Source organism: Pseudomonas sp. rhizo66 (assembly GCF_031931925.1).
Taxonomy (GTDB): domain Bacteria; phylum Pseudomonadota; class Gammaproteobacteria; order Pseudomonadales; family Pseudomonadaceae; genus Aquipseudomonas.
In genome coordinates, this window is sequence record NZ_JAUJWZ010000008.1 from 115,344 (window position 1) to 230,686 (window position 115,343).

104 protein-coding genes, 5 tRNA genes and 2 pseudogenes (2 of these 111 cut by a window edge) are annotated in these 115,343 nt (G+C 59.8%); 80 read left to right on the forward strand and 31 right to left on the reverse strand.

All coding sequences use genetic code 11. The annotated features are described in order from the left end of the window. The 10 genes from purF to QZR14_RS11865 all read left to right on the forward strand — a co-directional run. Positions 1-384: the final stretch of an amidophosphoribosyltransferase gene (gene purF / locus QZR14_RS11820; RefSeq protein WP_003226416.1), read on the forward strand. It extends 1,122 nt beyond the left edge of the window; only the last 384 of its 1,506 coding nucleotides appear in the window; its start codon lies beyond the left edge, outside the window; it ends in the stop codon at positions 382-384. 73 nt (positions 385-457) lie between these two features. After that, the gene (locus QZR14_RS11825) at positions 458-1,669 is read left to right on the forward strand and encodes an O-succinylhomoserine sulfhydrylase (RefSeq protein ID WP_093432099.1); all 1,212 of its coding nucleotides are present in this window, start codon (positions 458-460) and stop codon (positions 1,667-1,669) included. Then, the gene (locus QZR14_RS11830) at positions 1,666-2,442 is read left to right on the forward strand and encodes an SDR family oxidoreductase (protein ID WP_250607269.1); all 777 of its coding nucleotides are present in this window, start codon (positions 1,666-1,668) and stop codon (positions 2,440-2,442) included. The genes QZR14_RS11825 and QZR14_RS11830 overlap by 4 nt, the downstream gene beginning before the upstream one ends. Before the next feature lie 183 nt (positions 2,443-2,625). After that, a tRNA-Val gene (locus QZR14_RS11835) sits at positions 2,626-2,701 on the forward strand. Positions 2,702-2,757: 56 nt separating this feature from the next. After that, positions 2,758-2,834 (forward strand) — tRNA-Asp (locus QZR14_RS11840). 94 nt (positions 2,835-2,928) lie between these two features. Further along, a tRNA-Asp gene (locus tag QZR14_RS11845) sits at positions 2,929-3,005 on the forward strand. 496 nt (positions 3,006-3,501) lie between these two features. Continuing rightward, positions 3,502-6,333, forward strand: coding sequence for a xanthine dehydrogenase family protein molybdopterin-binding subunit (locus QZR14_RS11850; protein ID WP_311996641.1), 2,832 nt, complete (start codon positions 3,502-3,504; stop codon positions 6,331-6,333). Further along, on the forward strand, positions 6,326-6,865 hold the full coding sequence (locus tag QZR14_RS11855; protein ID WP_038369461.1) for a (2Fe-2S)-binding protein: 540 nt from the start codon (positions 6,326-6,328) through the stop codon (positions 6,863-6,865). Before QZR14_RS11850 ends, QZR14_RS11855 begins: the two co-directional genes overlap by 8 nt. A 2-nt stretch (positions 6,866-6,867) precedes the next feature. After that, a complete protein-coding gene (locus QZR14_RS11860; protein ID WP_311996642.1) occupies positions 6,868-8,103 on the forward strand; it encodes a c-type cytochrome in 1,236 nt (411 codons plus the stop codon). A gap of 1 nt (position 8,104) precedes the next feature. Then, a complete protein-coding gene (locus QZR14_RS11865) occupies positions 8,105-9,076 on the forward strand; it encodes an XdhC family protein (protein WP_311996643.1) in 972 nt (323 codons plus the stop codon). A gap of 47 nt (positions 9,077-9,123) precedes the next feature. Here QZR14_RS11865 and QZR14_RS11870 read toward each other — a convergent pair whose 3' ends face one another. Next, on the reverse strand, positions 9,124-10,407 hold the full coding sequence (locus QZR14_RS11870; RefSeq protein WP_311996644.1) for an NAD(P)/FAD-dependent oxidoreductase: 1,284 nt from the start codon (positions 10,405-10,407) through the stop codon (positions 9,124-9,126). Between the two features lie 183 nt (positions 10,408-10,590). On the opposite strand from QZR14_RS11870, the gene QZR14_RS11875 reads away from it, so the two are divergent. Both QZR14_RS11875 and QZR14_RS11880 read left to right on the forward strand, forming a co-directional pair. Beyond that, a tRNA-Val gene (locus tag QZR14_RS11875) sits at positions 10,591-10,667 on the forward strand. A gap of 639 nt (positions 10,668-11,306) precedes the next feature. Further along, positions 11,307-11,762: a DUF2214 family protein gene (locus tag QZR14_RS11880; RefSeq protein WP_311996645.1), complete on the forward strand. Its 456-nt coding sequence runs from the start codon at positions 11,307-11,309 to the stop codon at positions 11,760-11,762. A 214-nt stretch (positions 11,763-11,976) separates the two neighbouring features. Here QZR14_RS11880 and csrA read toward each other — a convergent pair whose 3' ends face one another. Beyond that, the gene (gene csrA, locus QZR14_RS11885; protein WP_003179932.1) at positions 11,977-12,171 is read right to left on the reverse strand and encodes a carbon storage regulator CsrA; all 195 of its coding nucleotides are present in this window, start codon (positions 12,169-12,171) and stop codon (positions 11,977-11,979) included. A 250-nt stretch (positions 12,172-12,421) separates the two neighbouring features. Here csrA and QZR14_RS11890 point away from each other — a divergent pair, with 250 nt between their 5' ends. Then, on the forward strand, positions 12,422-12,787 hold the full coding sequence (locus QZR14_RS11890; protein WP_311996646.1) for an SPOR domain-containing protein: 366 nt from the start codon (positions 12,422-12,424) through the stop codon (positions 12,785-12,787). Positions 12,788-13,095: 308 nt separating this feature from the next. Here QZR14_RS11890 and QZR14_RS11895 read toward each other — a convergent pair whose 3' ends face one another. From QZR14_RS11895 to QZR14_RS11905, 3 genes are all read right to left on the reverse strand, one after another. Further along, entirely contained in the window at positions 13,096-13,785 is a 690-nt protein-coding gene (locus QZR14_RS11895; RefSeq protein ID WP_250607259.1) for an endonuclease, read from the reverse strand. A 4-nt stretch (positions 13,786-13,789) separates the two neighbouring features. Next, complete coding sequence (locus QZR14_RS11900) at positions 13,790-13,990, reverse strand: DUF1654 domain-containing protein (RefSeq protein WP_250607330.1); 201 nt, start codon at positions 13,988-13,990, stop codon at positions 13,790-13,792. Positions 13,991-14,257: 267 nt separating this feature from the next. Next, on the reverse strand, positions 14,258-15,346 hold the full coding sequence (locus QZR14_RS11905) for an asparaginase (protein WP_250607258.1): 1,089 nt from the start codon (positions 15,344-15,346) through the stop codon (positions 14,258-14,260). Between the two features lie 348 nt (positions 15,347-15,694). On the opposite strand from QZR14_RS11905, the gene QZR14_RS11910 reads away from it, so the two are divergent. The 8 genes from QZR14_RS11910 (at position 15,695) to QZR14_RS11945 (ending at position 23,318) form a co-directional block, all read left to right on the forward strand. Continuing rightward, positions 15,695-16,150: a hypothetical protein gene (locus tag QZR14_RS11910; RefSeq protein ID WP_250607257.1), complete on the forward strand. Its 456-nt coding sequence runs from the start codon at positions 15,695-15,697 to the stop codon at positions 16,148-16,150. A gap of 200 nt (positions 16,151-16,350) precedes the next feature. After that, positions 16,351-17,307: a sugar ABC transporter substrate-binding protein gene (locus QZR14_RS11915; RefSeq protein WP_016984936.1), complete on the forward strand. Its 957-nt coding sequence runs from the start codon at positions 16,351-16,353 to the stop codon at positions 17,305-17,307. 56 nt (positions 17,308-17,363) lie between these two features. Further along, positions 17,364-18,917, forward strand: coding sequence for a sugar ABC transporter ATP-binding protein (locus QZR14_RS11920; RefSeq protein ID WP_311996647.1), 1,554 nt, complete (start codon positions 17,364-17,366; stop codon positions 18,915-18,917). Continuing rightward, positions 18,914-19,891: an ABC transporter permease gene (locus tag QZR14_RS11925; protein WP_123448673.1), complete on the forward strand. Its 978-nt coding sequence runs from the start codon at positions 18,914-18,916 to the stop codon at positions 19,889-19,891. The genes QZR14_RS11920 and QZR14_RS11925 overlap by 4 nt, the downstream gene beginning before the upstream one ends. 3 nt (positions 19,892-19,894) lie before the next feature. Next, on the forward strand, positions 19,895-20,914 hold the full coding sequence (locus QZR14_RS11930) for a LacI family DNA-binding transcriptional regulator (protein WP_250607255.1): 1,020 nt from the start codon (positions 19,895-19,897) through the stop codon (positions 20,912-20,914). 24 nt (positions 20,915-20,938) lie between these two features. Beyond that, positions 20,939-21,856, forward strand: a complete 918-nt coding sequence (rbsK, locus tag QZR14_RS11935; protein WP_311996648.1) for a ribokinase — start codon at positions 20,939-20,941, stop codon at positions 21,854-21,856. Further along, a complete protein-coding gene (gene rbsD / locus QZR14_RS11940; protein WP_250607253.1) occupies positions 21,853-22,257 on the forward strand; it encodes a D-ribose pyranase in 405 nt (134 codons plus the stop codon). The genes rbsK and rbsD overlap by 4 nt, the downstream gene beginning before the upstream one ends. A 32-nt stretch (positions 22,258-22,289) precedes the next feature. Then, a complete protein-coding gene (locus tag QZR14_RS11945; protein WP_250607252.1) occupies positions 22,290-23,318 on the forward strand; it encodes a nucleoside hydrolase in 1,029 nt (342 codons plus the stop codon). Positions 23,319-23,351: 33 nt separating this feature from the next. On the opposite strand, the gene QZR14_RS11950 is transcribed toward QZR14_RS11945, so the two are convergent. Next, on the reverse strand, positions 23,352-23,564 hold the full coding sequence (locus QZR14_RS11950; protein ID WP_250607251.1) for a hypothetical protein: 213 nt from the start codon (positions 23,562-23,564) through the stop codon (positions 23,352-23,354). Positions 23,565-23,695: 131 nt separating this feature from the next. On the opposite strand from QZR14_RS11950, the gene QZR14_RS11955 reads away from it, so the two are divergent. Next, on the forward strand, positions 23,696-24,001 hold the full coding sequence (locus QZR14_RS11955) for a hypothetical protein (protein WP_123448678.1): 306 nt from the start codon (positions 23,696-23,698) through the stop codon (positions 23,999-24,001). 168 nt (positions 24,002-24,169) lie between these two features. Beyond that, positions 24,170-24,487 (forward strand): I78 family peptidase inhibitor, encoded by a 318-nt coding sequence (locus QZR14_RS11960; protein WP_123448679.1) that lies wholly within the window; start codon positions 24,170-24,172, stop codon positions 24,485-24,487. A 72-nt stretch (positions 24,488-24,559) separates the two neighbouring features. On the opposite strand, the gene QZR14_RS11965 is transcribed toward QZR14_RS11960, so the two are convergent. After that, positions 24,560-24,772, reverse strand: coding sequence for a cold-shock protein (locus tag QZR14_RS11965; protein WP_003179963.1), 213 nt, complete (start codon positions 24,770-24,772; stop codon positions 24,560-24,562). Between the two features lie 288 nt (positions 24,773-25,060). Continuing rightward, positions 25,061-25,363: a hypothetical protein gene (locus QZR14_RS11970; RefSeq protein ID WP_122843586.1), complete on the reverse strand. Its 303-nt coding sequence runs from the start codon at positions 25,361-25,363 to the stop codon at positions 25,061-25,063. A 371-nt stretch (positions 25,364-25,734) separates the two neighbouring features. Here QZR14_RS11970 and thrS point away from each other — a divergent pair, with 371 nt between their 5' ends. From thrS to QZR14_RS12015, 9 genes are all read left to right on the forward strand, one after another. Further along, entirely contained in the window at positions 25,735-27,657 is a 1,923-nt protein-coding gene (gene thrS / locus QZR14_RS11975) for a threonine--tRNA ligase (RefSeq protein WP_007913488.1), read from the forward strand. Continuing rightward, positions 27,657-28,208: a translation initiation factor IF-3 gene (infC, locus tag QZR14_RS11980; protein ID WP_170929410.1), complete on the forward strand. Its 552-nt coding sequence runs from the start codon at positions 27,657-27,659 to the stop codon at positions 28,206-28,208. Before thrS ends, infC begins: the two co-directional genes overlap by 1 nt. 60 nt (positions 28,209-28,268) lie before the next feature. Continuing rightward, a complete protein-coding gene (gene rpmI / locus QZR14_RS11985) occupies positions 28,269-28,463 on the forward strand; it encodes a 50S ribosomal protein L35 (protein WP_002553160.1) in 195 nt (64 codons plus the stop codon). 28 nt (positions 28,464-28,491) lie between these two features. Next, entirely contained in the window at positions 28,492-28,848 is a 357-nt protein-coding gene (gene rplT / locus QZR14_RS11990; RefSeq protein WP_002553161.1) for a 50S ribosomal protein L20, read from the forward strand. 109 nt (positions 28,849-28,957) lie between these two features. Beyond that, complete coding sequence (gene pheS, locus QZR14_RS11995) at positions 28,958-29,974, forward strand: phenylalanine--tRNA ligase subunit alpha (RefSeq protein WP_311996649.1); 1,017 nt, start codon at positions 28,958-28,960, stop codon at positions 29,972-29,974. Positions 29,975-30,000: 26 nt separating this feature from the next. Continuing rightward, the gene (gene pheT, locus QZR14_RS12000) at positions 30,001-32,379 is read left to right on the forward strand and encodes a phenylalanine--tRNA ligase subunit beta (protein ID WP_311996650.1); all 2,379 of its coding nucleotides are present in this window, start codon (positions 30,001-30,003) and stop codon (positions 32,377-32,379) included. A 3-nt stretch (positions 32,380-32,382) separates the two neighbouring features. Next, positions 32,383-32,685, forward strand: a complete 303-nt coding sequence (gene ihfA, locus QZR14_RS12005; RefSeq protein WP_002553164.1) for an integration host factor subunit alpha — start codon at positions 32,383-32,385, stop codon at positions 32,683-32,685. Then, positions 32,666-33,022 carry a MerR family transcriptional regulator gene (locus QZR14_RS12010; protein WP_003179985.1) on the forward strand — a complete coding sequence of 119 codons (357 nt, stop codon included), beginning with the start codon at positions 32,666-32,668 and terminating at the stop codon, positions 33,020-33,022. Before ihfA ends, QZR14_RS12010 begins: the two co-directional genes overlap by 20 nt. An 88-nt stretch (positions 33,023-33,110) precedes the next feature. Further along, positions 33,111-33,187: transfer RNA gene (locus QZR14_RS12015), tRNA-Pro, on the forward strand. A 184-nt stretch (positions 33,188-33,371) separates the two neighbouring features. Here the strand turns inward: QZR14_RS12015 and QZR14_RS12020 are convergent. The 3 genes from QZR14_RS12020 to rtcR all read right to left on the reverse strand — a co-directional run bounded on the left by QZR14_RS12020 (position 33,372) and on the right by rtcR (position 35,793). Then, the gene (locus QZR14_RS12020; RefSeq protein ID WP_311996651.1) at positions 33,372-33,770 is read right to left on the reverse strand and encodes a hypothetical protein; all 399 of its coding nucleotides are present in this window, start codon (positions 33,768-33,770) and stop codon (positions 33,372-33,374) included. A 44-nt stretch (positions 33,771-33,814) separates the two neighbouring features. Next, positions 33,815-34,084 carry a hypothetical protein gene (locus tag QZR14_RS12025; RefSeq protein WP_250607246.1) on the reverse strand — a complete coding sequence of 90 codons (270 nt, stop codon included), beginning with the start codon at positions 34,082-34,084 and terminating at the stop codon, positions 33,815-33,817. A gap of 110 nt (positions 34,085-34,194) precedes the next feature. Then, positions 34,195-35,793 (reverse strand): RNA repair transcriptional activator RtcR, encoded by a 1,599-nt coding sequence (gene rtcR / locus QZR14_RS12030; protein ID WP_311996652.1) that lies wholly within the window; start codon positions 35,791-35,793, stop codon positions 34,195-34,197. A gap of 247 nt (positions 35,794-36,040) precedes the next feature. Here rtcR and QZR14_RS12035 point away from each other — a divergent pair, with 247 nt between their 5' ends. The 4 genes from QZR14_RS12035 to QZR14_RS12050 all read left to right on the forward strand — a co-directional run bounded on the left by QZR14_RS12035 (position 36,041) and on the right by QZR14_RS12050 (position 39,586). Further along, entirely contained in the window at positions 36,041-37,267 is a 1,227-nt protein-coding gene (locus QZR14_RS12035; protein ID WP_250607244.1) for an RtcB family protein, read from the forward strand. A 14-nt stretch (positions 37,268-37,281) separates the two neighbouring features. Next, positions 37,282-38,070 (forward strand): nucleotidyltransferase domain-containing protein, encoded by a 789-nt coding sequence (locus QZR14_RS12040; protein WP_311996653.1) that lies wholly within the window; start codon positions 37,282-37,284, stop codon positions 38,068-38,070. A gap of 8 nt (positions 38,071-38,078) precedes the next feature. Next, positions 38,079-39,104: an RNA 3'-terminal phosphate cyclase gene (gene rtcA, locus QZR14_RS12045; RefSeq protein ID WP_311996654.1), complete on the forward strand. Its 1,026-nt coding sequence runs from the start codon at positions 38,079-38,081 to the stop codon at positions 39,102-39,104. A 152-nt stretch (positions 39,105-39,256) separates the two neighbouring features. Continuing rightward, entirely contained in the window at positions 39,257-39,586 is a 330-nt protein-coding gene (locus QZR14_RS12050; protein ID WP_250607241.1) for a hypothetical protein, read from the forward strand. 58 nt (positions 39,587-39,644) lie between these two features. Here QZR14_RS12050 and QZR14_RS12055 read toward each other — a convergent pair whose 3' ends face one another. After that, positions 39,645-40,058 (reverse strand): VOC family protein, encoded by a 414-nt coding sequence (locus QZR14_RS12055; protein ID WP_311996656.1) that lies wholly within the window; start codon positions 40,056-40,058, stop codon positions 39,645-39,647. A 222-nt stretch (positions 40,059-40,280) separates the two neighbouring features. On the opposite strand from QZR14_RS12055, the gene QZR14_RS12060 reads away from it, so the two are divergent. Next, the gene (locus QZR14_RS12060; RefSeq protein WP_311996657.1) at positions 40,281-42,092 is read left to right on the forward strand and encodes an ABC transporter ATP-binding protein; all 1,812 of its coding nucleotides are present in this window, start codon (positions 40,281-40,283) and stop codon (positions 42,090-42,092) included. On the opposite strand, the gene QZR14_RS12065 is transcribed toward QZR14_RS12060, so the two are convergent. The 3 genes from QZR14_RS12065 to QZR14_RS12075 all read right to left on the reverse strand — a co-directional run bounded on the left by QZR14_RS12065 (position 42,089) and on the right by QZR14_RS12075 (position 45,405). Continuing rightward, the gene (locus QZR14_RS12065) at positions 42,089-43,033 is read right to left on the reverse strand and encodes an alpha/beta hydrolase (protein ID WP_311996658.1); all 945 of its coding nucleotides are present in this window, start codon (positions 43,031-43,033) and stop codon (positions 42,089-42,091) included. The genes QZR14_RS12060 and QZR14_RS12065 overlap by 4 nt on opposite strands. Positions 43,034-43,145: 112 nt before the next feature. Further along, positions 43,146-44,144, reverse strand: coding sequence for an NAD(P)H-quinone oxidoreductase (locus QZR14_RS12070; RefSeq protein ID WP_311996659.1), 999 nt, complete (start codon positions 44,142-44,144; stop codon positions 43,146-43,148). Positions 44,145-44,205: 61 nt separating this feature from the next. After that, on the reverse strand, positions 44,206-45,405 hold the full coding sequence (locus QZR14_RS12075; RefSeq protein WP_311996660.1) for a YbfB/YjiJ family MFS transporter: 1,200 nt from the start codon (positions 45,403-45,405) through the stop codon (positions 44,206-44,208). Positions 45,406-45,516: 111 nt separating this feature from the next. Between QZR14_RS12075 and QZR14_RS12080 the strand changes: the two genes are divergently transcribed. Both QZR14_RS12080 and QZR14_RS12085 read left to right on the forward strand, forming a co-directional pair. Then, positions 45,517-46,392, forward strand: a complete 876-nt coding sequence (locus tag QZR14_RS12080; protein WP_311996661.1) for a LysR family transcriptional regulator — start codon at positions 45,517-45,519, stop codon at positions 46,390-46,392. Positions 46,393-46,573: 181 nt separating this feature from the next. After that, entirely contained in the window at positions 46,574-47,059 is a 486-nt protein-coding gene (locus tag QZR14_RS12085) for a hypothetical protein (RefSeq protein WP_311996662.1), read from the forward strand. Between the two features lie 49 nt (positions 47,060-47,108). On the opposite strand, the gene QZR14_RS12090 is transcribed toward QZR14_RS12085, so the two are convergent. After that, a complete protein-coding gene (locus tag QZR14_RS12090) occupies positions 47,109-47,831 on the reverse strand; it encodes a pirin family protein (RefSeq protein WP_311996663.1) in 723 nt (240 codons plus the stop codon). 215 nt (positions 47,832-48,046) lie between these two features. Here QZR14_RS12090 and QZR14_RS12095 point away from each other — a divergent pair, with 215 nt between their 5' ends. Both QZR14_RS12095 and QZR14_RS12100 read left to right on the forward strand, forming a co-directional pair. Continuing rightward, positions 48,047-48,997: a GlxA family transcriptional regulator gene (locus tag QZR14_RS12095; RefSeq protein ID WP_311996664.1), complete on the forward strand. Its 951-nt coding sequence runs from the start codon at positions 48,047-48,049 to the stop codon at positions 48,995-48,997. A gap of 90 nt (positions 48,998-49,087) precedes the next feature. Next, positions 49,088-50,545: an ATP-binding protein gene (locus QZR14_RS12100; RefSeq protein ID WP_311996665.1), complete on the forward strand. Its 1,458-nt coding sequence runs from the start codon at positions 49,088-49,090 to the stop codon at positions 50,543-50,545. Here the strand turns inward: QZR14_RS12100 and QZR14_RS12105 are convergent. Together QZR14_RS12105 and QZR14_RS12110 are read right to left on the reverse strand one after the other, a co-directional pair. Beyond that, complete coding sequence (locus tag QZR14_RS12105; protein ID WP_311996666.1) at positions 50,522-53,410, reverse strand: ATP-binding protein; 2,889 nt, start codon at positions 53,408-53,410, stop codon at positions 50,522-50,524. The two genes, QZR14_RS12100 and QZR14_RS12105, sit on opposite strands and share 24 nt — an antisense overlap. Before the next feature lie 124 nt (positions 53,411-53,534). Beyond that, complete coding sequence (locus tag QZR14_RS12110; protein WP_250607228.1) at positions 53,535-53,966, reverse strand: helix-turn-helix domain-containing protein; 432 nt, start codon at positions 53,964-53,966, stop codon at positions 53,535-53,537. A 248-nt stretch (positions 53,967-54,214) separates the two neighbouring features. On the opposite strand from QZR14_RS12110, the gene QZR14_RS12115 reads away from it, so the two are divergent. The 10 genes from QZR14_RS12115 to ycaC all read left to right on the forward strand — a co-directional run bounded on the left by QZR14_RS12115 (position 54,215) and on the right by ycaC (position 67,744). Then, entirely contained in the window at positions 54,215-55,198 is a 984-nt protein-coding gene (locus tag QZR14_RS12115) for an MBL fold metallo-hydrolase (protein WP_311996667.1), read from the forward strand. Between the two features lie 54 nt (positions 55,199-55,252). Continuing rightward, positions 55,253-56,197 (forward strand): LysR family transcriptional regulator, encoded by a 945-nt coding sequence (locus QZR14_RS12120; RefSeq protein ID WP_311996668.1) that lies wholly within the window; start codon positions 55,253-55,255, stop codon positions 56,195-56,197. A gap of 159 nt (positions 56,198-56,356) precedes the next feature. After that, the gene (locus QZR14_RS12125) at positions 56,357-60,403 is read left to right on the forward strand and encodes an RCC1 domain-containing protein (RefSeq protein ID WP_311996669.1); all 4,047 of its coding nucleotides are present in this window, start codon (positions 56,357-56,359) and stop codon (positions 60,401-60,403) included. Between the two features lie 68 nt (positions 60,404-60,471). Beyond that, entirely contained in the window at positions 60,472-61,407 is a 936-nt protein-coding gene (locus QZR14_RS12130; RefSeq protein WP_311996670.1) for an Ig-like domain-containing protein, read from the forward strand. A gap of 5 nt (positions 61,408-61,412) precedes the next feature. Beyond that, a complete protein-coding gene (locus QZR14_RS12135) occupies positions 61,413-63,029 on the forward strand; it encodes a hypothetical protein (RefSeq protein ID WP_311996671.1) in 1,617 nt (538 codons plus the stop codon). Between the two features lie 491 nt (positions 63,030-63,520). Further along, positions 63,521-63,880, forward strand: coding sequence for a DUF6124 family protein (locus QZR14_RS12140; protein ID WP_250607225.1), 360 nt, complete (start codon positions 63,521-63,523; stop codon positions 63,878-63,880). A gap of 255 nt (positions 63,881-64,135) precedes the next feature. Beyond that, positions 64,136-64,549 carry a DoxX family protein gene (locus QZR14_RS12145; RefSeq protein WP_232391774.1) on the forward strand — a complete coding sequence of 138 codons (414 nt, stop codon included), beginning with the start codon at positions 64,136-64,138 and terminating at the stop codon, positions 64,547-64,549. Next, positions 64,542-65,168 carry an antibiotic biosynthesis monooxygenase gene (locus tag QZR14_RS12150; protein WP_250607224.1) on the forward strand — a complete coding sequence of 209 codons (627 nt, stop codon included), beginning with the start codon at positions 64,542-64,544 and terminating at the stop codon, positions 65,166-65,168. The genes QZR14_RS12145 and QZR14_RS12150 overlap by 8 nt, the downstream gene beginning before the upstream one ends. A 43-nt stretch (positions 65,169-65,211) precedes the next feature. After that, complete coding sequence (locus QZR14_RS12155) at positions 65,212-67,050, forward strand: amidohydrolase (RefSeq protein WP_099758574.1); 1,839 nt, start codon at positions 65,212-65,214, stop codon at positions 67,048-67,050. Positions 67,051-67,120: 70 nt separating this feature from the next. After that, a complete protein-coding gene (gene ycaC / locus QZR14_RS12160) occupies positions 67,121-67,744 on the forward strand; it encodes an isochorismate family cysteine hydrolase YcaC (RefSeq protein WP_250607223.1) in 624 nt (207 codons plus the stop codon). A 317-nt stretch (positions 67,745-68,061) separates the two neighbouring features. Here ycaC and QZR14_RS12165 read toward each other — a convergent pair whose 3' ends face one another. Both QZR14_RS12165 and QZR14_RS12170 read right to left on the reverse strand, forming a co-directional pair. After that, positions 68,062-69,489: a mechanosensitive ion channel family protein gene (locus QZR14_RS12165; protein WP_250607222.1), complete on the reverse strand. Its 1,428-nt coding sequence runs from the start codon at positions 69,487-69,489 to the stop codon at positions 68,062-68,064. A gap of 108 nt (positions 69,490-69,597) precedes the next feature. After that, positions 69,598-70,617: an alpha/beta hydrolase gene (locus tag QZR14_RS12170; protein ID WP_311996672.1), complete on the reverse strand. Its 1,020-nt coding sequence runs from the start codon at positions 70,615-70,617 to the stop codon at positions 69,598-69,600. Positions 70,618-70,815: 198 nt separating this feature from the next. On the opposite strand from QZR14_RS12170, the gene QZR14_RS12175 reads away from it, so the two are divergent. Beyond that, positions 70,816-71,715 carry a LysR family transcriptional regulator gene (locus QZR14_RS12175; protein WP_093439300.1) on the forward strand — a complete coding sequence of 300 codons (900 nt, stop codon included), beginning with the start codon at positions 70,816-70,818 and terminating at the stop codon, positions 71,713-71,715. A 172-nt stretch (positions 71,716-71,887) separates the two neighbouring features. Here the strand turns inward: QZR14_RS12175 and QZR14_RS12180 are convergent, their stop codons facing one another. The 3 genes from QZR14_RS12180 to gspG all read right to left on the reverse strand — a co-directional run bounded on the left by QZR14_RS12180 (position 71,888) and on the right by gspG (position 74,141). After that, a complete protein-coding gene (locus QZR14_RS12180; protein ID WP_311996673.1) occupies positions 71,888-72,436 on the reverse strand; it encodes a hypothetical protein in 549 nt (182 codons plus the stop codon). Between the two features lie 74 nt (positions 72,437-72,510). Further along, positions 72,511-73,698, reverse strand: a complete 1,188-nt coding sequence (locus tag QZR14_RS12185; RefSeq protein ID WP_311996674.1) for a type II secretion system F family protein — start codon at positions 73,696-73,698, stop codon at positions 72,511-72,513. 14 nt (positions 73,699-73,712) lie between these two features. Continuing rightward, complete coding sequence (gene gspG, locus QZR14_RS12190; protein WP_311996675.1) at positions 73,713-74,141, reverse strand: type II secretion system major pseudopilin GspG; 429 nt, start codon at positions 74,139-74,141, stop codon at positions 73,713-73,715. 206 nt (positions 74,142-74,347) lie between these two features. Here gspG and QZR14_RS12195 point away from each other — a divergent pair, with 206 nt between their 5' ends. The 22 genes and pseudogenes from QZR14_RS12195 to QZR14_RS12300 form a co-directional block, all read left to right on the forward strand. Further along, positions 74,348-74,956 carry a lytic transglycosylase domain-containing protein gene (locus tag QZR14_RS12195; protein WP_311996676.1) on the forward strand — a complete coding sequence of 203 codons (609 nt, stop codon included), beginning with the start codon at positions 74,348-74,350 and terminating at the stop codon, positions 74,954-74,956. A 200-nt stretch (positions 74,957-75,156) separates the two neighbouring features. Continuing rightward, positions 75,157-80,988: a manganese-oxidizing multicopper oxidase MnxG gene (mnxG, locus tag QZR14_RS12200; RefSeq protein WP_311996677.1), complete on the forward strand. Its 5,832-nt coding sequence runs from the start codon at positions 75,157-75,159 to the stop codon at positions 80,986-80,988. 294 nt (positions 80,989-81,282) lie between these two features. After that, complete coding sequence (locus QZR14_RS12205) at positions 81,283-83,205, forward strand: YncE family protein (protein ID WP_311996678.1); 1,923 nt, start codon at positions 81,283-81,285, stop codon at positions 83,203-83,205. A gap of 14 nt (positions 83,206-83,219) precedes the next feature. Continuing rightward, a complete protein-coding gene (locus tag QZR14_RS12210; protein ID WP_250607215.1) occupies positions 83,220-83,870 on the forward strand; it encodes an SCO family protein in 651 nt (216 codons plus the stop codon). Beyond that, a complete protein-coding gene (locus QZR14_RS12215) occupies positions 83,867-84,487 on the forward strand; it encodes an SCO family protein (protein ID WP_311996679.1) in 621 nt (206 codons plus the stop codon). Before QZR14_RS12210 ends, QZR14_RS12215 begins: the two co-directional genes overlap by 4 nt. A gap of 9 nt (positions 84,488-84,496) precedes the next feature. Continuing rightward, positions 84,497-86,047 (forward strand): ABC transporter substrate-binding protein, encoded by a 1,551-nt coding sequence (locus QZR14_RS12220; RefSeq protein ID WP_311996680.1) that lies wholly within the window; start codon positions 84,497-84,499, stop codon positions 86,045-86,047. Between the two features lie 14 nt (positions 86,048-86,061). Next, positions 86,062-86,823, forward strand: a complete 762-nt coding sequence (locus tag QZR14_RS12225) for a peptidylprolyl isomerase (RefSeq protein WP_311996681.1) — start codon at positions 86,062-86,064, stop codon at positions 86,821-86,823. 219 nt (positions 86,824-87,042) lie between these two features. Next, positions 87,043-87,573 (forward strand): response regulator, encoded by a 531-nt coding sequence (locus tag QZR14_RS12230; RefSeq protein WP_311996682.1) that lies wholly within the window; start codon positions 87,043-87,045, stop codon positions 87,571-87,573. Positions 87,574-87,654: 81 nt separating this feature from the next. Beyond that, on the forward strand, positions 87,655-89,361 hold the full coding sequence (locus QZR14_RS12235; protein WP_311996683.1) for a GspE/PulE family protein: 1,707 nt from the start codon (positions 87,655-87,657) through the stop codon (positions 89,359-89,361). Further along, the gene (locus tag QZR14_RS12240) at positions 89,342-90,145 is read left to right on the forward strand and encodes a hypothetical protein (RefSeq protein WP_311996684.1); all 804 of its coding nucleotides are present in this window, start codon (positions 89,342-89,344) and stop codon (positions 90,143-90,145) included. Before QZR14_RS12235 ends, QZR14_RS12240 begins: the two co-directional genes overlap by 20 nt. 1 nt (position 90,146) lies before the next feature. Next, the gene (locus QZR14_RS12245) at positions 90,147-90,692 is read left to right on the forward strand and encodes a PilN domain-containing protein (RefSeq protein WP_311996685.1); all 546 of its coding nucleotides are present in this window, start codon (positions 90,147-90,149) and stop codon (positions 90,690-90,692) included. Next, entirely contained in the window at positions 90,679-91,227 is a 549-nt protein-coding gene (locus QZR14_RS12250) for a GspMb/PilO family protein (protein ID WP_250607208.1), read from the forward strand. Before QZR14_RS12245 ends, QZR14_RS12250 begins: the two co-directional genes overlap by 14 nt. Next, on the forward strand, positions 91,227-91,739 hold the full coding sequence (locus QZR14_RS12255; RefSeq protein ID WP_311996686.1) for a hypothetical protein: 513 nt from the start codon (positions 91,227-91,229) through the stop codon (positions 91,737-91,739). Before QZR14_RS12250 ends, QZR14_RS12255 begins: the two co-directional genes overlap by 1 nt. Continuing rightward, a complete protein-coding gene (locus QZR14_RS12260; RefSeq protein WP_311996687.1) occupies positions 91,736-93,583 on the forward strand; it encodes a secretin N-terminal domain-containing protein in 1,848 nt (615 codons plus the stop codon). The genes QZR14_RS12255 and QZR14_RS12260 overlap by 4 nt, the downstream gene beginning before the upstream one ends. Before the next feature lie 2 nt (positions 93,584-93,585). Then, positions 93,586-94,059, forward strand: coding sequence for a type II secretion system protein (locus tag QZR14_RS12265; RefSeq protein ID WP_311996688.1), 474 nt, complete (start codon positions 93,586-93,588; stop codon positions 94,057-94,059). 5 nt (positions 94,060-94,064) lie between these two features. Beyond that, positions 94,065-94,439, forward strand: coding sequence for a type II secretion system protein (locus QZR14_RS12270; protein ID WP_064588154.1), 375 nt, complete (start codon positions 94,065-94,067; stop codon positions 94,437-94,439). Beyond that, the gene (locus QZR14_RS12275; RefSeq protein ID WP_311996689.1) at positions 94,414-94,953 is read left to right on the forward strand and encodes a type II secretion system protein; all 540 of its coding nucleotides are present in this window, start codon (positions 94,414-94,416) and stop codon (positions 94,951-94,953) included. Before QZR14_RS12270 ends, QZR14_RS12275 begins: the two co-directional genes overlap by 26 nt. Then, positions 94,950-95,342, forward strand: coding sequence for a curli production assembly/transport protein CsgE (gene csgE / locus QZR14_RS12280; RefSeq protein ID WP_123448755.1), 393 nt, complete (start codon positions 94,950-94,952; stop codon positions 95,340-95,342). Before QZR14_RS12275 ends, csgE begins: the two co-directional genes overlap by 4 nt. Next, a complete protein-coding gene (locus QZR14_RS12285; RefSeq protein WP_311996690.1) occupies positions 95,339-95,770 on the forward strand; it encodes a curli assembly protein CsgF in 432 nt (143 codons plus the stop codon). Before csgE ends, QZR14_RS12285 begins: the two co-directional genes overlap by 4 nt. Positions 95,771-95,799: 29 nt before the next feature. Continuing rightward, entirely contained in the window at positions 95,800-96,660 is an 861-nt protein-coding gene (locus tag QZR14_RS12290; protein WP_311996691.1) for a CsgG/HfaB family protein, read from the forward strand. 948 nt (positions 96,661-97,608) lie between these two features. Continuing rightward, positions 97,609-97,986, forward strand: coding sequence for a DUF6124 family protein (locus tag QZR14_RS12295; RefSeq protein WP_305442488.1), 378 nt, complete (start codon positions 97,609-97,611; stop codon positions 97,984-97,986). Between the two features lie 25 nt (positions 97,987-98,011). Beyond that, positions 98,012-98,146 (forward strand): annotated as a pseudogene (locus QZR14_RS12300) (CopG family transcriptional regulator); the annotation flags it as partial. A 98-nt stretch (positions 98,147-98,244) separates the two neighbouring features. Here the strand turns inward: QZR14_RS12300 and QZR14_RS12305 are convergent. The 6 genes from QZR14_RS12305 to QZR14_RS12330 all read right to left on the reverse strand — a co-directional run bounded on the left by QZR14_RS12305 (position 98,245) and on the right by QZR14_RS12330 (position 104,611). Continuing rightward, positions 98,245-98,514 (reverse strand): type II toxin-antitoxin system RelE/ParE family toxin, encoded by a 270-nt coding sequence (locus QZR14_RS12305; RefSeq protein WP_305442492.1) that lies wholly within the window; start codon positions 98,512-98,514, stop codon positions 98,245-98,247. After that, positions 98,504-98,695 (reverse strand): type II toxin-antitoxin system RelB family antitoxin, encoded by a 192-nt coding sequence (relB, locus tag QZR14_RS12310; protein ID WP_305443914.1) that lies wholly within the window; start codon positions 98,693-98,695, stop codon positions 98,504-98,506. The genes QZR14_RS12305 and relB overlap by 11 nt, the downstream gene beginning before the upstream one ends. A 289-nt stretch (positions 98,696-98,984) precedes the next feature. Then, positions 98,985-100,436: a curlin gene (locus tag QZR14_RS12315; protein WP_311996692.1), complete on the reverse strand. Its 1,452-nt coding sequence runs from the start codon at positions 100,434-100,436 to the stop codon at positions 98,985-98,987. Positions 100,437-100,463: 27 nt separating this feature from the next. Next, positions 100,464-100,928 (reverse strand): curlin, encoded by a 465-nt coding sequence (locus tag QZR14_RS12320; RefSeq protein WP_128616044.1) that lies wholly within the window; start codon positions 100,926-100,928, stop codon positions 100,464-100,466. 72 nt (positions 100,929-101,000) lie between these two features. Then, entirely contained in the window at positions 101,001-103,229 is a 2,229-nt protein-coding gene (locus QZR14_RS12325) for an Ig-like domain-containing protein (RefSeq protein ID WP_311996693.1), read from the reverse strand. A gap of 35 nt (positions 103,230-103,264) precedes the next feature. Next, complete coding sequence (locus QZR14_RS12330; RefSeq protein WP_250606866.1) at positions 103,265-104,611, reverse strand: hypothetical protein; 1,347 nt, start codon at positions 104,609-104,611, stop codon at positions 103,265-103,267. Positions 104,612-105,033: 422 nt separating this feature from the next. On the opposite strand from QZR14_RS12330, the gene QZR14_RS12335 reads away from it, so the two are divergent. The 5 genes from QZR14_RS12335 to QZR14_RS12355 all read left to right on the forward strand — a co-directional run bounded on the left by QZR14_RS12335 (position 105,034) and on the right by QZR14_RS12355 (position 113,654). Then, a complete protein-coding gene (locus QZR14_RS12335) occupies positions 105,034-106,482 on the forward strand; it encodes an ATP-binding protein (RefSeq protein ID WP_250606865.1) in 1,449 nt (482 codons plus the stop codon). Between the two features lie 277 nt (positions 106,483-106,759). Then, positions 106,760-109,567: a multicopper oxidase domain-containing protein gene (locus tag QZR14_RS12340; protein WP_250606864.1), complete on the forward strand. Its 2,808-nt coding sequence runs from the start codon at positions 106,760-106,762 to the stop codon at positions 109,565-109,567. Next, positions 109,564-110,667: an SCO family protein gene (locus QZR14_RS12345; RefSeq protein ID WP_311996694.1), complete on the forward strand. Its 1,104-nt coding sequence runs from the start codon at positions 109,564-109,566 to the stop codon at positions 110,665-110,667. The genes QZR14_RS12340 and QZR14_RS12345 overlap by 4 nt, the downstream gene beginning before the upstream one ends. A 94-nt stretch (positions 110,668-110,761) precedes the next feature. Beyond that, on the forward strand, positions 110,762-112,255 hold the full coding sequence (locus QZR14_RS12350) for a sensor histidine kinase (RefSeq protein ID WP_311996695.1): 1,494 nt from the start codon (positions 110,762-110,764) through the stop codon (positions 112,253-112,255). Beyond that, entirely contained in the window at positions 112,224-113,654 is a 1,431-nt protein-coding gene (locus QZR14_RS12355; protein WP_311996696.1) for a sigma-54-dependent transcriptional regulator, read from the forward strand. Before QZR14_RS12350 ends, QZR14_RS12355 begins: the two co-directional genes overlap by 32 nt. A gap of 115 nt (positions 113,655-113,769) precedes the next feature. On the opposite strand, the gene QZR14_RS12360 is transcribed toward QZR14_RS12355, so the two are convergent. Next, entirely contained in the window at positions 113,770-114,117 is a 348-nt protein-coding gene (locus QZR14_RS12360; RefSeq protein WP_311996697.1) for a hypothetical protein, read from the reverse strand. Positions 114,118-114,219: 102 nt separating this feature from the next. Beyond that, positions 114,220-114,357: pseudogene (locus QZR14_RS12365) on the reverse strand (addiction module antidote protein); the annotation flags it as partial. Between the two features lie 319 nt (positions 114,358-114,676). Here QZR14_RS12365 and QZR14_RS12370 point away from each other — a divergent pair. Continuing rightward, positions 114,677-115,343, forward strand: partial view of a class I SAM-dependent methyltransferase gene (locus QZR14_RS12370; RefSeq protein ID WP_311996698.1) — the 5' portion only. Its footprint extends 131 nt past the window's final position; 667 of the gene's 798 nt are visible here — the first part of the coding sequence; its start codon is at positions 114,677-114,679; the stop codon falls past the right edge of the window.

Here is a 115,343-nt window from a genome sequence, read left to right on the forward strand (position 1 = left end):
AAGCAGATCATCCAGATGGCCCGCGAAGCCGGCGCGAAAAACGTCTACTTCTGCTCGGCGGCGCCAGCAGTACGCTTCCCGAACGTCTACGGCATCGACATGCCGAGCGCGCACGAACTGATCGCACACAACCGTTCGACTCAGGACGTGGCGGATCTGATCGGCGCTGACTGGCTGATCTATCAGGACTTGCCTGACTTGATCGAAGCGGTTGGCGGCGGCAAGATCAAGATCGAGAATTTCGATTGCGCGGTGTTCGACGGCAAGTATGTTACCGGTGACGTCGACGAGGCTTACCTGGACAAGATCGAGCAGGCACGCAACGATGCCTCGAAGGTCAAGACCCAGGCGGTCAGTGCGATCATCGATCTGTACAACAACTGAGTTATCACCGGCCCTGAGGGGCCGGTTTTGTATCTGACTTTCAATTTTCGAGAACAGGGCAAGGAGTGACAGCATGAGTCAGGAATGGGATGCCGGTCGGCTGGACAGCGACCTCGAAGGCGTAGCGTTCGATACCCTGGCCGTACGTGCCGGTCAGCACCGGACGCCGGAAGGCGAGCACGGTGATCCAATGTTCTTCACCTCCAGCTACGTGTTCCGCACCGCTGCCGACGCAGCCGCGCGTTTTGCCGGGGAAGTGCCGGGCAACGTTTACTCGCGTTACACCAACCCGACCGTGCGCGCGTTTGAAGAGCGCATCGCTGCGCTGGAGGGCGCCGAGCAAGCCGTTGCGACCGCAACCGGCATGGCCGCCATCATGGCGGTGGTGATGAGCTTGTGCAGCGCTGGCGATCATGTGCTGGTTTCGCGCAGTGTCTTCGGGTCGACCATCAGTCTGTTCGAGAAGTACTTCAAGCGTTTCGGTGTGGAAGTCGATTACGTGCCTTTGGCTGACCTGTCGGGTTGGGATGCGGCAATCAAATCCAACACCAAACTGCTCTTTGTCGAGTCGCCGTCCAACCCGTTGGCCGAGCTGGTCGACATCACCGCACTGGCTGAAATCGCACACGCCAAAGGCGCGATGCTGGTGGTCGACAACTGCTTCTGCACCCCGGCATTGCAGCAGCCACTGAAAATGGGCGCGGACATCGTCGTGCACTCGGCGACCAAGTTCATCGATGGCCAGGGCCGATGCATGGGCGGCGTGGTGGCTGGCCGCAGCGAGCAGATGAAAGAAGTCGTCGGCTTCCTGCGCACCGCCGGGCCGACCCTGAGCCCGTTCAACGCTTGGATCTTCCTCAAAGGTCTGGAAACCCTGAACCTGCGCATGAAAGCGCACTGCGCGAATGCTCAGGCGCTGGCCGAGTGGCTGGAGCAGCAGGACGGTATCGAAAAAGTCCATTACGCCGGTTTGAAGAGCCATCCGCAGCACGAGTTGGCCCAGCGTCAGCAGAAGGGCTTCGGTGCGGTGGTGAGTTTTGAGGTCAAAGGTGGCAAAGAGGGCGCGTGGCGCTTCATCGATGCGACCCGACTGATTTCGATTACCGCCAACCTCGGCGACAGCAAGACCACGATTACACACCCAAGCACCACCTCTCACGGCCGTCTGGCGCCGCAAGAGCGTGAAGCGGCGGGCATTCGTGACAGCCTGATCCGCATTGCGGTGGGTCTGGAAGACGTCGCTGACCTGCAAGCCGACCTGGCGCGCGGTCTGGCTGCGTTGTGATCGAGTTGTCTACGCCGACAGGAGGTACCCATGGCCGCGTTGCGTTGGTCACGGGTGCCGCGCGCGGTATCGGTCTGGGCATTGCTGCCTGGCTGATCAGCGAGGGCTGGCAAGTCGTGCTGACCGATCTGGATCGGGCGCGCGGTTCGAAAGTGGCGAAGGTGCTGGGTGAAAACGCCTGGTTCATTGCCATGGACGTTGCCGAGGAAAGCCAGGTGGCGCTCGGCGTGGCTGAAGTGCTGGGTCAGTTTGGGCGTCTTGATGCGCTGGTGTGCAACGCGGCGGTCGCGGATCCGCACAACATCACCCTGGAAAGCCTCGACCTGGCTTACTGGAATCGTGTGTTGGCGGTGAACCTCAGTGGTCCAATGCTGCTGGCCAAGCATTGTGCGCCGTATCTGCGTGCGCACAACGGTTCGATCGTCAATCTGGCGTCGACCCGTGCCGGACAATCAGAACCTGATACCGAGGCTTATGCGGCGAGCAAGGGCGGCTTGCTGGCGCTTACGCATGCATTGGCGATCAGTCTGGGGCCGGAGATTCGCGTCAACGCGGTCAGCCCGGGCTGGATCGATGCCCGCGATCCTTCTGCACGTCGCGCCGAGCCATTGGCCGAAGCCGATCATGCTCAGCATCCAGCAGGCAGGGTAGGGACGGTCGAGGACGTCGCGGCGATGGTTGCCTGGCTGCTGTCGAGGAATGCCGGGTTTGTTACCGGGCAGGAATTTGTCGTCGACGGTGGCATGACGAAAAAGATGATTTACGAGCAGTGAGAGGCAGCTGCAAGCGTCGAGCTGCAAGTTGAGGCGAGATCACGGTGTATCTGCTTTAGATGTTTATGCTTTTGCTTGCAGCTTGAGACTTGCCGCTAAAAACTGTTTTTGAAAAAAACTTCAATCCTGCTATTGACTTAGGTTCGCTACCTGCGTAAATTTCGCGGCCTCGGAGATGCAAACGGGTGATTAGCTCAGCTGGGAGAGCGTCTGCCTTACAAGCAGAATGTCGGCGGTTCGATCCCGTCATCACCCACCACTCCCCGAGAGACTTGCGTAAGCAAGAGCGTAGGCTGAAAGTGCCTGCACCGACGCGCAGCGGTAGTTCAGTCGGTTAGAATACCGGCCTGTCACGCCGGGGGTCGCGGGTTCGAGTCCCGTCCGCTGCGCCATATTTTACGAGTCAGGCAGTGTCTGGTTCGCGATTGCAAGGCACCGAAGCCAGCAGTCAAAACGAGTTACTAGAGCGCAAGCTCAAAGCGATACGCAGCGGTAGTTCAGTCGGTTAGAATACCGGCCTGTCACGCCGGGGGTCGCGGGTTCGAGTCCCGTCCGCTGCGCCATATCTGCTTCAAGGACCACTGAACGCCTTGAAGCACCGAAAACAGCCATTGGCTGATTCGGAGTCGATAGCAAAGACCCTGGTCGAAAGACCGGGGTTTTTTGTGTCTCAAATTTGGCTACTTTTCTTTTTCCTCCCTATCCCCGAATCCAAAGCAAATCCCATGTGGGAGCGAGCCTGCTCGCGAAAGCGGTGTGTCAGCTAATAATGTGCTGGCTGACAGTACGCCTTCGCGAGCAGGCTCGCTCCCACAGGGGGGGATATCTATTGGTTCGGTAATCTGCTGCGGTCTCACGTCGCATTGATTTTTTGATTCTTTAGTCAAATTTTCGTAACTGGTTGTTTGCTGGGAGCTCAGAAACCTTTAAAGTTAACCTTTCGGTCAGCTTTGCACTGTCAACACGCCCTTTGTTTAGCCAAAAAGGGCTTCTGCAAGACTCGAGATTCCCCAGTAGATAACCAGAAGGGCGGACACATAACCGCCCAGAGGATGATCCATGTCCAACCGTGATATATCCCGGCGCTCGTTCCTTCAGGGCGGGCTGGTGGCGGGTGTGAGCGTCACGCTCACGCCGCTCAGCAGTCAGGCGCTGGCTGCCTTGATGGAAACCAGCGTCACCGTGCCGTCCGAGAAATGGCTCGGCAACAACGGCAAGGCGCGTCAGCGCAACGATGCACTGTCCAAGGTCTGCGGCAGCAAAGTCTTTGCCCGCGACATCCGTTCCAAGGACATGCCGGGCTGGCCTGAACAACAGGGCCATGCCATGTTGCTCAAAACCATCAAGGCTGACCGTATCTACGACGGCTACGACCTGTCGTGGCTCGGCGCTGACTTGCAGCCTGACCGCATCGTCACCGCCGCCGATCTGGACAAGGATGGCATCGTCTTCCCCGAAGAGCATGCCCCAGACCCATTGCTGCCGGAAGGCAAAGTGCCGATGTTCATCGGTCACCCGGTAGCGATCCTGATCTGGAACGACTTCGAGCGTTTCCGCCAGGCCAAGAACAAACTCAAATTCAATGACAAAGCGATTCGTTACGGTGCCAAAGTGCCGTTCTACGAAGGCGATCCGTATGGCAGCTTCCGCTACGTACGTGTGGGCGGCGCGACATCGGCCGACGAAGACGAGTTCGCCAGCCTCAAAGACTCGATCCTGTTCCCGATGTTGAAGAACCGTCGTCCAGTGTGGAATTCCCAGCCGAACCTGCACGGCAACCTGACCGAGCGCGGCCTGTTCTACGCCGACCGCATGAAGCAAGAGATCGATACGCCGCCGGACAACTGGCTGGTCTTCGACGAGCGCTACAAGACCCCGTCGATCGAGCCGGCCGCTATGGAACCGGACAACGGCAATGGCTGGTACGACCCGAAAACCAAGACCCTGCATTTTGTCGTGGCGACCCAGTGCCCGCTGGAAGCCGCAACCGAGACCGCGAAAATGATCGCGCCGTCGCGTTTCGGCCTCGACAACCTGAACATGCACCCGGGTTACACCGTTGGTTACGGTTCCAAAGATCACAACATCTTCGTCTACTACGCAGCCCTCGCGGCGCTGTATGGCGCGGGTGTGCCGGTGCGTCTGGCGAATGACCGCTACGAGCAGTTCCAGAGCGGCATCAAGCGCCACCCGTTCGACATCCGCTACCAGTTGGCCGTGGACAAGAACGACTACACCTTCAAGATTTTCCGCGCCGAAATGAGCGTCGACGGTGGCGGCCGAATCAACTACAGCCCATCCGTCGCTGCGGTGGGTGCCACGGCGGCGCAATCGATCTACTACATGCCGCAGAACGATCTGCAGGTCACCGCTTACCACTCGCGTGGTGTGGAGGCGGGTTCCATGCGTGGCTACGGCACCCTGCAAAGCATGGCGGCGACCGAAATGATGGTCGACGAAATCGCCAATCGCCTCGGTGTCGATGCGATCGACCTGCGTCGCAAGAACGCGCTGCGTTCCGGCATGAAAAACACTCAGGGCGCGATCCCGGCCGGTGCTTTGCGCCTGCACGAAATCCTCGACAAGGCTTCGGTGCACGAAGTCTGGAAAAACCGCGATGCGATCAAGAAGCAGCGCGAAGCGGCCGACCCGGACAACTGGTACGGCGTTGGTTTTGCCATTTGCCAGAAAGACTTCGGCACCGGTTCCGAAGCGCCGATGGCCAGCATCGAATTCACTGCTGACGGTCGCATTACCCTGCGCCATATCGGCATCGAGATCGGCACCGGCATGTCCACCTCGCAAGCCCTGGTGGTGGCCGATTTCCTCGGCAGTCCGGCACACGAAGTGAAGACTGGCGAAACCGAATGGAAGGAAATGCAGCTGATCACCAGCGGCAACCCTTACATCATGAGCCAGGCCGAGCAGGACAATCTGCTGCGCAACCCGCGTTGGGTCGGCAAACTGGCTTCAGCCTCGTCGGCGACCAACTCCGCTTACTACTTCAGCCACGCTACCCGTGAAGCGGCGCGCGTGCTGTTCAACAACGGTTTGTGGCCAGCCGCCATGGAGATCTGGCGTCAGGGCCCTTATGGCGGTCAAGCCAACCCTTACGTCGTACGTCGCGAAGATGCGCATTGGGTCGACGGCAAGCTCACGGCCAACGGCATGCAGCCGTTGAGTTTCGAAGAGCTGGCCAAGCACGCTCACGAGCGTGGTCTGGTGACTGGCGCTACCGTTCACGCGTTTAACCGCTGGAGCTGGGCCGAAGCCGAATACAGCATCGACGGCGTGCGCGAGCGTCTGCCGCTCGACGGTCTGGCGGTGAAATATGGCGATGGCGCGCCGAAGGCGAAGAAAGCGCTGATGACCACGGCGGGTTTTCACCTGCTCGATCGCCAGAACATCAATTACCCGGTGGTTCAACTGAACAACGCCGCCGTGACCTACTACAGCCCGGTCGCCACGCTGGTCGAACTGAAGGTCAACAAAGGCTCGGCGGAAGTCGAAGTGCTCAACCACCATTCGTGGGTCGAGTGCGGTCGGGTGTTGGTCGAAGAACTGGTCAAGGGCCAGCTCGAAGGCGGTATCGCCATGGGCATCGGCCACGCCTTGATGGAAGAAATGCCGCTGTATGAAGGTGGACCGGGGGAGGGCGACTGGAACTTCAACCGTTACCGTCTGCCGATGGCCCGTCACGTTGCCGTGTGGAAACAGACTGCGGAGATCCTGCCGCCGCTGTCGCCAAGCGATCCGTCCAAAGGTATCGCCGAAGTGGTGATGATCCCGATCGTCGGTGCCATCGGAAACGCCGTGGCGCACGCCATCGGTAAACGTGTTCGCGACCTGCCAATCACTGCTGCGCGCATCAAGGAGGCCCTCAATGGCTAACCGTCCGCTTCAACTGACCCTCAACGGTCAATCCGTCGGCCCGGTGGACATCCCTGATGACCTGCCAATGATCGACTACCTGCACGAATACAAGAACCTCACCGGTTCGCGTCTGGGCTGCGGCCAGGGCATCTGCCACGCTTGCGTGGTGATCGTCGATAACCCGGACGGCACCAGCGAAGAAGTGCGCACCTGCATCACCGGCGCGCACTACTTCGAAGGCAAGAAAGTCCGCACCATCGAATCGCACGCCAAGCGCGACGAATCGGGTCAGGTCACCGAGCTGAACCCGATCCAGCAGCGTTTCGTCGACGAGTTCGCCTTCCAGTGCAGCTACTGCGCGCCGGGCTTCGTCAACGCCGCGACGGTGTTGGTCGAGAAGCTGCAGCGCCAGCCGACCGTGCAAAGCAAGCTTGAACAAGTCATCGAGGACAGCCTCGGCCATCACGTCTGCCGTTGCACCGGGTACGTGCGTTACTACAACGCCACCCGCAACGTGCTGACCGATCTCGGCCTGGTCAAGGAGGGTTAAGCATGAAGCTTTTTCTGACCCGCCTCACCCTGGCGGTTGGCCTCGCTGCGCCGGTGCTGTTTGCTCACGCTGATGATCAGGTCAAGCGTGGCGAGTATCTCGCTCGTGCCGCCGATTGCATGGCCTGCCACACCGCACCAGGTGGCGCGCCATTTGCCGGCGGTTTGCCAATCGTGTCGCCGTTCGGCACGATCTACGGCACCAATATCACTCCGAGCAAAGAGCACGGCATCGGTTTGTACAACGATGACGAGTTCTTCGCTGCGCTGACTGAAGGCAAGCGTCGTGACGGCGCGAACCTGTATCCGGCGATGCCGTACACCTCGTATCACCTGATGCCGCGTGAAGATTCGGATGCGATCCATGCGTACCTGAAAACCATCGAGCCGATTGAGCGCGCAGCACCGGTCACCAGCCTGAGCTTCCCGTTCAATGTGCGTCTGGGCCTGATCGGCTGGAACATGATGTACGGCAAAGCACTGAAGCTGGATCCGGCCGAAGGCAAAAGCGAAGCCTGGAAGCGCGGCCAGTACATGGTTGAGGTGCTCGGTCACTGCGGCGAATGCCACACACCGCGTGGCCTTCCGGGCGCGATGCAGCTGGATAAACGCCTCACCGGTGGCATCCTCAATGGGTACTTGGCACCGAGTCTGCTGGCCACTGATCTGGCCGCGCGCGGCTGGAACGAGCAGGATCTGGGTACGTTCCTCAAACATGGCATGAGCGCGCAGGGGACGATGTTCAACGAGATGTTCCCGGTGTTCCACAACAGCACTCAAGGTCTGAGCGATACCGATCTGGCGGCGATGGCGACGTTCCTGCTCGGCGACAAGCCGCCGGCAGCCAAAGCGCTGGTTGAAGTACCGTTAGAGCAGCTCAGCGCCAGTGCCCAGCGCGGTCGTCAGGAGTACCTGAATGTCTGCGCCGGTTGCCATGCTGCGGGTGGCGAAGGCAAACCGCACATCGCCGTGGCCATGCGCGGCAACACCACGTTGCGTCTGGAAGACCCACGCAACCTGTTGCGCGTGATCGAGGATGGTATCGGCGAGCAGAAGTTCTCCGGTTTCGAGCACATGCAGCCGATGCCGGGCTTCGCTGGCAAGCTCAGTCCTGAGCAACTGACCGATCTGCTTAACTACCTGCGTCAAGGCTGGGGCGGTCAGTCCGCCGAGCTGGCGGTGAGCGAAGTGCAAAAGCTGCAAGCCGACGCACCGTCCATCGAACACAAGGCGCACTGACATGCAGCATCTCGATCTGCAAGTGGTGCGCCGGGCGCTGGAGTGGTCGGTGGCAGGGCAGCGCATCTGGCTCTGCACTGTGCTGACCACTTACGGCTCGGCACCGCGTGCGCCGGGTTCGCTGCTGGTGGTGAACGAGGGCGGACAGTGGATCGGCTCGCTGTCCGGCGGTTGCGTCGAGGAAGATTTCCTTGAGCGCGTCGCCGAAGGGGCGTTTCTTGATGCGGTCAACGTCGTGCGATATGGGGAGGGTGATGATCCGCGCTCGCGGGTCAGCCTGCCTTGTGGCGGCATTCTCGATGTGCTGGTAGAGAAATTTGACGCCGACTGCGAGGTACAGGCGCATCTGCGTGAACTGGAGTCGGCGCTGCTCGGTCAGCGCCGCTTGATTCGCGAGGTCGATCTGGCCAGCGGTGCGCGCAGTCTGTTCGCTGATCGCGAGCAGGGTGCGCGGATCGAACGCGAGATCGATCGGGTGCGCATTCGTGTCGGCGCGGCGCAGCGTTTGTTGCTCGCCGGGTATTCCAGCGTGGCGCAGGCGTGTGCCGAATTTGCAGTCGGTCTTGGCTTTGAAGTGATTCTCTGTGATCCACGCGATGAAGTGCTGGAAGGTGTAGTGCTTGATAGCGTGGAGATTCGCCGGCAATTGCCGTCGGTGTTTATTGCTGACGGTGGCTGCCATCGCGATACGGCGGTGGTGGCGCTGACCCATGATCCGCGCATCGATGACCTGGCGATGATGGAAGCGGTGCGCACCGAAGCGTTCTACATTGGCGTGATGGGTTCGTTGCAGACGTCACGGAAGCGCTTCGAGCGTTTGCAGCGCATTGGTGGCTTGGGCGCGGCGGAGTTGGCGCGGATTCATGCGCCGATCGGTCTCAATCTCGGCAGCAAGACGCCAGCGGAAATCGCGCTGGCGGTGCTGGCGGATATCTTGCGCATCCGTAGCGGGATTGCTCGGGATCAGCTCTGAAGCCGTTCAGTGTTGAATAAGAGGGCCGCTGTTCAGCGGCCCTTTTTTTACATCCCGAATTTGTCGCGTAACCCGTAATACCACGCGCCCAACGCGGCAAATGGCGTGCGCAGCAACTGCCCGCCGGGGAACGGATAGTGCGGCAGGTCGGCAAACGCATCGAAACGCTCGGCCTGGCCGCGCAACGCTTCAGCGAGGACCTTGCCTGCCAAATGCGTGTAGGTCACGCCATGGCCGCTGCAGCCTTGCGAGTAATAGATGTTGTCGCCCAGGCGCCCGACCTGTGGCAAGCGCGACAGGGTCAGCAGGAAGTTTCCGGTCCAGGCGTAGTCAATCTTCACATCCTTGAGCTGTGGGAAGGCCTTGAGCATTTTCGGGCGGATGATTGCTTCGATGTTCGCCGGATCGCGCGCGCCATACACCACACCGCCGCCGAAGATCAGGCGCTTGTCGCCCGTGAGGCGGTAGTAGTCGAGCAGGTAATTGCAGTCTTCAACGCAGTAGTCCTGCGGCAGCAGCGCATTCGCCAGTTCGTCACCCAGCGGCTCGGTGGTGATGACTTGCGTGCCGCACGGCATCGATTTGGCCGCAAGCTCCGGCACCAGATTACCGAGGTAGGCATTGCCCGCGACGATGATGAATTTGGCCCTGACCTTGCCCTGCGGCGTGTGCACAACCGGGTTGGCGCCGCGCTCGATGCGTACTGCAGGCGACTGTTCATAAATGGTGCCGCCGAGTGACTCGACCGCTGCCGCTTCGCCCAACGCAAGGTTCAGCGGATGAATGTGCCCGCCGCTCATGTCGAGCATGCCGCCGACGTACTGATCGCACGCCACCACTTCGCGAATACGGCGCTGATCCAACAATTCGAGTTGCGTATGGCCGAAGCGCTCCCAGAGACGCTTCTGCGATTCCAGGTGGCCCATCTGCTTGGTCGTCAGCGCGGCGAACACGCCACCGTCCTTCAGGTCGCACTGGATGTTGTATTTGGCTATGCGCTCACGAATGATCCGGCCGCCTTCGAACGCCATCTGCCCAAGCAGTTGCGCCTGCTTGGGGCCGACGCTGCGCTCGATCACATCAATGTCACGGCTATAACTGTTAACGATCTGCCCGCCATTGCGCCCCGACGCGCCGAACCCGACCTTGGCAGCCTCCAGTACGGTGACGCGAAAACCGTTCTCCAACAGAAACAGCGCTGAGGACAATCCGGTATACCCGGCGCCGATCACACAGACGTCCGTCTCCACATCATCCTGCAAGGCAGGGCGGGGCGGTACGGCATTGGCCGACGCAGCGTAATAAGACTCTGGGTAAAGGGTGTTCGCCATCCTGCAGCCTCTGTTTAATATATTTTACGAGTGCGTCGATCCTACCCGAGTTGAAAAACCTCCGCCAGCCACCGGAAAATCTCCGTTGCCGACCCGAAATTAAATATTTTGCATATTCATAGGGTTAGGTGAAAAAAAGGTGTTGACACCCCTCGGGAATTCCGTAGAATGCCGCCTCACAGCAGGCACGTAGCTCAGTTGGTTAGAGCACCACCTTGACATGGTGGGGGTCGTTGGTTCGAGTCCAATCGCGCCTACCAAACAAAATCCGCTCTGCTGGGCGGTCTAGAAGGGCTCACCGAAAGGTGGGCCCTTTTTTGTTGTCTGCAATTTGCAAAGCTTTCGCAAAACCTCCGCCTCAGAGCGCCACATCCTGAGTCCACTTCATCGGGCGTCGGGTATGTTCGCTACGGGGTTATCGTTGTCGGCGTTGTAGTGAGTAATGTTGATCCGCTGCGAGTCGTGCTTCATCGTTATTCGGTTCTAGTTGATTTGCACGCACATGCCTTCGTGTTTGGTAATGATGGTCGACTGTTTCACCTTCGTCAGAACAGGCGACGGACTGGAGATTCGCCGTTCGTCGCCAGCGCCCTTTGAAAAAGTGTGGATATTGAACAGCTTACGAGTGTTACTAACCAACCGGTTATCAAAAAATCGTTGTTACTGGTCGTGGAATTAAGTAACATTCGTCCCGCGTTCACCACCACGGTTTATGCATTTTTAAATCCCAAGCTTCCATCAGCTGCTTGGGATTTTTTTTGTCTGCGATTTGGCTTTTGCCGCTTCGAGTCCTCCTCACGATCTCTCGTGAATACCAGCGATTTTCTCGCAGGCGCATCCCGATTTTTTCGACTACTACTGACTGGCCGATTTTCAACTCTTTCTGATGGGGTGTGTCGATGCTGGTTCACTGGTTTCTTGCTGCTATTCACTTACTCGCTTTCGCCATGGGCTTCTGGGCGGTGCTGACGCGTGGAGCGGCGTTCAATCGTCTGGCAGCCGGGGCGGGAGAGCAGGGCCGAGTTTTACTGGCTGACAATATATGGGGGATTTCCGCACTGATCCTGCTGGTCACCGGGGCAATGCGTGCCTTTGGCGGCTATGAAAAGGGCACTGACTATTATCTTCATCAGCCGCTGTTCCATCTGAAGATGACGCTGTTCGTGCTGATTCTGCTGATTGAGCTCGCGCCGATGATTACCTTGGTGAAGTGGCGTATTGCAAAAGCGCGGGGTACGCCGCTCGATGTCAGGCGAGCAAGGCTGTACGCAAGAATCAGTCATGTCGAGGCGTTGTTATTGGTGCTGATGGTGCTTGCAGCCACAGGCATGGCGCGTGGTGTGACATTCAGTTAGAGGGCGAATTCTCCGCGCTCTATCGGAAACGTCCGACAGCCAGTCTGGGGGATGGCAGGTAGTATCGGCCGGCAAGGGAATAAGGGGGGGAAATCGGATTTAGCGTGTCAGGCGCCGTGCCCAGCAGAGTGGGGAGCGGATGGCAATACGGCGCGTGAATCTCTAGCCAGTCATTCCACAAGGTAAACGGACTGGCTACTGACTGCGATCTGGCTCAGGGAGTTTGTGGCTTGTCCGGGGCGGTCAGGCCAGCCTGAATGCGCTGGTAAATCTCTTCACGGTGCACTGCAACGTTTTTCGGAGCGTTGATACCAATGCGGACCTGTTGGCCGCTTACGCCCAGAATGGTGATAGTGATGTCATCACCGATGTTTATGCTTTCACCGACTTTGCGGGTGAGTATCAGCATGGTCTTCTCCTTGATTGCTTTGTAGGGCACCTGATTCAGACAGTGCAGAGGTCGGTGGTACGTATAGATTAGTGCGAAGTCTCACGGTTTGGGTGCCTCTTTCTGACGCGCAGAAGCGGCATTAATTCCCAGGGCGTAACTATACAGAGGCTGCAAGCATCAATCTCGTTGTTTTGTGCCCATTTTGCGGGGCTCGCGAAGTATTTATGAATGATAAGATCGCCGCTTTGAGAATTTCGAGGAAAGCGTTGTGCGCAAATTGGTTTGGGTAGTCGTGGCACTGGTATTGGCAGGGTGTGGTGAAGGCAAGAATGCAGATGCACCAAAACCACAATCGGCTGCAGTAACCGCGCCGGCGTCTGTAGCGCCGCAATGGGATCTCGAAGTGCGCGGCGAAACTCCACAGGCTGTCAGCGACCTGAGTGGCTGGCTGATCGAGCACGCCTTCGTGCCCACGGTGATCAAGGACAGCAGCGGCAAAACGCGAATTCTGATTGGTCCGTTCAACTCTCAGGCCGAAGCTGAAGCGCGCAAGGTACAAGTGGATGCGGCGTTGGTGAAGGCCAAGAAACAGAATATTGAGTCCGTATTGGTCGAGCATCCGCTCACGCCGTGAATGAGCGGGCGGCGACTCTGCCAGTTGATAGGACTGCTGCGGGACAAGCGATTGAATTGGCTGACGTCGACATGGCAAAGGACATTCTCCGGGAAATCGCCGACGCCTCCCATGAGGGGTTTACGGCTGGATTGCCGGAGAGTCGACAGCCGTCATGAAACTTGCGCAGATACTCGATCAAAGAGCGCGGCATACCCCGTGAATCACTTGGTTTGATCGACAACTGGCGGCACAACAAGTCGGCCATCCAGACACAAACAAAAAGGCCTCGAACATCACGTTCGAGGCCTTTTTTGTCTGCGCTGAAATCAGCCGCAGGCTTTCATGTTCACCGGGCCGACAAATTCATTACCGCGCCCCATCACGCATGCCACACTCTGATTGCGCTGACGTTCCCAATCCTGCACCGGGTAAGTCTTGTCCCATGCCTCATACAATTGTCGATCCTGTTTCGACAGCCGCAAGCCGTACTGCTTGCTCATGTAGAAGTACGTGCGGGCGATCATGCCGCGAATCGAAGGGCGAGGCATGACTTTCTTCGCCTTGAAGTCGACCTGGGTCAGGCATGAACCGTACTGCCCGGACTGCACGGGCAACCAGCCGTAGCTGAAGTTGCTGCGATCGCCATTGACCTCGCCAATGCTCGGCACCAGGTTATGCAGATCGGCTTCAGCTTTCTGGTAGCTTGGGTCGTAACGCGTACAGTTCTTGCGCCCACCTTCCTGCCAGCATTGGCGCTGATGACCGAACTGCCAGGCAGGCACGATGTGTTCCCATTCGATGCGTGACGCGCGCTTGGCATTTTTGCGCGGTACGTAACCGCAGGCTTTCAGGTCAACCTTGTTGCCGGTGTACTTGCACCCGCAATAAAACTCTGTGGACTGCGGTGCATACAGTTTCCAGGCGACCTTCTTGGCTTCGGTGAATGTGCGGGGGGCGCCAGCCTGGGCACCCAGGGTGACGAACAGCAGTAGCAAAGCAAAACAGCGGACACTCATTGAATCAATCTTCCTTCGGTACAACCCAAAAAATCTGCACGCCACCGTCGTCGCGATAGGCGAGGGTGACGTTGTCGTTCTCGTCGATTTCCTCGAGCAGGCGCTCCCACTCGTCCATCGGCTCGTCCGGCAAACGGAAGATCAGTGCGGCTTTGGCTTTCTGTGCGGTGGGGGAATTGATGATTTTTTGAACGCGCATGCCCATGCGTTCGTAAGCGTCAGGAGCATCAGGGGAGGTGGCCACGAGGTTATCCTTATTAAGCTGTACGTGCGTACAGTATTTAACTGTAAGCTTTTTCGCAACTGCTTAAAATTCAAGAAAATCCTCTGACAGCGGTTTTCGGATTTTGGTGTAGGTCGTGTCGACTTTTTTGTGGGAAAAGTGCGGGAGCGCTGTAGGCGATTCACTACCCGCCTATTGGGCGAGTAGTGTTCAGGTTGCCCGATCTGGAATTGATCGGGCGAAGGCGAATCAGTATTCCCAGAACATCCGCTGCAACTCTTTGCTGTCGTTGGTCTTGGTCAGGGCGACCATTGCCAGGATGCGGGCTTTCTGCGGGTTCAGGTCGTGAGCGACAACCCAGTCGTATTTGTCGTCTGGCTGTTCGGCGTTACGCAGAACGAAGCCGCCAGCGTTGACGTGGGACGAACGAATGATTTGCACGCCATCCTTGCGCAGCGCTTGCAGGGTTGGAACCACGCGGGAGGATACCGAGCCGTTACCGGTGCCGGCATGGATGATCGCCTTGGCACCCGACTGCGCGAGAGCCTTGTAGGCGGTATCGCTCACATTGCCGTAGGAATAGGCGATTTCCACATCAGGAAGGCTCTTGATGTTTTTGATGTCGAATTCCGAATCCATGGTGTGACGCTTGGCTGGCAAGCGGAACCAGTAGGACTTGCCTTCAACCACCATGCCTAGTGGGCCCCAGGCACTTTTGAAGGCCTCGGTCTTGATGTTGATCATTTTGCTGACGTCGCGACCGGACTGGATTTCATCATTCATGGTCACCAGTACGCCTTTGCCGTGCGCTTCTTTGCTGCTGGCCACGGCCACGGCGTTATACAGGTTGAGCATGCCATCAGCGGACATCGCAGTGCCCGGACGCATCGAACCGACGACGATGATCGGCTTATCGGTTTTTTCTACCAGGTTGAGGAAGTAAGCGGTTTCTTCCAGGGTGTCGGTGCCGTGGGTGATGACGATGCCATCGACGTCTTTGCTGTCAGCCAGTTCGGCTACGCGACGACCCAGTTGCAGCAGGTTTTCGTTGGTAATGCTTTCTGAAGCAATCTGCATGACTTGTTCGCCACGCACATTCGCCAGTTTGCTCAGCTCGGGAATGCCGGCGATCAATTGTTCGACGCCAACCTTCGCTGCCTGATAGGTGGCGCTGTTGGCGGCGCTCGCGCCGGCGCCGGCAATGGTGCCGCCGGTGGCAAGTACCACAACGTTGGCGAGCTTGGCCTGGGTTTCGACTTCTTTCGCCTGGAGGGCGGTGGGCAGGAGCAGGAGAAGGGCCAAAGCGCCCGGAACCAAAGTGTTGAAAGCAGATTTCATTATTTTTCTCTCTAGTAGTGAGACGGTGCTGATGCAGGTTCATCTAGATCACCCCAAGCCGATCTGGATGCCCGGGGTGCGGTGAAGGGAGCAGGATCTGTACCAGCCGAACTTTGCGTTAGAGAAATGTTTAACCTGATGATTTAAATCAAGTTTTTATTGGTTTGCGAGTGGCTTGTTGAAACGTTTATCCGGGTTTCCGAACATTGGAAGCTTTCGCGTTCGGTTCACCGAAAGGGACTACCGCTTTTGTCGAATGAAACCGGTTGCCGGCTCGGGATTCTCTGCTAAAGAAACCGGCCTTCAGGCCGATGGGTGTTCTGGGAAACGCTTTTTTAGGGAGTTCACATGTCACTGACGATCGGTTTTTCAAACCCGGGTACAGTCACCATCGGCGGTAAAACCGCAGCGACGATCAATGCAATGAACAAGGCAGAAGCGGACGCTGCCGACGAGGCGCTGGGTGTTGAAAAAGAGCCGAGCAAACAGGTCAGGACCGGTGGCCCTGCGCAAGAAGCCAGCCAGGCCGATAGCGCGGACAGCGGCGACAGTCTGAATGTCACCGTGAAAATGCTGCTCAAGCGGATGAAGGAATTACAGAAGCAACTGCAGGAGCAGCAACAGCAACTGGCGGCGGCCCAGGCTGCGAGCTATCCGACGCCGGAGGCCAAGTCGCAGGCGGTGATGTCCATTCAGGGGCAGATCGCGCAGACCAGCGGCGCACTCATGGAAGTCGCGGCTGCGTTGCTCAAGGAAATGTCCAAGGGCTCCACCAGCGGCAACATGGTCAATACCACGGCGTGATCATCGGAGGGCGAAGCAGCGGATTCGCCCTTTAAGCAATACCGATTTCTGATTGTTGACAAATGCCGGCGGGATTCGCATAGTTCGGTCTACGCAAACGTTTGCGCGGCGCTCTCGGCGCACTATGGCCCTGCAGATAGCCAGGTAGCTTACGCCAGCGCAAGCGTTGCTCACAATAATCATAAGATCGGAGTGAACCCATGAAGCTGCCATTCGCTGGACGTCTTCTTGCTGTCGCTATGCTGGCTGCCACAGCCGCTGCACTACCTGTCTCCTCGGCATTCGCCGAATCCGCCGAAAAACCCAAAGTCGCGCTGGTCATGAAGTCTCTGGCCAACGAATTCTTCCTGACCATGGAAGATGGCGCCAAGGCCTACCAGAAAGAACACTCCGCTGATTTCGATCTGATCTCCAACGGCATCAAGGACGAAACCGATACTGCCGGCCAGACCCGCATCGTCGAGCAGATGATTCTGGCCAAGGTCAATGCGCTGGTGATCGCGCCTTCCGACTCCAAGGCCATGGTGCCGGTGATCAAGAAAGCCGTCGATGCTGGCATTACCGTGATCAACATCGACAACCAGCTCGATCCGGCCATCGTCAAAAGCAAAAACATCAGTGTGCCATTCGTAGGCCCGGACAACCGTAAAGGTGCGCGTCTGGTCGGCGAATACCTGGCCAAGCAGCTCAAGGCCGGTGACGAAGTCGGCATCATTGAAGGCGTGTCCACGACCACCAATGCCCAGCAACGTACCGCTGGATTCAAGGATGCAATGGACGCTGCACAGATCAAGATCGTTTCCCTGCAATCCGGTGACTGGGAAATCGACAAGGGCAACAAGGTTGCCGCTTCGATCCTCAGCGAATACCCGGACGTCAAAGCACTGCTGGCCGGTAACGACAGCATGGCCGTTGGTGCCGTTTCCGCAGTACGTGCCGCTGGCAAGGCAGGTCAGGTTCAGGTGGTCGGTTACGACAACATCAATGCCATCAAGCCAATGTTGAAGGACGGTCGTGTCTTGGCCACCGCTGACCAGTTCGCTGCCAAACAAGCTGTGTTCGGCATCGAAACTGCGCTGAAAATCATCAAGGGCGAAAAAGTCGACAGCGGCGCCAATGGCGTGATCGAAACCCCGGTCGAGCTGGTCACCAAGTAAGTCTTCTGGCGACACAACGGCGCTCGTCCGTCCGGGCGAGCGCATGGAGAGTTTTTATGTCAGTTTCCGCCCCGAACGCTGTCCTCTCGGTCAGCGGTATCGGTAAGACCTATGCGCAACCGGTGCTCACCGGCATCGATTTGACGCTGATGCGCGGTGAAGTGCTGGCGCTGACCGGCGAGAATGGTGCCGGCAAAAGTACCCTGTCGAAGATCATTGGCGGACTGGTCACGCCGACCACCGGCCAGATGCAATTCCACGGCAAGGACTACCGTCCGGGCAGTCGTACCCAGGCTGAAGAACTTGGCGTGCGCATGGTCATGCAAGAACTCAATCTGTTGCCGACATTGTCGGTCGCGGAAAACCTGTTTCTCGACAACCTGCCAAGCAACGGCGGCTGGATCAGTCGCAAGCAATTGCGCAAGGCTGCAGTCGAAGCGATGGCACAAGTCGGCCTCGACGCGATTGATCCGGATACGCTGGTCGGCGAGCTGGGGATCGGGCATCAGCAGATGGTCGAAATCGCCCGCAACCTGATTGGCGATTGCCATGTGCTGATCCTCGATGAGCCGACCGCGATGCTGACCGCACGGGAAGTCGAAATGCTCTTTGAGCAGATCACTCGTCTGCAGGCACGCGGCGTCTCGATCATCTACATTTCCCACCGCCTCGAAGAGCTTGCCCGAGTCGCACAGCGCATTGCCGTGCTGCGTGACGGCAATCTGGTCTGCGTCGAGCCGATGGCCAATTACAACAGTGAGCAACTGGTCACACTGATGGTCGGTCGTGAGCTGGGCGAACATATCGATATGGGGCCGCGCAAGGTTGGTGCGCCGGCGCTGACGGTCAAGGGCCTGACTCGTTCCGATAAAGTGCGCGATGTTTCGTTTGAAGTGCGCGCCGGCGAGATCTTCGGAATTTCCGGATTGATCGGGGCAGGGCGCACAGAACTGCTGCGACTGATTTTTGGTGCGGACGTTGCCGACAGCGGCACCATTGCGCTGGGCTCGCCGGCCAAAGTGGTCAGCGTGCGCTCGCCCGTCGACGCCGTGCGCAACGGCATTGCGTTGATTACCGAAGACCGCAAGGGTGAAGGCCTGCTCCTGAGTCAGTCGATCAGCGCCAACATTGCACTGGGTAACATGCCGGAAATTTCCAGTGGCGGAGTCGTCAAAAACGGCGACGAGATCGCTCTGGCGCAGCGTCAGATCGACGCCATGCGCATCCGCAGCTCGAGCCCGACACAGCTGGTTTCAGAACTGTCCGGTGGCAATCAGCAGAAGGTCGTGATTGGCCGCTGGCTGGAGCGCGATTGTTCGGTGCTGCTGTTCGACGAGCCGACCCGTGGCATCGACGTCGGCGCCAAGTTTGACATTTACGCCTTGCTCGGCGAACTGACGCGGCAGGGTAAAGCGCTGGTGGTGGTGTCCAGTGACCTGCGTGAGCTGATGTTGATCTGCGACCGGATCGGCGTGTTGTCGGCGGGGCGCTTGATCGACACCTTCGAGCGTGACAGCTGGACCCAGGATGACTTGCTTGCTGCCGCGTTCGCCGGCTACCAAAAACGTGATGCGTTGCTCAATGAAGCGGCGCCTAGGGATCTCCCATGAAAACTGCATCTCCTGCCGGCAAACGTAGTGGCAACTTCTACGGTCTGGGCACTTATCTGGGTCTGGCCGGCGCCTTGCTGGCGATGATTGCGCTGTTCTCGGTCTTGAGCAGCCACTTTCTGTCGTATAACACCTTCAGCACCCTGGCCAACCAGATTCCTGATCTGATGGTACTGGCGGTCGGCATGACCTTCGTGTTGATCATTGGCGGCATCGACCTGTCGGTGGGTTCGGTACTCGCATTGGCCGCTTCGACGGTCAGCGTTGCGATTCTCGGCTGGGGCTGGGGCGTGTTGCCGTCGGCATTGCTCGGCATGGCAGTGGCGGCGCTGGCCGGTACTGTCACCGGTTCGATTACGGTGGCGTGGCGGATTCCATCGTTCATCGTCTCTTTGGGTGTGCTGGAAATGGCTCGGGGTCTGGCGTATCAGATGACCGGATCGCGCACCGCATACATCGGTGACTCGTTTGCCTGGCTGTCGAACCCGATCGCGTTCGGTATCTCGCCATCGTTCATCATTGCCTTGCTGGTGATTTTCATTGCTCAGGCCGTGTTGACCCGGACGGTGTTCGGTCGCTACCTGATCGGCATCGGCACCAACGAAGAGGCAGTGCGCCTTGCGGGGATCAATCCGAAACCCTACAAGATTCTGGTATTCAGCCTGATGGGTTTGCTGGCCGGTATCGCCGCGCTGTTTCAGATTTCCCGTCTGGAAGCTGCTGATCCGAATGCCGGTTCCGGCCTGGAGCTGCAAGTGATCGCTGCTGTGGTCATCGGCGGTACCAGCCTGATGGGCGGGCGTGGTTCGGTGATCAGCACGTTCTTTGGCGTGTTGATCATCTCGGTCCTGGCGGCCGGTCTGGCGCAGATCGGGGCGACTGAACCGACCAAGCGAATCATCACCGGCGCCGTCATCGTGATCGCGGTGGTGCTCGACACTTATCGCAGTCAGCGCGCCAGTCGCCGGGGCTAACACATGGCAACGATCAAGGACGTGGCAGCCCTCGCGGGGATTTCCTATACGACGGTTTCGCATGTGGTGAACAACACCCGGCCGGTCAGTCAGGAAGTGCGGCTGAAAGTCGAGGCGGCGATCAAGAGCCTTGACTATGTACCGAGTGCGGTGGCGCGCTCGCTGAAAGCCAAGACGACTGCGACCATCGGCCTGCTGGTGCCCAACAGTCTCAACCCGTACTTCGCCGAGTTGGCGCGGGGTATCGAGGATTATTGCGAGCGTAACGGCTACTGCGTGATCCTCTGCAACTCCGACGACAACCCCGACAAGCAGCGCAGCTATTTGCGCGTCTTGCTGGAGAAGCGCATCGACGGTTTGATCGTAGCTTCCGCGGGCGGTGACAGCGGTCTGGCGCAGGGGCTGGCCGGGGTGAAAACGCCAATGGTCATCGTCGACCGTGGTCTGGAGGGTGTCGACGCCGATCTGGTGCGCATCGACCACGAATACGGCGCTTACCTCGCTACGCGGCACTTGCTGGAGTTGGGGCACCGCGACATCGCCACCATCGGCGGCCCGGCCACTACCAGTGTTGCGCAAATGCGTCAGGCCGGCTATTGCCGGGCGCTGAAAGAGGCGGGCGTTGAGGTCCGACAGGAGCGAATGCTGGAAAGTGATTTCACCAGTACTGGCGGGTACAACGCAGCGGCGATTCTTCTCGAGCGCAATCCGCCGAGTGCGATTTTCGCAGGTAACGACATGATCGGCATCGGTGTACTGCGCGCGGCAGCGGAGCGAAATGTGCGCGTGCCGAGTGAGCTGTCGGTGATCGGTTTCGACGATATCCAGATGAGTCGTTACGTCTACCCGGCACTCACCACGGTGGGGCAATCGATCCTGCAACTGGGCGAGATGGCGGCCGAAGTGCTGCTGCGAAGGATTGCTACGCCGAACCTGGGCACTGATCAAAGGATCGTGACCCCTAGTATTGTCTTGCGCGAATCGACCGCCCCGTTGTCCGGCGTGTTCACCGAATACCGCTGAAACCGAATTGACGAGTAATGATGTATGCCAGCAAATGTAGTGGTAATAGGCAGCCTGAACATGGATCTGGTGACCCGGGCGCCGCGGCTGCCCGTAGGCGGTGAAACGCTGATCGGACATTCATTTGCCACGGTTTCCGGCGGCAAGGGTGCCAATCAGGCAGTGGCCGCAGCGCGATTGGGCGCACAGGTGGCGATGGTCGGTTGCGTTGGCAACGACGACTATGGCGTGCAATTGCGCGAGGCCCTGCTGGCCGAGCAGATCGATTGCCTGGCTGTGAGCGCGGTCGATGATTCCAGTGGTGTGGCGTTGATCGTGGTCGATGACAACAGTCAGAACGCCATCGTCATCGTCGCCGGTGCCAACGGTGCAATGACGCCCGCAGTGATCGACCGGTTTGATGCAGTGCTGCAAGCCGCCGACGTGATCATTTGCCAGCTCGAAATTCCGGATGCCACGGTGGGGCATGCGCTTAAACGTGCACGTGCGCTGGGTAAAGTCGTCATCCTTAATCCGGCACCGGCCAGTCGTCCCCTTCCGGCGGACTGGTTTGCCGCGATCGACTACCTGATCCCCAACGAAAGCGAAGCGGCGGTGTTGAGCGGGTTGCCGGTGGACTCGCAGGAGACGGCAGAAAGCGCAGCCAGCCAGCTGATCGCCATGGGCGCGGGCAAAGTCATCATTACCCTCGGTGCTCAAGGCTCGCTGTTCGCCAATGGCCAACGCTTCGAGCATTTCCCGGCGCCGAAAGTGAAGGCTGTCGACACCACAGCGGCAGGCGACACCTTCGTCGGTGGTTTCGCCGCTGCGCTGGCCAATGGCAAGTCCGAGGCCGAGGCAATTCGTTTCGGGCAGATCGCCGCCGCCTTGTCGGTAACCCGTGCCGGCGCGCAACCCTCCATTCCAACCCTATCCGACGTACAGGCTTTTAAACCCGCATGAAAAAGACTCCTCTGCTCAACGTCGCATTGTCGCGGCTGATTGCTTCTTTGGGCCACGGCGATATGGTGGTCATTGGTGATGCCGGACTGCCGGTGCCGCCGGGTGTCGAGCTGATTGATCTGGCGCTGACCCACGGTGTGCCGGACTTCATCAGCACCCTGAAAGTCGTCCTCAGCGAGATGCAGGTGGAAAGCCATGCACTGGCCAAAGAAATCTTCGACAAGCAACCGACCGCGCTGAACACGCTGGAGCAGTTGAATGAAGAGGGCGCTCTGGGCCGGCGCGATCTGCTCAGTCATGAGCAATTCAAGGTTCTCAGCCGACAGGCTCGGGCGATTGTTCGTACAGGTGAATGCCAGCCTTACTGCAATATCGTCCTGGTCGCCGGGGTTACGTTCTGATTTTTTGATTCCACATGCACAAGGAATGCGCCATGCAACGCTATGCTCAGAAACTGCATCAACTCATCCGGAGCTTTTTGCTTTTGTCCGTCATCACTGCCACCGGCGCCCAGGCGGCGGAGAAAATCGACCTGATCATCGACACCGACCCGGGGGCTGACGATGTCGTCGCCTTGCTGTTCGCCCTGGCCTCGCCGGACGAGCTGAACATCCGTGCGCTGACCACCGTGGCCGGCAACGTGCGCCTCGACAAGACTTCGCGCAATGCACGACTGGCGCGCGAGTGGGCAGGGCGCGAAGATGTACCGGTTTACGCTGGTGCGCCGAAGCCGCTGATGCGCACGCCGATCTACGCCGAGAACATCCATGGCAAGGAAGGTCTGTCGGGTGTCACCGTGCACGAACCGAAAAAGGGTCTGGCTGAAGGCAATGCGGTCAACTACCTGATCGATACCCTGAAAAAAGCCAAGCCGCACAGCATCACGATCGCCATGCTCGGTCCGCAGACCAACCTGGCGCTGGCGCTGATCCAAGAGCCTGAAATCGTTCAGGGCATCAAGGAAGTGGTGATCATGGGCGGTGCGCACTTCAACGGTGGCAACATCACCCCGGTGGCTGAATTCAACCTGTTCGCCGATCCGCAAGCGGCTGAAGTGGTTCTGAAGAGCGGCGTGAAGCTGACGTACCTGCCGCTGGACGTCACCCACAAGATCCTCACCAGTGATGCACGCCTGAAACAGATCGCTGCGCTGAACAACAACGCGAGCAAGATTGTCGGCGACATTCTCAACGAGTACATCAAAGGCGATATGGAGCACTACGGTATTCCGGGTGGCCCGGTGCATGACGCTACCGTTGTGGCCTATCTGCTCAAGCCGGAACTGTTCACCGGTCGTTCGGTGAATGTCGTGGTGGATAGCCGTGAAGGACCGACTTTCGGTCAGACCATCGTCGACTGGTACGACGGCCTGAAGGCGCCGAAAAACGCCTTCTGGGTGGAAAACGGCGACGCGCAAGGCTTCTTTGATCTGTTGACCGAGCGTCTGAAGCGTTTGAAGTAAGGCCAAAGCCCGCAGATGCCAGTCTGCGGGTTTTTATTCCCTCTCGGTATCCAGCGTGGCCTTGTGGTCGTGCTGATACCGCTCGAACACCTGTGCGATAAACGTTTGTGCGCCTTGTGTTCCCATCGTTTTGACCAGCAAATCGATGCTGATCAATGCCAGCTCCTCCGAACTGCCCGGGCTATACGAACTGTGCCCCTTCGGCCACAGGACCTTGATGTCGGCGGTGATGCTTACGGTGCTCATGAGTGCGCTCGAAAAGTCAGGAATGTCTGAGAGCGAGTTAACCATTTTGCCGGGCGTTTGGCACTGCGACTTAGGCATGAGCGCTGCGCTATGCGACACTTGGTCTTTCAAGGTTTTCCAAGGATTGTGCTGTGCAGATCGATTTGAACACCCCTGACGGCCTCACGCTCGACGCAGTGCGCCAAATGCTCGCTTCTGCCAGTGATGACGAACACACGCAGTTGCGCGTGACCAAGGGCGGTATTGCTTACATTTCTTCAGGCGTAACCGGCGGGCAGGATATTGATGGTTTGCTGTTTCGCCTGGAAACCTGGGCCAAGGGTTCGGGCTACGTGGGCAATGTCGCAGCCAGCGATGAAGTGTGGGTGATGCAGATTTTCAACGCACTGAAGGACAACTGGCCGAATCCGCCGTATGACTACATCGACGTCTACTGAGCGCCGTTCATATTCAGTCACGATTGATCGATGAAGTGCTGCGTGCGACTGAGGCACACTCGGCTTTTTTCCTATCGTGGGGCAGGGGGATGGCCCTGGCCGTGAAACCAAACAGCGGAATGACGGTCGCACGATCTCAGCTTAACCATTTGAAAACAAGGAGGCTTCATGCCTTTGAAGTTCGCGACACTGGGTGCACTTATGGCCGCTGCCATGTTGGCCGGTTGCAGCACGACCTCCAGCGAGTCGGCAAAGGAATCTGCGGCAACCGAAGCCGGTCACAGCCGCTGTGAAGCATCGGCGGCGGCGTTCGCCATCGGCAAAAAAGCGTCGCCAGAGCTACTTGAGCAGGCGCGCGCCAAAGCCGGGGCGCAAAATGCCCGTTTCCTCAAGCCGAACGACATGATCACGCTCGAGTACCGTTCCGATCGCTTGAACCTGAACACTGACAACAACCTGGTAATCACTCGCGTCAACTGCGGCTGATTACGCACCACGTTTGTTGCAGGCATAAAAAACCCCGTCACATGGACGGGGTTTTTTTAGTGCGCCGGGAAATTACTCTGGGCGAACCTGTGCAGCTTGCATACCCTTTTGGCCTTTCTCAGCCACGAAGGAAACGGTCTGGCCTTCTTTCAGGCTTTTGAAACCGTCGCTTTCGATAGCTTTGAAGTGTACGAACAGGTCGTCACCGCCACCTTGAGGAGTGATGAAGCCGAAGCCTTTTTCATCGTTGAACCACTTAACGGTGCCGGTTTGGCGATTAGACATGGTGTATCTCCAAGAAACATATATTTTTCAGTACTGTGCTGCTCAGGCCAACTGGGCACACCCGGGTATCATAGTCGAAATGTTCGCTTTGGGAGCCCCCCGGACGTGCTGTTTGCCAATCAGTCGTGTTTTCTTTGCTGTCTGTTTTCGCTGAAAGCCCCGGTTTAAAAGGCTTTGAGCAGAAAGTAAAGACAATAAAAAAACCTGTAAAACCTGCATAAATCGTCTGAAAAGACGCAAATTCAGCCTGTTTCAGGGGCGCTGAGCCGAATCAGAAGGCTTTTCCAATCACTTTTTCGCCGGTGTATTCGCCTTGCATTTGGCGATCTGTCCGAGCGCTTTCTGCTGCAGTTCAGGGGTGGCTTTGTTGTCCATCAGGGACTGAATGTCGGCTGCAGGATAGGACTTGATGGCATCAGCACCGCAAGCGCAGTGCGATTTGGCCGCAGCAGCACCAATTTGCGGAGTCGCCGCCTGGGTGCACTGTGCCATGTACTTCTCGCGCTCGCCCTTCGGCCAGTCGGCGTGGGCGCTCAGTGGCAGCAGCATGACGATAGGGGCGACTACGGCGAACAGGGTATTCAGACGCATGCGAGGATGCTCCTTGTGGGTCAATGTCTTGTTATCTGAGGGCTGAAAGGCCAATCAAGTTCAGCACTCTGGCATAAAAACAGACGATTTGCCTTCTGATCAAACAGAGGCATAAGTGACCGCTCATCTGTGCTAGCATGCCGGGCTCAAGCGTTCTCAGGCTTCGGATGACCTTCAGTCCCGGCAGCGGTCAACGTGCGAATATTTCGATTTGAATCCCAGTCACTCTGGTTCGGTTTTCCGGTTGGCCGCAAGGCTCCTGCCGCTGTAAGGCAGGCGTTCGTCATTGAATGGCCTGGATCGGATCTTGTACTGGCTCATCCCAACCCACGTGACCTTTGGTAGGGGTCACCACTAGGAGAGGAGGCGCCATGCCAACTATTACTCTTCCCGACGGCAGTCAACGTTCATTCGATCACCCGGTTTCCGTAGCCGAGGTCGCAGCATCCATTGGTGCTGGTCTGGCCAAAGCCACACTGGCCGGCAAGGTCAATGGCCAACTGGTCGACGCCAGCGACATCATCAGCAGCGACGCGACCCTGCAAATCATCACGCCTAAGGATGAAGAGGGGCTGGAGATCATTCGCCACTCTTGCGCTCACCTGGTTGGCCATGCGGTCAAGCAGCTGTACCCGACTGCGAAGATGGTCATCGGTCCGGTCATCGACGAAGGCTTCTATTACGACATCGCCTTCGAACGTCCTTTCACTCCGGACGACATGGCTGCGATCGAGCAGCGCATGCAGCAGTTGATCGAGAAAGATTACGACGTCATCAAGAAAGTCACTCCGCGCGCCGAAGTGATCGAAGTGTTCAAGGCCCGTGGCGAAGACTACAAGTTGCGCCTGGTCGAGGACATGCCGAACGAACAGGCCATGGGTCTGTACTATCACGAAGAATACGTCGACATGTGCCGCGGCCCGCACGTGCCGAACACACGTTTCCTGAAATCCTTCAAGCTGACCAAGCTGTCCGGTGCCTACTGGCGCGGCGACGCCAAGAACGAGCAATTGCAGCGCGTTTACGGCACCGCTTGGGCAGACAAGAAGCAGCTGGCGGCTTACATCCAGCGCATCGAAGAAGCTGAAAAACGCGATCACCGCAAGATCGGCAAGCGTCTGGGCCTGTTCCACACTCAGGAAGAATCCCCGGGCATGGTGTTCTGGCACCCGAACGGCTGGACTCTGTACCAGGTGCTCGAGCAGTACATGCGCAAGATTCAGCGCGACAACGGCTACCTCGAAATCAAGACGCCGCAAGTCGTTGACCGCAGCCTCTGGGAGAAATCCGGGCACTGGGCCAACTACGCCGACAACATGTTCACCACTCAGTCGGAAAACCGCGACTACGCCATCAAGCCGATGAACTGCCCGTGCCACGTGCAGGTGTTCAACCAGGGCCTGAAGAGCTACCGCGAGCTGCCGATGCGTCTGGCCGAGTTCGGTGCCTGCCACCGCAACGAGCCGTCGGGTGCGCTGCACGGCATCATGCGTGTACGTGCGTTCACTCAGGACGATGCCCACATCTTCTGCACCGAAGAGCAGATGCAGGCCGAGTCCGCCGCGTTCATCAAGCTGACCATGGACGTTTATCGTGACTTCGGCTTTACCGATGTCGAGATGAAGCTGTCCACTCGTCCGGAAAAACGCGTCGGTTCCGACGAGCTGTGGGATCGCGCTGAAGCCGCATTGGCTGCAGCCCTTGATTCTGCGGGCCTGCCGTACGATCTGCAGCCGGGCGAGGGTGCTTTCTACGGTCCGAAAATCGAATTCTCGCTGAAAGATTGCCTCGGTCGCGTCTGGCAATGTGGTACCTTGCAGCTCGATTTTAACCTGCCTGTCCGTTTGGGCGCTGAATACGTCTCCGAAGACAACAGCCGCAAACACCCAGTGATGTTGCACCGTGCGATCCTCGGTTCCTTCGAGCGTTTCGTCGGGATTCTGATCGAGCACTACGAAGGTGCGTTCCCTGCGTGGCTCGCGCCAACCCAGGCGGTGATCATGAATATCACTGATAAACAGGCAGATTTTGTTGCAGAAGTAGAAAAAACTCTCAACGAAAGCGGATTTCGTGCCAAGTCCGACTTGAGAAATGAAAAGATCGGCTTTAAAATCCGCGAGCATACTTTGCTCAAGGTTCCCTATCTTTTGGTTATCGGAGATAAGGAAGTCGAGATGCAGACTGTCGCTGTGCGTACTCGTGAAGGTGCTGACCTGGGCTCGATGCCCGTCGCCCAGTTCGCTGAGTTTCTCGCGCAAGCGGTTTCCCGGCGTGGTCGCCCAGATTCGGAGTAATTATTATTAAGCGTGAAATGAGACAAGATAAACGAGCTGCACCGAAAGCCCCGATCAACGAGAATATCTCGGCACGCGAGGTTCGGTTAATTGGCGCTGATGGCGAGCAGATTGGCATCGTCTCGATTGATGAAGCGCTTCGTATTGCTGAAGAAGCAAAGCTTGATCTGGTAGAAATCTCCGCAGACGCAGTCCCACCGGTTTGCCGTGTGATGGACTACGGCAAATCGATCTTCGAAAAGAAGAAGCAGATTGCCGCGGCGAAGAAAAACCAGAAGCAGATTCAGGTAAAAGAAATCAAGTTTCGTCCAGGGACGGAGGAAGGGGATTACCAGGTAAAACTGCGCAACCTGGTACGTTTCCTGAGTGATGGGGACAGGGCCAAGGTATCCTTGCGATTCCGCGGCCGTGAGATGGCCCACCAGGAGCTGGGGATGGAACTCCTCAAGCGGGTTGAAGCTGACCTGCTCGAGTACGGTTCGGTCGAACAGCATCCTAAGATGGAAGGACGCCAACTGATCATGGTCATCGCCCCGAAAAAGAAGAAGTAATCAACAGGGCACGGCAGGCCTTCTGATTATGTTTATCAACTGAATGCGGAGTATCCGAACATGCCAAAAATGAAAACCAAAAGTGGTGCTGCTAAGCGGTTTCTGAAAACTGCTAACGGTATCAAGCACAAGCACGCTTTCAAGAGCCACATCCTGACTAAAATGTCGACCAAGCGTAAGCGTCAACTGCGCGGTAGCAGCTTGCTGCATCCGTCTGACGTGGCAAAAGTCGAGCGCATGCTGCGCCTTCGTTAATTTTAGTCAAGAATAGAGGAAGTAACTCATGGCTCGTGTAAAGCGTGGCGTCATTGCCCGTAAACGTCACAAAAAAATTCTGAAACTTGCTAAAGGCTACTATGGCGCACGCTCCCGCGTATTCCGTGTTGCCAAGCAAGCGGTAATCAAGGCAGGCCAATACGCCTACCGTGACCGTCGTCAGAAAAAACGTCAGTTCCGCGCTCTGTGGATCGCTCGTATCAACGCTGGTGCTCGTGTTAACGGTCTGTCCTACAGCCGTTTCATCGCTGGTCTGAAAAAAGCGTCCATCGAGATCGACCGTAAGGTTCTGGCTGATCTGGCAGTGAACGAAAAAGCGGCGTTTGCTGCGATTGTCGAGAAAGCTAAAGCCACCTTGGCTTAAGTACCCCCGACAGTCACCCGGCCTCACCTCTGTGGGGCCAGGTGTTAAACGTCATAAATAGGGGAAGAGCCTTCAAGCTCTTCCCCTATTTTGTATCTGGAGTCTGTACATGGAAAACCTGGATGCGCTGGTCTCTCAAGCACTAGAGGCTGTGCAAAGCGCTGAAGATATCAATGCCCTGGAGCAAATCCGGGTTCAATACCTTGGCAAAAAGGGTGAATTGACTCAGGTGATGAAGACCCTGGGGAATTTGCCGGCAGAAGAGCGCCCGCAAGTCGGTGCGCTGATCAACGTTGCCAAGGAACGTGTTACAGGCGTTCTCAATGCGCGCATGGCTCTGTTTGAAGAAGCCGAACTGGCTGCCAAACTGTCCGCCGAATCCATTGACGTGACATTGCCGGGCCGTGGCCAGACCTCTGGTGGTCTGCATCCGGTGACCCGGACTCTGGAGCGTGTTGAACAGTTCTTCACCCGCATCGGCTACGGCATTGCCGAAGGCCCTGAGGTCGAAGACGATTATCACAACTTTGAAGCGCTCAACATCCCAGGCCATCACCCGGCCCGGTCGATGCATGACACCTTCTACTTCAATGCCAACATGTTGCTGCGCACCCATACCTCGCCGGTACAGGTCCGCACCATGGAATCGAAACAGCCGCCGATCCGCATCGTCTGCCCAGGCCGCGTGTATCGCAGCGACTCCGATATCACCCACTCGCCGATGTTCCACCAGGTCGAAGGCCTGCAGGTGGATCGCGACATCAATTTTGCCGATCTCAAAGGCACCATCGAAGAGTTCCTGCGGGTGTTCTTCGAGAAAGAGCTGGCCGTACGTTTCCGTCCTTCGTACTTCCCGTTCACCGAGCCATCCGCCGAAGTCGACATGGAATGTGTGATGTGCAGCGGTAAAGGCTGCCGCGTCTGCAAGCAGACCGGCTGGCTGGAAGTGATGGGTTGCGGCATGGTTCACCCGAACGTGCTGCGCATGTCAGGCATTGATCCGGAAGAATTCTCCGGTTTTGCTTTCGGCATGGGTGTCGAGCGTCTGGCCATGCTCCGTTACGGCGTGAACGACTTGCGTCTGTTCTTCGACAACGACTTGCGGTTCCTCGCGCAATTTCGCTAGTCGTAACGAATTCTTAGGAGAGCAGGATGAAATTCAGTGAACAATGGCTGCGTGGCTGGGTTAGCCCGCAGGTAAATCGCGACGAGCTGGTTGCTCGTCTGTCGATGGCGGGCCTTGAGGTCGATAGCGTGACCCCGGCCGCCGGTGTATTCAGCGGCGTGGTGGTGGGCGAGGTGCTGAGCACCGAGCAACACCCGGACGCCGACAAGCTGCGTGTGTGCCAGGTCAGCAATGGCGCGGAAACTTTCCAGGTCGTGTGCGGTGCGCCGAATGTGCGTCCGGGCCTGAAGATTCCGTTCGCCATGATCGGCGCTGAGCTGCCGGGCGACTTCAAGATCAAGAATGCCAAGCTGCGTGGCGTTGAGTCCAACGGCATGCTCTGCTCGCAAGCTGAGCTGCAGGTCGGTGAAGGCAACGACGGTCTGATGGAGCTGCCGGCCGATGCGCCGGTGGGCGAAAATTTGCGCGTGTATCTGGATCTGGAAGACGCCAGCATCGAGGTCGATCTGACTCCGAACCGTGGCGACTGCCTGTCCCTGGCCGGTCTGGCCCGCGAAGTCGGCGCGCTGTACGCCGCTCCTGTGACTCGCCCGGTGGTGCCAGCCGTTCCTGCCGTGCACGACGAAGTGCGTTCGGTAGAAGTACTGGCCCCAGCGGCATGCCCGCGCTACCTGGGCCGCGTTATCCGTAACGTTGACCTGTCCAAGCCGACGCCGCTGTGGATGGTGGAGCGTCTGCGTCGCGCCGACGTGCGCAGCATCGACGCTGCTGTAGACATCACCAACTACGTGATGCTCGAATTGGGTCAGCCGCTACACGCCTTCGATCTCGCCGAAATCAATGGCGGCATTCGTGTGCGCATGGCGGAAGAGGGCGAGAAGCTCGTACTGCTCGACGGTCAGGAAGTCAGCCTGCGTAGCGATACGCTGGTGATCGCTGACCATACCCGCGCGCTGGCGATTGCCGGTGTCATGGGTGGCGAGCACAGCGGTGTGTCCGCAACCACTCGCGACGTATTTCTGGAAAGCGCTTTCTTTGACCAGATTGCTGTTGCTGGCAAGGCGCGTTCTTACGGCCTGCACACTGACGCTTCGCACCGCTACGAGCGTGGCGTTGACTGGCAACTGGCCCGTGAAGCCATGGAGCGCGCCACTGGCCTGCTGCTGGACATCACTGGCGGCGAAGCCGGTCCGATCATCGAGACCGTCAGCGAACAGCACTTGCCGTCGATCGCACCGATTACTCTTCGTTCCCAGCGCATCACCCAGATGCTCGGTATGGAAATGGATTCGGTCCAGGTTGAGCGTTTGCTCGGTGGCCTGGGTCTGGGCATTACTTCCGACGGCGAAGGCCAGTGGCGCGTAGAAGTGCCAAGCCATCGCTTCGACATCAGCCTGGAAGTTGACCTGATCGAAGAGCTGGCACGTCTGTACGGCTACAACCGTCTGCCGGTTCGTTACCCGCAAGCGCGTCTGGCGCCGCAAGCCAAGGCTGAAGCGCGTAGCGATCTGCCGGAACTGCGCCGTCTGCTGGTAGCCCGTGGTTATCAGGAAGCGATTACTTACAGCTTCATCGATCCGCGTCAGTTCGAACTGTTCAACCCGGGCGTCGAGCCGCTGTTGCTGGCTAACCCGATTTCCAATGACATGGCTGCCATGCGTTCGTCGCTGTGGCCAGGTCTGGTGAAGGCGTTGCAGCACAACCTCAACCGTCAGCAGGATCGCGTGCGTCTGTTCGAAAGCGGTCTGCGCTTCGTCGGTCAGCTCGAAGGCCTGAAGCAAGAGCCGATGCTGTCCGGTGTGGTTTGCGGTAGCCGCCTGCCGGAAGGCTGGGCGCAAGGCCGCGACACGGTTGATTTCTTCGACGTCAAAGCCGACGTGGAAGCGGTGCTGGGCTTCGCCGGTGCGCTGGACTCGTTCACCTTTGCTCCGGGCAAACACCCGGCGTTGCACCCGGGTCAAACCGCGCGCATCGAGCGCGAAGGTCGCGAAGTCGGCTTCATCGGCGCCATTCACCCTGAATTGTCGAAAGCCTTGGGTCTGGATCGTCCGGTCTTCGTTTTCGAGCTGGTTCTGGCTGAAGTGGCACTCGGTAAAATGCCGAAATTCCACGAGTTGTCGCGCTTTCCTGAAGTGCGTCGTGACCTTGCACTGATTGCGCACAAAGACGTCGCCGCCGCGGCTGTACTGGACGTAATCCGTGAAAATGCAGGTGAATGGCTCACAGATCTCAGGCTGTTTGACGTGTATCAGGGTAAAGGCATTGATCCTGATAGAAAAAGCCTTGCAGTTGGCTTGACCTGGCAGCATCCATCGCGCACTCTTAATGACGATGAGGTGAATTCGACGACGCAAAATATCCTCACCTCGCTCGAACAAAGGTTGAACGCCACGTTAAGGAAGTGACGTATGGGGGCTTTGACGAAAGCTGAGATGGCGGAACGTCTGTATGAAGAGCTGGGCCTGAACAAGCGGGAAGCCAAGGAATTGGTAGAACTGTTTTTCGAGGAAATCAGGCACGCTCTTGAAGACAACGAGCAGGTGAAATTGTCCGGTTTCGGCAATTTCGACCTTCGGGACAAACGCCAGCGGCCTGGCCGCAACCCTAAAACGGGGGAAGAAATCCCGATCACGGCTCGCCGTGTGGTCACCTTTCGTCCAGGGCAGAAGTTGAAGGCCCGAGTTGAGGCTTATGCTGGAACCAAGTCATAACGACGAACTACCCGTCATCCCGGGCAAACGCTACTTCACCATTGGTGAAGTCAGCGAGCTGTGTGCCGTAAAGCCACACGTGCTGCGTTACTGGGAGCAGGAGTTTCCTCAACTCAACCCCGTCAAACGCCGCGGAAACCGCCGGTATTATCAGCGCCAGGACGTGCTGATGATCCGGCAGATCCGCGCGCTCCTTTATGATCAGGGTTTCACCATCGGCGGCGCGCGCTTGCGTCTGTCCGGCGATGAAGCCAAAGACGACACGACTCAGTACAAGCAAATGATTCGGCAGATGATCGCCGAGTTGGAAGACGTACTGGTGGTTCTCAAGAAATAAAAAGCAGCGTTTGAATACTTCCAGTTTTCAAACGCTTGCGCTATATTCTTGAGCGTTCTTCGAGGTGAAGAACGGTTGCAACACCAGTCGGGGCGTAGCGCAGTCCGGTAGCGCACTAGCATGGGGTGCTAGGGGTCGAGTGTTCGAATCACTCCGTCCCGACCATATAATTCAATGACTTAGCCCAATCTGAAAAGATTGGGCTTTTTCATGCGCAGTGATTTTTTCAGACATTTTTTTGCTCGGCGGGAGTGGATGCCTTGTTAAATCAGTTCGGCCCTGTTTAATCGCTGGATCTTCAAAAACCCGCTTCGGCGGGTTTTTGCTGTCTATAGAAAGGCATTCCCCGTCAGCTTCTTCCACTCGCCGTTTTCTGCGCAGAATCGATGCAAAGCGAATAAAAGGTTTTCTGAAAGTCAGCCACCACCTTTTCTTGCTTCTTCGTGTCCGACTCTCGTGGCATGTCGTAGGCCTGCCCGATCAGCGCTTTATATAAACTGCCCACATATTCGCTTTCCTTGCCTGCGTTATCGGCCAATTCCAGAACGGAGGAGAGGGGCACGCCTCCTTGTCTGGCTTTCATGATGGCTTTGGCCGAATTTTCGACTCGTTGGCACTCTTCCAGATATTCGCTGGGCAAGGTGGCGCTGTGTGCTGCAAAGCTGAAAGTGAGCAGTATTGCCGTTGTCGCCAGAAACCGATTGAGCATGGCATGCCATCCCTGAATGTTGGCCGGGAACGTTAGCATTCATGGCTCGGCGCTACCATCTGTTCATTGGCCAAAACGGCGGTTCACTGGCTGGGTTTTTTGACATCTGCAGAATCGCTTGAGCTGGCTGCATCCTTCTGTGTTTCGTGTGCCTCGGCTCCGGAATTCGATCCTGATGCCTCTTCACCTTTCTTGTCAGCTTTGTCTTCTTTTGACTCGGATCCGCCCTGATTTACACCGGGCATCACAGTCGGAGGCGCTGAGGAACCACCTGTTTTTTCAGCTGCGAGGGAAAACAGTGGGCAAAGCGAAACCAGGCTGGCCAATCCGATTGCAATCATTCGCTTGTTCATGACGTTGTCTTCCGAGTCGGTGGATGTACTGCATTGGAAGAACTCACCGGGCGAAGGTGCGGCGCATCAGACCAGCGGCATCCCTGGCCCATTTGGGGCAAGAACGGTGGCTACGGCGCCAACTGGCTCCATTCAATCCCGAACCGGCCCAGATACTTGCGCAAACGGTCCGCATCATTCGGTTGCGCCTTGGCCTGGCGCGAGATGCCGAACAAGCGGCGACCGGCATCCGACAGGCTGTCTGCTTGCCGGCAGACCTCAAGTACTGCGCGCAACTGCAAGCGGTCAAACAGATCCATGCTTTGTGCATCTCCTGGCAAATCTTCCGGGCTGTTACCCGTTTGGGTCAGGCCCCAGGCATAACGCAATCGCTCAATCTCTTCCTGCACCTGCGCCTCATCAATCCTCCCGCTGTCCGCCAATGTCGCCATGCGCGTGATCGACGCAGACAATTCGCGGAAATTACCCAGCCACGCTGCTTCGCGAGAACTGGCGAAGGCCAGATAGAGCCGGCGGGCTTCAAGGTTGAAGCGTACCAATTGCCCATGCTCGCGGGCATGGCGCTGCAACTCGAAATCGATATTCGGCTCGATATCCTCGCGGCGGCCGGCGAGTCCGGGAAGGTCGAACGTCCAGAGGTTGATGCGTGCGTACAAGTCTTCGCGAAACAAGCCGTCAGCGACACGGCTGCGCAGGTCGCGATGGGTGCCGGCGATGATCAGGAAGTCGCTTTCCACCTCCTTGTCCGAACCCAGTGGAAAGAAGCGTTTCTCTTCAATCGCTTTGAGTAGCATCGCCTGCTCGTCGGCGCCCAGTTCGCCGATTTCATCGAGAAACAGCATGCCGCCATCCGCCGCGCGCAGCAGGCCGTCGCGGGCATTCTGTGCACCGGTGAAGGCACCTTTGCTGTGGCCGAACAAGGTCGACATCGCACCGTCGCCACGCAGGGTGGCGCAGTTGACTTCGACAAAGCGTCCCTGCATCTGATGGCGGTTGCGTTTGAGTTCGTAGATGCGTCGGGCCAGAAAGGATTTGCCGGCGCCGGTCGGGCCGATCAGCAGCATGGGGGCTTTTGAACGCACCGCAACGCGTTCGATCTGCTCGATGGAGCGGTTGAATGCGGCGTTGCGTGTGGCGATCCCGGACTTCAGAAATGCCAGGCCTTCGAGGCGTTTGTTGGCAAAGCGTGAGGCGATGCGATCATATCGCGACAGGTCGAGGTCGATCAGGGCGTGGGTGCCACAGGCGTGCTCGTCTTCGCTCTTGCGCCTGGCGGGGGAGGTCTGGATCAGGCGAGCGGGCAAGTAGCGCGCCTCGGTCAACAGGAACCAGCAGATCTGCGCGACGTGGGTGCCGGTGGTGATGTGGACGAGGTAGTCCTCGTGTTCGGTGTCGAACGCGTAGGCAGTGGTGAAATCGTGCAGTGCGCCGTAGACCTCTTCAAAATCCCATGGGTTGCGCAACGCCATCGAGTGCAGGCGCACTTCGGTTTCCGGTGAAACCTGCTGGATGTCGGCGCGCACCCGCTCGGCGAGACTGACGTCGCGGGCGTCGATGCCGTGAATCAGCTCAAGCCGATTGATCAGCACATCCGGCTGCTGGCAGAGGCCCACGCTCGGGCGCCAATGGCTCCAGCGATTGGCGCCTTTACCGACGCGATCAAGAGTGGCGCCGATAAACCCGATGGCGACGGTACGTTTATTTTGCATGCTTATCTCAAAAGATAAAAAACGATAACCAATGATAATTTTTCTACACAGGGTTTGTCGCCCAATCAAATGATTAAAAAGCCTTTTAAAAAATAAAAGCCATTTAAAACAAAGAGATATGAAATTTTTTTCGGGAAAATAAAAAACCTGGCACAGCCGCTGCAATGTCTATCGCAACGAACAGGTCAAACCAGCGAGAAGCCAGGATGGCCAAGTCAAATCTCTCAATATGCAGTCGAATAAAGACATGAAAGAACACACTTACCAACTGCTTGAAGTCGCCAACGGCAAACCGATCAAACTGTGGACCGAAGGTGTGCCCGTGGAAAACGAGGCCCGCGAGCAGTTGATGAACACCGCAAAAATGCCGTTCATTTTCAAACATCTGGCGGTCATGCCGGACGTGCACTTGGGCAAAGGTTCGACCATCGGCAGCGTCATTCCCACGGTCGGTGCGATCATTCCGGCGGCGGTCGGCGTCGACATCGGTTGCGGCATGATCGCCGCGCGCACGTCACTGACGGCTGCCGATCTGCCGGACAACCTGCACGGGCTGCGCAGCGCTATCGAGCAAGCGGTGCCGCATGGCCGCAGTTCGAACCGTTCGCGGCGCGACAAGGGCGCCTGGGATGAAATCCCGCAGCAAGCCGATCAGGCCTGGGCGGGGCTGCAGCCACGGTTCAAATTGATCACCGACAAGTACCCGAAACTGGCCAACACCAACAACCGCGGGCACCTCGGTACGCTCGGCAGCGGCAACCACTTCATCGAAGTGTGCCTGGATGAAGCCAACCGGGTCTGGTTCATGTTGCACAGTGGTTCGCGTGGCGTCGGCAATGCCATCGGCAACCTGTTCATCCAGATGGCTCAGGCGGATATGCGTCAGCACATCGCCAACCTGCCGGATCGTGACCTGGCCTACTTCGAAGAGGGCAGTCAGCACTTTGATGACTATGTGGAAGCGGTGGGTTGGGCGCAGGACTTCGCCAAACAGAACCGCGAGCTGATGATGCGCGCAGTGATTCAGGCGACACGGCAGATTATCCGCAAGCCGTTTGAAGTGGCGCTGGAAGCGGTCAACTGCCACCACAACTACGTGCAGAAAGAGCGGCATTTCGGTGAAGAGGTACTGGTCACGCGCAAAGGTGCGGTGTCGGCGAAGAAGGGCGAGCTGGGGATTATTCCAGGCTCGATGGGCGCCAAGAGTTTCATTGTCCGCGGCCTGGGTAACGAAGAATCCTTCAGTTCCTGCAGCCACGGCGCCGGCCGCACCATGAGCCGCACCAAGGCCAAGAATATGTTCACTGTCGAGGATCAGATTCGCGCCACGGCCCATGTGGAGTGCCGCAAAGACGAGGCGGTGATCGACGAGATTCCGATGGCCTACAAGGACATCGACAAAGTCATGCACGCCCAGCGTGAGCTGGTGGAAGTGCTGCACACCTTGCGTCAGGTGGTGTGCGTCAAAGGATAAAAGGAAAGCAGGTCATGGAATTGCAAGAGCGTCATCCGCTGTGCGCCACGATGCGTGCGCGGGTACTGGAAGAGCTGGCACGCATAGAGCGTGAACGCAATGTCACGGTGTTGTATGCCTGTGAGTCCGGCAGTCGGGCCTGGGGTTTTGCCTCGACCGACAGCGATTACGACGTACGGTTTGTGTATGTGGAAAAGCCCGATTGGTTCGTTCAGGTCGATGCGCCGCGTGATGTGATCGAACGTCCGCTGGACGATGAACTTGATGTCAGTGGTTGGGAGCTGCGCAAGACCCTCGGATTGTTGCGCAAATCCAATCCGACCTTGCTGGAGTGGCTCGACTCGCCGCTGGTTTATCGCAGTGAAACCGCGCAGGTGGCACAACTGCGCGAACTCGCCGAAGCGTTCTACAGCCCGCCAGCGGCGCGCAATCACTATCTGTCGATGGCAAAGAAGAACTTTCGCGGTTACCTGCAAGGGGAAACTGTGCGTTTGAAGAAGTACTTCTACGTGCTGCGACCATTGTTAGCCGTGCGCTGGATCGATCAGGGACGAGGCCGGCCACCGATGACGTTCGCCGACCTCCTGACCACGGTCGATGATCGCGCGTTGCTCGATGAAGTCGACGAGCTGCTCGCCCTTAGACGCAATGCCGATGAGAGCGCCTACGGGCCGCGTCGACCGGCGTTGCACGGGTTCATCGCGGCCGAACTCGAGCGCGAAGTGCCCACATTACCCAGAACTCAGGAAGACTCGCGACGGCTGGATCAGTACCTCAGGGATACCGTCGGGCTATACGCGTAAGGAATGCAATGAAACAGGAAGTGATAGAACTGGACGGTGCCATTGGTGGCGGCCAGGTGTTGCGCAGCGCCTTGAGCTTGTCGATGGTGACGGGCCGGGCGTTTCGCATTAAACAGATTCGTGCCAGGCGCAGCCGTCCGGGACTGCTGCGCCAACACTTGACCGCGGTGATGGCGGCGGCCGAAGTGTGTGGTGCAACGGTCTGCGGCGCTCATTTGGGTTCGCAAGCCTTGAGCTTCGAACCCGGCGCGATTCGCGCCGGCGACTTTCAATTCGCCATCGGCACGGCCGGCAGCTGCACGCTGGTGTTACAGACATTGTTGCCGGCACTGTTGCGGGCACCGCAGGCGAGTCGAGTGCGGATTTCCGGTGGCACGCATAACCCGCTGGCGCCGCCGGCCGATTTTCTATCGCGCAGTTGGCTGCCGCTGTTGCGACGCATGGGGGCTAACGTTGAGCTGGACTTGGTGCGCCATGGTTTTGTCCCGGCCGGCGGTGGCGAGATTGCGGTGAATGTGCACCCGGCGAACCTGACGCGACTCGACCTGTGTGACCGTGGCGAAGCGATTTCACAGAGCGCGTCGGCACTGACCGCCGGGCTTGGACCTACGGTCGCCCAGCGTGAGCTGAACCAGGTGGCCAAGCGATTGAGTCTGCCGGCTGCGGCGCTGCACCCTGTGATGCTCGATCCAGCCCGCGGGCCAGGCAATGTGTTGCTGCTGGAGTACGTCTTCGAACACGTCACCGAGGTGTTCAGCGCATTTGGTCAAGTGTCATTGCGCGCAGAGAAGGTTGCCGATGCAGCGATTAATCAAGCCGCCGACTGGTTACGCAGTGGTGCTGCGGTAGCCGAGCACCTTGCCGATCAGTTGCTGTTGCCAATGGCGCTGGCTGGTGGTGGCTCGTTTACCACGCCGCGCATGACCGAGCATCTGCACAGCAATATTGCGGTGATCGAGCTGTTTTTGCCGGTTCGTATTGATTGCCGCGAGGAGGGTGCCGATCGACTGCGCGTTGAGGTCATTGTCAGTTGATCGGTCATGAACGGGGCGACGGGATTTCATTATGAAATCCCGTCGCCCTTTTTTTGGCTCGCAAAAAACTCCGAAAAGACGGCAAACTGCTGGCCCCCGGTCGTTCGCTTCCCCGGCAAAATCGCCTTTTTTCAAAAGGTTAGGTGGGCTCTATGCGGACGATTGTCATCACCGTTGCAACGCTTTCCCTGGCTGTTTTTGCCACAGGCGTGCAGGCAAAAGAATTAAGCAAAAGCCATCGCTTTGCCTGTATCTGGGGCTCGGATATCGCTGCCGGTGCTCAGCAATCGAAGCTGTCAGGCGTCTCGCTGTATGGCGCGCGCAAACAATTGCAGGTGCGACGATTCCAGCAACCGTGGATGCGCATGACTGCGATGGGAATCACCGAGCAAACCTACAACAGCACGTCGAAGCTCAAGCCGGCAGCGGTCAAACAGACCTATTACGAACAATGTGTACGCCACGAATTGGCCCAACGCTGAAGCAAAAAAGCCCGACCTGAACCGGTCGGGCTTTTTCATGGATGATGAAATCTCGGCGTCACTTTTCGCTTTCGCAATTGACCATCCACGACACGCCAAAATGATCGACCAGCATGCCGAAACGCGCCGCCCAGAACGTCGCTTCCAGCGGCATATCGATGCGGCCGTCCTTGGCCAGCGCGTTGAACACGCGTTCGGCTTCGGCAATGCTGTCGACGTTCAGCGAAATCGAGCAGCCACTCATGCCCTGAGTCGGGCGATCGGGTGTGGTGTCTGACGCCATGATCATCTGATCACCCACTTTCAGGCAGGTGTGGATGATCAGGTTGTGGTGTTCTTTCGGCACGTGTTCGGCGGCGGGTGTTTCGCCGAATGTCATCATCGCTTCGAGCTTTCCTTGCAAGGCTTGCTCGTAAAAGGTGAAGGTCTCGCGGCAATCTCCGTTGAAGATCAGGTAGGGATTGATTCTCATGTCTCTGCTCCCGGCAGTCAGGCGCGGAGCGTGGCGGGTGTCGCCGGGTTCCGCGTAGGGCGGTTAAACCATAGCAGAGCGTTGGACGTCGGAAAGGCCTGAGTCTCCCAGATGTTTTTGTTCTGAAAAGCGCGTCGACGATAACGCGCTCGTCGTGTGAAATTCGGTCGTGGCGCTGGAGTACCATGACGCACCGTCATCACCTGCAGAGTGCAATGCCCCATGCCTGATCTATCGCGTTTCACGTCCTTGTTCGATCAGGCGCAGCGAGCCTTGCGCTTGGTCTGGGGGACATCGCGTGGCTTGTTTCTGGGGTTGGTGCTGGCAACGTTGGTGGCCGGGTTACTGCCGGCGCTGGCGGCGTGGTTGGGGCAGCGGATTGTCGATGCCGTGGTGGCAGCGATGCAGTTGCACGCGCAACACGGCAGTGCGCCGCTGTGGCCGGTGTTGCGTTATGTGTTGTTGGAGGCCGGGGTGTTGGCGCTGTTGTCCGGCACGCAACGGGCACTGTCGGTGCAGCAGTCTCTATTGCGGGTGCAGCTAGGGCAGAAGGTCAATACGCTTATCTTGGAGAAAGCACAGACCCTGTCACTGGTGCAGTTCGAAAACTCCGAGTTCTACGACAAGCTGGTGCGGGTTCGTCGCGAGGCTTCGACCCGGCCGCTGGCGCTGGTCATGAAATCGTTGGGCTTGATTCAAAACCTGATCATGTTGATCAGCTTTGGTGTGCTGCTGGTGCATTTTTCACCTTGGGCGCTGGTGCTGCTGGTGGTCGGTGCGTTGCCGGTGTTCTTTGCCGAGGCGCATTTTTCCGGTGATGCTTTTCGTCTGTTCACTCGCCGCGCGCCGGAGAGTCGGCAGCAGAATTACATCGAAACCTTGCTGTCCCACGAAACCTACATCAAAGAGGTCAAGCTGTTCGGTTTTGCACCGCTGTTGCTGCAACGCTACCGCGACACGTTCGCCAGGCTGTATGCCGAAGACCGCCGCCTGACGTTGCGGCGCGACGGCTGGGGTTTCGGCCTCGGCCTGCTCGGTACCGCGGCTTTTTACGCGGCCTATGCCTGGGTGGTGATCGATGCCGTGCATGGCCAGATCAGTCTCGGCCAGATGACCATGTATCTGGTGCTGTTCAAGCAAGGCCAAAGCGCGGTGAGCAGCAGTTTGAGTGCGATCAGCGGCCTGTACGAAGACGGCCTCTACCTGACCAGTCTGTATGAATACCTGGCCGAACCGGTCCAGCTGGATACCGGCCACCTGACTGCCGGCGTCTGTCCGGGCGATGGTTTGCGTTTCGAAAGCGTCGGTTTCCGCTATCCGGGTGCCAGTCGGCCAGCGCTGGAAAACATTGACCTGCAACTGGTGCCAGGCCAGAGCATGGCGTTGGTCGGCGAGAACGGTTCAGGCAAGACCACATTGATCAAGCTACTGACCCGGCTCTATCGCCCGGATCAAGGGCGCATCCTGCTTGACGGCAGTGACTTGCAGGATTGGCAGGAGACCGCGTTACGTCGGCGTATTGGCGTGATTTTTCAGGACTACATCCGCTACCAGTTCAGCGTCGGAGAAAACATCGGCGTCGGCGATACCCTGGCGTTCAACGACGCGCAACGCTGGAAGGAGGCCGCCGACCAAGGCATGGCGGCGCCCTTTATCGAGGGGCTCGACAAGGGTTATGCCACACAGTTGGGACGCTGGTTTGCCGGTGGCCAGGAGTTGTCTGGCGGGCAGTGGCAGAAGATTGCCTTGTCCCGCGCGTACATGCGCCGTGATGCCGACATTCTGATTCTTGATGAGCCGACGTCCGCCCTTGACCCGGCGGCCGAAGCGGCAGTGTTCGAGCACTTCAGCCAACACAGCGAAGGTCGCATGACGTTGCTGATTTCCCATCGTTTTTCCAGCGTGCGCAATGCCGACCACATCGTCGTGCTGCAACAAGGCCGGATTCTGGAGCAGGGCGGCCACGATCAATTGATCGCCGCCGCCGGGCATTACGCGCAATTGTTTGATTTGCAGGCTCGCGGCTACCGTTAAGTGTCGCGGCCGCTGCGCACGATTGCAGGCCCGGCCACCCGAGGGGCCGGTTTGCTCTGCATCAGGCTGTCGAGCGCCTTGCGGTAATTCTGTCCACCCAACGCCATGCTGTTGTTATGCGTCGCGCCCGGCACCAACAACAGGCGCTTGGGTTGTTGCGCGGCGTTGAACAGTTGCTCACTGAAGCGCGGCGGCACGAACGCATCGGCCAAACCGTGGACCACCAGCAGCGGCATGTGGATATCGGCAATCTTGTCGATCGAATCGAATTTCTGCGACAGCAGCCAGCGCACCGGCAGCGAAGTGTTGGCTACAGACGCGGTAACATCCGCCAGCGTGGTGAATGTGGACTCGATCACCAGTCCGCGCACCGGCAATGCAGAGTGATCGCGAGCGGCGGTCTGGCCGAGTTCTGCTGCCAGATCGATGGCCACGGCGCCACCGAGGGAGTGCCCGTAGATCAGGCGTTTGGCCGGATCCGGTTGCAGCAGTTTGAAGCGCTCCCACGCCACCCGTGCATCTTCGTAAACGCTGCTTTCCGATGGCAGATCACCATGACTCTTGCCGAAACCTCGGTAGTCGATGGCCAGCACTGAATAACCCGCTGCGCGCAGTTGTTCAATGCGGAACAACTGCCCGGTGAGGTTCCAGCGCACGCCATGCAGATAGAGAATGGCCGGCGCATTGGCTTTTTCTGCCGGCCACCACCAGGCGTGAATGTTTTCCCCGGCCTTGAAACTCTTTGGTTGCAGATCGAGTTCCTGCACGCTGCCGGGCAAGCCGTGATACCAGCCGGCGGTGCCCGGTTCGATGCGAAACAACAGTTTACGTTCGGTGTGTTCGAGCACGGCACAACTGGTCGGCACGCCGATAATCAGCGCGGCCATGCAGGCAAACGCCAAACGGCGGCGGCGCAGACGCGTCATGAAGGACAGGAACATTAAACGTTTCACCCAGGCGCAGACAAAGAACGCTTTTTACCAGATGCCTGGGCCTGCGCGTGAGTTTTTCGACCACCGCCCCGGCGCAACGATTACCAAATGCTGCAAGGATTCACGCTACCTGCAGCACGATCTTGCCGATATGGTCGCCGGCCTCCATGTGCGCGTGAGCCTGAGCGGCCTCGGTGAGTGGGTAGACCTTGTCGATCATCGGCAGGCAGCGCCCGGCAGCCAGCGCCGGCCATACATGCTCACGCAGTTGATCGGCAATCGCGGCTTTTTCGGCAGCGGTGCGGGCGCGCAACAGGGAACCAGTGATCACCGCGCGTTTGGCCATCATTGCCAGCAGGTCAAAGTCATTGGCCCTCGCGCCGCCGAGGAAACCGAGCATGACCAGTCGGCCATCCATCGCCAGGGCGCTGACGTTACCGTTGAGGTACGAGCCGCCCATGATGTCGAGGATGACATTGACGCCCTGGCCTGCAGTTTTCTCGGCGATGACTGCCGCGAAATCCTCATCGCGATAATTGATCGCTTCGCCACCGAGGTCGCGAATCGCTGCGCATTTGTCCGGGCTGCCGGCGGTGGCAAACGCTTCTATACCGAATTCTCGGCACAGCATCAGTGCGGTCGTGCCGATGCCGCTGGTGCCACCATGAATCAGCGCGCGCTGGCCACGGCTGGCGCCACCGAGGCCGAACAGGTTGGCCCACACGGTAAAGAACGTTTCCGGGATCGCGGCGGCGTGTACCCAATCCACACCTTGTGGTATCGGCAGGGTCTGGCCAGCCGGGACTGCGCAGTATTCGGCATAACCGCCGCCGTTGGTCAGCGCGCAGACTTTGTCGCCCACGGCGAACTGACTGACACCGCCCCCTAGGGCCACGACTTCGCCGGCGACCTCCAGCCCGGGAATCGGGTTCATGCCGGGTTTCATCGGGTATTTGCCGGCACGCTGCAAAGCGTCCGGCCGGTTGATTCCAGCGGCGTGAACGCGGATCAACACTTCGCCTTCCGCGACGATTGGAAGCGGCACGCGTTTGGGTTGCAAAACCTCGGGGCCGCCGGGTTCGCTGATTTCGATTCGGGTCATTTCTTTGGGCAGGGACATATCGATTCCTGTTGGTATAGGTTCTGTAGATGGGAGCGTGCTGTGCAAACAATGATTCCCTTCAATTTGCGCAGCAGCGCGTTTCGACAGGGGCGGGCAGCCATTTCATGGCTTGCTCCAGCAACAGCGCCACGGCGATCGCGCCAGCGGCGATGACGAACAACAACGCATGGTGACCGCCACTGGCATTGAACAAGGCTGAATAGGCAAACCCGGCCAGCGCTTGAAACGTGGCGAACGACACTGTGGCGCGGCTCCAGGCAATTTGCTGGCGATGATGCTGCGGCACCAGCTCATGCACGCGGGCCAGGGCCAGCGGAACAATGCCGGGCGGAAATGAACCGAGAATCACCGCCAGCAGCGCCAGTGCCACAAACGAGTGAGACATCGCCAGCAAGCCAAGGGCAATCGCTTGCACCACCAGCACCAGGCGAATGCCGGAACGTGCGCCAAGCTGATCGGCAAGAAAGCCATAACTCACCGGGCCGACAATCGCGCCCAAACCGTACATCACCCAGATCAGCGCGCCGACATGCGCCCCGTCGCCGAGTCCACGAGCCACGTAATCCACCAGAAACACCATGGCCGGCACCAGGCCAGCGGCCATGAAGGCGTATTGGGCGAACAGCAAATACACACCGCGCGGTGTCGGTTCAACGGGCGCCTTTTCCTGCGCGGCCTGTGGGTGCGGGAAGTCAGACGGCCAGCCGAACCAGCTCAGTGCTGTCAGCACCAAAGCCAAAGCCCCCAGGCCCAGCCATGTCGCTTGCAAACCCAGGCTCAACAGCGGCGGCACCAGCGTCCCGGAACCGGCAATGCCAAGACCGATGCCGAGAAAGATCGCACCGCTGGCCAACCCTTTTCGCGCCGCCGGCACATGCGGCAGAACTGTCGCGGCCACCAGCACCATGATCGCGCCACCGGCAATCCCCGACAGCAGCCGCCAGCCGAAGAACCAGCTCACCGACAACGGAAACGCACAGGCAAAAAATGCCGTCGTGACCACCAGCATCATCAGTCGCAAGGCATTTTTATTGCCGAGCTGGCGCGCTGTCGGCCGGCCGAGCAGGGCCCCAATCAGATAACCGACCAGATTGGCCGCACCGAGGTAGACCACATCATTGGCGCTGAACCACCGCGCCTCAATCAGCGAAGGGATCAATGGGGTGTAAGCGAAACGCGCCAGCCCGATGCTGACCAGGCTGGCGCAGAGGCCGGCGAAGATCGGCAGCCAGATGCCGGTGGAGGTTGATGTACGCATGATAGCGATCTCGCGGAAGGTTTATGGCGTCCAGCATATCGGCTATCGTTGCTGCGTTAATGCAGCGATTAAGCGGCGCTACGATGCGAATCTGCATCACTGGGAGGCAGCATGAATTGGGATGATGCACGGGTATTTCTGGCCGTTTGCCGCGAGTCGACGCTACGTGGTGCAGCGCGTGTGCTGGGGGTGGATCAGGCCACGGTCGGGCGGCGAATCACAGCGCTGGAAAAGTCCCTGAGTGCGACGCTGTTCCTGCGTACTTCCGACGGCTACGCGTTGACCGCAGTCGGTGAGGCGGCGCTCAAGAGTGTGGAGAAAATGGAGCATTCGGCACTGGAGCTGGAGCGGCAGATTCAAGGCCTGGACGATCGCCTGACCGGCACCGTGCGCGTCAGTACCACGGATTCGCTGGCCATCGACTTTCTGATCCCGGCCATTGCCTGTTTGCACAAGCAGCACCCGGACGTGCGAGTGCAACTGGATGCGTCCACGCAGATCCTCAGCCTGGCCAAGCGCGAGGCGGATATCGCGGTGCGCAACACCCGCCCGGACAACCCTGACCTGATCGCCCGGCGAATCGCCCGATGGCCGGTGGGGCTATTCGCTTCCCAGGCCTATATCGATGCCAATGGCGTGCCGCAGCCGGACACAGCATTTGAAGGGCATGATCTGGTGGTCTATCAACCGTATCTGCAAAGCAAAAAGGACCTGACCCTGGTGTCGGAGCCGCTCAGTCGCGGCCGGATCGTCGCCAGCCTCAGTTCCAGCCTGCTCGTGCGCCGTTCGATTGCAGCAGGGCTGGGTGTAGGAGAAATCCCGGTGTACATGGGCGAGCGCGATGGTCTGGTCAGGCTCTGGCCGGAGCGCACTCGACCATTGCCGTATGAAGTGTGGCTGGTGACCCACGCGGATCTGCGGCATACCGCGCGGATGAGGGCGGTGATTGAGCAGATTGTCGACGTGTTCGCGTCGGAGAATGACTAGGCAGACGTTCTTTTGGCAGGGCTACAACCTCTGACGAAACAGCCTACATCAGAGGCAGAATCTCCCGGCTTGTCAGCGTTCTCGATGGGTCCTATTGTTTTCGTCAGCTCGGTGAGGGGCGTCGTGCTTTCACTGATGTTAATGCCAGGGACGGTAGCGTAAGAGCCAGGAAGGTGTCGCGTTGAAAACCACGGAATTCAGTCAAAATCCAGTCAGTGATCTATCGAGTAAAAGTCGGAATGCTCAAGCCATGAACGCTATAAGTCGTGAAGAATTCAATGCCAGGATCGAAACCATCGAGACCAGGATGGACGCTCGGGTCGAGGGTGTGTCGGCGAAAATCGATGCTTATCTTTTGACTCAGTCTGAGCGAGACAAGGCTCAAATGGAGAGGGACAAACGATACGATCTGATGTGGGACGGTGTACAACGAATCGCCGAAGAATCAAAAGAAGCCATCAAACACGCCTCGACAGTGAAGGCGCATTACTGGGCGACCACGGCCGTCCATTTTCTCGGAATGATCACCGTCGTCGTGGGGGCGCACTTCGCCAATCAAGCAGCGGTGTTAACCACCTTGCAGACGACACTCGCTGCGATCCAGATCGGCAAGGATATAAGCGCGCCAAGACCGGCGCCGCCACAAGCGCCCGAATCTCCACAATAGAAAACGGCCTTCCAGGAAGGCCGTTTTTGGTGGGCATTGAAACACCGCGTCATGGCATCTCTGGCAACTCCTGTGGCCGCAAGTCGAATACCAGCACCTCGGCATCGACACCGTTGCTCAAGCTCAGCAACTGTTCCTCGCGAACCCGCACGCCGTCACCCTCGTGCAATGGCTGGCCATTGAGTTCAACGCTGCCGCGTGCAACATGCACATAGGCGTAGCGGTTGGCTGGCAGTTGCAGTGTGGCGCTTTCCTTGCCGTCGAACAGGCCGGCGAAGACACGTGCATCCTGGCGCACTTTCAGCGAACCGTCGTTGCCGTCCGGCGAGATGATCAATTGCAGGCGACCGCGTTTTTTCTGTGCGCTGAAATGTTCCTGTTGATAGCGCGGTTTGGCGCCGCTGACATCCGGCACGATCCAGATCTGCAGGAAGTGCACCGGTTTGGTCGCCGAGTGGTTGAACTCGCTGTGCGCCACGCCGCTGCCGGCGCTCATCAACTGCACGTCGCCCGGGCGAATGACCGAACCGGTGCCGAGCGTGTCCTTGTGTTCCAGCGCGCCTTCCAGCACGTAGGAAAATATCTCCATGTCGCGATGCGGGTGCTGGCCGAAGCCTTTGCCGGCGGCAACGCGGTCATCATTAATCACCAGCAGGTCGGAGAAACCCTGCTCACGAGGGTTGCGATAGCTGGCGAAGGAAAAGGTGTGAAAGGACTTCAACCAGCCATGATTGGCGAGGCCACGATCGGAGGCTTTGCGAAGGGTCAGCATGATGAAATCTCCTTGCGGGACGTGAATTCGTCCGAGTGAGGAGAAGGTTACTGTTTACTGGATTGCGCAATAAGTAGGTGAAAATTGAAAGACTGTCCCTTCAAGGTTGACAGTTTTGCGATAGCCGTCACACAAAACTTTTGCGCTCAAACGGCTACAGTTGGCCATAATGTCTGGTCTGTATCATGTCTTTCTGATTTAAGTGATGTCTTCCCATGAAAACCGTGGCAATGGTGCTGTTTCCCGACTTTCTTCTGCTCGACATGGCCGGGCCATTGGAGGTTTTTTCGGTTGCCAATCGCTATCTGAAGCCCGATGCGCATTATCAATTGATCACCCTTGGCACCGAAGCCGGCCCGCTGCGGGCCTCCAATGGTGTGATGGTGCAGGCCGACCGGACCATTGGCGATGACACCGAACGTTTTGACTTGCTGCTGGTGCCGGGTGGCCCCGGTGCCTACAACCAACAATTTCCGTCGTTGTTTGCCTGGCTCAAAGACGCAGTCCGGCGCGTCGAGTACTACGGATCCATCTGCACTGGCGCCTTTGTTCTGGGGCACGCCGGTTTGCTTGACGGTTACCGTGTCACCACGCACTGGAATTACACCGAACGTCTGATCAAGGGATTCCCGAAAGCCCATGTCACGACCGATCAGATCTATGTCGAGGATCGCAATCTGATCACCTCGGGAGGCGTTACGGCGGGGATCGATATGGCGCTTGCCGTGGTCGCTCGCGATCATGGCAAGAAACTCGCGCAGGATGTGGCCAAAGTTCTGCTGGTGGTGATGAAGCGGCAGGGCGGGCAGGCGCAGTTCAGCCCGCTGATGGCTGCCGTGGCACCGCAGGAAACGCCGATCACCCGCGCGCAGAGTTACGTGCTGGAACACCTCGACGAAGCCTTCACGGTCGAGCGCATGGCGGCGATTGCCAACATGAGTGCGCGGCACTTCGCGCGAATGTTCACCCGCGACATCAACATGACGCCCATGGAGTTTCTGCAAAGTGCGCGCATCGATTGCGCGCGAAACCTGCTGGAAACCAGCGATCTGCCCCTTAAAACCGTAGCTTACAAAAGTGGTTTCGGCAGTGTGCGGCACATGCGTTCGCTGTTCGCTGAAAAGCTCGGCCTGACGCCCGCGCAATACCGCGAACAGTTCAGCTAGAGCGCTGCTGTCCGTCTGGCGCACCCGTATGTCCGTGCTGCGTCCCGTGTAGCACTTGTCGCGTCATCTGAGGCTGCCAAGATAGCTGGCATGGATAGCCTCATCGATTTGAACGCGGCGTCGGTGCTGCATTTCGGCCCTTACGCCTTCCATCTGCGCCAACGGCTGATACTCCACGGAGATCGGCCACTGCGCATGGGCGGTCGCGCGCTGGACATTCTGCAGGTGCTGGTCGAGCGTGCCGGGCGAGTGGTCACGAAGGAGCAATTGATTGCCCTGGTGTGGCCGACGTCGGTGGTCGAGGAGATCAACCTGCGCGTGCACATCGCCGCGCTCCGGCGCGCCTTGGGTGACGGTGAAAACGGGCAGCGCTACATCGTTAACGTGCCGCAATGCGGTTACAGCTTTATCGCCCCGGTGCGCTGCGACCGCGTCGCGCAAGTGGCGTTCGAGGCCCTGCAAACGCCCCAGCATAATCTGCCGGCACGACTGACTCCGGTCGCCGGGCGCGATTCGCTGGTCGGCGGGCTGGTGCGGCAAATGCCGCTGTGTCGGCTGATGACCCTCACAGGCGCGGCCGGGGTGGGTAAATCCACTGTCGTGTTGCGGGTCGCGGAACTGCTGTTGCAGTACTACCGAGATGGCGTGTGGCAGATCGATCTGAGTTCGATCGACGACGACACAGCGCTGCTCGATCATGTGCTGCGCATCTTCGCAAGCGATTTGCCCGGACTGTCGACTCGCCATGCATTGCTGTTGCTCGATAACTGTGATCACCGTCGCGATGCCTGCCGAGCAGCGGTTGAAACGTTGCTTGAGGCCGCTCCCCGACTGTCGATCCTCGCCAGCAGCCGCGAGGCCTTGCAGGTAAGTCTGGAAACCCTTCAGTGCGTGCCACCGCTGACCCTGCCGAAACGCTCGGCAGGCGATTGCATCGCTGAAGCCATGGGCCATTCTGCGGTGCAGTTGTTTGTCAGCCGCGCACGGGCGCGACAGCACGATTTCCGCCTGCGTGAGCAGGATGTCAAAGCCGTCCTGGAGATCTGTCGCCAACTCGACGGGTTACCGCTGGCGATCGAACTGGCGGCGGCGCAGATCGATGCCTTGGCGTTGGTCGGCTTGCAGACGCAAATCAGCAATGGTCTGCACGTGCTCAGCCATGGCCGGCGCACCGCTGTACCCCGCCACCAATCCATGCAGGCGGCACTCGACTGGAGCTATCAACGCTTGAGCGCGCAAGAGCAACGCGCACTGCAGCGTTTATCGGTGTTCAAAATGGCGTTTACCCTGGAGGCGGCACTGGCGGTGATCAGTTGCCCGCAATTGGCGCCGTCGCGGCTTGCCGCGCTCATTGAAGGCCTGGCACGCCAGTCATTGCTGGTGGTGGAGCGGGGTGGCAGTGCTGGCCGATACCGAATGCTCCACACCACTCGCTGCTATGCCCGCGAGCAACTGGAGCGTAGCGGTGAAGGGATTGATCTTGAACGTCGTCATTCGCGTTATATCAGCCGGATTCGCCAAACCTCAGGCGTGCAGGTGCACGCGTAGTTCGTCGATGAGCAAGCGTACCTTGCGCAAGTCCGGGGTCGCATAGCCCTCGGTGAAGCGCTGGTAGATCGGCGTGAGCAAATCCAGCGCCTCCTGGCAGCGCGATTGGCGCTGCCAGAGTTGCGCCAGTGAGGTGGCACTGCGCAGTTCCCAGGCGAGCGCGCCTTGGCTGCGGGCGACGGTCAGGGATTGGTGCAGGAGTGCTTCGGCTTCCTGAAGAACCTCTTCGCGAGCAGGCTCGCTCCCACATGGGGTCTGAGTACACCCAGGATCCCTGTGAGAGCGAGCCTGCTCGCGAAGGGTCCCGTCCAGACAACCCGGATCGTCCTTCAATAGCGCATCCGCCCGAGCCCGCAAAATCTCCGCCGAGCTCCACCCCGCATCACCACTCAACGCTCGCTCAAACAGTGCGTCATCCACAAATCGGCCATCCAGCGTCACCATGATTTCCCGAATCAGCCCACTGCTGTCCTTCGGCACGGGCAGGCTGGTTTGCGTGTCGATCACCTGCGCGTAGTGCCGCGCCCACGTGTTGAACAGCAGCACCGAATGCTTCTGCGATTGCTCCAGCAGCAATTGCAACAGCGCCCGGGCGTTCTGCTGATCGCCGTTGTAATGAGCGATCAGGCAACTGGCCAATGCCAGGGTGTAACAAATCGAGGTGCCATGGTCGATCTGCACGGCAATATCCAGAGCCAGTCGCGCCGTATGCCACGCTTGCTCCGGCAATCCCTGCATCCATAGCACTCGCGCCAGCACCGTCAGCGACGCGACGCTCTGATCGTACTGCACGCCAAAACCGTGAGTGAAGCGGTTGACGTGGCCGCTCTGTGCCATGCGCTGCAGCACCTGTTCGGCATGAATGCGCGCTTGTGGCTGGTCGCCGGCATAGTGCAGGGCCAGCACGCGCAAACGGTGGGTACTCAGTGACAACAACGGGTCGCCGTGTACGCCGAGGCGATCGAAGTGCTCACTCTGCGTCAGCGCCATGCGGTAGTGCCCGCAACTGAGGTTGACCGCCATGTGCCCGGACACCGCGCGCAATTGCCCGGCGACGTCGCCGTGTTCGAGGGCCAACTGGCGAGCTTCGACGAACGCCTGGATGGTCTCCGGGGTGCCCCCCCACGTGTGATAGCAGGCGCTGCCAAGGGCGAGTTTCAGGGAAGTTTTCAGACGCGGGCAGGGTTCGCCGAGTTCATCAAGCAGGCTCAGTGCCCGGCGCACATAGCCGCCATACTCCTTGAGCAGCGACAATTCTTGCCACAGGGGCGCCGACGCTGCTGTCAGGCGAATTCCCAGGCCGCCCGGGCCGACACCGTTCAGGCTCCAGTCCAGCGCCGCGCGCAGATCTTCCAGTCCGCGGGCATAGCGCTCGATCCACAACGCCGTCGGTATCATTTCCCAATCGCTTTGCGCCTGCTGCATCAATGCCAGGCAGCGTTCGGCATGGCGTTCGCGGGTTTCCTCGCATTCGGCGGCGTGCTCGAGTTTTTCCTGTGCATAACGACGGGTCGTGTCGAGCAAGCGATAGAACACCTCTTCGTCTCCGACCTCGACGCTGAGCAGGGATTTGGCCACCAGTTGAGTGATCGACACAAACACCACACCGGGGTCGATCTGTTGGCCGACGATCACTGCCGCCGCTGACTCCAAGGTAAAACCACCGCAAAACACGCCCAGACGACGCAGGCAGGTTTGCTCGCAAGCGTCGAGCAGGTTGAAACTCCAGTCCAGCGTGGCGCGCAGGGTGAGATGGCGCTCGAGACTGCTCTGATTACCCGCAGCCAGCGGTGGCAAACGGCCCTGCAATTGGCTCAGCAAACCTTCCAGGCCCAATTCGGCGACCTGCGCGGCCGCCAGCTCCAGCGCCAGTGGAATACCGTCGAGTCGGTGGCAGATCTCGATCACTTGCGGCAACTGTGCGTCGCTCAGTTCGAAGCTTTCCTGCGCGGCCGTGGCCCGTTCGATGAACAGTTGCAGCGCCGAATAATCCAGCGCCTGCTGACGGTTCAATGTCGCGCTCATCGACGGGTATTCAAGGGAATCGAGACGCTGCACAAATTCGCCTTCAGCGCGCAGGCTCTCGCGGCTGGTGGCGAGGATATGCACCTTCGGCGCCCCGCGCAGAATGCTTTCGCTGAGCATCGCGACGGCATCGATCAGGTGTTCGCAGTTGTCGAGCAGCAAAAGCATTTGCCGCTGCTGCAGGCCATTGACCAGCGCCGCCAGCGGATCGCCTTCGGGGAGTGGCAGATCGAGCAGGGTGGCCAAGTGTGAGCAAATCAGCCTGGGATCGCTGAGCGGTGCCAGGTCCACCAGCCGAATACCGTCGCGGTATTGACCGATCAATTGCTCGGCCACGCGCAAGGCCACCGTGGTCTTGCCGATCCCGCCGGGACCGACCAAGGTGATGCAGCGTTGGCGCGGCAACTGCGTCATCAAGCTGTCGACGAGCGCCTGGCGACCGAGCATCCGCGTGCGCCGCAAGGGCAAATTGTGCCGACCGCCAGCATCGCCCACAGGACGCTCCTCCATGGATTGCGGTAGAACCGGGGCGACGAAACTGTAACCGCGTTGCGCCACGGTGATGATGTAACGCTGGCCGGCCTGACCGTCACCGAGGGCTTTGCGCAGTGCCGCCATGTGCACGCGCAGGTTGATGTCCTCGACCACGCTGTCCGGCCAGACCCCGGCCATCAGTTGCTGCTTGCTCACCACGTCGCCGGCATTGGCCAGGAGAATCAGGAGGATGTCCATCGCCCGTCGGCCCAGGCGCAGCGGCTGCTCGCCTTCGAGCACCAGGCGTTGGCCGGGATGAATCCGATAGGGGCCAAAACCGAGGGCCTGATTCGGGGAAAGACTCAACAGCTCACTCCTGCGGTGCAGCGGCGGACAAAGCGGAGTAGGGCCGGGTGCGTGCGCAGGCCTCTAATCCGGGGTGTCCCGGCATAATCCTCAGGTTTGAGCGTCAGTGCAACGGGAGCCGCGATCAAAACACGGCGGGTTGTGAACGTTGAGCTGTGGGTTCACGCATGATCTGGCAGCGCCAGGCAAACGGATTGATGCCCTCGCTGCGGGTAAACATATGGCAGAAATGCGCCTGATCGCAGAACCCGCATTCCAGGCTGATTTGCGTCAGGCTCAGGTCGGTGTGCTGGATCAGCAGCTTGGCCCGCGCGAGGCGCTGGGTGCGAATCCAGTCCTGCGGCGACACCCCGGTGCTGCATTTGAAGGCGCGGGAAAAATGGCTGCGCGACAACGAACAGGCGCGGGCCAGTTCGGTGACCTCGAGGCTTTCGCCGAGGCGTTCGAGGATCAGTTGTTTGACCTGTCTTTCACGTTGCGGACTGAGTCCGCCGACCCCGGTCTTGCGTGGTTCGTTGGCAGGGGCGAGGGCGACGCTGTGCTGTAAATGAGCCATGGCCAAAGTCCGTGTCGATGGGGAATGCACGATCGGTGCATCCCCTCAGGTCAAAAAAACAACGCTGCGCAGTGGGTTTCATTGTTGGCCGAGGGCGGCAGGCTGACGAGTTAATCGTTGTTAATTCCAGCGCATTGGCCTGAACTCAGCACATCCCTGCAAGTCTGCGCCCCACGGTTTGCGGCACGATGACTGCAAGCGTGGCGAACCGATGGGGCGCCGCAATCGGCAGATTCAAGGGGAATCAAATGAAAGGCATCCTTAAAGCAGCGACGGCGCTGACGTGCGCGCTGGTGATTTCCGGTGCCATGGCGCAGGCACCACAGCAGGGCACTCAGGCGCCGGGCTATTTCCGCCTGGCCGTGGGGGATTACGAGGTCACCGCGTTGTTCGATGGCTACAACGACCTGTCGCCGAAGCTGTTGCAGGGCATGAGTCAGGCCCGGATCCGCGCACTGCTGGCGCGCCGTTCGATTGAAACCCCGGGTGTCCAGACGGCGTTCAATGCTTTTCTGGTCAATACCGGCAAGCAACTGATTCTGGTCGACAGCGGCGCCGGGCAATGCATTGGCGCCACCGCCGGGCAACTCGTGGCGAATATGCAGGCGGCCGGCTACCAGCCAGAGCAGGTCGATACGATCTTGCTGACGCACCTGCACCTTGATCATGTCTGTGGTCTGGTCGATGCACAGAAACAAGCGTTGTTCACCCATGCCACGGTGTACGCCGCCAAGGCTGAAGCGGATTACTGGCTCGACCCGTCCGCGCTGGCGAAAGCGCCCGCCGGCGCCAGAGCGTTTTTCAAGATCGCCCAGGACTCCACTGCGTCCTACGTCGCCGCCGGACGTTTCAAGACCTTCGCCGCTGGCCAGTCGCCGTTGCCGGGAATAGTCGAAGCGACACTCGAAGCCGGCCATACGCCAGGCAGCACCACCTACCGTTTCACCTCGCAGAATCAGAGCATCGTCTTCATGGGGGATCTGGTGCATAACCTCGCTGTGCAGTTTGAGCATCCGGAAGTGTCGATCGGCTTTGACGTCAACAGTGCGCAAGCGATCAACGCGCGTCAGGCGGTCTTCAGCGCGGCGGTCGCCAGTAAGACGTGGGTGACGGCGGCGCACCTGCCGTTCCCGGGGATCGGTCACATCACCGCGCAAGGCAAACACTTTCAGTGGGTGCCCGTGGAATACGGTCCATACAAGCGCGCGGCCAAGGTACCGTTAATCGAGTAAAGTGCTCAGCGCCTACTCGCAAAAGCAGCTGACACCGAAAAGGAAAACATGCCCATGAACCGTAACGATCTGCGTCGCGTCGACATGAACCTGCTGGTGATTTTCGAAGCGCTGATGTTCGAAAAGAACCTGACCCGCGTCGCCGAAAAACTGTTCATGGGGCAACCGGCTGTCAGCGCTGCGTTGGGCCGTTTGCGCGATCTGTTCGACGATCCGTTACTGCTGCGCAACGGTCGCGGCATGGAGCCGACCGCGCGGGCGCTGGCGATTCTCAAAGAGCTGCAACCGGCGATGGACGTTATTTCCGGCGCGGTCAGCCGGGCCAAGGAGTTCGAACCGGCGAGCAGTTGCGACGTGTTTCGCATCGGCCTGTCGGACGACGCTGAGTTCGGGCTGTTTCCACCGTTGTTGCGCCAGCTTCAGCAAGAGGCGCCGGGGATTGTCGTGGTGGTGCGCCGCGCCAACTACCTGCTGATGCCGACGCTGTTGGCCTCTGGGGAGATTTCCGTAGGCGTCAGCTACACCACTGAGTTGCCGGCCAACGCCAAGCGCAAAAAACTACGCGACATTCCCTGCAAAGTCCTGCGCGGTGACGACCGCCCGGGGCCGTTGACGCTCGACGAATACTGCGAGCGCCCGCATGCGATGGTGTCGTTCTCCGGCGACTTGAGCGGAAACATCGACATGGACCTGGCCAAGGTCGGTCGTACCCGCCGTGTGGTGCTGGGCGTGCCACAGTTCAGCGGTTTGCGCGCCTTGCTCGCCGGCACCGAGATGATCGCCACCGTGCCGGATTACGCGGCCTGCGCGCTGGTTGAAGGGTGTGCGTTGCGCGCCGAAGATCCACCGTTCCCGATCGATGCGGCGCAATTGTCGATGGCGTGGAGCGGGGTGCATGACAACGATCCGGCGGAGAAATGGTTACGCTCGCGGATCAGTCAGTTCATGGCGGCGCCGCTGAATATTCCAGCGGCCGAGCGCTTCGAAAGCAAGACTTGAGTTCGCCGGGCGGGGCTGCGAACGTTCACGGATTTCCACTATTCTCACCTCGCCGCTCGTCGGAAACTGCTCTGCACCTGTCAGATCTGACAGGTGACGATTGCCGATTTCCCAGCCTTTAATCACTCCGTCGCCGATCCTCTGGCAGGAGTGTTTGTCATGCTTTTACGACTTAAAAAACAGATCGCAACGCTGGCACTTGCCGAGCCGGATATTACCGGTCGTACGCTTCCCATTCTTCCCTCGGGGGAGTGGGGGATCAATCGCGCTGCGGCGCAAGGGATCTATCCGGACGATGGATTGCAGGTCTACCTCAGCCCATGGACGATCAAGAATAAAGGCGACCTGGTGGTGCTCAGGAAAGGCTCTGTCGAGGTGGATCGGTACATCATCCGTGATCAAGCAGAATCTGATCAGCGTGCGACCCTGTTCGTTGCTCCCCGTCATCTTGCTTCGGGCTCCCATGAAATCGACTATTGGGTAAAGCGACTAGGCCTGGATCCCGCCGAGACGTACACGCCGCCATTGAAAATTTTTGTCAAGCTCGAAATTCCCGGCGGACAGGATACGGAAGAGGGGCCGGGGCATTCCAATCTGTACATGTTCATCCCGCCAGAATTTGTCTCTGGCGGAGTGGACAGCGACAACATTCCGGTGGACCCGGATGATGAGGGTAATCCGGATGCGCCGAAAGCGGGTGTGCCTATCGTCATTCGAAACGCATCCGGTAGCGGCGAACCCTATCCTGAGATTGCCGTGGGCGACCAGCCTCAGATCAGTTGGGGTGGCATTTTTATCTGGGGCGACCCGGTGACGGCGGAGCAAATCAGTGATCCGGTGAAGAATCCCATCACGATTTACGTCAAGCGGGCGATTATAGAAAAAGCGGGTGATACCGATGCGGTGGGCCTGGCCGTGAGCTTTCGCGTGCGCGATATCGTCCACAACTATTCGGAGGACTGGTGTAAAGAAACCCGGATCAGGGTTTCGCTCAACACCAATAGGCTGGTTGCCCCTATTGCCAAGGATGCGCTCAACAATGTTCTCGACCTTGACCGGTTGGGTGATAAAAACGTCGTTGTTCAGGTCTGGGCAACCTCGAGCGAATTCAAACATCAGGACTGGATTGAAGTAAAAGTCAGCGGTACCACCGCCGACGGTGAAGCCGTCACGTTCACTGCGCCGAGGCAGGAGGTCGACAATCTTCCCCACACCTATGAGTTCGAGTTCGAGAATGCGGATCTGCGCAGGCTTGTCACAACCCAGGTGATTTTTTCTTATGAGGTCGAGCGCGAGGGGATTGCTGATCCGCTGCAATCCAAAGGCCAGTTCGTACAAGTCAACGGTGAGGCCACGCGCCTGGACGCCCCTGTTGCAGAAGATGAAAACCAAGGCGCTATTGATCCTGACCTGGCACGTACCCGGATTCTGATTCGCTTTAATCCGCTGTTCAACTATGGCGATGCGTTTGAACTGGTATGGTTCGGTAAACGACCGGATGGCAGTGTCTATATCCCGGAATTCGAAAGATATATACCAAGCCGGGAGGAAATCGCCGACCTGATCGGTTTTTTCCTCGCTGTCGAAGGCTTGCACTTGAAGACCATTGAGGGCGGAACACTGGTGCTGTCGTACGTCCATCTGAGTGTGGATGGGAACGACGAAATTGTCAGGCGCGTGTCGCGTCCTGCGGCACCGCTGAACGTAGGCGAGCCAGAATTCGAGTTGGTCAAGCCGATCGTGCTGGGGGAAAATAATGGCTCTCTGGAGCCTGATGATTTACCCAATGGCGTTGGTCGGCTGACCGTTCCCAAACCCATCGTCACGCCGACGAAACGCGGCGATAAGGTGACTTTCGAATGGAATGGGGAACAATCAGGCAAGACCGGCGACTCCATCGACATTACTGCGCTCAACGAGAACAGCGACGTGTCATTCCGACTCAGCGAGACGTTTGTGAACGAGCATATCGAGCCAAATCGCGGTGCCAGGATCACGGCCAAGTACAACATTTGGCGCAAGGAAACAGACACATTCAGTTATTCCAACCCCCTCGTGTTCTTCGTCGGCGAGTCCACGCAATTGCTGGATCCGGCCCGCGTAGTGCAGGCGCTCGATGATATTCTCGACCCGGCCAATGCTCCAGACGGAGCGACCGTCGAAATACCGGCCAATGACCCCAACAATGCCGGCGATCACTTCTATATGACCTGGGCTTCGTCAGATGGAGTGGTCAAGCACACCGATGACAAAGCGGTCAGTAGCAATAACAGGGGCAAGCCGATCGAGTTCACTGTGGATCTGCCAATTGTGCAGGCCAGCTTGAACAAAAAAGTGACTGTCGATTATCGGGTCGAGTTGTTTGACGGCGGCGAGGCAGACGGCAAACCTTATGACTTTGACGTGCAAGCGCAAGAGTTCCGGCTACCGGTAGCCACCTTCAGGGAGGCCACGGGTTCGCAGAAAGATCAGTTGAACCCGGACGACGTCTACCCCAACGGCGCAACGGTGGTGATCCCGGCGACGGCTCAACTGAAGACCGACGATGAAATCACCGTGACCGTGGTCGGCAAAACCACCACCCCTTACAACCACACGGTTCTGGCAGCAGAGACCGACAAAGAACTCAGCGTGATCAAGGCGGCCCACGCGGTGATCAGCGCTAACCTCGATGACAGCATCGCGTTGAGTTATGAGGTCAAGCGCAAGGCGGGAGGGACCGATGGCCCCTCTGTGCCGACGGTTTACGATGTTCGCCGGGTCATTGGCAGCGGTACCCTGAAGATTATGGGCGCCCGTTATAACCGCAGTACTTATCGCGCATCCAGTGCCACTCGTGTACTGAGCGCATTCAACGCCACCACGGGGCAGCCGCTGCAAGCGCAGTGGAAGTACGCTTCGGACACAGAGTGGATGACCGCTGCCACCTGGCGCGACACCTCACCGCAGCAGCCGCTGCAAGTGCGCACAGCCGATGATCTGGTCACGCTCAACTCGGCGAATATCGTTGGCAACGGGATCGATACCACGGTCACAGGTTTCGCGGCTTTCGTCGCTCACCGAGATGTCGGGGATGTCGCCGGTTGGGGCAATGCTGCGTACGGCGCCAGTATTCCTCCGACCATCATCACCATGGATGACATCGTTGAGGTGAGCTGCACGCGCAGCGCTTATGCGGCTCGCCGCGCCAATAGTGCAGTTGTCGCCTGGGGAACCGCCGCCGAGGGCGGAAGCATGAGCGGTATAGATCCGCTGGGTTTTGTCGAAGTCATCGGTAATGCGACCGCGTTCACCGGGTTGAAGACGACCGGGCAGGTGGTTGCCTGGGGCACACCTGCCGATGGAGGTAGTGTTCCCGTAGAAATCAGCGCACTGACGGATATTGTTCGAGTGGCGGCGGCGGGTCAGGCTTTTGCAGCAAAACGGACCGCCGGGAATGTTGTGGCCTGGGGCCTGGCGGCAAACGGTGGGGTGGTTCCCGGTGAGATTGCAGGGTTGACCGATATCGACAATCTGATCGGCAGCTTTGGTGCCTTTGCCGCGCATCGTGGCAATGGACGGATTGTCGGCTGGGGCCACGCCACCTATGGCGGCGTTGTGCCGGCTGAAATTGCTTCTCTGACCGACATCATCGAATTGAGCTGTGCCAATGCGCAAGCCTTCACTGCAAGGCGTGCCACCGGGCAGGTGGTTGCTTGGGGAACGGCCGGGTACGGCGGGACGATTGACTCGCTGATCGGCGGTCTCACGGACATTGTCGAGGTCAGTTCTACTTGGCGCGCATTTGCGGCGCGCCGAGGCAACGGCCATGTGGTGGCGTGGGGTACCCCCGCGGAGGGTGGTCTGGTGCCTGCCGAAATCGCGGTGCTTGATGACATTGTTCAAGTGTGTGGTTCCTCCATGGCTTTTGCCGCGTTGCGCAAGAACGGCACAGTGGTTGCCTGGGGGAATGTGGCCGTGGGTGGCGACACCTCGACGGTCGTCACTGAGCTGACTCAGGTACAAGCGCTTTACAACAACACTCATGGGTTTACTGCGCTCACCGCTGATGGTCGAGTCGTGACCTGGGGACATGCCGATGGCGGCGGGGACAGCAGCGCCGTACAGGATCGACTGAGGGGCAGGGTGTCTTATCACGCCACCCCGACCTCCAGAGGCCGGGCACTTCTGGCCAGTCGCTGGGCCGAGCTTAATACCGGGCGTTGAACGTCCGCCATAGAGCTTTCCTTAAAATCCGAAATACGGTGCTCGACAGGCGCCGTTGAGGTGTCGCCATGCGTAAAAAAACCAACGCCCCGCTCAAACCGTCAGTAGACGGAGCGCCCGGCGATGTACTCGATCCTGCGAACATTCCAGCCAAAGGCGTGACGGTCAGAATCAAACCCTATGACGACATGGCCTACCGTGATCATGTGTATCTGTTTGTCGGTGAGGATTACACCGATGACATCCCGATTGGTTCCACTGCTGTTGGCAAAGACGTCACCTTTACCGTGCTCGGCAGTGATCTGGTCGTCGACGCGAATGACATCGTCCCCATTCACTACGAAGTGCAGTTCCATGACGGCGATCGTGCGCCGTCGCAAACGCTGAATCTTTTATTGCAGTCAGGTTTCGACGCGCAAGCGACCCTCGATCTGAGTGCTCACAACTACGTGGTGTCAGTAGACAAACCGCCGGTGAAGTTACCCGCCGCCGCCCGAATGACGCGACTGGCGCAGTGGGGGAGTGGCCCCTATCAATACACCAGCAGCGATCCGGCCATTGCAAGTGTCGATGAGCAGACGGGGGAAGTCACTGCCCTTCGCAATGGCGACTGTGACATCAGCGCCACCGACAGCCAGAGCCAGACTCGAACCTACCCGTTGACGGTCAAGGGGATTGTTGAAGTGCACTTCCTCACTGACAGCGCGGATTGGCAGGGGATGCTCAGACTGTGCGAAACAGCAAAATTGCAGCCTGTCACGCTGTCCCAGATCAAACGCATGTGGACGCTGTACTTTCCCGACGCCGGCCCCGTGGCCGATTACCTTGAGTGGCTGAGTTATTCCGTATGGACCGGCGATGAGTTGGGAGCCGGCACCGCTTGGACCTATTACCTTAACGGCGATTCGGTCAATGACAATGCCAGTGCGCACAACAAGGACACGTATTGGCAAGTCCTAGGGGTTAGCGCGACTCAAGCGAAGCGTCAAAAGGGCAGGGGGTAGAAGCCATGCAAGGCGCACGGATGCAGATAACCCGATACCTGCTGGCATTGCTGTTGCTCAGCGGTCCGGTTCTCGCCGCCACCGGCCCGGAAACCGCGCAGTTGCTCAACAGACGCTATCAGAACACCACGGCAGAATGCGCAGGCGCCAACCCGGCGTATTTTTGCAGCGGGGTGCTAATGCGCGGTGGTGATCCGGCTCTTGAGTTCTGGAAACACGGTGAGGTCGCCACGCAGCTGGGGGCCGAGGCTTTGGTTTATCTGCGCAGTGACTTGGGGACTCGCACCTTGTCATTAGCCAACGGCGTCGTCTTCAGTGATTCATTCACTGCCATAGGGCTGGGTCGATCGCTGGACGTGTTATGTACGTATCCATTCGAACTGGCACTGGATGGCAATCGACCGGACTTTGGCTGCGGCACAGTGACGTCAGGACGTGACAGCAATTCTTGCGCTGCCCAAGGCGTGACCGATGCCGAGAGCTGGTTGACGCATTTTCATCAGCAGGATTTGCAAACGGCAAAGCAGTGTTCATTGAGCAGTCTTGACCCTGCACAGTTCAAGGCCAGCCTGCTGGCACATCAAGGCATTGACAACGAATGGTCGGCTCGGTCGATGCAGGTGCAGTTGCGCAACTGGGATGTCAGTGCGCCGAAACAACTGCCGCTACAAGGTCTTTACTACGACATGACGCAACCCGCCGCGTTACTCGGCGCGCAGAGAGATCAGCGGGCTTACTTCATCGCGACCGGCGACTGGTTGCCCATCATGCGTACTGACCTGATGTACGGTCCCGATGCCGTGTTCGGTTTCGATCTCAGGGAGCAGGTTTACAGTGGTTATGAAGTGGCGGCGCGACTCAATGCTCGTTACGCCGATACGTCGATGGCATGCCGGGGCAATACCGCCGCTTACAACTGCAACGGTGTGCTGATCCGCACCACCGACGCCTCACCGAACTTTCATGCCTGGAACCCCAGCCCCGGTTCGATTGAGCGCAATGGTGTGTCTTTTTCCTATCTGCGTGCCGATGTGCATTTGCCCCGTCTTGCATGGGCAAAAAATGAAGGCCTGATCATGAAAGAACTGGCCTTTCCGACGGCATATCCGCTGACGTTACGTTGCTCTTTCCCCTTCGATGGTGCCACTTTTTATCGAAGCGACAGCTGCAACGGTCATTCCGAATCTCCCGAAAAAAGCAAACCGTGCGATGAGCAAGGAATCAGTGGTGTGGATGCGGTGATCACTCATTTTTACGCACAGCCCAGTCGATATCACGGCTGCAGTCTCAGGGGTACCCAGGCCGAGTTCGCGGTGAGTGTTGAGGCCCGATCCAGGTTGACTGCGGCGGATCAGGGAATACACAACGAAGTCATTATCGCCAACTGGCCTCAGGACATACCTGCGCAACTGCCGCTGGAAGCGTTCTTTTATGTCGCGGCCTCGGGACGCCCGAAGGCTCGGTTTTTTCAGTGGGATTACTTCCAGCAGACAGGACGCTTTCTGCCCATCGTTCAAGTGAGCTGGAACACGACAAGCAGCAGCTACAGGTTCGATTACGATCCTGCCGATCAATGGTTGAGTCCGGAACAGCCGGCATTGACCCGTGGTAACGCTCGGTGAACACAGTGGCCAATGCACTCGCCAACCTCAGACCAGTCCATCGCGGTATCGCTGGATATCCCAGCGGTTTAAATCTCTGCGCAGATCTCACAAACACCACAAGGGGGCGGTGTGATTCTTTAGTTGTCGGTGCTTTAAACGTCGCTGTTTAAGTAACACCATCAGACACTCTTTCAGGCTACGCAACCTTGCGCCTTTGCCTACAGCTACGCCAGAATCCGCCGGCTTGTGCCCTTGTGGTCGGGTCTCTATCGTTTAGCGGTCGCTGAAAACTCAGCGATCGGGTTTAGCGACTCGGACCAAAAAAAGTGCATCAGCGCCCCATGCTTCGTTGCAGGCTATCGTCTGCACTTCGCTATGGCGGCTGTATGCGGGAGACCTTCGGGTCTACCGGGTTGCCTTTTTACCGGTTCGCTAACCTGCATACGGTCGCCACCCATCCTGTTTAGCGACAGGACGTGGTGATCCCGGTTCTAAAAAGGAGATTCACCATGTTCAAAGTCACACCCAACCCGCCCGACATAGACCCCACATCCCCCTACGAATCCATCGATTCCCGAAAGCTCCACGAAGCCGCCGACCGCGCGCTCGACCATTACCTCCTGCCACCCGGCGCCACGCCACCGCCACGCAGAACTCGCGGTATGTATGCCGTAACCGCCGACACCAAAGCCGAAGAACTGCTGACCGATGCCAGCGAAACACTCGCCTCGGCCAAGACCATCGCCCAGGACGTCGCTCACCTGTTGCCCGCGCCGCAGCGCCGGGCGCTGTTGGGGATTGCGCAGTTGATCATGCTCGGTGAGCTGGCGGTGAATCGGGTGCTGGATAACCTGGAGTTACCGGGCTAACCCGGACCACTGATCGTTCCCACACGGAACTTGGGGCGCTCAGAAACCCTGTGGGAGCTGGCTTGCCAGCGATGGCGTCAGCTCAGCCAACAGCGACGTCGCCTGACACTCCGCTATCGCTGGCAAGCCAGCTCCCACAGAGTTCTTCGGCGTTCCGGGCAACCTGGTTGATCGCAAGAACTGAGCACACCCATCCAATTTCCTCCCGACCATCATTGGCATGATTCCAGCCAATGACATATCAAGGGTCGGGTCATGAATGCCTCAACAGATGAACGGGCACGCGACATCGGTTTGCTGTTCCTGCGGGTCAGCGGCGGGTTGTTTTTGCTGTGGGTGCACGGCTTGCCCAAGCTGCTGGATTTCACCGCGCAACTGCAGCTGATCGAAGACCCGTTCCACCTTGGATCTCACCTAACCCTGATCCTGGCGATCTTCGCCGAAGTCCTCTGTCCACTACTGATCGTCGCCGGGGTGCTGGCGCGATTGGCGTGCTTGCCTATTCTATTTGTGCTGCTGGTGGCGTTGTTGGTCGTGCATCCGCAATGGAGTGTGGCTGAGGGGCAGTTCGGCTGGTTGCTGTTGATCCTGTTCGCCACTGTGTTGATCGCCGGGCCGGGACGGCTGGTGATTCCTGTTCGTTTGCCCGGAGTGCTGCGTTATGCCTGAAGTCCTCAATCCACAAACACCGGGGGCCGATGAGACGGTCACGCTGATCATCAAGCACCGGGTCAAGGCCGGTTTCGAGTCAGCGTATGAGGCCTGGCTGCGCAATATCGTCCGCGTGGCGGGGCAGCGTGAGGGGCATTTGGGTGTGGACGTGGTGCGCGGCAAGCGCGGGCGCCTCGATTTCTACACGTGTGTGCTGCGCTTCAGCAGCACCGAAGCGATGCAGGGGTGGCTTGAGTCGTCGCAGCGTCAGGCGCTGGTCGCCGAAGCGGCGCCAATGCTGGCTGATGGCGATCAGACCGAAGTCGCGCCGATCAATGAATTCTGGTTTACGCCACTGGCCGATGCCGCTTCGCCGCCGCCGCGCTGGAAACAAGCGGTGGTCACGCTGCTGGTGATTCTGCCGCACACCTTGCTCGTGCCACTGATCTGGGGGCCGCTGCTGGCGCTGCATCCGCTTCTTTCCAACTATGTGGTCGCTACTTTCCTGATCACCCTGACCATCGTCCTGTCGGTGGTGTACGTGGTGATGCCGCCGGTCACCCGTTTGTTTTCGCCATGGCTCGAAGCCAGCCAGGCCCATGAACACCTCGATTCCCAAGAAACCTCGCCACGCTAAGCGCGCGGGGTTCGCACCTTTTCACTTTGCTTGAGGAACTGCGATGAGCGCCGATCTGATTTTATTCAATGGCCAGTTTCATACCGTAGACCGCACCAAACCACTGGCCAGTGCCGTGGCCATCACCGACGGCCGTTTCGTCGTCGTCGGCAATGACAACCAGGCCATGGCCCTGCGCGGGCCGAACACGCAAGTGGTCGATATGCATGGCCGCTGCGTGATCCCCGGCCTCAACGACTCGCACCTGCACTTGATCCGTGGCGGGTTGAATTACAACCTCGAACTGCGCTGGGAAGGCGTGCCGTCGCTGGCCGACGCGCTGCGCATGCTCAAGGATCAGGCTGACCGCACGCCGACCCCGCAATGGGTGCGCGTGGTCGGCGGCTGGAACGAATTCCAGTTCGCCGAAAAACGCATGCCGACCCTTGAAGAAATCAACCAGGCCGCACCGGACACCCCGGTGTTCATCCTGCACCTGTATGACCGCGCCTTGCTCAACCGCGCCGCGTTGCGCGTTGCCGGCTACACCCGCGACACGCCGAACCCGCCGGGTGGCGAGATCGTCCGCGATGCCAACGGCAACCCGACCGGCATGCTCGTTGCGCGGCCCAACGCGATGATCCTCTACTCGACGCTGGCCAAGGGGCCGAAGCTGCCGCTGGAATATCAGGTCAACTCGACCCGCCAGTTCATGCGCGAACTCAATCGCCTCGGCCTGACCAGCGCGATCGATGCCGGCGGCGGTTTCCAGAACTACCCGGACGATTATCAGGTGATCGAGCAACTGGCCAAGGACGACCAGTTGACCGTGCGCATCGCCTACAACCTGTTCACCCAGAAGCCGAAAGAAGAGCTGAGCGATTTCCAGAACTGGACCGGCAGCGTGAAATTGCATCAGGGCGACGACTTCCTGCGCCACAACGGCGCCGGCGAGATGCTGGTGTTCTCGGCGGCAGACTTCGAGGACTTCCTCGAACCGCGCCCGGATCTGCCGCAAACCATGGAAGAAGAGCTGGAGCCGGTGGTGCGCCACCTGGTCGAGCAGCGCTGGCCGTTCCGTTTGCACGCGACCTACAACGAGTCGATCAGCCGCATGCTCGACGTGTTCGAGAAGGTCAACCGTGACATTCCGTTCAACGGATTGCCGTGGTTCTTCGATCACGCTGAGACCATCACCCCGCAGAACATCGAGCGGGTGAAGGCGCTGGGCGGCGGCATTGCGATTCAGGATCGCATGGCGTTCCAGGGCGAATATTTTGTGGATCGTTACGGCAAACAAGCCGCCGAGGCCACGCCGCCGATCAAACGCATGCTCGCCGAAGGCGTACCGGTCGGCGCCGGCACCGACGCCACGCGGGTGTCCAGCTACAACCCGTGGACTTCGCTGTACTGGATGGTCAGCGGTCGCACCGTTGGCGGCCTGGCCTTGTACGAAGAAGGTTTGCCGCGCGCGACCGCGCTGGAACTGTTTACTCACGGCAGCGCCTGGTTCTCCTCGGAGCAGGGCAAGAAGGGCCAGATCAAGGTCGGGCAACTGGCGGATCTGGCGGCGCTGAGCGCGGATTTCTTCCATGTCGAGGAAGAAGCGATCAAGTGGATCGAATCGGTGATGACCGTGGTTGGCGGCAAGATTGTTTACGCCGCCGGCGACTTCGAAGACCTCGGCCCGCGCTCGATTCCAGTGCTGCCGGACTGGTCACCGGTGGTGAAAGTCCCGGGCCACTGGCGGCCGAATTCGCCGTTGCAGGCGCAGGTTCACCAGTGCAGCGGGCCGTGTGCGGTGCACACCCACAGCCATGAAAAGGCGCGGATGTCCAACGCACCGGTCAGTGACTTCGCCGGTTTCTGGGGCGCGTTCGGTTGTTCCTGCTTCGCTTTCTGATTTCCCCTGAAGCGCCGGTCATCCGGTCGACGCTTCACGTTTCATCCATCCGTCTACCAGGAGTTTTGCCATGAGCGTTCCTTACACACGTCTGAACAAAGATGATGCGGTCGTACTGCTGGTCGATCACCAGACCGGTCTGATCTCGTTGGTCCAGGATTTCACTCCGAACGAATTCAAGAACAACGTGCTGGCGCTGGGCGATATCGCCAAGTTCTTCAAGCTGCCGACCATCCTCACCACCAGTTTCGATGCTGGTCCCAACGGCCCGCTGGTGCCTGAGCTGCGCGAGCAGTTTCCGGATGCGCCGTTCATTCAGCGCCCGGGCCAGATCAATGCCTGGGACAACGAAGATTTCGTTAAAGCGATCAAGGCTACCGGCCGCAAGCAACTGATCATCGCCGGTGTGGTGACGGACGTTTGCGTAGCGTTCCCGACCCTTTCGGCGATTGCTGAAGGCTACGAAGTGTTTGTCGTGACTGACTCGTCGGGCACCTTCAACACCACCGTGCAACAAGCGGCGTGGGCGCGGATGTCGGCGGCGGGTGCCCACCTGCTGAACTGGTTCTCGGTAGCGTGCGAGCTGCAGGGCGACTGGCGCAACGACATGGAAGGTTTGGCGCATCTGCTGTCCGAGCGTCTGCCGAACTATCGCAACCTGATCAACAGCTATACCAAGTTCACTGCCAAGTAATCGGCTGATCTTGAAGAGCCCCTCACCCTAACCCTCTCCCGGAGGGAGAGGGGACTGACCGAGGGGTTCTTTCGAGGTACACCGACCTGCAATACCGAGCCGAACTTCAGTTTTGAACAGCTTGAAGATCGGCTCCCTTTCCCTTCGAGGTCTCGGGGAGAGGGGACTGACCGAGGGGTTCTTTCGGGATACGCCGACCTGCAATGCCGAGCCGAACTCAGGTTCTGAATTGCATGCGGTCTGCTCCCTTTCCCCCTCGCCCCTTTAGGGGAGAGGGCTGGGGTGAGGGGGAGGCTTTTGATCTTGATCTTGCCGCTTCAACGCTTCTGCAGCCAACCGAGAAACCCACCTTTCCTCACCGCCACCGGTTTGGCCATCAACGCGAGGCGACTGTTCTGCTGGCGCACCGCCTGCAATTTATTCAACGCCCGACCCACCTCCGTGCGCTGCTCCATGCACTGACGGGTGAGGTTCTTGTCGAGGCGATAGATGATGCTCGACGTCAACGCCGTGAACGTCGCCTGCGACGGCGTATCCGCCAGAATGCTCTGCTCACCCATGACCTCACTCGGCCCCATCCGCCCGGCTTCGACCTTGTTGTCACCGTCCGGCACCGTCGCACTGACCACCCCCGTGGCGATCACAAACAGACTGTCCGGCACTTCATCCAGACCCAGCACCACCTGGCCGGCCGAGTACTGTTGGGCAACCATCGATTCGGCGAGGCGATCGCGTTCCTCACTGCTCAGGGAGCGGAATATTTTCACTTCATCGAGCAACGCACGAGCACGGGTCGACGGTTCGATCACGCCGTCCGGATGCCGTGAAATGCCCGCCGCTTCGAGATGCCGGTGGGCGAGGTCGAACAGTTGATTGCGCACTTCGCTTTTCTTGCCAAGCTCGGCGATGAAGCCGCTGGCGACGTATTCCGACATGGTTTCGCCGGCCTCTTTCAGCACGGCTTTCGGCGCTGGCGTCAGCAACAGCGAACTGCTGCCCTGCAAGGTGCGATCAAGTGCATCCAGTACCCGTCGCGGGCGGATGTGATTCGGCACCTGAATGCTGATCGACACGCCGTGCATGTTGTTCGGGCGGCTGAGGTTGACGATCTTCGCCTTGGCCGCCACCGAGTTCGGCACCACCGCCATGGTCCCGGCGCTGGTCAACAGATGTGTGGCGCGCCAATCGATGTCGAAGACTTTGCCTTCGACGCCGTCGATCACCACGAAATCATCCACCTGATACGGCTTGGTGGTGTTGAGCACGATCCCGGAAAACACATCGGCCAAGGTGCTTTGCAATGCCAGACCGACAACGATGGCCACCACACCCGAAGTCGCCAGCAAGCCTTTCACTGGCAGCTCCAGCACGTAGCCGGCGGCCGCAACGATGGCCACCAGAAACACCAGTGCACCAATGACGTCCTGCAGCAACCGACCGCTATGGCCGATGCGGCGCATCAGCGCCAGACCGATCACTTCGGTCAGCACCCGTGCTGCGTACAGCCACCAGAGAATCCCCAGCGCCGTCGCCCCCAGCTGCGCCACGCGATCATCGGTGAATTGTGGTGCTTGCAACGGACTGACGCCGGCGTTGATCACCAGCGCCGTGAACGCCAGAAACAGCACCAGCCGCACACCCACTCTCGGGGCGCGATGGCTGAAGGGCGAGAAGTGCCAGAGCACCGCGTCGAGCAGCAGCAGAACGGCGCTCCAGGACAGCAGGTGGGCGTAGAAAAGAGTCATGACCGGTACTCCGCGACGCTAGTGAGAAAAAAGATCGCAGCCTGCGGCAGCTCCTACAGGGAATCGTATTCCAGGGTAGGAGCTGCCGCAGGCTGCGATCTTTCGCTTTTATGGATTCAGATGAGTCTTCAGCTCAGCCGCCGCCTGACGCACCGCTGCCTTCACTTCCGGAATCTGGCTCAGCGGGTTGAGCAGGCCGAAGTCATGAATCATCCCGTTGTAGCGCACCGAGGTCACCGGCACGCCGGCTGCATCCAGATGCCGCGCATAGCCTTCGCCTTCGTCACGCAGCACGTCGAATTCGGCGGTCTGCACCAGCGCGGCAGGCAAACCCTTGAGCTGTTCGGCGCTGGCGTTGAGCGGCGAGGCATGGATCTGCGCACGTTCGGCCGGGTTGGTGGTGTAGTTGTCCCAGAACCACTGCATCATGCCCTTGGTAAGGAAATGGCCCTCGGCAAATTGCTGGTACGAACCGTCGTCGAACTGCGCATTGGTCACCGGCCACATCAGCAGCTGGAAGCGCAGGGCAGGGGCTTTCTGTTCCTTGGCCATCAACGCCACGACCGCCGCCATGTTGCCGCCGACGCTGTTGCCCGCTACTGCCAGACGCTTGCCGTCGACACCGATGTCCTTGCCGTGCTCAGCCACCCATTTCGTCGCGGCGTAGGCCTGGTTGATTGCGGTCGGGTATTGCGCTTCCGGCGACGGCGTGTAGTCGACGTAGACGGCTACTGCACCGGAACCCACCACCAGATCACGAATCAAGCGTTGGTGCGTCGGGTAATCACCGAGTACCCAGCCGCCACCGTGGAAGAACATGAACACCGGCAACTCGCCTTTGACCTTGGCCGGACGCACCACTTTCAGGTTGATGGTCTGGCCATCGACCTTGATCGATTTGTCACTGACTTCAACACCGGACAGATCCACTTTCACCGAAGCCTGCGCGCCGGTCAGCACCGCACGGGCGTCTTTCGGGCTCAGCTGCTCCAGCGGTTTGCCACCACCGGCGGCGAGGGCGTCGAGGAAGGCTTGGGTGTTGTGCTCGACACCGCTGTTTTCGGCGGCGAAGGCGTTGCCGATGGACAGGGCGAGGAGGGAAGCGGTGAGGGTTTTGGTGATGTTCATGCTTAATTCCATTTTTTGATGAGTTGTGTGCCCTGTAGGAGCTGCCGAAGGCTGCGATCTTTTGATCTTTAAAAGATCGCAGCCTTCGGCAGCTCCTACAGGTTTGGGGTTGTTTTTAAACCGTGAGCACAGATTAATGAGCTGCCTGAAAGTGAAAAAGCGGCTATAAAGCGTTTAACTGTCCACCAGAGAGTGACAATGAACCCGTTCGAAGACATGCGTATTTTTTGCCAGGTCATGGACTCCGGCAGCTTCACCTCCGCGGCTGATCAACTGGGCCTGTCCAAGCAGTTCGTGAGCCGACGTTTGATGCAATTGGAGGAGCGCCTCGGCGTGCGGTTGTTGAACCGCTCGACGCGGCGCCTGGACGTGACGCCGCTGGGGCAGAGTTATTACGAATCGGCGTTGCGCCTGTTGGGTGAGGTCGAACAAGTGGAGCAGGGCATCGCCGGGCAAACCGCCGAGCCACGCGGGACGATTCGTCTGAGCGCGCCGCTGTCGTTTGCCGTGGCGCATCTGGGGTGTCTGCTGCCGCTGTTCTTGCAGCGCTATCGCGAGGTTACGGTAGAGGTCGATCTGAGTGATCGGCCGGTGGATTTGCTCGGTGAGGGCTACGATCTGGCGTTGCGCATTGGCGTGCTTGAAGACTCGACCCTGATTGCCCGGCGCATTGCGTCGATCGAGCGGGTGTACTGCGCCAGTCCGGCGTACCTCGCCGAGCGCGGCACGCCGCTCAAGCCTGAAGATCTGCACAGCCATGACTGCCTGCCTTACGGCCATGGGCGTTCGGTGCAATGGCGGTTTAATGCGGGGCAGGGCAAGCCGCTGTTGGTCAATGTCACTGGACGCATGCGCGTGAACAACGGCGAGTTGCTCAGGGATGCGGCGGTACAGGGGATGGGCATTACCTATTTGCCGACGTTTATTGTTGGCGCGGCGTTGAAGGATGGCCGGCTGGTGCCGGTGCTGGATGATCTGCGCCCGGAGCCGCTGACGTTATCGGCGGTGTATCCGCAGCATCGTCAGGCTTCAAGGCCGGTGCAGGCGCTGGTTGAATTTTTGCGTGAACGGTTGAACGAGAGCCACGTCGCCCTCTGAGCCTTACGCACATCAAAACTGTAGGAGTGAGCCTGCTTGATCTGCGTATGCCACAAGACCCTGTGGGAGCTGGCTTGCCAGCGATGGCGGCGGGGCAGGCAGTACAACTTTTCCTGATCGGGCCTCATCGCTGGCAAGCCAGCTCCCACAGGTTTTGTGGTGTTTTTAAAAATCAGTTGGCGCGCTTGTCATCGCCCGGCTCGCCGCCGACATGTACGCCACGATCATCGCCGACTTCGCCGGCACGGTGGACCCCGTGGTCATCGCCGACTTCACCGGCGCGGTGGACGCCATGGTCATCCCCCGCTTCGGCGTGCGTGCCGCTGCGGCCGGATGAGGCGCTGTCGCCCGAGTGTCCGGAGCCGTGGTCGCTGCCGCTGTGGCCACTGTTGCCGCCACCGCCACCGCCACCGCTGCCACTGTTGCCGCCGCCATGACCGCCACCGTTGCCACCGCCACTACCACCGCCGCTGCCGCCATGACCGCCACCTCCACCGCCGCTACCACCGCCGTTGCCGCCATGACCACCACCTCCACCGCCACTTCCACCACCGCCACCGCCACCACTTCCGCCTCCACCGCCACTACCTCCACCACCACCGCTCCCCCCATCCTTGGCATGAGCACTGGACACGCCCGACACACTGTCCGGAATCAGCACCGTAGACGCCGACAGAACTGCGCCGATGGCCATTGCGAGCACGAGCTTTTGAATGTGCATATCGTTCTCCGTCTTTGTGGTTTTGTTGGGAACGTAAAAGTGCATTGTTGCAGGGACCGGACCCGTTCCCGCGGTCAGTGAATACTCGACGCCAATTCGAAAATCGGGATGTACATCAGAATCACGATGACCCCGATGAGCAGGCCGATGAAGGTCATCAGCAGCGGTTCGAACAATTTCACGAACCACTCCAGCCAGCGGCTGATTTCCTCGTCGTAGAAATCGGCGCTACGTTCCATCATCTGCCCGAGGTTGCCGGACTGTTCGCCCGCGCGCAGCAATCGTAGCGAGACCGGCGTCACCAGGTGATTGAGTTCCAGCGCGGTAGACAGCGATTGTCCCTCGCGCACCCGCTCGCAGGCTTGATCCAGGCGCGTCCGCGAAGCGACGGTGAGCAAGCCACGCACCATGGCCATGGCGGTCACCAGCGGAATCCCGCCTTGCAGCAGAATCCCCAACGACCGATAAAAGCGCGCCAGTTCATACATGAAAATCCGTTGATGGACGGCCGGCAGTTTCTCCACCAGCCGATCCAGCCCACGGCGAACCGCCGGTTGCTTTTGCAGCACGGCGAGGGCGATGACAATAGCTGCCAACCCAGCGAAGAACTCGGCCTGATGCGCATGCAAAAACATGCCGCTGCTCATCAACACCTGCGACAGCCACGGCAAGTTATCGCCCAGCCCTTCAAACACCAGACTGAAACGCGGCACCACATAACCCATCAGGAACAACACCACACCACCGCCGACGATCAGCAACAGCATCGGGTAGATCGAGGCGCTGATGATCTTCTGGCGCACCTCGTCCATGCGCTGGCGGTAACTGACGTAACGACCCAGCGCATCGCCGACCGCGCCGGTTTTCTCGCTGGACTGTACCAGCGCCACGTACAGCGGCGGGAACACCGCCGACAACTGGCCCAACGCCTGCGAGAAGGACTTGCCCTCGTACAGCAGGCGCACCAGCTCACTCAAGGTTTTGCGGGCGGCGGGGGCGGTTTCTTTTTCGGCGAGGCTTTCCAGCGCATCGATCAACGGCAGGCCGGCATTGAGCAGGGTGGTCAGTTCCTGGCTGAACAACACCAGGTTGAAGGTCTCGCGCTGGCGCAGTTTCAGCGAACGCCAATGCTTGTCGGCGTGCGCGCTGAGCACGCGCAATCCCTGATCTTCGGCGATCCGCCGCGCCTCGCTGTCGCCGGGTGCCTCCACACTCAAGGACACCACCCCAGCCTTGCCAACCGCTTTCACATGAAATCGCATGGGCCGCGCTCCGTTTACTGCCAGTTGGTCACTTCGGCGTTTTCACCTTCGCCGCCGGGCTGGCCGTCCTTGCCCATCGACAGCAAGTCGTACTCGCTGTTTTCGCCCGGATAGCGGTAGGCGTAATTACGTCCCCAGGGATCCTGCGGCAGCTTTTTCTGCAAATACGGTCCCGTCCATTTCGCCTCGTCGCTCGGTGCGGTGACCAAGGCCTGCAAGCCCTGTTCGGTGGACGGGTAGTGACCGACTTCCAGCCGATAGATATCCAGCGCTTTGCTCAACCCTTCGATCTGCGCTTTGGCCACTTTCACTTCCGAGCGACCGAGTTGGGCGAAGTATTTCGGCGCGACGATCCCGGCCAACAGGCCGAGCACCACCAGCACCACGAGCAATTCGAGCAGGGTAAAACCGCGTTGGCCACGCGGACGATATTGCAGCTTCATGATGACCTCCCGTGAGTGGCAGCCGTGTCGCCTGAACGGCTTATGCAATTGCCATGCTCAGCCCCCACTGAAAACCACCTGATTGGCTGAAACCCTTGTAAACCGGGCATTTAAAGAGTCGGCACAGTGCTTGCGTATGGCTCAAACGTGATCGGCCATTGGGGCATTTCCCCCAATTTATCGGGGTCGATCCGGGGAGGCCCGACATGAAATTTCTTGCCAGCGGATTGCTCGGCTGTGTGCTGCTCAGCGGCGCCGCGCAAGCCGATGTGTTCATCTCGGTGGACGCCAAGGGCAGCTACGTGCTGTCCAACGTTCACCGGCCCGGACGCACCTACGAACGGGTGATCCGCGAGGCTGACGCCGCAGTGGCCAGCCTTGATCAGCAGCCGCAAATGATCGCCAACCAGCCCTACGCGGAACTGGTGTCGGCGGCGGCCAAGGTCAATCAATTGCCCGAGGCGCTGCTGCACGCGGTGATCAACGCCGAATCCCGTTACAACCCCGGCGCCACTTCATCCAAAGGCGCAGGCGGGCTGATGCAGTTGATGCCCGACACCGCCCGCGAGCTGGGCGTGACCGATGTCTACGACCCCAAGGCCAACATCCAGGGCGGGGCCAAATACCTCAAGCGTCTGATGACCCTGTTCGACAACGACATCGCCCTCGCCGTGGCGGCCTACAACGCCGGGCCCGACGCAGTGCTAAGCCGTGGTCGGGTGATTCCACCGTTCGCCGAAACCCAGCGGTATGTGCCGAATGTGTTGCGCCAGTACCGGCGTTTGCAGGGCTTGGCCATGGATGCGCCGTTGTGAGTCCAACCCGGTTTTCCCCACTTTCGGGGCCAACCGGATAGACCCGAAAAATGGGGAAAAAGGGTGGGGAATATCCCCCGGATTCTCAAGTGCTCGCGGTAACTGATTGAACGCTAATGAAAATTTTTGTGGCACGCGGCTTGCTCCGGGGCATTTGTCGAGAAGTGTTCCTGCGAGCACCCACTACGAGGTTACTGATCATGGTTGGCATCCATCACCCTCCGTCTCTGTTGAACTGGCTGCTGATTCTGGCTTCGATACTCAGCGTCGAACTGGCCGGCGCAGCCGTGCGTTGCGAGCGCAACCTGGTGGCCAACGTCGTCGCCTTCGATCAACCGCTGATGTTCAACCGCCTCGGTGCGCAGAACATCAACGGCATGATGTATGCCCTGCGCCGCGATGTGGTCGATGAGCATGAGCAGTCGCTGGCGTACGGTGGCGCTGCGGTGCCGGGCAAAGTTTCGCTGCGTCCGGACAAGCGTCCACGGCCGCTGGTGTTGCGCGTGGCCGCCGGGGATTGCCTGACGATCAATCTGCAGAACCTGCTGGACTATCAGGCCAACCCCAACAAGCACTTTGAAAACGAGGGCGAGGAGGAGGGCGCAAACGCCAACGGCGCGGAGGACTTCAAAGTCGACGAGCAGGTCGCCGACCGTCACGTCGGTTTCCAGGTCAACGGCCTGCAGGCGGTGAACAGCATCGATGACATTTCCTCGTTCACCGGCCGCAACGCCAACAGTCTGGTGCCACCGGGTGCGAGCCGTTCCTACACCTTGTTCGCCGAACGAGAAGGCGCGTTTGCCGTCAGCAGCCGTGGCGCGACGTTTGGCGGCGAAGGCGCGGCCGGCAACGTTGCCAATGGCTTGTTCGGCCAGGTCGTCGTGCTGCCCAAGGGCGGTCGCAGCTATCGCAATACCCTCACCGAAGAGGAAATGCGCCTGGCCACGACTGGCCGCGCACCCACCGGCCAACCGATCGTTGATTACCAGGCGCGTTACCCGCAGCGCGAACCGTGGTTGCGTGAAGGCAAGGCCGGCACACCGATCATCAACATGGTCGACGGCAGTGAAATCATTTCCAGCGAAAGCGATGCGATCGTCATGGGTAGCAACGCCGACGGCAGTTTTCCGTCCAGCACCTATCCGCTGGAGTCGATGGGCAAACGCAACCCGGCGATCCCCAACCGCTTGGAACCGTTCCGCGATTTTGCCTCGCAGTTCCAGGACGAAACCGCCGCCACCCAAGCATTCCCGGCCTATTGGGCTGACCCGGTAATGGCCCATGTGCTGGAGCCGACCCGCGACTCGTTCATGATCAACTACGGCTCCGGCGGCATGGGCGCCGAAGTGGTCGCCAACCGCTTGGGCGTGGGGCCGATGCACGACTGCCTGTCGTGTGCCTATGAAGAATTCTTCCTCAGTTCGCACACCGTCGGCGATGTGGCGATGCTGGTGGATGTGCCGGCCAACACCGGGCTGGAGAACATCGCCCCGGGCCAGACACCACGCGCCGATCAGATCGGTGTGAAAGCGACCATGGCCCTGTACCCGTCGGAGCCGTCCAACGTCAACCACAGCTACATCGGTGACTTCGTCAAATTCCGCAACACCCACAATGGCCACGAGCAGCACATTTTCCACCTGCACGGCCATCAGTGGCTGTTCAACCCCAATGACGACAACTCCGATTACGTCGACGCCCAAGGCATCGGGCCGGGTGCCGGTTATACCTATGAAATCGCCAACGGTGGTTCAGGCAACCGCAACCGCGTAGCCGGTGATGCGATCTATCACTGCCATTTCTATCCACACTTCGCCCAAGGCATGTGGGCCATGTGGCGGGTGCACGATGTGTTCGAAGAAGGCACCCGCCTCGATGTTTCGCAGCAGGGCGCCGATGGCTATCACAGCGAACCGTTTGCCTTGCGCAGTGGCAAACCGGCAGCCGGTGCACGGGCCTTGCCCGATGGTGAAATCGTCGCCGGTACGCCAATTCCGGCCATTGTGCCGCTTCCGGGCAAAGCCATGGCGCCAATGCCGGGCAAAGTCGTGGTCGTGCCGAAGATCGGTGAAACCCTGGTCGCCGGCAATGATGACGACGATGACGAAGAAGAGGGCGATGACGACGGTGAACACCATGGCGGCAACGCCGGCGGTCAAGCCATCGGCTCACTGGCGCTGGTCGATCGCAGCGAAGCCAACCGCAATGCCGACGGCAGTCTGAAGAACCCTGGCTACCCGTTCTGGATCGGCGGCATGGAAAGCTCGGTCGGCCAACGTCCGCCAACGCCGCCACTGGACATGCTCGACGCAGCCACCGCGCAATCGCTCAAGGCCAGCGGCAAAGCGCTGTGGGCCAACCTCGACCCGGCGCAGTCCGGCGGCTGGGATGGCGGCTTGCAGCGGCACGCACTGGACGGCGTCGCGGCCGGTGGCGAAGCGCACACCGTGACCACTTCGCTGGACTTTTCCAAGGAAGTCACCCGCGCCAAACCGATTTACCTGCCGGAAGAAGGCACCGAGGTCGAACAGGCTGCGATGGCTTTCCACGCGAAAAAGGATCACCCAAGCTACGCCTTGCTGCCCGGTAATCAGGTGGTGGCCAAGGCGTTCCGCACCAACGGTGCCTTGCCAATGGCGGGCGCACCGTATTACGAACCGTGCATGGACGATCGGCAAAAACGCCTGACCAGCAACGCCGGCAGCGGCGAGTTCGCCAGCGGTGAGCGCGTCGACGGCATGTCCTTTGTCGGCGCCTCGACCTTCACCGCCGACCGCCCACGCATCTACAAAGCCGCCAACATCCAGTTCGACGCGGTGTACAACAAGGTCGGTTATCACTTTCCGCAGGCGCGCATTCTGGCGCTGTGGGAGGACGCCTGGCCGGTGATCACCAAGCAGCGTCCGCCAGAGCCGCTGGTGATGCGCATGAACACCTTCGATTGCGTGCAATACCAGCAAACCAACCTGGTGCCGGCCACTTACGAGATGGACGATTATCAGGTGCGCACGCCGACCGACGTGATCGGCCAGCACATCCACTTGCCGAAGTGGGATCTGACCTCGGCGGACGGCTCGTCCAACGGCTGGAACTACGAGGATGGCGTGCTCTCGCCCGGCGCCGTGCAGGAACGCATCCACGCGATCCGCGAGTTCAACCAGTGCGCCGGCACCGATCCACGTGACGGTACTCAGGCCTGCCCGAAAGCCAGGAACCACCCATTCTTCGGCCAGTACGGCCGCGCCGACTGGCTCGGTGCGCGCACGGCGATGCAGCGCTGGTTCGTCGATCCGGTGGTCAACGCCAAAGGCGTCGATCGTGGCCTCGGCACCATCTTCACCCACGACCACCTCGGCCCATCGACGCACCAACAGATCGGTCTGTACGCGACCGTGCTAGCGGAACCGGCCGGTTCCACCTGGTTCCACGCCGAAACCGGCGAGCCTCTGTACAGCGGCTCGCGGCAGGACGGCGGGCCGACCTCGTGGCAAGCGGTGATCAATACCGGCGACCTCGACGGCGATGGCAAGAACGACAGCTTCCGCGAGTTCTTCCTTGAGTACAGCGACTTCCAGCACGCCTATGAGGCTGGCGTCTACGTCGGTGCCGGCCCCAACGGCGTGCCGAATGCGCAGGCGTTCCCGGCCACCGCCGACAGCTTCCGCTACGCGATCAACCCGCCAGTGCGCAACAACGCCAGCAACCTGCTTGAAGGGGTGCTGGAAGTGCAGGGCGGTCAGGTCCCGGGCTGCCCGAGCCGGCCATGTCCGCAAGCAATCTCTGTGGATGACCCGGGCATGTTCGTCGTCAACTATCGCAACGAGCCGCTGGCCCTGCGCGTGTACGACCCGAACAAGGTCGGCCCGGACGGCAAGCGCGGCATGCAGGCCGACGGCCTCGGCGGTGATCTGGCGTTCGCCATGCAAAGCCGTACCGACCGGGCGATTCCGGCGATGAACCTGGCGCCGAATCTGCTCACCTCGGCGACCGGCCCAACCGGTGGCACCACGCTGTTCCCGCCGCACATCAACAAGGGCGGCGCCGAACCGGGTGATCCGTTCACGCCGATGCTGCGCACCTACACTGGCGATAACGTGCGGCTGCGGGTGCATGCCGGCGGCCATGAAGAAGAGCACAACGTCACCCTGCACGGTGTGAAATGGCTGCAGAGCGGTTCCGGTTTCGGTAACAGCTCCAACTCCGGCTGGCGTGCGTCGCAGATGATCGGCATCTCCGAGCAGATGGGCTTCATTGCGCCGGTGTCGATGCTCTCCAGTTCGGCGGCGACCACGGGCGATTATCTGTACTCGATGGACGCTTCGATCGAAGGCTACTGGAGCGGTATCTGGGGCGTGATGCGCAACTACACCGCCAAACGCGCCGACCTGTTCGCCATCCCGAACAACCCGAGCCCGGCGGGCATGCGCAACACCGTGGCGTTCGAGGGCAGTTGCCCGCGCTATGGCGCCAACCCTAATGGCATTGGCACCCGGCCCACTGTGCAGCGCAACTATGAAGTAGTCGCGGCGCTGGCTAATGACATCCTCGGCAATGCGCTGGGCCTGACCATCGGCGATCCCGAAGGGCTTGGCCAGCATGTCGGCGGGCCGCTCAATCCAGCGGGCGGCACCCTGGTGCTGAACTCGCGCACGGTGAGCATTCCACAAGTCACCGTGACCGATCCGGAGGATGGCGAAACCATCACCATCGGCGGGCAGAGCGGGCCGCTGCATGATCCGACGGCGATTCTGTATGTGCGTAAATCCGATCTCGATCCGGTCAGCGGCAAGCTCAAACCCGGCATCCCGGTGGAACCGCTGGTGCTGCGCGCAGCGGCGGGGGACTGCATCAACATCACCCTGGAAAACCGTTTGCCGAGCGTGATGCCTGATCTGACCCAGACTGCGGTGATGCAAGGCATGGTCAAGCGTGATCGCAACAGCGGTCTGGGTTCGACCACCTTCAGCAACAACCTGATGCGGCCGTCCAGCCACGTCGGTCTGCATGCACAACTGCTGGCCTACGACATCACCAAATCCGACGGCGCCAACGTCGGCGCCAACCCGATCCAGACCGTGCCACCGCGTGTCGGCAGCAGCGGCGCGTACCCGACCCGGACCTATCAGTACTACGCCGGGCACCTGGAGCGTGAAGGTAAACCGGTGACGCAACTGGGCCGCAGCGTCGACAACATCAACGCCACGGCGGTCGAGTTCGGTGGCTTGAACATCACCCCGGCGGACGTGATCAAGCAGCCGCAAAAAGGCCTCGGTGGGGCGATGAGCATCCTGCCGATCGGCGCGACCTGGGTCGACGATGCGCGCAAGGTCAACGCCACGGTCACCGCGCCTGGGCAAACCAGCTACCGCGACTTTGCGATGGTCTGGCACAAGGCGTTGAACACCCGTTGGGCCAATGGCCGGCCGGTGGAGGGGATCGCCGCTGAGGGCTTCGGCGTGCCGACCGATCCGCAGGACAACTCGAGCATGGCGATCAACTACAAGACCGAACCGCTGTGGTATCGCTTCGGCCTCGCCCCGGATGCACCGTTCGGGCATGCCGATGGCGCGGGTTATGGCGACATGACCAATGCGCACATGGCTTACAGCAATGCGTTGGTCGGCGGTGATCCGCAGACGCCGGTGCTGTATGCCAAACCCGGGCAGCCATTGCGTACGCACATTCTGATGCCGAGCGGTGGCAGTCGTGGCACCACGTTCCAGCTCGACGGGCATGTCTGGTCGGTGAACCCGTTCCAGGCCGAGAAGAGCGATGTCGGTGGTTATCCGATGGGTTCGCCGGGCGTCGGTTCGGTGCGCTTCGGCTACAACCCGATGTCGATGTACATCGGCGCCCACGAAAGCATCCTGCCGGCCGCGCACTTCAGCTTCATGATCCCGAGTGCTGGCGGCAGCAACGCGATCCCGGGGGACTACCTGTTTCGCGACTACGCCGCCTACGGCAACACCTCCGGTTTGTGGGGCTTGCTGCGGGTCACAAACGAACCGGAACCGGCGCCGCAGGGGCAGTAGAAGCAGGTGCAACGACAACATGCCTGTGGATGCAAATCCTTGTGGGAGCTGGCTTGCCAGCGATGACGGCGGCACAGGCGCCATTGATGTGACGGAAAGGACGCCATCGCTGGCAAGCCAGCTCCCACAGGGTCTTCGGTGGGCAGTGAGGTTGGCGGGATGAATGCAAATCCCATGTAGGCCTTCGCCTGCTCGCGATTGGGGCAACTCGGTCTCGGATGGTAAGGCGGATGACGCCATCGCGAGCAGGCGAAGGCCTACAGGGAATAGGTTTGCAAATGAGGGGAGGGTGGTATGAACAGGATCATCAACATCATCGGTATTTGCACGCTGGCCCTGACCGGGGCGTTGCTGACGCTGAGTGAGATTGCCCTGGCGCAAACGGGGGCCAGTCAGATGCTGAACCGTGACGGTGTGGCGGTGGATTTCAAGCTCAAGCCACTGGCCGCCGACGGCAAACTGCGCGAAGGCGAATTCGCCGATGTGCAGTTCCGCGTCACCGACAGCGCTTCCGGCCAGCCGTTGTCCGGGGTAGCGCCGGGTGCCTGGGTCGATCCGCAAACCCTCGCCGCCGATCAAGCCCAGGGCCGTGACCAGAGCTGCAAAGCGCGGGTCGGGGTGTTTCTCAAATCCAACATCGGTGCGCGACCGTTGCTCGACCTCAACAGCTATTTCCTGCTGGTGATGAACCGCGACGCCAGCATTGCCGTGGTCGATCCGTCGGTGTCGGTCGGCGGTATCACCAGCACCCTGGCGCGGATCGAACTCAAGCAACCGCCGATGGACTGGGTCACGCCCAAAGACAACAAACGCGTATTCGTCTCGATGCCGACAGCGGGCGAAGTGGCCGTCATCGACAGCGAACAATTCAAAGTTCTCGACTCGATCGCCGCCGGCAGCCAACCCGTACGCGTGGCGCTGCAACCGGATGAACGTCTGCTGTGGGTCGGCAACAACGCCAGCAAAGCCAATGAGTCCGGGGTGACGGTGATCGACAGCCAAAGCCTCAAACCCCTCAAACATCTGCAGACCGGGCGCGGCCACCACGAAATCAGCTTCAGCAAGGACAGCCGTTTCGCCTTTGTCAGCAACCGCGACGATGGCACCGTCAGCGTGGTCGACATTGCCAGCCTGAACATCGTCCAGCAGATCAAAACCGGCTCGCATCCCCTGTCAGTCGCCTATTCGCCACTGTCCGGCGCGGTGTATGTGGCCGACGGCAAGGACGGCACCGTGAGCGTGATCGACGCCAGCACTCACACCCTCCGCCGGGTGATCAAGTTGCAGCAAGGCCTCGGCCCCATGGGCTTCAGCGCCGACGGCCGCTTCGGCGTTGTGCTCAACACTTTGGAAAACCGCGCCACGGTCATCGACGCCGCGACCAACAGCGCCATCCATGATCTGGACGTCAGCGCCGAACCCTACCAAGTGGTGTTCACCCAGGCCTACGCGTACATCCGCGGACTGGCTTCGCCGAAAGTCACCATGATCAACCTGTCTTCCTTGGGCGAAGGCCGCCAACCGATCAGCCAGGGTTTCGAGGCCGGCCCGCAAGCGCCGCGCCTGGCCGGGGATTTACCGCTGGCCTCAAGCCTGGCAGTGTCGCGCGACGATAACGCGGTGTTCGTGGTCAACCCGGTCGACAACACCACTTACTTTTACGCCGAAGGCATGAACGCGCCGATGTCCGGTTACCCCAACCGTGGCCAGATCGCCCGTGCCGCCATGGTCATCGACCGCAGCCTGCGCGAAGTCTCGCCGGGGCTCTACAGCGCGCGGGTGAAGCTGCCGGCGGCGGGGCGCTTTGACGTGGCGTTTCTGCTCAACCAGCCGAACATCATTCACTGCTTTACCGCGCAGATTGAGCCTGACGGCAAACCGCAAAAACACCTCGGCCAGCCGAAAGTCGAGTTCCTTCTCGACAAGACTGCCGTGACGCTCAACGACCCCTACGTCGTGCGCTTCCGCATCGTCCAAGGCAAAGACAAAACCCAGCGCAGCGGTGTGAAAGACGTGCAACTGCGCTACTACCTCGCACCCACCTCGCACCCGCGTGAAGTGGCGGCGCTGGAAGTCGCCGACGGCGTTTACGAAGCGCCGATCACCCTCGACCGCAGCGGCGCCTGGTACCTGCATGTGCGTGCGGCATCGTTGGGCGCCGGTTTCGATGACAAGACCTTTGCCAGTGTTCGGGTAGCCCCCGGCCAGGCCCGTTGACGAGGAGTTTCAACATGAACCGATTTGCATCCAGTGGCCTGCTGACCCTGTGCCTGTTGAGCCTCGGCGTTCAACACGCCAACGCCCATTCGACAGACGAACACGCCGGGCACAAGGCCCCGGCCAGCAGTACTCAAGAGCATGCTCAGGTGAAATTCGCCAACGTGCCGCTGCTCGACCAGACCGGCAAAACCGTGCGCCTGGAGCAGGATCTGGTGCAGGGCAAAATCGTCGTCATGAGCTTTATCTACACCAGTTGCACCACGGTGTGCCCGGTGGTCTCGTCGATCATGGGCAAGGTGCAGAAACAACTCGGTGCGCGGGTCGGCGAAGAAGTGCAACTGGTGTCGATCAGCATCGACCCGCAACGTGACGACCCGAAACGCCTGCAGGATTATGCGCGCACCTTCCAGCGCGGCCCGGGCTGGAGCTGGCTGACCGGCTCGCCGCAGTCGATCAATGAAACCCTCAAAGGCCTCGGCAATTTCAGCGGCGACTTCAAAAATCACCAGCCGCTGATCCTCGTCGGCGATGGCAACAGCCGCCACTGGATGCGCTACTACGGCTTCACCGATCCGGCACTGCTGGCCAAGGAAGTGGAAAAACTCAGCGGCCTGCGCACCCACGCCAAACACACCGCCATCGCCATGGAGCAACAGCCATGAGACTGCTCGACTGGATCTCCCTGACCCTGTGCTTCTGGATTCTCGGTAACGTCGCGTTCGCTCACGAAGACCACATCTCTGAGCCGCCAGCCGCCGTGGTCGCCGCGCCGGCCAAAGGCACTCACGACGCGAAAACCTGGTTCACCGACACGCTGTTGCAGGATCAAAATGGCGAAACCCTGCGCTTCTACAGCGATGCACTGCAAAACCGCGTAGTGCTCCTCAACGTCATTTTCACCAGTTGCAACGATGCCTGCCCGCTGATCACCCAAAAGCTCAAAGAAGTCCGCGAGTTGTTGGGCGACAAGGCGCCGGACATCACCTTCATTTCCCTTACCAGTGACCCGCTGCGCGACACGCCAGCGGTGCTCAAGGCTTACACCTTGAAGCAGGGATCCGATGACCCTCATTGGCTTTTTCTTACCGGCGACAAAGCGCAGATGGACCTGGTATTGAGCCGCATCGGCCAGATCGTACCGACGCCCGAGCAACATTCCACGCAGCTGATCGTCGGCGATGTCGCCAATAAACGCTGGAGCAAAATCCGTCCCGACGCTCCGGCCGCCGCCATTGCCCAGCGCTTGCAGTTGCTGACAATGCCCGTGGCCGGCCGCTGAGTTCGCGCCATGAACCTGAGCGGTGTACTCGTCCTGATCCTGCTCGCTGGCGTCAGCCTTGGCGCGAGCGCTGCGCCGTTGACTGCGGAAGAGGCAGCGGGCAAGCGCCTGTACCGCCAAGGCCTGTCGGCCAGTGGCGAAGCGATCATGGCACGGATTGGCGCGGCGGACGTGTTGCTGCCGGCAACCAGTCTGCCGTGCGCCAATTGCCATGGCGCCGATGGTCTCGGCCGGCCTGAAGGTGGCGTGCGTCCCCCCGAGTTGAACTGGTCGCGACTGACCAGCACTTACGGCCAGCAACAGGTCAACGGCCGCAGCTATCCGGCCTACAGCGAGAGCACTCTGGCCACGGCGATCGAGCAGGGCCGCGACCCCGGCCACAATCGCCTCGACCCGAGCATGCCGCGCTTTCTGCTGCCGATGAAAGATCAGCGCAACCTCACCGCCTATCTCAAACGCCTCGCCGATGAGCGCGACCCCGGCCTCGATGCCGAGACCTTGCATCTGGGCACCTTGTTGCCCAGTCAAGGGCCGCTGGCCGAGGAGGGCGCGACGGTGGCGGCGGTGCTCAACGGCAGTGTGGCGCGGATCAATCAGGATGGCGGCATACATGGTCGGCAACTGCGCCTGACGGTGATCGATCCCGGCCCGGATCGCGCCAGTGCCGAACAAGCCTTGCAGCAGTTGATCGAGCAAGAACAAGTGTTCGCGTTGATCGCGCCGCTGGCGCCGGCCCTCGACAGTGACTTGGGGCTGCGCCTGGAACAGGCCGGCGTGCCGCTGATCGGGCCGATGTCGATCCTCGGCACCCTGCAGGCCAGTCCGCAGATTTTCGAGCCATTGCCCGGATTGCGTGAACAGTTGATCGCGTTGGCCGATTACGCCACGGCGAGTTTGCGCGTGCTGCAAGGGCCGACGCTGATTGCCTATCCCGATGACCCGGCACAAACGCTGGCCGCGCAAAACCTCGGCCAGTATTTGCAGGATCACGGCTGGCAAAAAGTCCAACTGCAAGCCTATGACCCGACGGCAGAGGCGCTACCGCTGGGTTCGCGCTCGGTGTTTTATCTGGGCAATGGCGGCGGCTTCAGTCGTCTGGCGACGCGGCTGCAAAGCGCCGGGCAAGTGCCGTATCTGTTTGCTGCCTCCAGCCAGGTGGCCGGCGACCTGCTGCAAGTCCCCGACGGATTCACCCGACGGGTGTTTCTCGCCTATCCGTTCGTGCCCAGTGACTGGACCCAGACCGGACGCATGGCCCTGACGTTACTGCGTGAAGGCCAGGGCCTCGGCGCCCAGCACGCGGTGCTGCAAGTCGGCGCCTACGCCTCGATGTTGCTGCTCAGCGAAGGCATGAAACAGGCGGGCCGCGACGCCAGCCGCGAGAAACTGGTGGCGGCGCTGGAAGGCCTGCACGACTTTGACACCGGCCTGACCCCGCGCCTGAGCTTCGGCCCCGGTCGACGTCTGGGTTTGAGCGGTGCACACGTGGTCACTGTGGATTTGCCCGATCAGCGTTTCTATCTGGTCGCGCCCTATAAACCGATTGTTGCCAGCCCCTGAACGGAGGGCCGATCATGAAACTCACAACGCTGATAGTGCTGCTGACCTGCTGGCTGCCGCTGGCGTGGGCCAATAACGAGCCGGCCGTGGCGCGAGTCAACGGCGAGGAGATTTCCGGGTTTCGCTTTGAGCGCTTCTTCGCCGAATACCTGGAAGATCAGGGTCGCGCCGTGGCGAGCATTCGTAATCCCAAAGCCTATAAACAGCTGCGCCAGGCAGCACTGCAAGCGCTGATCGACAAAGAGCTGCTGTGGCAGGAAGCGCAAAAGCGCGGGCTGCAGATCGACGATCAAGTGGTGCTTCAGCAAGTCGAGCAGACCCGCAGTGCTATCGGCGGCACGGATAAATTCGTCCGACGCTTGCAGGACGCCGGTTTCGATGAGGCGTCCTTCACCGAATACACCCGCCGGGAAATGGCAGCGCAGCAGATGTTTGCCGAGCTGATCCGCGCCAATACCTTGCAACCCCGCCACCTGCTGATCCGCGTGCCCGTGCAAGCGGATGCAGCCACAGTCGCCGCAGCGCGTCTACGCTTGATGCAAATGCGCGCGCCGATTGCCGAGGCCGCGACGTTTGCCAGCCAACCGGTGCGCTCACCGTTCGGCTGGCATGTGATTTATTTACCGAACCACCTGGAGGCCGCCGATGTCCCAGATTTGCAGGGGCTGGACACAGTCAGGGCGCAACTCGCCCGACAACAACAGACCCAGGCTCGTCGTCAGGTGCTCGCGCAGTTACGGGTGCAGAACAGGATCGAACGAATTGACGACGACTGAAGGTTCCCCCCCAATAGTGGGGAATGGCTTCGATGCCCATTCAGGTGCTTCCCCGTTTCTGGGGAACGGGGTACCGGGACGAGCGGGCATTGTCATTAAATTCAAGGACATGAAGACATAAAAGTACCGGCACTCAGCCTGGCATGAAGTGTGCGTTACCCCTGGTAAGGCGCACTCTCAGGGCGGGGTCATCGGACCTGCTGTTTCAAGGAGTCGACCTTGGTTAACAAAGTACTGGTTGTCGAAGACGAACAGCTGCTTGCGCGAAACCTTCAGGACTATCTGTCGGCGCAGGCGCTGGACGTCAAGATTGCACATGACGGAGCGACGGCTATCGGTTTGGCCGAAACCTTTGCTCCCGACGTGCTGGTGTTCGATTACCGCTTGCCTGATATGGAAGGCTTTGAGGTGCTCGACGCGGTCCGCCAGAACAGGACGTGCCATTTTGTGCTGATAACGGGTCACCCGACCGCTGAAGTCTGTGAGCGGGCGCGGCAACTGCAAGTCAGCCACATCCTGTTCAAACCGTTTCCCTTGGCGGAACTGGCCCGAGCTGTCTGCGACCTTCTGGGCATCAAGCGCGAAGCGAAACCCGGTGCGAGCCCTTCCGAAGGGTTTGTCGAACGACGCCAGAGCAGGACCGAGAGCTTCCCGTTGCAGTTGTACGATGGCAGTTGGGTGTTGGCGGATCGGCGACGACAGTCGCACGCCATGGCACCGGACGACGATCAAATGCTCACCGGGGAGTAATGGCGCGATCAGACGTTCCGGCACTTGCCGCCAAGGTTTGCCGCGCCGACAGGGCTCTGAGCCCCGGTTGGAGAGCAAGCCATGGAACGTCTGTCCGTTGTCGTTGAACCTCTGCTGGCGCCGAGCGCGCCGGAACGCTTTTCCAGTGAACAGCTTGCCCAGGCCCGGGCGCGGGCCGCCACCTCCGGCGAACGCGTGCTTGAAGCCCTCGGCGTGCTCTGTGAACTGGCGCCGATGCCGTTCATTCACACCCTCGGCGCCACCCTGCATTACCCGGTACTCGACACCGACAGCCTGTTTCAAGCGACGCCGGTATTCGACCGGGTCACCCTCGCACAATGCCTCAAACGTGAGTTCATCCTGCTGCGCCACCATGACGAAGTCATCGGTGTATTCGCCGATCCCTTCGATCCGGCGCGCCTGGCCTGGATCGATGATTGCCTGCACGGCGCGCCGCTGCATCTGGTCCATGCCGATGACCTCAAGGCCTATCTGGCCCGCCACGAAGAAAGCTTCCACGCCGTCGAATCGCTGAACGCCCAAGGCGACACGCATAATGAAATCGACACCCTGCAAAGCCTGTCGCTGACCAGCATCAGTGAAGACGCCAGCAGCGTGGTGAAACTGGTCAACTCGACCCTGTACGACGCGCTGAAAATGCACGCCAGCGACATCCACCTCGGCACCACCGGCCATGGCCTGGTGATCAAGTACCGTATCGACGGTGTGCTCAACAACATCAGTAAAGTCCAAGGCAACGAGTTCGCCGAACAGGTGATCTCGCGGGTCAAGGTCATGGCTGAACTGGATATCGGCGAGAAACGCGTGCCGCAGGACGGGCGCTTCAAGATTGGCATCAGCGGTCGCCAGATCGACTTTCGCGTGTCGATCATGCCGAGCATTTTCGGTGAAGACGCGGTGCTGCGTGTCCTCGACAAACAGGATCTGGCCGACAAGGTCTGCGGCGTGCAATTGCAGGCGCTGGGCTTTGAAGACGAGACCCTGCGCCAGTTGCGCCGCCTTGCCGCCGAACCCTACGGCATGGTGCTGGTGACCGGCCCGACCGGCAGCGGCAAGACCACCACGCTGTACGCGATGATCACCGAGATCAACCACGGCGTGGACAAGATCATCACCATCGAAGACCCGGTTGAATATCAACTGCCGGGGGTGCTGCAAATCCCGGTCAATGAGAAAAAAGGCCTGACCTTCGCCCGTGGTCTGCGCTCGATCCTGCGCCACGACCCGGACAAGATCATGGTCGGCGAAATCCGTGACCCGGACACCGCGCAGATCGCCGTGCAATCGGCGCTCACCGGTCACCTGGTGTTCACCACCATCCACGCCAACAACGTTTTCGACGTGATTGGCCGCTTCACCCAAATGGAAATCGACCCCTACAGCCTGGTCTCGGCGCTCAACGCGATTCTCGCCCAGCGCCTGATTCGACTGGTGTGCAGCAGTTGCAGCGCGCCGGTCAATCCGAGCGATGAAGAACTGCGCGCCTCGGGCCTCGATCCACAGAAAGTCGATCACTACCACTTCGTCCACGGCAAAGGCTGCGGCCACTGCCGGGGCAGCGGCTATCGCGGGCGTACGGCGATTGCCGAGCTGCTGCACCTCGACGACGAGTTGCGCCAGATGATCGTCGAGCGCCAACCGATCAAACAAATCAAAGCCCTGGCCTGCGCCCGTGGTTTGCGCCTGTTGCGCGAATCGGCGCTGGAGCTGGTGGAACAAGGTCGCACCACGCTGGAGGAGATCAATCGTGTCACTTTTATCGCGTGAGCGTTTTGTCGCCGTGCTCGGCGCCAGCGGTGTTGGCCTCGGTCAGCGGCGCGGCAGCGACACCTTGTGGCTGGGCAGCGTCGGTTACATCGACGAAGGCTTCCAGAGCTACGCGGTGGCGCTGGATACCCTCGATCGCCTGCTCGGTGAACATGCCCGTGCCGGTGCCGAATTGAGCGTGGTCATCTCCGGACACTTCAGCCGCTTCTGCCTGGTGCCATGGAGCGCGCAGATCAGCAGCCCGGAAGAACTGCGCGGCTTCGCCCAACTGTGTTTCGATGATCTGTTTGGCGCGCCGACGCAAGCCTGGAGTCTGGTGCTGTCCGCCGAGCCTGGCGGTTACGACCGTATCGCCAGCGCCTTGCCGCAAGACTTGCTCGAACGCCTGCGCATGCTGGTCAGCGGTCGCGGTTTGCGCCTGCGCTCGGTGCAGCCGTACCTGATGGCGGCGTTCAACCGCTTCGACAAAAGCCTCGATGCCGGCGACTTCCTGTTCGTCGTCGCCGAGCCGCAACGCAGCGTGTTGTTGCTGGCGAGGGAAGGGCGCTGGGCCGGGGTGCGTTCGGTGGGCGGCAGCGACAGCGACGTGGCGTTGAATGCCCTGATCGGTCGTGAACGCCAGCTGCAAGCGTCGACCAGCGAACGTGCCTTCAACGTTTATCTGCATGCACCGGCGCGCCTCGACGCGCATCCGGCTGTGGCGGGTGTGCAGCTGCGCACCCTCGAAGACGCCTCGATGACCGTGCGTGACGGCTTGTACGTCATGTCCCGGGCGGTGGCCTGAGATGCGCGCCCTTAACCTCGATTTTCAGCCGCGCCCACGTTCCGGCCCATTGGGCTGGAGCCTGCTCGGCGGCGGTGTACTGCTGGCGCTGCTGTGCTTCGCCGTGCAACAGCACCTCGACGCGCACACCGAACAGCAACAAGGCCACCTGCAAACCACTCAGCGTCAGCTGACCGGCGACAGCGGCGCCAAGTCCACCCTGAGCCCGGCGGAAACCCGTGAGCAAGCGGCAAACCTCGCCGAGATGCGCAAGGTCTCGCAGCAACTGCGCCGGCCGTGGGAACGCCTGTTCGCCATGCTCGAAGCGATGCCGCGCGATGACGTCGCGCTGCTGACCCTGACCCCGGATGCGCGCAAAGGCCAGGTACGGATCAGCGCCGAAGCGCGGGATCTGCAAGCGATGCTCGACTTCCACAAACGTCTGGAAGCCAGCGACGAGCTGTCCGATGTGTCGCTGCTCAGCCACGAAATCGTCGTCAAATCGCCGGAGCAACCGGTGCAATTCAACCTGTCGGCGACTTGGGAGATTGGCGATGCGAATCCCTAGACTGATCGTCCACGAATACTTGCAAGGTCTCGGCATTCCAGGCCTGGCCGGGCTGGCGCTGCTGCTGGTCGCCGTGGCCTGGGCACTTGGCGGTTTGTTGCCGGGCTGGCAATCGTTGCAGCACCTCAGCCAACAGACTCAGGAAGCCACCGCGTACCTGGCCAAGGTTGAAGACGGCAGTATCGCGCCGCCGGTGGTGCCGCAACGTCAGCTCGACGACTTCCGCAACAAACTGCCGGCGCAGCCGCAAGCTACCGTCGCCATCGATCGCATCTACGCCCTCGCAGCCCAGGAGCACATCACCCTCGCGCGCGGCGAATACGCCCTCGGCGTCGACCCGAAAACCCATCTGGCGCGCTATCAAATCCTGTTGCCAGTACGCGGCAGCTACCCGCAACTGCGCCGTTTCCTGCACGCGTTGCTCGGCCAGTTGCCGGCGGTGGTGGTGGAAGACCTTGAGTTGCAACGCAAGAAGATTGGCGACACCGACCTCAATGGCCGGATCCGTATGACCCTTTACCTGTCGAGGTCGTGATGAATACCAAGCGCGTGGCAGGCTGGCTGGCGTTCTTCGGCGTGACGGCGGCACTGGCGTGGTTGCCGGAGTATTTCTCGCCAAGTGATGACGCCGATTCCAACGAAGTGGCCGTCGTCACGCCGGGGAAATCCCGTGGCGCGCTACCGGCCAGCATCGCCAAGGCCAAGGATGCGCCGATCAAGGACCTGAGCCCGGCCGGCGACCTGTTCGCGGCCAAAACCTGGAAAGCTGCGCCAACCCTGGCCACGGTCACCGAAATTGCCATCAATCCAGCAACTGTGGTGCAAGCCCCGAGCCTGCCACCGGTGCCGTTTCAGTTCGTCGGCAGGCTGCATGACCGCAGCGACCTGCAAGTGTTTTTGCAGAACGGCGAAAAGATCTACGTCGTGCGCAACGGGGATGTGATCGACGACACCTGGAAGATCACCGGCATTTCCGATCTGGAATTGAGCCTGGTTTACCTGCCTTTGCATTTGTCGCAGACCTTGTCTGTGGGGAGTACGCAATGAACCGTTCCCGTTTGCTGATGAGCCTGGGCCTGTGTGCCGGGCTGGCCGCGTGCAGTTCCGCACAAGTGGCCAACAAGGAAGCCGCCGACCTGATTGAACAGGGTCAGTACGAGGCGGGGCTGGCCCGGATCGAGGAAGGCCTGCGTGAAAATCCCCGCGACACCGAACTGCACTTGCTGCTCAACAGCGGTCGGGCCAAGGCAATCACCGCGCTGCTGACATCCGGCGACACCGACCGTTCGCGCCGCGACTTCGCTTCGGCCCGCACCGCCTACAACCGCGTGCTGACCATCGAGCCGAACAACCGCCGCGCCCAGGATGCCCTGAAGCAGATGGACTACCTGCGCAGCATGGACGAGAAACTGGAACTGGCCCGTGGCGATCTGCGTCGCGGCGACATCTACGGCGCTGATCGCCAGGTCAAACAGATCCTCGAACTCGATCCGAACAACGAAGGCGCGCTGGCGCTGCAAGGCAACATTCGCCTGGTGCAGAGCCGCAACGTGATTGCCTATCCGCAACTGCGTACCAAGCTTGATCGGCCGGTGACCCTGGAATTTCGCGACGCCAACCTCAAGACCATTTTTGAAGTGCTGTCGCAGGTCGCCGGGCTGAATTTCATCTTCGACAAAGACCTGCGCCCTGACATGAAAGCGACGATCTTCGTGCGTGATGTGCGCATCGAAGACGCCGTGACTTTGCTGTTGCAACAGAACCAGTTGCACCAGAAAGTGGTGAACGAAAACACCTTGCTGATCTACCCGGATTCGCCGCAGAAAGTGAAGGATTACCAGGAGCTGGTGATGCGCACTTTCTACCTGACCAGCATCGACGCCAATACCGCGCTGAACATGGTCAAAACCATGCTCAAGACCCGCGACGTGTTCGTTGACGAACGCCTCAATACCCTGACCATGCGCGACACCGAAGACGCCGTGCGCATGGCCGAAAAGCTCTTGCAATCGCAGGACCAGTCCAACCCGGAAGTGGTGCTCGAGGTGGAGGTGATGGAAGTCGCCACCCAGCGCATTCTCGACCTTGGCCTGCAATGGCCGAACACCTTCGGCGTGGTCAACAGCGATGGTTCGGCGGTGACCCTGCTTGATCAACTCAAAGGCATCAACTCCAGCCGCATCTCGATCTCGCCATCACCGCAAGCCAAGATCAACGCGCAGGACAACGACATCAACACCTTGGCCAGCCCGGTGATTCGTGTCAGCAACCGTGAGCAGGCGCGCATCCACATCGGCCAGCGCGTGCCGATCATCAGCGCGACCTCGGTGCCATCGACCCAAGGCCCGGTGATCACCGAAAGCGTCACTTACCTCGACGTCGGTCTGAAACTCGAAGTGCAACCGACCGTGCACCTGAACAACGAAGTGGCGATCAAGATTGCTCTGGAAGTGAGTAACGCCACGCCGCTGGAACCCACCCGTCAGGGCACGATCCCGGTACAGGTCGACACCCGCAACGCGCAAACCTCGCTGCGCTTGCACGACGGCGAAACGCAGATACTTGCAGGCCTGATGCGCAACGACCACGGCGCCACCGGCAACAAGATTCCGGGCCTTGGTGACATTCCCGGGCTGGGCCGCCTGTTCGGCAGCAACAAAGACACCGTCGGCAAATCGGAACTGGTGCTGTCGATCACTCCACGGATCGTGCGCAACCTGCCGTATCAGAGCCCGTCGGACATGGAGTTCTCCACCGGCACCGAAACCAGCATGCACATTCAGGCACCAGATCGTTCGCAGAGCTACGTGATGCCGTCGCCTGCCGCGCAGCCGCGTGCAGTCGGTGAATCGGCCGTGGCCACCACCCGCGTCACTGTCGAGAAGCCTTGATCATGAACGCCTCCCAACGCGGTTTCACCCTGATCGAAGTCGTGGTGACGCTGGCCCTGATCGGCCTGTTGGCGAGCATGGCCGCGCCCCTGACCGAGACCCTGGTGCGGCGTGGCAAGGAGCAGGAATTGCGCAATGCGCTGTATCAGATCCGCGACGCTATCGACGCCTACAAACGCGCCTTTGATGCCGGTTACATCGAGAAGTCGCTGAACAGCAGCGGCTACCCGCCGAACCTGAAGGTGCTGGTCGAAGGCGTGCGCGATGTGCGCAGTGCCAAAGGCGCCAAGTTCTACTTTTTACGCCGCATCCCGCGCGATCCGCTGGTGCCGGCCAAACGCGATGACGAAGGGGGTTGGGGCGTGCGCGCCTACAACAGTTCGGCTCAGAACCCGCGCGATGGCGAGGACGTGTTCGACGTCTACTCCACGGCGCGCGGGAAAGGCCTCAACGGCATCGCCTACCGCGAGTGGTGAACCTCATGCGCCGGGAAAAAGGTTTTACCTTGCTGGAGCTGATGGTGGTGATGGCGATCATCGCCACGCTGATGACCATCGCGCTGCCGCGCTACTTCAACAGCCTTGAAGCGTCGAAGGAAACCACGCTGCGCCAAAGCCTGTCGGCGATGCGTGAGGCGCTGGATCACTTCTACGGCGACACCGGTCGCTACCCCGATTCCATCGAACAACTGATCGAACAACGTTACTTGCGCAGCGCACCACTGGACCCGATCACCGAACGCAAAGACCAGTGGGTGCTGATCGCGCCACCGGACGGCGTCGCCGGTGGCGTGGCCGACATCAAAAGCGGTGCTACCGGGAGGGCGCGTGATGGCAGCCAGTATGCCGAGTGGTAACCGCGCGCAGCAGGGTGGCTTCACCTACTTGGGCGTGCTGTTCCTGATCGTCGTGATGGGCATGGGCCTGGCCAGTGCCGGCGAGTTGTGGTCGACCGCGTCGCGCCGTGACCGGGAGCGCCAGTTGCTCTGGGTCGGTACCCAATACGCCCAGGCGTTGCGCAGCTACTACCGCAGTTCGCCGGGGTTGGCGCAGTACCCGAAAGAATTGGTCGACCTGCTCGACGATCAACGTTTTCCCGAGGCGAAGCATCACCTGCGCCAGCTCTATCCGGACCCGATCGGCCAAGGTGAATGGGCGCTGCAACGCGGTTTCGACGGACGCATCACCGGCCTCAACAGCCCGTCGACCGAGCTGCCATTGAAGCAGGCGGAATTCCCGACGCAGTGGTCGGATTTCGAAGGCATGCAGCGTTATTCGGACTGGCAGTTTGTTGCCGAAAAAGCCTTCCTTGAGGGCACCAATGGCCCGGCCAAAGGCCAGTCGAACTTGCCGCAGGCGTTGCAGCCATGAGCCGCCAGTGGATGTGCGCGCTGATCCTCACCGCTGTGGCGTGCTGCGCCCACGCCGCTGAAGAAGACGAAATGATGGGCTTCATCGTCGACGACACGATTTCGCACATCGGCCACGACTTTTACTACTCGTTCAGTGAACGCCTGCGCGACACCAGCCCGATGGATTTCAACCTGGTGGTGCGCGAGCGCCCCGACGCGCGCTGGGGCAGCCTGGTGACCGTGGAATATCAGCAACGCCTGGTGTATCGACGCTTCCTGCCGCCGAACACCGTGGAACTGAAGGACGAGGCCTACGCGGCCGCCGACTGGGTTCGACGCCAGGTAGTCCAGCGCAAGCTGGAGGCTCTGTTGCAGGACACCACCGACCTTGAGAAGGACGAACTATGAACAGCACAACGTTCTCACGGCGCAGCGGATTGTGGATCTCGGGGTTGTTGATCGGGCTCGCCAGCGCCGCGGCTGTCCAGGCCACTGAACTGGTCTACACACCGGTCAACCCGTCGTTCGGCGGCAACCCGTTGAACGGCACCTGGTTGCTCAATAACGCCCAGGCGCAAAACGATTACGACGACCCGGACCTCAAGAGCCGTTCGACCGTGGCCGGCACGTCGGCGCTGGAGCGCTTCACCAGTCAATTGCAATCGCGGCTGCTAGGGCAGTTGCTGGACAACATCTCCACTGGCAACACGGGGAGCCTGTCCACTGACTCTTTTATCGTCAACGTCATCGACGACTCCGGGGCACTGAGCATTGAAGTGACCGATCGAGCGACCGGTGAGGTTTCGGAAATTCAGGTGAACGGCCTCAACCCATGACGGGCTGACGGTTCCGGGGAGTGACGGACATGAAAAAGATCATCGCGCTAGGGCTGCTGTTGGCGACATTACAAGGGTGCAGTCTGCGTGAGCCGATGTCGGCCGAGCAGGACACCGAAACCCCGACTCTGACCCCCAGGGCCTCGACTTATTACGACTTGCTGAAGATGCCGCGCCCCAAGGGGCGGTTGATGGCGGTGGTGTACGGCTTCCGTGACCAGACCGGGCAGTACAAGCCAACGCCGGCGAGTTCGTTTTCCACCAGCGTGACCCAGGGCGCGGCGTCGATGTTGATGGACGCGATGCAGGCCAGTGGCTGGTTTGTCGTGCTGGAACGGGAAGGGCTGCAGAACCTGCTGACCGAGCGCAAGATCATTCGTGCGTCGCAGAAGAAGCCGAATACGCCGGTAAATATTCAGGGTGAACTGCCACCGTTGCAGGCGGCGAACATGATGCTTGAGGGCGGGATCATTGCGTATGACACCAATGTGCGTAGCGGTGGGGAAGGGGCGCGGTATCTGGGGATTGATATTTCCCGGGAGTATCGGGTGGATCAGGTGACCGTCAACTTGCGTGCGGTGGATGTGCGCAGTGGGCAGGTGTTGTCGAATGTGATGACCAGTAAGACGATTTATTCGGTGGCGCGCAGTGCCGGGATTTTCAAGTTTATCGAGTTCAAGAAGTTGCTCGAAGCCGAGGTGGGTTATACGACGAATGAGCCGGCGCAGTTGTGTGTGTTGTCGGCGATTGAGGCGGCGGTGGGGCATATGGTGGCGCAGGGGATTGAGCGGCGGTTGTGGCAGGTGGCGGGGGACAGTTCTTCGCCTTCTCAGGATGATGTTTTGAATCGGTATTTGAGTCAGAACAGGGTTGATCCTGAAACCGAGTGAACGTGGCGGCCTTTGGGCCGACCAGGTTCTTGCAGATGTACCCAGTTCCCACTGTGGGAGCGAGCCTGCTCGCGATGGCTTTTTGTCAGGCGGCGGGGTTCTTTTTGACTGAGTACATATCCGTTTCTGCGGTAACGGCTGCTTAGGGTTCCGCCCTTACGGCGGGTCACTTTTTCCAGACGCCGAAAAAGTAACCAAAAAGGCTTGCTCCTACGTGCGGCCCGCTCGCTAAAGCTCGGGGTTCCTTCGCTCCAGGATCGATCCGGGCGCAGCGCCTACGGTTTGCTTCGCTGCACCTCCTCTCGCTGTGTTTGGCTGCGCCAAACGGTCGCTGCGCTCCCACGCCCGGATCAATCCCTCCACTCAGCCTTCCGACGTCGCCCGTGGATCAAGATCAAGAGCAGGCGAGCTGACACTCGGCCTAATGGTGGGCGTGGTTACTGTGGGAGCTGCGGTGCGACGATTAGACTTGCCAGCGATGGCGGCCTGACAGCCGGCCAATTTCTGGGGGTTGTACGCATCCCTGTAGGAGCTGCCGCAGGCTGCGATCTTTTGATCTTGCTGTTGAAAAATCAAAAGATCGCAGCCGTCGGCAGCTCCTGCCTTTGCGTATTTCAATTCTGGATGTTTAACGGTGTTTCGAGTTTGCGGAACCTTCCCACAATGTTTTCAGGTTGTCCGTCGGACGTGCGGTCTCTAGCCTGTGTTCGTCGCTGCCAAATCAGCGACCGGGCATGGAAACCCGAAGATACGAGAGAGCGATTAGGCCTTTCATAACGTATGCTTGCGCACTTTCATTGTGTGCACTCTGTTATGGCGGTTGTGCGCGGGAGACATTCGTGTCTGCCGGGTTGCTCTCTCCCGGATTTCCAGCCTGCGTACAGCTGCCACCCATTTTTCCTGGAAGTCGAATGGGCCAGTTGCAACCATCAATGAGAGATAAACACCATGAAAAAACCAACACCCAATCCGCCAGAATCAGAAATCACCACCGAAACCACATCCCCCTACGCCTCAGTCGACAGCAGAAAACTCCACGAAGCCGCCGACCGCGCCCTCGATTTCTACCTCAACCCCACCGCCCACATCATGTCCAGCGCCAACGAGCCGGAACCCATGTACCTCGCCAACCCCAGGTACAACACCGAATCCCTGCTCGCCAACGCCAGCGAAACCCTCGGTTCGGCCAGTGAAATGCTCAACAACTTCGCTGCTTTGCTGCCACCCTCACACCGCAAGACCGCGCTCGGTATCGCACAAGTCGTGATGCTGGGCGAACTGGCGGTGAATCAGGCCCTTGATCACGTCGAGTTACCGAATGAATAGTTCGTCGCAGTCGTTCAGCTTCGCCGAGGCAGAACATCATCGCCTTACTCTGGAGGCGTTGGCGGATGTGAAGGCGGGTCGAGTCATTCAGCATCAATCGGTACTGGCATGGGTCGACTATCTGATTTACCTGTCATCGCTACCTGAGTTTTCCCGATAGACCAAGAGCGATAAGAAACGAAAAAACGCGGCCCTGAAAAGGTCGCGTTTTTTGTGGGTGACAGAGTAATAGGAATGCAGGCATTTCTTCGATTGGCTTTATGGATATTCCTGACGGGTATGCAAAACGCTCAAAATCTCGATTTGATCCGCCACTTCATAGATCACTAAATAGTTCGGATGCACAACGATCTCCCGAGTGCCGGAAGATCGACCCTTACGATAGAGATCAGGATGTACGGGAAGGGCTGATGTGGCTTGTTTGATGGATGCAGATAGTCGAGTTGCCGCTTGAATATTCCGCTCGCCAATGTACCTGAGAATTTTCGCAAGTTCGGCCCGAGCTTCGGGCCGCCACTTAATCCGCATCCACCTTTTTTTGCATTGATGCGATCAAAGCATCCATTTCCGCCATCACTTCATCATGCGAAATACTCGGGCGTGGATCATCTTTTGATGCCTGCACTTTGGCACGAAACCAGCGGTCATAGCTGTTAGCTTGCTCTTCGCTTTCAAACTCTGAACCGATGGGGAAGATTTTGCCGTCCATAGAGCCTCCGGGATCAATGCCTGGCAGTCTATTTGGAATAGGGTTTGTTGTCGTCGCTGTCTGGATGAGTTGCACGTCGGTCAAGCTCCATTGAGATCAATATGTCCCGACAAATCCTAGACCGCGCACTTCCGACGGCCAACCGCCATGAGCGGTAGGAAATCCCGCCGGCTTTCCTGAAAACATTCTTTTTTCTGTAGGACTCAAACGATTTTAAACGCTACGCCAAACATATAAAAAAACCGCGACCCACTTCACCAGAGAATCGCGGTTCATCAACACCCAACCCTTACTGCTGCAAAACACTCGCCTGGTTAGCCGACCCGAACTGTTGAATATTCGCCGTCTGCGTCATCCCGCTCTGGTCCACATTGGCAATGTTCCCCGTCCCGCCCTGGGTCACGTACGCCACGTTCATGGTGTCAGCCTGTTTGACCGTGATCATGTTGTCGCTGCCATACAGCTGCGCGGTGTACGCCTGGTTACCAGTCCCGGATTGATCGAATTCGGTGCTGTTGCCAGTGCCGTTCGACGAGCCCTGGATCAGGTTGGTGGTGCCGCGCTGATCGGAGATCAGGATGTTGTCGCTGCCGTTCTGATCGAAGTACAGCTCGTTGTAGGAATCAGCCTGTTTGACCGTGGTTTTGTTACCAGTGCCGGTCTGGCTGGTGGTCATGATCTGGCCGACCCCATCCTGGGTGAAGTTTGCGATGTTGCCAGTGCCGGCCTGAGTGACGTTGGCGCGCTGGTTGCTGCCGAATTGGCCACCGGTTTGCGGGCCTTTCCAGTTGCTGGCGTAGACCTTGTTGTCGTTGCCCACGGAGGTGGCGTTGAGGACGTGGCTGTCGCCGTTCTGGTAGGTGAAGTGCACGTTGCCGTTGCCGACCTGGTACAGCGCCAGTGTCGAGTTGACCGACTCGAACTGGTCGGCATAGATCGCGTTGGTGTTGCCAACCTGAGTGACGGCGGCGGTGTTGTTTTCGCCGAAGCTTTGGTCGACCACGGTTTCGTTGCTGTCGCCGTATTGGTTGACGGTGGCCTGGCTGGCGAGTTGTGCGTCTTGCCAGATCTCGGTGCCGTTGAGGTTACCGAACTGGTTGATGGTGATGTTGCCGCCGGTGCCGTCGCGCTGGTCGCCGTAGGCGTAGTTGCCTTCGCCAGCCTGGTTGATGCCGATCTGGCCGCCGTTGTGCAGCACTTGTTCGGCGGTGCCGTAGTTGGCAGTGCCATATTGAGTAATGACTGAACTGTTGCCGCTGCCTTCATAAAGTTGCTCGATGTTGGCTTCGTTGCTGTCACCGAACTGGAAGGTTTTGCCTTCGCTGCCGTTCTGCGAGTCCTGGTAGACGAACGAGAAGTTGCCGGTGCCTTGCTGTTGTTGCAGCGCATTGTTGGGTGAGCCAAAACCGAGGGACTGGCTGGCGTGGGCGGTGTTGAAGGCGCCGACCTGTTGTTGGGTGATGGTGGCGTTGTCTTCGTAAAGTTGTTCGACGTAGCCGGCGTTGTAGTCGCCGACGGCGTCCTGGGTGATCACGCTGCTGGCGTGGTCTTGCACGGCGGCGGCGTCGTTGCCTTGGCCCAGTTGGGTCTGGGTGGCGGTGCTGAACGGGGCCTGGGTCTGTTTCACGTCGGCGATGTTGGCGGTACCGGCCTGGCTTTGGTTGGACAGGCTGTCGTCGGCCATGGCCTGGGCACTGATCATGACCAGGAGGGCGGCGGTGAGGGGCGTCAGTTTGAACATGATGATCTCTCCGATGATTTGCAGTGCTTAGCGGTATTGCTTGACCGAAACGCTCATGCCGTTGCCCGACTGGGTCACGGCGCTTTGCAGCCCCGCGCCAGCCTGCTCAATGCTGGCGTCGTTGTTGTTGCCGTTTTGCGAAATCTGCGCGCGGTTGTGGCTGCCGTTTTGGGTAATGGAAGCGGCGTTGCCGGAACCGTTCTGGTTGATCAGCGCCATCAGGTCGCTGCCCTGTTGCAGGATGTACGCTTCCTGATTGCTGCCCGACTGCACGATCTGCCCGAGCAGCGACTGACCGTTCTGTTGCAGCAGGGCGACGTTGGCCTGGCCGAGCTGATCGATCAGGGCTTGCTGACCCACGGGTGGGGGCAGTTCGCCGAGGTCGCTGCTGGTCGGGGCCAGGTCGTCGTTTTCCATCAGGTCGTCGGCGCGCACGCCTGCACTGCTGCACAACACAAGCAGGCAAAGCAGGGCGGCGGTCGGCGTGTTCATGGCTTACATCCTGTCAGGCGTTAACCGGTTCGAAGTCAGCCCCAGCCACCCGGAAGTGGCTGGGGATCAGGCCTACAGCGTGGTCACCGAGACCGTGCGCACGGTGCCCTGGGACGAGCGGATCGTCGCGGTCGGGTTGGCCGATGGCACGACCAGCGTGTTGTTCAGCGTCAGCCGCCAGCGTCCGGTCAACGGCACCGTGGTGGTGCCAAGGGTGACCAGCCCGGACGGGGTGGTGACCTGCACGGTGATGGTGTTGCCGGTGGTCACTGACGAGGTGCCGGTGAAGTCCCAGTTGAACCGTCCGCCGGAGCGTGCCTGCACCGTGGAAGCGGTGACGGTGAACGTTTCCGCTGCTGGCCGTGGCGACACTTGCACGGTGACCGTAGCCTGGGTCGACAGGGCGCCGAAGCTGTCCCGGGCGATGTAGGTGAAGGTCGTGGTGAATGCGGTGGTCACGGTGGCCGGTGGGGTGTAGGTGATCACCGTACCGTTGCTGCTGACCGTGCCGCGTCCAGCGGCGGGTTGGGTCAGGCTGGCGACGGCCAGCGGCACGTTGCCTTCCGGATCGGTGTCGTTGGCCAGCACGTTGATCGGGATCGCTACGCCCAGGGTGGCGACGCTGTCGGCGACGGCGGTCGGTGCCTGGTTCGGTGCGACGGTGATCGTCACCGTCGCCGGGTTGGCCGAGGCCAGACCTTTGGCGTCCTGCGCCTTGTAGGTGAAGGTCGTGGTCAGTGGCACGTTGACCACCGCTGGCGGGGTGTAGACGACCGATGTGGTGCCGTTGAGGGCGACGGTGCCTTGACCGGCAGCTGGTTGAGTCAACGCGGTGATGCCCAGCGGATTGTCACCATCAGGATCGCTGTCGTTGGTCAACACGCTGAGGGTGATTGGCACGCCGAAGCTTGTGCTGCCGCTGTCGGCGTTAGTGATCGGCGCCTGGTTTTCACCAGTGTCTGGCGCGGTGCCGACCACGACGACCGCTTCGGTGTCACCACCGCCAGCGGCGGATTTCACCGTCACGGTGGCCGGTGGCTGAGTCAGGTCGGCGACGGTGATGCGTTGCAGGGTGCCGGACTTCGACAGACGTCCATAACCTTGGGCGACCATGTCCGGGATCGCCACTTCATCGCTCGAAGTGGCCTCGATCAGCAGGCTGTGGTTGGCCCAGTTGTAGCGCGCCGTCTGCACTTTCACCACGTCGGTGAGCTTGGCCGATACCGCCGTCGGCCGGGTAGTGCCGGTCGGGTTGGTGGCGGTCACTACCACCACCGGTGGGACTGCACCGGTACCCAGGCGATGACCGAAGAACAGACCGTTGTTGTCACCCAACAGACTGGTCTGGCACGGCGTTGGTGGTGGGCCGGGGAGCAGCGCCACGGTTTCGCGCATGCACAGGGTCGAGCTGCTGTCAGCCTTGGCGAACACCTCGGCACGCACTCCGGCCGATGTGCGGCGATAGGTGGCGCGGTCGATTTCAACCTGGGTCTGCTGACGGCTGTCGAGCACTTTGCCGGACAGGCTGAACACGTTCGACTGGATCGTCCCGGCCGGCCCGGTGATGCGCAGGAAGTTGGTGTTGAAAGGGCTGCCGGTTACTGCTTCGGTGAGGTTCGGGTCGCCGACGAAGGTTTCCGTGGCGCCGGTGTCCGGGTTCACTTCGGTGTAGGGGCCGTTGACGCTGCGCAGGAACGGCCCGATTGCGCCACCGACGGCACCGGTGAAATTGCCCGGTGCGCCGATGCCGATGTCGCGGGTGATATTGATCGCGCGCCGACCGGGCGCGGTGACGTTGACCGTTTCCACGCCGTAGGGGTGAGTGATCGTATAGGTGCCGGCAAGGGGCACGTTCACCCGGATGCGAATCCGCGCAAAGCTTTGCTGATCGCCATCGGCCGGATTTTCCGAGGCGAACGCCGCTTCGATCCCGGCGACATAGGCGTCCACGCCATAACCGGCAGCGTTGTCGGTGATCGTGGTTTCGGCCAGAAACCAGAAGGCCTCCGGCGGCCAGTTGTCCGGGAAGATCATCGGCTGGGCGTCGTCGTAGATACCCGGCTCGGCCAGGAGAATGCACATGTAGGCCGGCGGCGTGGTCGCCGCAACGCGTGAACTGGCAGCACGCGACTGGCACAGTTCCATCGATAGCTGATTTTCGTCCTGATACCACATCGGGAATTTCCCGGTGGCGAAGGTGTAGGGGCCGGGGTCGACGGCGGCGAGTTGCGCGTACGCACTGCCGGTCAGCGAGAGAGCGAGCCCGAGCGCGTTGAGCGCGAAGCGTGGCCACTTGTTCATGATGCCTCCTGATGCGGATCTGGGCATGTGAGCGTTCATTGCACGATGACCACTTCTTCGGTATCGCTGCCGCCGTTGGACGACGTCACGCGGACCTTGGCCGGAGGGATCGGTGAGATCCCGGTGGCCAGGGTTTTCACTGCGCCGTCGCCGCCCAGCGCACCGATGGCGGCGCCGCTGCCGGAGGTGGCGGTGAGTACCGGCGGCGAGGTTTCGTCACTGGTCGAGGCCACTACGGTCAGTTGTCCGGAGCTGAGGCTGTATTGCGCGCTCTGGATCACCACCAGGTCGGTCAGGGTCATGGGCAGGGTGGTCGGCGTGCTGCTGGCGATGGCCAGGTGGTTGTCGGCGGTCACCTGCAAGGTGGTTGGCAAGGTGGGGTTGACCGAGGACTGCGCGTACCAGCTGCCGGTGCTGTTGGCTTCGGTCATGTTCAGCACCGGGGTGCTGCTGGTGACGGCCGCCGTGCCCGGAGCAGGCGGGGCAAGGACGAACACGTCTTGCTGCGCCACCGGTGCGCTGTCGCCGGCCTTGCGTGAGTAGGTGCTGCGCTGCGGGATCATCGGTGTTGGCCGCACGACGGTCGACAACTTGCCGGAGACGGCGAAAGTGGTGGTGCGCAAGTCCAGCCCGTTCGGGCCTTCGATGCGTACGAAGTTGGTGTTGAACGGGCTGCCGGTGACCGCCTCGCTGAGGTTGGGGTCGCCGACGAACTGTTCGGCGGCCCCGGTCAGCGGGTTGGTTTCGGTGTACGGACCATTGACGCTGCGCAGGAACGGCCCGATGTCACCCTTGAGTGCGCCGTCATAGGTTTGCGGCGTGCCGATGCCGATGTCGCGGGTCATGTTGATTGCGCGCCGCCCGGGGGTGTCGATGTTGAACACCTCGACGCCATACGGGTGAGTGATGACATAGGTGCCGGCGGTGGGCACATCGACGCGAATACGGATCCGCGCGAAGCTGACCTGATCGCCTTCCACCGGTTCTTCAGCGGCGAATGCGGCTTCGATGGCGCTGACGTAGCCCAGATCAATTCCCCTTGCGGCGTCAACGAGGGCCGTTTCGCCGGTGAACCAGAACGCTTCGTCGGGAAAGTTTGTCGGGAAGACAATCGGTTGCGCGTCATCGAACACACCGGGGGTCGGCAGCAGCGAGCACATGTACGACGGGGCGCCAGGGGCGCTGGGTACTCGGGAGCTGAGCGCTTTGGACAGGCACAGATCCAGGGTGCGACCGTGTGAGTCCTGATACCAACTGGCGAAGCCGCCGTTGGCCGGCGTGTACGGGCCCGGATCAACAGCAAACAAAGCGGCCTGAGCGATGCCCTGGGCCAAGGCGCTCACGACCAGGACGGTCGCGGTTTTGGACAGTAAAGGGTGCATGAGTTAATCCCTCTATCAAAGTACCTGCCCCTTGGGGATGGGTCAGTTGCACAGGGCCTGTACACCTTCCATGCCAAGGTGCGGTGAATGGGCGGGAGAGGGCCGGGGTAGAGGGCTTTTGCGGTTGGAAAGCCCTGGATGGGATAGCTGGGGAAAGGGCGTCATTCCCCAGAATCGGGGACGGTGGGGATGCCCTTCATGGCCCGCCGTACACAAAACCCCTGTAGGAGCTGCCCAAGGCTGCGATCTTTTGATCTTGATTCAAAAACAGGATCAAAAGATCGCAGCCTCGTTTCACTCGACAGCTCCTACAGGGATCGGGGGTGAGTTTGGGAGGTGCAACCGGGTCGATATCCCCGCATCCGGGCAAACCCCCACCCGTGGGCTATAACCCTATAGGGACGTATCGGGAAGTCGCCGCCATGAACATGCAGTCGAAATCGCTACCGGTCGAGGAGGGCCATCTACGGTTGGGCTCGCACAAGCAACCGTTCAACCTGCTGCGCTGGTTTTCGCTGATCAGCATGGCGGTGATCGGCACCGTGGCCATCGCACTTGGCGCGGTTTCAACGCGTTTCGTGATCGATGAGAGCGTGCAGCGCGATGCCTTGCTCACCGCGCAGTTCATCCAGGCCATCGCGTCCGCCGAAGTGCGCCACGTGTCGATTCCCAACATCCGTACGATGGGCGAATTGCTCGATCCGCGTCAGGACAAGGACTTTCCCGATGTCGACCCACAGGCCCGGGCCGGGGCGCGGGGTGAATTTCTCGATCACATCGAGCACCTGCCGGACGTAATCCTCGCCAACATTTACGCGCCGGATCGCCAAGTGATCTGGTCGACCAATCCCGCGCTTATCGGCACCAGCATTCATGCCGATGAAGACCTCGATCGCTCCTTCAACGAAAAGATTCCGGTCTCCGCCAGCTACCACGACGTCGACAAGGCCCGGGAGGAACAGAAGTTCGTCATCCCGCCGGATTACATCTTTATCGAAAACTACATTCCGCTGTTCGACGCCGAGGGCAAGAACGTCACGGCGATGGTCGAGATCTACAAGGAACCCAAAGACCTGATTGCGCGCATGGAGCGCGGTTTGACCCTGATCTGGCTGGCCACTGCACTCGGCGGCGGGCTGATTTACCTGGGCCTGTACTGGATCGTGCGGCGCGCGGCGATTCTGCTCGCCGCCCAGCAAAAACAACTGATCGCCAATGAAACCTTTGTCGCGCTGGGCGAGATGTCCTCAGCGGTGGCGCACAGTTTGCGCAATCCGTTGGCGACCATCCGCTCCAGCGCCGAACTGGCGCTGGAGTTCGATGCCGGCCCGGCCGAAAAGAACATCAAGGACATCATCGGCCAGGTCGATCGCATGTCGAAATGGGTGCGCGAACTGTTGCAATCGCTGCGTCCACTCAACGATGACCCGGAACCGGTGAATCTGGTGGCTGCGCTGCACGAAAGCCTCGTCGCCTTCGAACAGCAGATCGCCAGGGCCGGGGTGACAGTGATGTTTCATCCGCAGCACACGCCGATGGTGCTCAGTCAGCCGGTGCAGTTGGCGCAGATCCTCAACAGCCTGTTGGCCAATGCTCTGGAGGCGATGGACAAGGGGGGCACGTTGACCGTCAGCCTGGAACCGAGCGGCGACGGCGGCGTGTGTGTGGTGCTCAGCGACACCGGCAAAGGCATGAACGAAGAACAACGGACCATGGCGTTCCGGCCGTTTTTCACCACCAAATCGGGTGGCTTGGGCGTCGGCCTGGTGCTGGTCAAACGCATCATGGAACGTTTCGGCGGCGGCGTAACCCTCGACAGCCGCGAAGGCGAGGGCACCACCGTTCGCCTGGCCTTTCAACTGGTCCCCTGATTCACACCTTCCCCCTGTAGGAGCTGCCGAAGGCTGCGATCTTTTGATCTTGATCTTAAAAACCAAGATCAAAAGATCGCAGCCTTCGGCAGCTCCTGCACAGGTTTATAAACGCTGCAAAAACTTATGAACTTCCCCCACCAATGGGTGTCAAGCCCCGGTCACCGGGGAGTGGGGAAACCCACAGGCCTTCCAAGTCCCTGTAACAACTGGAAATAAATTCTTGGCGCACTAGTTGCAAAACACCATCACCCCTTCCTTGATGAGGCGGCTGGTGATGGACAGAGCAACGCGTGACCCAAGCAATACCTTCCGGTTGACGCCACTGAGCGTCTTTCTGATGTTGACCCTCGGCACCATGGCCGGCGTTCATGCCAGTCCGATCGATGACGAGCGCCAGCCAGAAACCTCCGACCCGTCGGCGTACTACGACGAGCCGGCGGATGAACCGACCGCACTCAACGCCATCCTGAGCATGCCCGAGGCCAACGAAGATTCCTTCGACCTGCCCGACGGGGTCAAAGGCACACGGGACTCGACCCGCACGGAAAACGTTCTGCCGCCCACCGTGCAGACCAGTTTCAACTACCCCACCAATGGCAAACCCAGCCCGCTTTATGGCGCACAGCCGTTCAGCCAGCAGTTACTGCTGTTCGAGGAATTCGGCCCGGAAAAACTCGACCCGACCACACCGGCAGCGCCATTGCCCTTTCCGCCCGCCGCGATTGGCCCGGCACCTGCGCAGGACCCGAACAACATCGCCCGCAGCGCGCCACCCGGCACAGCGCTGGATGCGTTCTTGCGCCAACCGGGGCTGACGCCGTTTCCCAGTCAGTTTTCCAACGTGGTCGACCGCAACCCGTGGCAGGCGCAGATTGAAGTGTTCCTCAACCGTCACATCGGCTCCTCCGCGGAAGGACGGCCACCTGGAAAAGGCTGGTCGCATCAGCGCTGGAACGAGTTCTACCCGCAAGTCGCCTACAAAACCGTGCAGACCGGTGCGCGCCTCAACGGCGGCCTGCGTGACAGCCGACAAATGCACGGCTACGCCATGGGCGAATTCGGCCCCGGCGGTCTGTACCACAACGTCGCCGGCGTACCGGCGACCGATGGCACCGCCAAAGGCGTCGACCCGCGCTTCCACCCGAACATGCCCGTGCAAAACCACAACGCGGTGTGGACCTTCGACGGCACGCTGCCGCCAAAACTGTTAATGGTGCGCTACGGCCAACCGGTGATGATGCGGCACTACAACGGCTTACCGATCGACCCGTCGGCCAACCGTGGTTTCGGTCTGCACACCATCAGCACCCACGAGCACAACGGTCACGCGCCGGCAGAAAGCGACGGTTATGCCAACGCGTTCTTCTTCCCCGGCCAGTACTACGATTATCGCTGGCCGATCCAGCTCGCCGGTTACGACAGCATCAACACCAAAGCCGAAGACCCACGCGCTGCGTTCCCCTGCGCGCCGGGTGAAACCCTGTGGGTCAATGACATGGCTCCGGCGAAGAAGACCTGTGATAACGGCACCATCAAGATCCGGGGCGACTGGCGCGAAACCATGAGCACCCACTGGTTCCACGACCACATGCTCGATTTCACCGCGCAGAACGTCTACAAGGGCAACGCGGCGATGATGAACTATTACAGCGCGCTGGATCGCGGCAACGAGTCGGTCAACGACGGCGTCAACCTGCGCTTCCCCAGCGGCAGCGCCTTGCCGTGGGGTAACCGCGACTATGACGTCAACCTGGTGTTTGCCGACAAGGCCTGGGATCAACAAGGCCAATTGTGGTTCAACCCGTTCAATACCGACGGCTTCATCGGCGATCAGGTGCTGGTCAACTGGCAGTGGAAACCGGCCCTCGACGTGCGCGCACGCAGCTATCGCTTTCGCATCCTCAACGGCTCGGTGTCGCGCTACTTCAAACTGGCGCTGGTGCGGGAGATCAAAGGCAGTGGCGGTGAATTCCAAGGGCCGAAAAACTCCGGTGTGACGTACAGCCGCGTGCCGTTCCACATGATCGCCAACGACGGCAACATCATGGAACACAGCGTGCCGTTCGACGGCAGCATGGACCTCGACGCCGATGGCGATAAACAGAACCACAACGCGATCCTGCCGACCCAGGGCATCGCTGAGCGTTTCGACATCATCGTCAACTTCGCAAAAAACGGCATCAAGCCCGGCGACAAACTGTTTTTCCTCAACCTGCAGGCGCAGGACGACGGCAAAGGCCCGAAAGAAGTGATCCCGCTGGCGGACGTGCTCTCGGAGAAATACCTGCCGGTCATCAAGCAGACCAGCAACGGTCCGCAGTGGGACAGAGGGGACCCGGCGGTGGGCAAGGTCTTGCAGCTCAACGTCAAGGCCTACACCGGTCAGGATCTGGCGATGAACCCGGCGGCTTACGAACCGGCCAAACCGGGCAAGGCTGAAGGGCTGGTGATGATCCCGCTGAAGATCCATCGCGACAATGCTGCCGACAAGGCACTGCTGGCCAAGGCCCGTCACCGCACCTTCACCTTTGGCCGTACCGACGGCACCGATGAGGCGCCGTGGACGGTCAAGACCGATGGCGGTTTCGGCTACCACATGGACCCACGGCGCCTGAACGCCTCGACTCAATTGTCCAGCGGCCCGACCGATGCCGGTGTCACCGGGTTCGGTACGCTGGAGGTATGGAACATCAAGGCCGGCGGCAAGGGCTGGAGCCATCCGGTGCACGTGCACTTCGAAGAGGGGATCATCCTCAGTCGCGGCGGCAAGGCACCGCCGGAATGGGAAAAATGGGCGCGCAAGGACGTCTATCGCATCGGTTCGGAAATCGATGGGCTGGACAGCGTCGAGATGGCGATCAACTTCCGCGAATTCGCCGGGACGTACATGGAGCATTGTCACAACACCCAGCACGAAGACAACTCGATGCTGCTGCGTTGGGACCTTGAGAAACCCGGGCAACTGCAGTTGATGCCGACGCCTCTGCCAAGCTGGGACGGCGTGCGCTACGTCAACTCCGCCGCGCTGCCTACCTTCCGCAACGGTGACGGCATGGGCCCACAAGTGGTGGTCAAGCCATGAACCACCGCCACGGTGACAGCCAACCGCTGCATACCCCGCGCTCCCGGGCGCTGGGTATGCACCTGGTGCTGGTGCTGGTGGCCTGCGTGCTCGGCAGCCGTGTGCTGCTGGCACACCAGGCGGGCGTCGACGCAGCGGCAGCTGCCAGCGAATCTGCCACCCCGTGGGGTAGCGACTATTTCCCCAACACCCTGCTGACCGATCAGGACGGTCGGCAGGTGCATTTTTTCGATGATCTGATCAAAGACAAAGTGGTGGTGATCAATTTCATCTTCACCTCGTGCAGCGACTCTTGCCCACTGGAAACCGCGCGCCTGCGCCAGGTGCAGAAACTGCTCGGTGATCGGGTCGGCCAGGACATTTTCTTCTACTCGATCAGCATCGACCCACTCAGCGACACCCCCGAAGTGCTCAAGGCCTATGCGCAGCGCTTCAAGGTCGGCCCGGGCTGGAGGTTTCTCACTGGCGAATTCGCCGACGTCACTGACTTGCGCAAAAAACTCGGGCTGTTCATCGAAGGCGTCGACAACGGTCGCAACAAGGATCACAACCTTAGCCTGATCGTCGGCAACCAGACCACCGGGCGCTGGATGAAAGCCTCGCCGTTCGAAAATCCGTGGATCCTCGCCGATCAACTGGCCAACACCTTGCAGAACTGGAAACAGCCGAGCATCGAAGAGAGTTACGCCAACGCCCCGGACATTCGCCCGCCGAGCAATGGCGAAGAACTGTTCCGCACGCGCTGCGCCTCGTGCCACAGCCTCGGCCCCCTGGACGGCCAGGGCCTTGGCATGCGCAGCATCGGCCCGGACCTGATCGGCGTGACCCGCAACCGCGATCCGCAGTGGCTGAATCGCTGGATCCGCGAACCGGATCGCCTGCTCGCGGAAAAAGACCCGATTGCCCTGCAACTCTACGAACAATTCGAGCGAATTCCGATGCCCAACCTGCGCCTCGACGAGCCATCCGCGCAAGCGATCATCGACTTCCTCAGCGACGAAACCGAGCGCCAGCAACCGTCCGCCAATGCCGTCGCCGGCGGTGCATTGACGCCAGTAAAACCGGGCGATCCAGCCGCGACGGTGAGTCAGATGCGGTAGCGGCGAAATAGCATCATTGAACCGTGTGTCGCGGTCAGAGCCACCTACACTGATGGCAGTAACTGGCTCGATACAAAACCTCCAGGGCACTCCCATGCAGCGACTGGAAGCACAACAAACACCTGCGCCGGACACCCCGGCGGCAATGGGCAAGAGCTGGCGCGAACAGTTCAATTTGCTGCGCTGGTTCTCGCTCGCGAGTTTTTTCATCATCGCCGCCGTGGCGGTGGGCCTTGGCTATATCTCAACGCGCTTCGTGGTCACCGAAAGCGTCGAGCGCGATGCGTTGCTAACCGCCCAATTTGTTCAGGCCATCGGCGCGGCGGAAATACGCCATGCCGGCATCACCCCGGCGCGGACAATGGGCGAAATGCTCGATCCGCGTCAGGACGGCAACTTTCCTGATGTCGACCCTGTGTTACAGGCTTCGGCGCGTATCGAATTTCTCGACCATGTCGAACACCTGCCGGACATTCTGCTGGCCACGGTGTACGCCTTGGATCGCACGGTGATCTGGTCAACCAACGCTGAGCTTATCGGCGTGCACATCAAGGATGACGACGAACTCGACGAGTCGTTCGAGATGAAAGTGCCAGTGTCCTCCAGCTACCACAAGATCGACGATGAGAAACCCGAGCAGCAGTTGCTGCGCGAACCGAAATACCTGTTCATCGAGAACTACATCCCGATGTTCAACGCCGACAAAAGCAAAGTCGTCGCCATGGTTGAGGTCTACAAGGAGCCGGCGGATCTGGTCGACCGCATCGACCGTGGATTCGCCTCGATCTGGGCCGCCACGTGTTTCGGCGGTGCGGCGATCTTTCTCGCGTTGTTCTGGATCGTCCGCCGCGCGGCGCAACTGCTGCAGAGCCAGCAGCAACAGTTGATCAGCAACGAAACCTTCGTCGCCCTCGGCGAAATGTCCTCGGCGGTGGCGCACAGCCTGCGCAATCCGCTGGCGACCATCCGTTCCAGCGCCGAACTGGCCCAGGAAGTCGCCAGCCCCGGCGCGCAACGCAACATCGGCGACATCATCAGCCAGGTTGATCGCATGTCGCGCTGGGTCCGAGAGTTGCTGGTGTCGCTGCGGCCGATGAACGACGACGGCGAGGCGGTGGACCTGGTGATGGCGGTCGAAGACACCGTTGGCGCCTTCGAAGCATTGATCAAACGCTGCAACGTCGAAGTGCGCTTCACACCGCAGAATTGCGCGCTGGTGGTCAGCCAGAAGGTGTTGCTCACGCAAATCCTCAATAGCCTGTTTGCCAATGCCCTGGAAGCCATGCCCAAGGGCGGTGTGCTCAGCGTCGAATTCGAATCGCCGCAGCCTGACAGCGTGCGCCTGACCGTGAGTGACACCGGCAAGGGCATGAGCGCGCAGCAGCAACTGTTGGTGTTCAAACCGTTTTTCACCACCAAACAGGGCGGCCTCGGGGTTGGCCTGGCGTTGGTCAAACGCATCATGGAGCGTTTCGAAGGTTCGGTCGTGCTGACCAGCCGCGAGCAGGAAGGAACCCGCGTCAGTCTCAACTTCAAAGTGGCATCGGGAGGGGAATATGGAACACAGCATTCTGCTGGTCGAGGATGACGAACTGCTGGCCGAAAATATTCAGACCTACCTGGAGCGCAAGGACTTCGAGGTGACGGTCTGCCATTCGGCCGAAGACGCGTTGGGGCAACTGGAAACCTTCATGCCGGACATCGTGCTGACCGACAACTCGCTGCCGGGCATGAGTGGTCACGACCTGATCCAGAAGCTGCGCATCAGCGCGCCGGATCTCAAAGTGATCATGATGACTGGCTACGGCAACGTCGAAGATGCCGTGGTGGCGATGAAGGAGGGCGCCTTTCATTACGTCACCAAACCGGTGGCGCTGCCGGAGCTGAAACTGCTGCTCGACAAGGCCCTGGCCACCGAGCGCATGGAACGCACACTGTCGTTCTATCAGGAACGCGAGGCGCTGAAATCCGGGGTGCAGGCGCTGATCGGCGACTCGGCACCGATGCAGTATCTGAAAAACACCATCGGCCAGTTGCTCGACGCCGAGCGGCGCATGGCCAACACCGATCTGCCGCCGGTTTTGGTCGAAGGCGAGACCGGCACCGGCAAGGAACTGGTGGCGCGTGCGCTGCATTTCGATGGGCCGCGTAGCAAAGGCCCGTTTATTGAATTCAACTGCGCGTCGATCCCGTCGAATCTGGTCGAGTCAGAGCTGTTCGGGCATGAGAAGGGCGCGTTTACCGATGCCAAGGATCGTCGTGTCGGGCTGGTGGAAGCGGCGGACGGCGGCACGCTGTTTCTTGATGAGGTCGGCGAGATGGATCTGCTTTTGCAGGCCAAGCTTTTGAAGCTTCTGGAAGACCGCACCATTCGCCGGGTTGGCTCGGTGAAGGAGCGCAAGGTCAATCTGCGGGTGATCAGTGCGACCAATTGCAACCTTGAACAAATGGTCCAGCAGGGCAAATTCCGTCGTGATCTGTTTTTCCGTCTGCGGATCATTTCGATCAAGGTGCCGCGCCTGTACGCGCGGGGTGACGATATTTTGTTGTTGGCCCGGCACTTCCTCGCCAGTCACGGCAAACGCTATGGCAAACCGAATCTGCATTTCAGTCAGCAGGCCGAAGAGCTGCTGCTCAGTTACACCTGGCCGGGCAATGTGCGCGAACTGCGCAATATGCTTGAGCAGACCGTGCTGCTGGCGCCGAGCGACACCATCGCTGCGCATCAGCTCAACGTGTGCATGAGCCTGGTCGACGAGCCGCCGCTGCATATTCATGAAGCACCGATGCACTACGAACCACGGCCGGCGAGCAACACCGAATCGATGAACCTGCCGGAAGTCGAGCGCGACATGGTGCGCAAGATGCTCGACAAGACCGACTGGAACGTCACCAAATCTGCACGCCTGCTGGGCCTGAGCCGCGACATGCTGCGCTATCGCATCGAAAAACTCGGCCTCGCCCGGCCGGATAAACGGCAGTGGTAGCGGCCGTACACAATAAATGTAGGAGCTGCCGCAGGCTGCGATCTTTTGATCTTGTTTTAAGATCAAGATCAAAAGATCGCAGCCTGCGGCAGCTCCTACAGTAGGCGTTCGGTATTCAGTGTTGTTGTCGGCTCAAACACTCCAGCACACAACTCGGATCCAGCACCTCGTCATTCACATAAATCCCGCGCTCGGCATCGTACGTGCGGATAAACACCCGCACCGTCGCATCCGCCACGGTCGGCAACTGCGAATCGTAGAATTCATGGTCACCCGGAAGCACCACAAAATCCTGCGGCGCCGTATCGTCGTAAGGCTTGGGCGGTGTGGAACTCAGTGAATACGGAGCAGGGTGGGCGAAGGGCTGGTTGGGCCCGTAATAATTGAAATTGCTGTCCAGCGCTTGCGCCTGAGTGGCAGCGAGCAGACAGCCGGTCAACAACAGCCGATCGAGCATATGCATGGCGGCACCTGCGAGTGCGGTTTTCCCCAAGGCTATTAACTATAGCTGCCCGACATTCAAACAGACGGGTGATTGATCGCACGCATGCCCCGGTTGTGCACAGGCCTTGAGCGCATAGCCGATTGCGCGAAGAAACTCTTCGTTATCCCCGTCTGCAAGAACCTGGGACAGGTATTCGCTGATGGCTTCGTCACTGTTCAGCAATGCTGCCACGTCGAAAATCGTTAACGTCTGGCTCATGGTTAAACCTCCTTAGCCATTTTTTGTGCGCGTCGGATGTCTGCGCTTTGTGAGGATATCCATGTGAGCAGAGTTGAATAGTCAGCCGTGTCCTCTATCTGTTTTGATAATTTGCCGACACTTGTAGGCATGAACACTCAGATATGTAGGAGCTACCGCAGGCTGCGATCTTTTGATCTTGGTCTTTAAAAACAAGATCAAAAGATCGCAGCCTGCGGTAGCTCCTACACGAATTGGCTTACAAGTTTGCAACAACCGCAATTGAAGAGCTGATCTAGACTCGGATCCGCTCAATCACGAGCATCGTCCGGAGTGCGCCATGGAAGTGCCCAACAATAAAACCGCCATCGAGAGTAATCGACAGGCGTGGAACGATTCCGCCCGCCATCATCAGGATTCGCCTGACTGGCAGGCCTTGCTCGGCGAGGTCGCGCAGGCGGATTTCTCCTGCCTCGATGAGACCTTGAGCGGGTTGCTGGAGGTCGACGGTAAGGATGTGATTCAACTGGGCTGCAACAACGGCCGTGAGAGTCTCTCTCTGTTTGCGCTCGGTGCCAGAAGCGTGGTCGGTGTCGATCAATCGACGGCGTTTCTCGATCAGGCGCGCGAGCTGAACCAGCGTTCACCGCACAACGCCGAGTTCATCGAAAGCGATATCCATCATTTGCCGGCGTCCTTGCAGAACCGCTTCGATGTGGCGCTGATCACCATTGGTGTTTTGAACTGGATGCCGGACATCGGCGAGTTTTTCCGCCACGTCGCCTCGACGCTGAAACCGGGCGGCAAACTGGTGATCTACGAAACCCATCCGTTCCTGGAAATGGTTGATCCGGATGCGGAAGATCCGTATCGCCTCGCCAGTTCCTACTTCCGCGCTGAGCCGTTTGTGCAGGAAGAGCCGATTGTCTATGTCGGCAAGGTTGAGCAGCCGGCGGCGAAGTCGTATTGGTTTGTGCATACGCTGGGGGCGATTTTCAGTGGTGCCA

Bases quoted from the DNA above. Each gene is read 5' to 3' on its own strand.
- QZR14_RS11825 (WP_093432099.1), top strand. From the start codon at position 458: ATGAGTCAGGAATGGGATGCCGGTCGGCTGGACAGCGACCTCGAAGGC.
- QZR14_RS11850 (WP_311996641.1), top strand. From the start codon at position 3,502: ATGTCCAACCGTGATATATCCCGGCGCTCGTTCCTTCAGGGCGGGCTG.
- QZR14_RS11855 (WP_038369461.1), top strand. From the start codon at position 6,326: ATGGCTAACCGTCCGCTTCAACTGACCCTCAACGGTCAATCCGTCGGC.
- QZR14_RS11860 (WP_311996642.1), top strand. From the start codon at position 6,868: ATGAAGCTTTTTCTGACCCGCCTCACCCTGGCGGTTGGCCTCGCTGCG.
- QZR14_RS11865 (WP_311996643.1), top strand. From the start codon at position 8,105: ATGCAGCATCTCGATCTGCAAGTGGTGCGCCGGGCGCTGGAGTGGTCG.
- QZR14_RS11870 (WP_311996644.1), bottom strand. From the start codon at position 10,407: ATGGCGAACACCCTTTACCCAGAGTCTTATTACGCTGCGTCGGCCAAT.
- QZR14_RS11880 (WP_311996645.1), top strand. From the start codon at position 11,307: ATGCTGGTTCACTGGTTTCTTGCTGCTATTCACTTACTCGCTTTCGCC.
- csrA (WP_003179932.1), bottom strand. From the start codon at position 12,171: ATGCTGATACTCACCCGCAAAGTCGGTGAAAGCATAAACATCGGTGAT.
- QZR14_RS11895 (WP_250607259.1), bottom strand. From the start codon at position 13,785: ATGAGTGTCCGCTGTTTTGCTTTGCTACTGCTGTTCGTCACCCTGGGT.
- QZR14_RS11900 (WP_250607330.1), bottom strand. From the start codon at position 13,990: ATGGGCATGCGCGTTCAAAAAATCATCAATTCCCCCACCGCACAGAAA.
- QZR14_RS11905 (WP_250607258.1), bottom strand. From the start codon at position 15,346: ATGAAATCTGCTTTCAACACTTTGGTTCCGGGCGCTTTGGCCCTTCTC.
- QZR14_RS11910 (WP_250607257.1), top strand. From the start codon at position 15,695: ATGTCACTGACGATCGGTTTTTCAAACCCGGGTACAGTCACCATCGGC.
- QZR14_RS11915 (WP_016984936.1), top strand. From the start codon at position 16,351: ATGAAGCTGCCATTCGCTGGACGTCTTCTTGCTGTCGCTATGCTGGCT.
- QZR14_RS11920 (WP_311996647.1), top strand. From the start codon at position 17,364: ATGTCAGTTTCCGCCCCGAACGCTGTCCTCTCGGTCAGCGGTATCGGT.
- QZR14_RS11925 (WP_123448673.1), top strand. From the start codon at position 18,914: ATGAAAACTGCATCTCCTGCCGGCAAACGTAGTGGCAACTTCTACGGT.
- QZR14_RS11930 (WP_250607255.1), top strand. From the start codon at position 19,895: ATGGCAACGATCAAGGACGTGGCAGCCCTCGCGGGGATTTCCTATACG.
- rbsK (WP_311996648.1), top strand. From the start codon at position 20,939: ATGCCAGCAAATGTAGTGGTAATAGGCAGCCTGAACATGGATCTGGTG.
- rbsD (WP_250607253.1), top strand. From the start codon at position 21,853: ATGAAAAAGACTCCTCTGCTCAACGTCGCATTGTCGCGGCTGATTGCT.
- QZR14_RS11945 (WP_250607252.1), top strand. From the start codon at position 22,290: ATGCAACGCTATGCTCAGAAACTGCATCAACTCATCCGGAGCTTTTTG.
- QZR14_RS11950 (WP_250607251.1), bottom strand. From the start codon at position 23,564: ATGAGCACCGTAAGCATCACCGCCGACATCAAGGTCCTGTGGCCGAAG.
- QZR14_RS11960 (WP_123448679.1), top strand. From the start codon at position 24,170: ATGCCTTTGAAGTTCGCGACACTGGGTGCACTTATGGCCGCTGCCATG.
- QZR14_RS11965 (WP_003179963.1), bottom strand. From the start codon at position 24,772: ATGTCTAATCGCCAAACCGGCACCGTTAAGTGGTTCAACGATGAAAAA.
- QZR14_RS11970 (WP_122843586.1), bottom strand. From the start codon at position 25,363: ATGCGTCTGAATACCCTGTTCGCCGTAGTCGCCCCTATCGTCATGCTG.
- thrS (WP_007913488.1), top strand. From the start codon at position 25,735: ATGCCAACTATTACTCTTCCCGACGGCAGTCAACGTTCATTCGATCAC.
- rpmI (WP_002553160.1), top strand. From the start codon at position 28,269: ATGCCAAAAATGAAAACCAAAAGTGGTGCTGCTAAGCGGTTTCTGAAA.
- rplT (WP_002553161.1), top strand. From the start codon at position 28,492: ATGGCTCGTGTAAAGCGTGGCGTCATTGCCCGTAAACGTCACAAAAAA.
- pheS (WP_311996649.1), top strand. From the start codon at position 28,958: ATGGAAAACCTGGATGCGCTGGTCTCTCAAGCACTAGAGGCTGTGCAA.
- pheT (WP_311996650.1), top strand. From the start codon at position 30,001: ATGAAATTCAGTGAACAATGGCTGCGTGGCTGGGTTAGCCCGCAGGTA.
- ihfA (WP_002553164.1), top strand. From the start codon at position 32,383: ATGGGGGCTTTGACGAAAGCTGAGATGGCGGAACGTCTGTATGAAGAG.
- QZR14_RS12010 (WP_003179985.1), top strand. From the start codon at position 32,666: ATGCTGGAACCAAGTCATAACGACGAACTACCCGTCATCCCGGGCAAA.
- QZR14_RS12020 (WP_311996651.1), bottom strand. From the start codon at position 33,770: ATGCTAACGTTCCCGGCCAACATTCAGGGATGGCATGCCATGCTCAAT.
- QZR14_RS12025 (WP_250607246.1), bottom strand. From the start codon at position 34,084: ATGAACAAGCGAATGATTGCAATCGGATTGGCCAGCCTGGTTTCGCTT.
- rtcR (WP_311996652.1), bottom strand. From the start codon at position 35,793: ATGCAAAATAAACGTACCGTCGCCATCGGGTTTATCGGCGCCACTCTT.
- QZR14_RS12035 (WP_250607244.1), top strand. From the start codon at position 36,041: ATGAAAGAACACACTTACCAACTGCTTGAAGTCGCCAACGGCAAACCG.
- QZR14_RS12040 (WP_311996653.1), top strand. From the start codon at position 37,282: ATGGAATTGCAAGAGCGTCATCCGCTGTGCGCCACGATGCGTGCGCGG.
- rtcA (WP_311996654.1), top strand. From the start codon at position 38,079: ATGAAACAGGAAGTGATAGAACTGGACGGTGCCATTGGTGGCGGCCAG.
- QZR14_RS12050 (WP_250607241.1), top strand. From the start codon at position 39,257: ATGCGGACGATTGTCATCACCGTTGCAACGCTTTCCCTGGCTGTTTTT.
- QZR14_RS12055 (WP_311996656.1), bottom strand. From the start codon at position 40,058: ATGAGAATCAATCCCTACCTGATCTTCAACGGAGATTGCCGCGAGACC.
- QZR14_RS12060 (WP_311996657.1), top strand. From the start codon at position 40,281: ATGCCTGATCTATCGCGTTTCACGTCCTTGTTCGATCAGGCGCAGCGA.
- QZR14_RS12065 (WP_311996658.1), bottom strand. From the start codon at position 43,033: ATGTTCCTGTCCTTCATGACGCGTCTGCGCCGCCGCCGTTTGGCGTTT.
- QZR14_RS12070 (WP_311996659.1), bottom strand. From the start codon at position 44,144: ATGTCCCTGCCCAAAGAAATGACCCGAATCGAAATCAGCGAACCCGGC.
- QZR14_RS12075 (WP_311996660.1), bottom strand. From the start codon at position 45,405: ATGCGTACATCAACCTCCACCGGCATCTGGCTGCCGATCTTCGCCGGC.
- QZR14_RS12080 (WP_311996661.1), top strand. From the start codon at position 45,517: ATGAATTGGGATGATGCACGGGTATTTCTGGCCGTTTGCCGCGAGTCG.
- QZR14_RS12090 (WP_311996663.1), bottom strand. From the start codon at position 47,831: ATGCTGACCCTTCGCAAAGCCTCCGATCGTGGCCTCGCCAATCATGGC.
- QZR14_RS12095 (WP_311996664.1), top strand. From the start codon at position 48,047: ATGAAAACCGTGGCAATGGTGCTGTTTCCCGACTTTCTTCTGCTCGAC.
- QZR14_RS12100 (WP_311996665.1), top strand. From the start codon at position 49,088: ATGGATAGCCTCATCGATTTGAACGCGGCGTCGGTGCTGCATTTCGGC.
- QZR14_RS12110 (WP_250607228.1), bottom strand. From the start codon at position 53,966: ATGGCTCATTTACAGCACAGCGTCGCCCTCGCCCCTGCCAACGAACCA.
- QZR14_RS12115 (WP_311996667.1), top strand. From the start codon at position 54,215: ATGAAAGGCATCCTTAAAGCAGCGACGGCGCTGACGTGCGCGCTGGTG.
- QZR14_RS12120 (WP_311996668.1), top strand. From the start codon at position 55,253: ATGAACCGTAACGATCTGCGTCGCGTCGACATGAACCTGCTGGTGATT.
- QZR14_RS12125 (WP_311996669.1), top strand. From the start codon at position 56,357: ATGCTTTTACGACTTAAAAAACAGATCGCAACGCTGGCACTTGCCGAG.
- QZR14_RS12130 (WP_311996670.1), top strand. From the start codon at position 60,472: ATGCGTAAAAAAACCAACGCCCCGCTCAAACCGTCAGTAGACGGAGCG.
- QZR14_RS12135 (WP_311996671.1), top strand. From the start codon at position 61,413: ATGCAAGGCGCACGGATGCAGATAACCCGATACCTGCTGGCATTGCTG.
- QZR14_RS12140 (WP_250607225.1), top strand. From the start codon at position 63,521: ATGTTCAAAGTCACACCCAACCCGCCCGACATAGACCCCACATCCCCC.
- QZR14_RS12145 (WP_232391774.1), top strand. From the start codon at position 64,136: ATGAATGCCTCAACAGATGAACGGGCACGCGACATCGGTTTGCTGTTC.
- QZR14_RS12150 (WP_250607224.1), top strand. From the start codon at position 64,542: ATGCCTGAAGTCCTCAATCCACAAACACCGGGGGCCGATGAGACGGTC.
- QZR14_RS12155 (WP_099758574.1), top strand. From the start codon at position 65,212: ATGAGCGCCGATCTGATTTTATTCAATGGCCAGTTTCATACCGTAGAC.
- ycaC (WP_250607223.1), top strand. From the start codon at position 67,121: ATGAGCGTTCCTTACACACGTCTGAACAAAGATGATGCGGTCGTACTG.
- QZR14_RS12165 (WP_250607222.1), bottom strand. From the start codon at position 69,489: ATGACTCTTTTCTACGCCCACCTGCTGTCCTGGAGCGCCGTTCTGCTG.
- QZR14_RS12170 (WP_311996672.1), bottom strand. From the start codon at position 70,617: ATGAACATCACCAAAACCCTCACCGCTTCCCTCCTCGCCCTGTCCATC.
- QZR14_RS12175 (WP_093439300.1), top strand. From the start codon at position 70,816: ATGAACCCGTTCGAAGACATGCGTATTTTTTGCCAGGTCATGGACTCC.
- QZR14_RS12180 (WP_311996673.1), bottom strand. From the start codon at position 72,436: ATGCACATTCAAAAGCTCGTGCTCGCAATGGCCATCGGCGCAGTTCTG.
- QZR14_RS12185 (WP_311996674.1), bottom strand. From the start codon at position 73,698: ATGCGATTTCATGTGAAAGCGGTTGGCAAGGCTGGGGTGGTGTCCTTG.
- gspG (WP_311996675.1), bottom strand. From the start codon at position 74,141: ATGAAGCTGCAATATCGTCCGCGTGGCCAACGCGGTTTTACCCTGCTC.
- QZR14_RS12195 (WP_311996676.1), top strand. From the start codon at position 74,348: ATGAAATTTCTTGCCAGCGGATTGCTCGGCTGTGTGCTGCTCAGCGGC.
- mnxG (WP_311996677.1), top strand. From the start codon at position 75,157: ATGGTTGGCATCCATCACCCTCCGTCTCTGTTGAACTGGCTGCTGATT.
- QZR14_RS12205 (WP_311996678.1), top strand. From the start codon at position 81,283: ATGAACAGGATCATCAACATCATCGGTATTTGCACGCTGGCCCTGACC.
- QZR14_RS12210 (WP_250607215.1), top strand. From the start codon at position 83,220: ATGAACCGATTTGCATCCAGTGGCCTGCTGACCCTGTGCCTGTTGAGC.
- QZR14_RS12215 (WP_311996679.1), top strand. From the start codon at position 83,867: ATGAGACTGCTCGACTGGATCTCCCTGACCCTGTGCTTCTGGATTCTC.
- QZR14_RS12220 (WP_311996680.1), top strand. From the start codon at position 84,497: ATGAACCTGAGCGGTGTACTCGTCCTGATCCTGCTCGCTGGCGTCAGC.
- QZR14_RS12225 (WP_311996681.1), top strand. From the start codon at position 86,062: ATGAAACTCACAACGCTGATAGTGCTGCTGACCTGCTGGCTGCCGCTG.
- QZR14_RS12235 (WP_311996683.1), top strand. From the start codon at position 87,655: ATGGAACGTCTGTCCGTTGTCGTTGAACCTCTGCTGGCGCCGAGCGCG.
- QZR14_RS12245 (WP_311996685.1), top strand. From the start codon at position 90,147: ATGCGCGCCCTTAACCTCGATTTTCAGCCGCGCCCACGTTCCGGCCCA.
- QZR14_RS12250 (WP_250607208.1), top strand. From the start codon at position 90,679: ATGCGAATCCCTAGACTGATCGTCCACGAATACTTGCAAGGTCTCGGC.
- QZR14_RS12255 (WP_311996686.1), top strand. From the start codon at position 91,227: ATGAATACCAAGCGCGTGGCAGGCTGGCTGGCGTTCTTCGGCGTGACG.
- QZR14_RS12260 (WP_311996687.1), top strand. From the start codon at position 91,736: ATGAACCGTTCCCGTTTGCTGATGAGCCTGGGCCTGTGTGCCGGGCTG.
- QZR14_RS12265 (WP_311996688.1), top strand. From the start codon at position 93,586: ATGAACGCCTCCCAACGCGGTTTCACCCTGATCGAAGTCGTGGTGACG.
- QZR14_RS12270 (WP_064588154.1), top strand. From the start codon at position 94,065: ATGCGCCGGGAAAAAGGTTTTACCTTGCTGGAGCTGATGGTGGTGATG.
- QZR14_RS12275 (WP_311996689.1), top strand. From the start codon at position 94,414: ATGGCAGCCAGTATGCCGAGTGGTAACCGCGCGCAGCAGGGTGGCTTC.
- csgE (WP_123448755.1), top strand. From the start codon at position 94,950: ATGAGCCGCCAGTGGATGTGCGCGCTGATCCTCACCGCTGTGGCGTGC.
- QZR14_RS12285 (WP_311996690.1), top strand. From the start codon at position 95,339: ATGAACAGCACAACGTTCTCACGGCGCAGCGGATTGTGGATCTCGGGG.
- QZR14_RS12290 (WP_311996691.1), top strand. From the start codon at position 95,800: ATGAAAAAGATCATCGCGCTAGGGCTGCTGTTGGCGACATTACAAGGG.
- QZR14_RS12295 (WP_305442488.1), top strand. From the start codon at position 97,609: ATGAAAAAACCAACACCCAATCCGCCAGAATCAGAAATCACCACCGAA.
- QZR14_RS12305 (WP_305442492.1), bottom strand. From the start codon at position 98,514: ATGCGGATTAAGTGGCGGCCCGAAGCTCGGGCCGAACTTGCGAAAATT.
- relB (WP_305443914.1), bottom strand. From the start codon at position 98,695: ATGGACGGCAAAATCTTCCCCATCGGTTCAGAGTTTGAAAGCGAAGAG.
- QZR14_RS12315 (WP_311996692.1), bottom strand. From the start codon at position 100,436: ATGTTCAAACTGACGCCCCTCACCGCCGCCCTCCTGGTCATGATCAGT.
- QZR14_RS12320 (WP_128616044.1), bottom strand. From the start codon at position 100,928: ATGAACACGCCGACCGCCGCCCTGCTTTGCCTGCTTGTGTTGTGCAGC.
- QZR14_RS12325 (WP_311996693.1), bottom strand. From the start codon at position 103,229: ATGAACAAGTGGCCACGCTTCGCGCTCAACGCGCTCGGGCTCGCTCTC.
- QZR14_RS12330 (WP_250606866.1), bottom strand. From the start codon at position 104,611: ATGCACCCTTTACTGTCCAAAACCGCGACCGTCCTGGTCGTGAGCGCC.
- QZR14_RS12335 (WP_250606865.1), top strand. From the start codon at position 105,034: ATGAACATGCAGTCGAAATCGCTACCGGTCGAGGAGGGCCATCTACGG.
- QZR14_RS12340 (WP_250606864.1), top strand. From the start codon at position 106,760: ATGGACAGAGCAACGCGTGACCCAAGCAATACCTTCCGGTTGACGCCA.
- QZR14_RS12345 (WP_311996694.1), top strand. From the start codon at position 109,564: ATGAACCACCGCCACGGTGACAGCCAACCGCTGCATACCCCGCGCTCC.
- QZR14_RS12350 (WP_311996695.1), top strand. From the start codon at position 110,762: ATGCAGCGACTGGAAGCACAACAAACACCTGCGCCGGACACCCCGGCG.
- QZR14_RS12355 (WP_311996696.1), top strand. From the start codon at position 112,224: ATGGAACACAGCATTCTGCTGGTCGAGGATGACGAACTGCTGGCCGAA.
- QZR14_RS12360 (WP_311996697.1), bottom strand. From the start codon at position 114,117: ATGCATATGCTCGATCGGCTGTTGTTGACCGGCTGTCTGCTCGCTGCC.